95 protein-coding genes and 1 pseudogene (1 of these 96 only partly in view) are annotated in these 97,631 nt (G+C 58.5%); 45 read left to right on the top strand and 51 right to left on the bottom strand.

The features are described 5' to 3' along the window. The 4 genes in view from ACK509_RS16080 to ACK509_RS16095 are tightly spaced (at most 26 nt apart) and all read left to right on the top strand, a layout consistent with a single transcriptional unit that may run on beyond the window. Positions 1–778: the 3' end of an ABC transporter substrate-binding protein gene (locus ACK509_RS16080; protein WP_410767582.1), read on the top strand. 893 nt of this gene lie to the left of the window's left edge; the window shows 778 of its 1,671 coding nt (coding positions 894–1,671); the start codon falls outside the window, past its left edge; the stop codon is at positions 776–778. Positions 779–804: 26 nt separating this feature from the next. After that, positions 805–1,764 (top strand): ABC transporter permease, encoded by a 960-nt coding sequence (locus ACK509_RS16085; RefSeq protein ID WP_410767583.1) that lies wholly within the window; start codon positions 805–807, stop codon positions 1,762–1,764. After that, positions 1,764–2,663, top strand: a complete 900-nt coding sequence (locus ACK509_RS16090; RefSeq protein ID WP_410767584.1) for an ABC transporter permease — start codon at positions 1,764–1,766, stop codon at positions 2,661–2,663. The genes ACK509_RS16085 and ACK509_RS16090 overlap by 1 nt, the downstream gene beginning before the upstream one ends. Next, positions 2,660–4,792, top strand: a complete 2,133-nt coding sequence (locus ACK509_RS16095; protein ID WP_410767585.1) for a dipeptide ABC transporter ATP-binding protein — start codon at positions 2,660–2,662, stop codon at positions 4,790–4,792. Before ACK509_RS16090 ends, ACK509_RS16095 begins: the two co-directional genes overlap by 4 nt. 141 nt (positions 4,793–4,933) lie before the next feature. On the opposite strand, the gene ACK509_RS16100 is transcribed toward ACK509_RS16095, so the two are convergent. Together ACK509_RS16100 and ACK509_RS16105 are read right to left on the bottom strand one after the other, a co-directional pair. Beyond that, positions 4,934–5,623 carry a DUF1028 domain-containing protein gene (locus ACK509_RS16100; RefSeq protein ID WP_410767586.1) on the bottom strand — a complete coding sequence of 230 codons (690 nt, stop codon included), beginning with the start codon at positions 5,621–5,623 and terminating at the stop codon, positions 4,934–4,936. Between the two features lie 358 nt (positions 5,624–5,981). Then, positions 5,982–6,554, bottom strand: a complete 573-nt coding sequence (locus ACK509_RS16105; RefSeq protein WP_410767587.1) for a SprT-like domain-containing protein — start codon at positions 6,552–6,554, stop codon at positions 5,982–5,984. A 383-nt stretch (positions 6,555–6,937) separates the two neighbouring features. On the opposite strand from ACK509_RS16105, the gene ACK509_RS16110 reads away from it, so the two are divergent. The 3 genes from ACK509_RS16110 (at position 6,938) to ACK509_RS16120 (ending at position 8,353) form a co-directional block, all read left to right on the top strand. Then, a complete protein-coding gene (locus tag ACK509_RS16110) occupies positions 6,938–7,600 on the top strand; it encodes a helix-turn-helix domain-containing protein (RefSeq protein ID WP_410767588.1) in 663 nt (220 codons plus the stop codon). A 97-nt stretch (positions 7,601–7,697) separates the two neighbouring features. Beyond that, positions 7,698–8,036, top strand: a complete 339-nt coding sequence (locus tag ACK509_RS16115; protein ID WP_410767589.1) for a hypothetical protein — start codon at positions 7,698–7,700, stop codon at positions 8,034–8,036. A 17-nt stretch (positions 8,037–8,053) separates the two neighbouring features. Next, a complete protein-coding gene (locus tag ACK509_RS16120) occupies positions 8,054–8,353 on the top strand; it encodes a HalOD1 output domain-containing protein (protein WP_410767590.1) in 300 nt (99 codons plus the stop codon). Between the two features lie 3 nt (positions 8,354–8,356). On the opposite strand, the gene ACK509_RS16125 is transcribed toward ACK509_RS16120, so the two are convergent. Beyond that, positions 8,357–8,887, bottom strand: a complete 531-nt coding sequence (locus ACK509_RS16125; protein ID WP_410767591.1) for a hypothetical protein — start codon at positions 8,885–8,887, stop codon at positions 8,357–8,359. Between the two features lie 496 nt (positions 8,888–9,383). Between ACK509_RS16125 and ACK509_RS16130 the strand changes: the two genes are divergently transcribed. The 3 genes from ACK509_RS16130 to ACK509_RS16140 all read left to right on the top strand — a co-directional run bounded on the left by ACK509_RS16130 (position 9,384) and on the right by ACK509_RS16140 (position 11,336). Next, on the top strand, positions 9,384–9,695 hold the full coding sequence (locus ACK509_RS16130) for a winged helix-turn-helix domain-containing protein (protein ID WP_410767592.1): 312 nt from the start codon (positions 9,384–9,386) through the stop codon (positions 9,693–9,695). A gap of 212 nt (positions 9,696–9,907) precedes the next feature. Continuing rightward, complete coding sequence (locus tag ACK509_RS16135; protein ID WP_410767593.1) at positions 9,908–10,915, top strand: DUF1616 domain-containing protein; 1,008 nt, start codon at positions 9,908–9,910, stop codon at positions 10,913–10,915. A 130-nt stretch (positions 10,916–11,045) separates the two neighbouring features. Next, positions 11,046–11,336 carry a hypothetical protein gene (locus ACK509_RS16140; protein ID WP_410767594.1) on the top strand — a complete coding sequence of 97 codons (291 nt, stop codon included), beginning with the start codon at positions 11,046–11,048 and terminating at the stop codon, positions 11,334–11,336. Between the two features lie 73 nt (positions 11,337–11,409). Here the strand turns inward: ACK509_RS16140 and ACK509_RS16145 are convergent, their stop codons facing one another. After that, entirely contained in the window at positions 11,410–13,038 is a 1,629-nt protein-coding gene (locus ACK509_RS16145) for an alkaline phosphatase family protein (RefSeq protein WP_410767595.1), read from the bottom strand. A 322-nt stretch (positions 13,039–13,360) separates the two neighbouring features. Here ACK509_RS16145 and ACK509_RS16150 point away from each other — a divergent pair, with 322 nt between their 5' ends. Further along, a complete protein-coding gene (locus tag ACK509_RS16150; protein WP_410767596.1) occupies positions 13,361–14,662 on the top strand; it encodes an antibiotic ABC transporter permease in 1,302 nt (433 codons plus the stop codon). A 198-nt stretch (positions 14,663–14,860) separates the two neighbouring features. Here ACK509_RS16150 and ACK509_RS16155 read toward each other — a convergent pair whose 3' ends face one another. After that, positions 14,861–15,109: a hypothetical protein gene (locus tag ACK509_RS16155; protein WP_410767597.1), complete on the bottom strand. Its 249-nt coding sequence runs from the start codon at positions 15,107–15,109 to the stop codon at positions 14,861–14,863. 125 nt (positions 15,110–15,234) lie between these two features. Then, positions 15,235–16,254: a lipid II:glycine glycyltransferase FemX gene (locus ACK509_RS16160; RefSeq protein ID WP_410767598.1), complete on the bottom strand. Its 1,020-nt coding sequence runs from the start codon at positions 16,252–16,254 to the stop codon at positions 15,235–15,237. Between the two features lie 372 nt (positions 16,255–16,626). Here ACK509_RS16160 and ACK509_RS16165 point away from each other — a divergent pair, with 372 nt between their 5' ends. The 5 genes from ACK509_RS16165 (at position 16,627) to ACK509_RS16185 (ending at position 26,449) form a co-directional block, all read left to right on the top strand. After that, positions 16,627–17,166, top strand: coding sequence for a twin-arginine translocation signal domain-containing protein (locus tag ACK509_RS16165; protein WP_410767599.1), 540 nt, complete (start codon positions 16,627–16,629; stop codon positions 17,164–17,166). A gap of 346 nt (positions 17,167–17,512) precedes the next feature. Then, positions 17,513–20,071, top strand: a complete 2,559-nt coding sequence (locus ACK509_RS16170; RefSeq protein WP_410767600.1) for a hypothetical protein — start codon at positions 17,513–17,515, stop codon at positions 20,069–20,071. 95 nt (positions 20,072–20,166) lie between these two features. Beyond that, positions 20,167–21,579 (top strand): sulfatase, encoded by a 1,413-nt coding sequence (locus ACK509_RS16175; RefSeq protein WP_410767601.1) that lies wholly within the window; start codon positions 20,167–20,169, stop codon positions 21,577–21,579. 350 nt (positions 21,580–21,929) lie between these two features. Further along, a complete protein-coding gene (locus ACK509_RS16180; RefSeq protein ID WP_410767602.1) occupies positions 21,930–24,671 on the top strand; it encodes a hypothetical protein in 2,742 nt (913 codons plus the stop codon). Between the two features lie 311 nt (positions 24,672–24,982). Next, positions 24,983–26,449, top strand: a complete 1,467-nt coding sequence (locus tag ACK509_RS16185; RefSeq protein ID WP_410767603.1) for a flippase — start codon at positions 24,983–24,985, stop codon at positions 26,447–26,449. Between the two features lie 6 nt (positions 26,450–26,455). Here the strand turns inward: ACK509_RS16185 and ACK509_RS16190 are convergent, their stop codons facing one another. After that, positions 26,456–26,821, bottom strand: a complete 366-nt coding sequence (locus ACK509_RS16190) for a cupin domain-containing protein (protein ID WP_410767604.1) — start codon at positions 26,819–26,821, stop codon at positions 26,456–26,458. 95 nt (positions 26,822–26,916) lie between these two features. Between ACK509_RS16190 and ACK509_RS16195 the strand changes: the two genes are divergently transcribed. Then, a complete protein-coding gene (locus ACK509_RS16195; protein ID WP_410767605.1) occupies positions 26,917–27,459 on the top strand; it encodes an NUDIX domain-containing protein in 543 nt (180 codons plus the stop codon). A gap of 64 nt (positions 27,460–27,523) precedes the next feature. Here ACK509_RS16195 and ACK509_RS16200 read toward each other — a convergent pair whose 3' ends face one another. Continuing rightward, on the bottom strand, positions 27,524–28,594 hold the full coding sequence (locus ACK509_RS16200; RefSeq protein ID WP_410767606.1) for a Gfo/Idh/MocA family protein: 1,071 nt from the start codon (positions 28,592–28,594) through the stop codon (positions 27,524–27,526). A 179-nt stretch (positions 28,595–28,773) separates the two neighbouring features. Continuing rightward, a complete protein-coding gene (locus ACK509_RS16205) occupies positions 28,774–30,399 on the bottom strand; it encodes a hypothetical protein (RefSeq protein ID WP_410767607.1) in 1,626 nt (541 codons plus the stop codon). 172 nt (positions 30,400–30,571) lie between these two features. On the opposite strand from ACK509_RS16205, the gene ACK509_RS16210 reads away from it, so the two are divergent. Beyond that, entirely contained in the window at positions 30,572–31,507 is a 936-nt protein-coding gene (locus ACK509_RS16210; protein WP_410767608.1) for a hypothetical protein, read from the top strand. Between the two features lie 136 nt (positions 31,508–31,643). On the opposite strand, the gene ACK509_RS16215 is transcribed toward ACK509_RS16210, so the two are convergent. Both ACK509_RS16215 and ACK509_RS16220 read right to left on the bottom strand, forming a co-directional pair. Beyond that, a complete protein-coding gene (locus ACK509_RS16215; RefSeq protein ID WP_410767609.1) occupies positions 31,644–32,408 on the bottom strand; it encodes an enoyl-CoA hydratase/isomerase family protein in 765 nt (254 codons plus the stop codon). Positions 32,409–32,440: 32 nt separating this feature from the next. Then, complete coding sequence (locus ACK509_RS16220; RefSeq protein ID WP_410767610.1) at positions 32,441–33,079, bottom strand: helix-turn-helix domain-containing protein; 639 nt, start codon at positions 33,077–33,079, stop codon at positions 32,441–32,443. A 117-nt stretch (positions 33,080–33,196) separates the two neighbouring features. Here ACK509_RS16220 and paaA point away from each other — a divergent pair, with 117 nt between their 5' ends. Genes paaA through paaE form a run of 5 tightly spaced genes read left to right on the top strand, consistent with a single transcriptional unit; the run spans position 33,197 to position 35,877 of the window. Further along, the gene (gene paaA, locus ACK509_RS16225; RefSeq protein ID WP_410767611.1) at positions 33,197–34,138 is read left to right on the top strand and encodes a 1,2-phenylacetyl-CoA epoxidase subunit PaaA; all 942 of its coding nucleotides are present in this window, start codon (positions 33,197–33,199) and stop codon (positions 34,136–34,138) included. A gap of 3 nt (positions 34,139–34,141) precedes the next feature. Continuing rightward, entirely contained in the window at positions 34,142–34,456 is a 315-nt protein-coding gene (gene paaB / locus ACK509_RS16230) for a 1,2-phenylacetyl-CoA epoxidase subunit PaaB (RefSeq protein WP_410767612.1), read from the top strand. A 1-nt stretch (position 34,457) separates the two neighbouring features. Next, positions 34,458–35,282: a 1,2-phenylacetyl-CoA epoxidase subunit PaaC gene (gene paaC / locus ACK509_RS16235; RefSeq protein WP_410767613.1), complete on the top strand. Its 825-nt coding sequence runs from the start codon at positions 34,458–34,460 to the stop codon at positions 35,280–35,282. Next, positions 35,279–35,710 (top strand): 1,2-phenylacetyl-CoA epoxidase subunit PaaD, encoded by a 432-nt coding sequence (gene paaD / locus ACK509_RS16240; protein ID WP_410767614.1) that lies wholly within the window; start codon positions 35,279–35,281, stop codon positions 35,708–35,710. The genes paaC and paaD overlap by 4 nt, the downstream gene beginning before the upstream one ends. Then, complete coding sequence (gene paaE / locus ACK509_RS16245; protein WP_390226157.1) at positions 35,710–35,877, top strand: 1,2-phenylacetyl-CoA epoxidase subunit PaaE; 168 nt, start codon at positions 35,710–35,712, stop codon at positions 35,875–35,877. Before paaD ends, paaE begins: the two co-directional genes overlap by 1 nt. A 142-nt stretch (positions 35,878–36,019) precedes the next feature. On the opposite strand, the pseudogene ACK509_RS16250 reads toward paaE, so the two are convergent. The 4 genes and pseudogenes from ACK509_RS16250 to ACK509_RS16265 all read right to left on the bottom strand — a co-directional run bounded on the left by ACK509_RS16250 (position 36,020) and on the right by ACK509_RS16265 (position 39,675). After that, positions 36,020–37,471: pseudogene (locus tag ACK509_RS16250) on the bottom strand (aldehyde dehydrogenase family protein). A gap of 93 nt (positions 37,472–37,564) precedes the next feature. After that, entirely contained in the window at positions 37,565–37,948 is a 384-nt protein-coding gene (locus tag ACK509_RS16255) for a PaaI family thioesterase (RefSeq protein ID WP_410767615.1), read from the bottom strand. 94 nt (positions 37,949–38,042) lie between these two features. Further along, positions 38,043–39,047, bottom strand: a complete 1,005-nt coding sequence (locus ACK509_RS16260) for an LLM class flavin-dependent oxidoreductase (RefSeq protein WP_410767616.1) — start codon at positions 39,045–39,047, stop codon at positions 38,043–38,045. Between the two features lie 157 nt (positions 39,048–39,204). Next, positions 39,205–39,675 carry a MaoC/PaaZ C-terminal domain-containing protein gene (locus ACK509_RS16265; protein ID WP_410767617.1) on the bottom strand — a complete coding sequence of 157 codons (471 nt, stop codon included), beginning with the start codon at positions 39,673–39,675 and terminating at the stop codon, positions 39,205–39,207. Between the two features lie 94 nt (positions 39,676–39,769). On the opposite strand from ACK509_RS16265, the gene ACK509_RS16270 reads away from it, so the two are divergent. Next, positions 39,770–40,177 (top strand): PaaI family thioesterase, encoded by a 408-nt coding sequence (locus tag ACK509_RS16270; RefSeq protein ID WP_410767618.1) that lies wholly within the window; start codon positions 39,770–39,772, stop codon positions 40,175–40,177. Positions 40,178–40,237: 60 nt separating this feature from the next. Here the strand turns inward: ACK509_RS16270 and paaK are convergent, their stop codons facing one another. Then, entirely contained in the window at positions 40,238–41,530 is a 1,293-nt protein-coding gene (gene paaK / locus ACK509_RS16275; RefSeq protein WP_410767619.1) for a phenylacetate--CoA ligase PaaK, read from the bottom strand. A gap of 101 nt (positions 41,531–41,631) precedes the next feature. On the opposite strand from paaK, the gene ACK509_RS16280 reads away from it, so the two are divergent. Next, positions 41,632–42,795, top strand: coding sequence for a thiolase domain-containing protein (locus ACK509_RS16280; protein WP_410767620.1), 1,164 nt, complete (start codon positions 41,632–41,634; stop codon positions 42,793–42,795). Next, positions 42,795–44,225, top strand: coding sequence for a zinc ribbon domain-containing protein (locus tag ACK509_RS16285; RefSeq protein WP_410767621.1), 1,431 nt, complete (start codon positions 42,795–42,797; stop codon positions 44,223–44,225). The genes ACK509_RS16280 and ACK509_RS16285 overlap by 1 nt, the downstream gene beginning before the upstream one ends. 27 nt (positions 44,226–44,252) lie before the next feature. Here the strand turns inward: ACK509_RS16285 and ACK509_RS16290 are convergent, their stop codons facing one another. Beyond that, the gene (locus ACK509_RS16290; protein ID WP_410767622.1) at positions 44,253–45,413 is read right to left on the bottom strand and encodes a thiolase family protein; all 1,161 of its coding nucleotides are present in this window, start codon (positions 45,411–45,413) and stop codon (positions 44,253–44,255) included. Positions 45,414–45,495: 82 nt separating this feature from the next. Between ACK509_RS16290 and ACK509_RS16295 the strand changes: the two genes are divergently transcribed. Further along, complete coding sequence (locus tag ACK509_RS16295; protein WP_410767623.1) at positions 45,496–46,380, top strand: 3-hydroxyacyl-CoA dehydrogenase family protein; 885 nt, start codon at positions 45,496–45,498, stop codon at positions 46,378–46,380. Next, complete coding sequence (locus tag ACK509_RS16300; protein ID WP_410767624.1) at positions 46,377–47,183, top strand: enoyl-CoA hydratase/isomerase family protein; 807 nt, start codon at positions 46,377–46,379, stop codon at positions 47,181–47,183. Before ACK509_RS16295 ends, ACK509_RS16300 begins: the two co-directional genes overlap by 4 nt. Before the next feature lie 421 nt (positions 47,184–47,604). Here ACK509_RS16300 and ACK509_RS16305 read toward each other — a convergent pair whose 3' ends face one another. After that, a complete protein-coding gene (locus ACK509_RS16305; RefSeq protein WP_410767625.1) occupies positions 47,605–48,372 on the bottom strand; it encodes an IclR family transcriptional regulator in 768 nt (255 codons plus the stop codon). A gap of 123 nt (positions 48,373–48,495) precedes the next feature. On the opposite strand from ACK509_RS16305, the gene ACK509_RS16310 reads away from it, so the two are divergent. The 3 genes from ACK509_RS16310 to ACK509_RS16320 all read left to right on the top strand — a co-directional run bounded on the left by ACK509_RS16310 (position 48,496) and on the right by ACK509_RS16320 (position 51,541). Then, the gene (locus tag ACK509_RS16310) at positions 48,496–48,816 is read left to right on the top strand and encodes an EthD family reductase (protein WP_410767626.1); all 321 of its coding nucleotides are present in this window, start codon (positions 48,496–48,498) and stop codon (positions 48,814–48,816) included. Between the two features lies 1 nt (position 48,817). Next, a complete protein-coding gene (locus ACK509_RS16315) occupies positions 48,818–50,512 on the top strand; it encodes a thiamine pyrophosphate-binding protein (protein WP_410767627.1) in 1,695 nt (564 codons plus the stop codon). 84 nt (positions 50,513–50,596) lie between these two features. Beyond that, positions 50,597–51,541 (top strand): NAD-dependent epimerase/dehydratase family protein, encoded by a 945-nt coding sequence (locus tag ACK509_RS16320; RefSeq protein WP_410767674.1) that lies wholly within the window; start codon positions 50,597–50,599, stop codon positions 51,539–51,541. Between the two features lie 7 nt (positions 51,542–51,548). On the opposite strand, the gene ACK509_RS16325 is transcribed toward ACK509_RS16320, so the two are convergent. The 3 genes from ACK509_RS16325 to ACK509_RS16335 are packed head-to-tail and all read right to left on the bottom strand — an operon-like array spanning position 51,549 to position 53,286. Then, positions 51,549–51,902 carry a cupin domain-containing protein gene (locus ACK509_RS16325; RefSeq protein ID WP_410767628.1) on the bottom strand — a complete coding sequence of 118 codons (354 nt, stop codon included), beginning with the start codon at positions 51,900–51,902 and terminating at the stop codon, positions 51,549–51,551. A 53-nt stretch (positions 51,903–51,955) separates the two neighbouring features. Beyond that, complete coding sequence (locus tag ACK509_RS16330) at positions 51,956–52,552, bottom strand: HD domain-containing protein (RefSeq protein ID WP_410767629.1); 597 nt, start codon at positions 52,550–52,552, stop codon at positions 51,956–51,958. A gap of 2 nt (positions 52,553–52,554) precedes the next feature. Then, positions 52,555–53,286 (bottom strand): EthD family reductase, encoded by a 732-nt coding sequence (locus ACK509_RS16335; RefSeq protein ID WP_410767630.1) that lies wholly within the window; start codon positions 53,284–53,286, stop codon positions 52,555–52,557. Between the two features lie 144 nt (positions 53,287–53,430). Between ACK509_RS16335 and ACK509_RS16340 the strand changes: the two genes are divergently transcribed. After that, positions 53,431–54,681, top strand: a complete 1,251-nt coding sequence (locus ACK509_RS16340; protein ID WP_410767675.1) for a M24 family metallopeptidase — start codon at positions 53,431–53,433, stop codon at positions 54,679–54,681. A gap of 283 nt (positions 54,682–54,964) precedes the next feature. After that, positions 54,965–55,891 carry a DUF1028 domain-containing protein gene (locus tag ACK509_RS16345; RefSeq protein ID WP_410767631.1) on the top strand — a complete coding sequence of 309 codons (927 nt, stop codon included), beginning with the start codon at positions 54,965–54,967 and terminating at the stop codon, positions 55,889–55,891. Positions 55,892–55,982: 91 nt separating this feature from the next. Here ACK509_RS16345 and ACK509_RS16350 read toward each other — a convergent pair whose 3' ends face one another. Next, a complete protein-coding gene (locus tag ACK509_RS16350; protein ID WP_410767632.1) occupies positions 55,983–56,513 on the bottom strand; it encodes a quinol oxidase in 531 nt (176 codons plus the stop codon). Between the two features lie 205 nt (positions 56,514–56,718). Between ACK509_RS16350 and ACK509_RS16355 the strand changes: the two genes are divergently transcribed. From ACK509_RS16355 to ACK509_RS16365, 3 genes are all read left to right on the top strand, one after another. After that, positions 56,719–58,245 carry a cobyric acid synthase gene (locus ACK509_RS16355; protein WP_410767633.1) on the top strand — a complete coding sequence of 509 codons (1,527 nt, stop codon included), beginning with the start codon at positions 56,719–56,721 and terminating at the stop codon, positions 58,243–58,245. Positions 58,246–58,329: 84 nt separating this feature from the next. After that, complete coding sequence (locus ACK509_RS16360) at positions 58,330–58,476, top strand: HVO_A0556 family zinc finger protein (RefSeq protein WP_410767634.1); 147 nt, start codon at positions 58,330–58,332, stop codon at positions 58,474–58,476. A gap of 294 nt (positions 58,477–58,770) precedes the next feature. After that, the gene (locus tag ACK509_RS16365; RefSeq protein ID WP_410767635.1) at positions 58,771–60,015 is read left to right on the top strand and encodes an ABC transporter substrate-binding protein; all 1,245 of its coding nucleotides are present in this window, start codon (positions 58,771–58,773) and stop codon (positions 60,013–60,015) included. A 5-nt stretch (positions 60,016–60,020) separates the two neighbouring features. Here ACK509_RS16365 and hutH read toward each other — a convergent pair whose 3' ends face one another. The 4 genes from hutH to hutU are packed head-to-tail and all read right to left on the bottom strand — an operon-like array spanning position 60,021 to position 65,484. Further along, positions 60,021–61,598: a histidine ammonia-lyase gene (gene hutH / locus ACK509_RS16370; RefSeq protein WP_410767636.1), complete on the bottom strand. Its 1,578-nt coding sequence runs from the start codon at positions 61,596–61,598 to the stop codon at positions 60,021–60,023. Continuing rightward, entirely contained in the window at positions 61,591–62,814 is a 1,224-nt protein-coding gene (gene hutI / locus ACK509_RS16375) for an imidazolonepropionase (RefSeq protein ID WP_410767637.1), read from the bottom strand. The genes hutH and hutI overlap by 8 nt, the downstream gene beginning before the upstream one ends. Next, on the bottom strand, positions 62,807–63,733 hold the full coding sequence (hutG, locus tag ACK509_RS16380) for a formimidoylglutamase (RefSeq protein ID WP_410767638.1): 927 nt from the start codon (positions 63,731–63,733) through the stop codon (positions 62,807–62,809). Before hutG ends, hutI begins: the two co-directional genes overlap by 8 nt. After that, positions 63,730–65,484: a urocanate hydratase gene (hutU, locus tag ACK509_RS16385; RefSeq protein ID WP_410767639.1), complete on the bottom strand. Its 1,755-nt coding sequence runs from the start codon at positions 65,482–65,484 to the stop codon at positions 63,730–63,732. Before hutU ends, hutG begins: the two co-directional genes overlap by 4 nt. Before the next feature lie 84 nt (positions 65,485–65,568). Between hutU and ACK509_RS16390 the strand changes: the two genes are divergently transcribed. Continuing rightward, positions 65,569–66,216, top strand: coding sequence for a helix-turn-helix domain-containing protein (locus tag ACK509_RS16390; RefSeq protein ID WP_410767640.1), 648 nt, complete (start codon positions 65,569–65,571; stop codon positions 66,214–66,216). Between the two features lie 44 nt (positions 66,217–66,260). Here ACK509_RS16390 and ACK509_RS16395 read toward each other — a convergent pair whose 3' ends face one another. From ACK509_RS16395 to ACK509_RS16405, 3 genes are all read right to left on the bottom strand, one after another. Next, positions 66,261–67,781 carry a hypothetical protein gene (locus ACK509_RS16395; protein WP_410767641.1) on the bottom strand — a complete coding sequence of 507 codons (1,521 nt, stop codon included), beginning with the start codon at positions 67,779–67,781 and terminating at the stop codon, positions 66,261–66,263. Beyond that, on the bottom strand, positions 67,778–68,167 hold the full coding sequence (locus tag ACK509_RS16400; protein ID WP_410767642.1) for a hypothetical protein: 390 nt from the start codon (positions 68,165–68,167) through the stop codon (positions 67,778–67,780). The genes ACK509_RS16395 and ACK509_RS16400 overlap by 4 nt, the downstream gene beginning before the upstream one ends. Positions 68,168–68,340: 173 nt before the next feature. Then, entirely contained in the window at positions 68,341–68,814 is a 474-nt protein-coding gene (locus ACK509_RS16405) for a hypothetical protein (protein WP_410767643.1), read from the bottom strand. A gap of 461 nt (positions 68,815–69,275) precedes the next feature. On the opposite strand from ACK509_RS16405, the gene ACK509_RS16410 reads away from it, so the two are divergent. Continuing rightward, positions 69,276–70,400 (top strand): MFS transporter, encoded by a 1,125-nt coding sequence (locus tag ACK509_RS16410; RefSeq protein WP_410767676.1) that lies wholly within the window; start codon positions 69,276–69,278, stop codon positions 70,398–70,400. On the opposite strand, the gene ACK509_RS16415 is transcribed toward ACK509_RS16410, so the two are convergent. Both ACK509_RS16415 and ACK509_RS16420 read right to left on the bottom strand, forming a co-directional pair. After that, positions 70,397–71,188 (bottom strand): 2-oxo acid dehydrogenase subunit E2, encoded by a 792-nt coding sequence (locus ACK509_RS16415; RefSeq protein ID WP_410767644.1) that lies wholly within the window; start codon positions 71,186–71,188, stop codon positions 70,397–70,399. The genes ACK509_RS16410 and ACK509_RS16415 overlap by 4 nt on opposite strands. Before the next feature lie 63 nt (positions 71,189–71,251). Continuing rightward, positions 71,252–72,340 (bottom strand): guanosine monophosphate reductase, encoded by a 1,089-nt coding sequence (locus ACK509_RS16420; protein ID WP_410767645.1) that lies wholly within the window; start codon positions 72,338–72,340, stop codon positions 71,252–71,254. A 375-nt stretch (positions 72,341–72,715) separates the two neighbouring features. On the opposite strand from ACK509_RS16420, the gene glmU reads away from it, so the two are divergent. Then, the gene (gene glmU, locus ACK509_RS16425; RefSeq protein WP_410767646.1) at positions 72,716–73,924 is read left to right on the top strand and encodes a bifunctional sugar-1-phosphate nucleotidylyltransferase/acetyltransferase; all 1,209 of its coding nucleotides are present in this window, start codon (positions 72,716–72,718) and stop codon (positions 73,922–73,924) included. Between the two features lie 93 nt (positions 73,925–74,017). Next, on the top strand, positions 74,018–74,461 hold the full coding sequence (locus tag ACK509_RS16430; protein WP_410767647.1) for an Rrf2 family transcriptional regulator: 444 nt from the start codon (positions 74,018–74,020) through the stop codon (positions 74,459–74,461). 30 nt (positions 74,462–74,491) lie between these two features. Here ACK509_RS16430 and ACK509_RS16435 read toward each other — a convergent pair whose 3' ends face one another. Continuing rightward, positions 74,492–74,863 (bottom strand): winged helix-turn-helix transcriptional regulator, encoded by a 372-nt coding sequence (locus ACK509_RS16435; protein ID WP_410767648.1) that lies wholly within the window; start codon positions 74,861–74,863, stop codon positions 74,492–74,494. A gap of 143 nt (positions 74,864–75,006) precedes the next feature. Here ACK509_RS16435 and ACK509_RS16440 point away from each other — a divergent pair, with 143 nt between their 5' ends. Both ACK509_RS16440 and ACK509_RS16445 read left to right on the top strand, forming a co-directional pair. Next, positions 75,007–75,372 (top strand): hypothetical protein, encoded by a 366-nt coding sequence (locus ACK509_RS16440; RefSeq protein WP_410767649.1) that lies wholly within the window; start codon positions 75,007–75,009, stop codon positions 75,370–75,372. Positions 75,373–75,473: 101 nt separating this feature from the next. Next, on the top strand, positions 75,474–75,878 hold the full coding sequence (locus ACK509_RS16445) for a hypothetical protein (RefSeq protein WP_410767650.1): 405 nt from the start codon (positions 75,474–75,476) through the stop codon (positions 75,876–75,878). 35 nt (positions 75,879–75,913) lie between these two features. Here the strand turns inward: ACK509_RS16445 and ACK509_RS16450 are convergent, their stop codons facing one another. Together ACK509_RS16450 and ACK509_RS16455 are read right to left on the bottom strand one after the other, a co-directional pair. After that, complete coding sequence (locus ACK509_RS16450; protein ID WP_410767651.1) at positions 75,914–76,267, bottom strand: hypothetical protein; 354 nt, start codon at positions 76,265–76,267, stop codon at positions 75,914–75,916. A 56-nt stretch (positions 76,268–76,323) separates the two neighbouring features. Continuing rightward, positions 76,324–77,136, bottom strand: a complete 813-nt coding sequence (locus tag ACK509_RS16455; protein WP_410767652.1) for a DICT sensory domain-containing protein — start codon at positions 77,134–77,136, stop codon at positions 76,324–76,326. Between the two features lie 164 nt (positions 77,137–77,300). On the opposite strand from ACK509_RS16455, the gene ACK509_RS16460 reads away from it, so the two are divergent. Continuing rightward, positions 77,301–77,525, top strand: coding sequence for a harpin-binding protein (locus ACK509_RS16460; RefSeq protein WP_410767653.1), 225 nt, complete (start codon positions 77,301–77,303; stop codon positions 77,523–77,525). Between the two features lie 34 nt (positions 77,526–77,559). Here ACK509_RS16460 and ACK509_RS16465 read toward each other — a convergent pair whose 3' ends face one another. The 5 genes from ACK509_RS16465 to ACK509_RS16485 all read right to left on the bottom strand — a co-directional run bounded on the left by ACK509_RS16465 (position 77,560) and on the right by ACK509_RS16485 (position 83,487). Continuing rightward, positions 77,560–78,129: an ArsR/SmtB family transcription factor gene (locus ACK509_RS16465; RefSeq protein ID WP_410767654.1), complete on the bottom strand. Its 570-nt coding sequence runs from the start codon at positions 78,127–78,129 to the stop codon at positions 77,560–77,562. A gap of 169 nt (positions 78,130–78,298) precedes the next feature. Continuing rightward, a complete protein-coding gene (gene glmS / locus ACK509_RS16470; protein ID WP_410767655.1) occupies positions 78,299–80,116 on the bottom strand; it encodes a glutamine--fructose-6-phosphate transaminase (isomerizing) in 1,818 nt (605 codons plus the stop codon). Next, positions 80,116–81,285 (bottom strand): sugar phosphate nucleotidyltransferase, encoded by a 1,170-nt coding sequence (locus ACK509_RS16475; RefSeq protein WP_410767656.1) that lies wholly within the window; start codon positions 81,283–81,285, stop codon positions 80,116–80,118. Before ACK509_RS16475 ends, glmS begins: the two co-directional genes overlap by 1 nt. Before the next feature lie 544 nt (positions 81,286–81,829). Next, positions 81,830–82,486 (bottom strand): hypothetical protein, encoded by a 657-nt coding sequence (locus ACK509_RS16480; RefSeq protein WP_410767657.1) that lies wholly within the window; start codon positions 82,484–82,486, stop codon positions 81,830–81,832. A 467-nt stretch (positions 82,487–82,953) separates the two neighbouring features. Then, positions 82,954–83,487, bottom strand: a complete 534-nt coding sequence (locus ACK509_RS16485; RefSeq protein WP_410767659.1) for a transcriptional regulator — start codon at positions 83,485–83,487, stop codon at positions 82,954–82,956. Between the two features lie 342 nt (positions 83,488–83,829). Here ACK509_RS16485 and ACK509_RS16490 point away from each other — a divergent pair, with 342 nt between their 5' ends. Further along, complete coding sequence (locus ACK509_RS16490) at positions 83,830–84,108, top strand: PadR family transcriptional regulator (protein ID WP_410767660.1); 279 nt, start codon at positions 83,830–83,832, stop codon at positions 84,106–84,108. Between the two features lie 165 nt (positions 84,109–84,273). On the opposite strand, the gene ACK509_RS16495 is transcribed toward ACK509_RS16490, so the two are convergent. Beyond that, entirely contained in the window at positions 84,274–84,681 is a 408-nt protein-coding gene (locus ACK509_RS16495; RefSeq protein ID WP_410767661.1) for a hypothetical protein, read from the bottom strand. Positions 84,682–85,164: 483 nt separating this feature from the next. On the opposite strand from ACK509_RS16495, the gene ACK509_RS16500 reads away from it, so the two are divergent. Next, positions 85,165–85,584, top strand: coding sequence for a hypothetical protein (locus tag ACK509_RS16500; protein ID WP_410767662.1), 420 nt, complete (start codon positions 85,165–85,167; stop codon positions 85,582–85,584). Between the two features lie 95 nt (positions 85,585–85,679). Here ACK509_RS16500 and ACK509_RS16505 read toward each other — a convergent pair whose 3' ends face one another. The 11 genes from ACK509_RS16505 to ACK509_RS16555 all read right to left on the bottom strand — a co-directional run. Beyond that, on the bottom strand, positions 85,680–86,288 hold the full coding sequence (locus tag ACK509_RS16505) for a nitrous oxide reductase accessory protein NosL (RefSeq protein WP_410767663.1): 609 nt from the start codon (positions 86,286–86,288) through the stop codon (positions 85,680–85,682). Between the two features lie 179 nt (positions 86,289–86,467). Then, positions 86,468–87,793 (bottom strand): phosphoglucosamine mutase, encoded by a 1,326-nt coding sequence (gene glmM, locus ACK509_RS16510; RefSeq protein WP_410767664.1) that lies wholly within the window; start codon positions 87,791–87,793, stop codon positions 86,468–86,470. 129 nt (positions 87,794–87,922) lie between these two features. Beyond that, entirely contained in the window at positions 87,923–88,252 is a 330-nt protein-coding gene (locus tag ACK509_RS16515) for a HalOD1 output domain-containing protein (protein WP_410767665.1), read from the bottom strand. A gap of 120 nt (positions 88,253–88,372) precedes the next feature. Further along, positions 88,373–89,011, bottom strand: a complete 639-nt coding sequence (locus ACK509_RS16520) for an NADPH-dependent F420 reductase (RefSeq protein ID WP_410767666.1) — start codon at positions 89,009–89,011, stop codon at positions 88,373–88,375. A gap of 57 nt (positions 89,012–89,068) precedes the next feature. Next, positions 89,069–90,379 (bottom strand): MFS transporter, encoded by a 1,311-nt coding sequence (locus ACK509_RS16525; protein WP_410767667.1) that lies wholly within the window; start codon positions 90,377–90,379, stop codon positions 89,069–89,071. Positions 90,380–90,434: 55 nt separating this feature from the next. Further along, the gene (locus ACK509_RS16530) at positions 90,435–91,439 is read right to left on the bottom strand and encodes a methyl-accepting chemotaxis protein (RefSeq protein ID WP_410767668.1); all 1,005 of its coding nucleotides are present in this window, start codon (positions 91,437–91,439) and stop codon (positions 90,435–90,437) included. A 271-nt stretch (positions 91,440–91,710) separates the two neighbouring features. Then, entirely contained in the window at positions 91,711–92,679 is a 969-nt protein-coding gene (locus ACK509_RS16535) for a metal ABC transporter permease (protein ID WP_410767669.1), read from the bottom strand. After that, the gene (locus tag ACK509_RS16540; RefSeq protein ID WP_410767670.1) at positions 92,676–93,473 is read right to left on the bottom strand and encodes a metal ABC transporter ATP-binding protein; all 798 of its coding nucleotides are present in this window, start codon (positions 93,471–93,473) and stop codon (positions 92,676–92,678) included. The genes ACK509_RS16535 and ACK509_RS16540 overlap by 4 nt, the downstream gene beginning before the upstream one ends. Next, positions 93,470–94,498, bottom strand: coding sequence for a metal ABC transporter substrate-binding protein (locus ACK509_RS16545; protein ID WP_410767671.1), 1,029 nt, complete (start codon positions 94,496–94,498; stop codon positions 93,470–93,472). Before ACK509_RS16545 ends, ACK509_RS16540 begins: the two co-directional genes overlap by 4 nt. A 145-nt stretch (positions 94,499–94,643) precedes the next feature. Next, positions 94,644–96,071, bottom strand: a complete 1,428-nt coding sequence (locus ACK509_RS16550) for an FAD-dependent oxidoreductase (protein ID WP_410767672.1) — start codon at positions 96,069–96,071, stop codon at positions 94,644–94,646. 72 nt (positions 96,072–96,143) lie between these two features. Beyond that, positions 96,144–97,631: PGF-pre-PGF domain-containing protein (locus ACK509_RS16555; protein WP_410767673.1), on the bottom strand; the 1,488-nt coding region annotated here is incomplete at its 5' end.

Raw genomic sequence — 97,631 nt, forward strand, 5'->3', positions numbered from 1 at the left:
CTCCCGTGTCGAACAGGCACCTGACGTTCGATTCGAGACGCAGTTCCCCAAGTCGCTGGTCTACCTCGGGATGAACTGTGACGTCGCACCGTTCGACAACAAGGACGCGCGTCTCGCACTCGACTACGCTATCGACAAGGAAAAGGTCGCAGAGGCGGCGCTCTACGGAACCGGCCAGACCACTGCGTCCCCGGCCGCCCCCGGCAGTCCGTGGGTCAACCCGGACGTCGAACCTCGTGGTCGCGACCTCGAAAAGGCACAGGAGCACCTCGACGCCGCAGGCATGTCCGACGGTTACACGGCGACGTTCAAGATTCCGCAGTCCTACCCGACGCAGGTGCAGGCCGCGGAAGTTATCGCTGACGACGCTGCTGACGTGGGAATCAACCTCGAAATCCAGCAAATCACGTGGAGTACGTGGCTCTCGGACGTCTACTCCAAGCGCGACTTCCAGGCGACGACGAGTTCCTACCTCGCACTCTGGTACCCTGACGTGTCGTTCTACAAGTTCTTGCACCCAGACGGTGCGTTCTTCTTCACCAACTGGACCAACGACGAGTACAACTCCCTCGTCGAGGAAGCCCGTACCATCTACGACGAAGACGAGCGTGCCGAACTCTACCACCAGGCGACGCAAATCCTGCACGACGAGCGCGCAGGCCACATGTTCCTGTGGTGGCAACCCAGCCTCTACGGTGCCGCGTCGCAGTACAAGGGCGACATCGGTGCCCCCGATGGCTCTACGCTCCAATTCGGCGACAACTGGCTCGACCGCTAAAATCGACTACATAACCTTTCCATACCATGTCGATGTACAATTATATTGCACGTCGCGTCGGCTTCATGGTGGTGACGCTGTTTTTCATCACGCTCATCGCCTTCGCAGTCACCAATATCCTCCCTGGTGACGTCGCGCTCCTCATCTTGGGGCCGAACGCGACAGAGCAGTCGCTCGAAGCGCTCCAAACCCAACTGGGACTCAACCGCCCGTTGTACGTTCAGTACATCGACTGGGTCATCGGCCTGTTACAAGGAAATATGGGCGAATCACTGCGGTTCGGTGAGCCAGTCATGACGCTCATCGCCGAGCGTCTGCCTCGCTCGCTCATGCTCGCTGTCGCCGCAACGCTCATCGCAGTCGTCCTCTCGGTCCCACTCGGTGTCTATGCCGCTATCAACCAGAACAAAGCACCCGACGTGAGCGCCTCGATGTTCGCGTTCGTCGGCATCTCGATGCCCATCTTCCTGTGGGGTCTGGTGTTCATCTTGGTGTTCGCCGTCTGGTTGAATCTCTTCCCGACTGGGGGCTATGTCGCCCCCAGCGAGGACTTAGTGGGGTCGCTTCAGCGACTCGCACTCCCTGCAGGTGCGATGGGCTTTGCCCTCACTGCCTACATCATGCGGATGACCCGGTCGTCCATGCTCGAAGTCCTGAGTGAAGAGTACATCAAACTCGCACGCGCAAAGGGAATGAGCCAGCGCGTCATCGTGCTTCGCCACGCCCTGAAAAACGCAATCATCCCCGTCATTACCGTCATCGCGTTCCAATTCAGTTACGCGTTTGGTGGCGTCGTCGTGCTGGAAGAAGTGTTCTTCTGGCCCGGCATCGGTCGATTGACGCTGACCGCGATTCAGAGCCGCGACATCCCGCTCATTCAGGGATGTATCATCGTTATCGCACTCATCTACATGTTCTCGAACTTCGCTGCAGACCTGCTGTACGCATACTTCGACCCCCGTATCCGCTACGGAGGTGACGACTGATGTCCACACAGACTGGTTCGATCCGCGAACGCTTGGAACTCACCGAGTCCCAGCGCGAGCGAATCGCCCGTTTCGTCCGGAAGTTCCGGAGCAATACGAAGGCGATGCTCGGCTTTACCATCGTGGTGATGCTCGTACTCGTCGCCATCTTCGCGCCGCTCATCGCACCGTACCCCATCGACCAGACGAACATCGAAGACCGCTCGCAGGCTCCGTCGGCCGAACACCTCTTCGGAACCGACGACCTGGGCCGCGACATCTTCAGTCGCGTCGTCATGGGGAGTCGGATCTCGCTCAGAGTCGGGTTCGGCGCCATCTTCGCGGCACTCGCCATCGGTTCCGTCATCGGCGTCGTCGCCGGGTACACCGGCGGCCTGACCGACGAGATACTCATGCGGGTGATGGACGCCGCGATGGCGTTCCCGCCGATACTTCTCGCGTTGACACTCCTCGTCGTTCTCGGCCCGGAGTTGACGAACGTCATCATCGCGTTGGCGTTCGTCTATACGCCGTACATCGCCCGGGTCTCGCGCAGCGCAGCACTCGCGGAGCGAAACGAGGCCTACGTCGAGGCGGCTATCGCCCGCGGCGAGAACGAACCGCGCATCATCTTCAGCGAGGTGTTCCCGAACTGTCTCGCACCGATGCTCGTCCAAGGCTCGCTGAACATCTCGTTCGCCATCCTCGCGGAGGCGAGTCTGTCGTTCCTCGGCCTGGGCGCACAACCACCGAGTCCCTCGTGGGGGCTGATGATTAACACCGGTCGTGGTTTCATGGAGACCGCGCCGTGGATGCTCATCTTCCCCGCGCTGGCAATCGGTATCACCGTCATCGGCTTCAACATGCTCGGTGACGGCCTCCGTGACGTTCTCGACCCCAAGGTGGAGGCGATAGAATGAGTACGAACTCGACATCTACATCCACATCGAACGGCAGTAGCGACGCACTCCTCACGGTGCGGAATCTCAAGACCGAGTTCCGCACGGAAGGTGGGAGCGTCGTCGCCTCGAACGAAGTATCGTTTGCGCTGGACCGCGGTGAGACGATGGGTCTCGTCGGTGAGTCCGGCGCGGGTAAATCCGTCACCGCGCGGTCTATCATGCGCCTTATCGACTCGCCGGGTGAGATTACCGGCGGGCAAGTCGTCTTCGATGGCGAAGACCTCATGCAGAAGTCGGAAGCCGAGATGCGCGACATTCGCGGCAACAAAATCGCGATGATTCCGCAGGACCCGATGTCCTCGCTCAACCCCGTGATGACCGTCGGCGAGCAAATCATCGAGACGATTCGCCGCCACCAAGACGTGACGAAAACAGAGGCACGAACGCTCGCCATTGAATCGATGGACGAAGTCGGGATTCCGGACGCAGCCGAGCGTATCGACGACTACCCGCACGAGTTCTCCGGTGGGATGCGCCAGCGCGTTCTCGTCGCAATCGGCTTCTCGTGCGAACCCGACCTCATCATCGCCGACGAACCGACAACCGCGCTCGACGTGACGACGCAGGCGAAGATTCTCGACCTGCTCAACGAGATGCAAGAGCGCGAAGGGACGGCGGTGCTGATGATTACGCACAACCTCGGTGTCGTCGCTCAGACGTGTGACCACGTCGGCGTCATGTACGCTGGAAACCTCGTCGAGACGGCCGAACTGCACGACTTGTTCGACCGTCCGCGACATCCGTACACGCGTGCGCTCATCGACTCTATCCCAGAAGTCGGTACGGAGTACGACGAACTGCCGACGCTCGACGGCGCGATGCCCGACTTACTGGACCTTCCCTCGGGGTGTAACTTCGCTCCGCGGTGTCCACACGCGACCGAAGCGTGTCGCACGGACGGCAACCCGTCGCTCGACTCGGTTGGTGAGTCGTCCTCGCGCGCGGCGTGTCTCCACGCAGACGAGTTAGACCTCTCCGAGAGTACAGTTTCGGAGAGCAGCGGTGGCCGTGGCGGCATCGACCGCAGCGGCGAGCCGCTGTTCGAGGTCAACAACCTGAAGAAGTACTTCAGCGCAGGCGAGGGTGTCTTCGGAAATATCCGTTTCTCGCGCGACGGCGGTGGTCTCCCGTCTATCGAACGTCGCTACGTCAAGGCTGTCGACGACGTGAGCTTCGACGTGTACCCCGGCGAGACAGTCGGTCTCGTCGGCGAATCTGGGTGTGGGAAGTCCACCGTCGCGCGGACGGCGCTTCGACTCCTCGAACCCACGGAAGGCGAGGTCTACTTCGAAGGCCAACCGCTCCACGAACTCGGCTCGTCGGAGATTCGAAGCCTGCGTCGCGAGATGCAGATGATCTTCCAAGACCCGTCGAGTTCGCTCAACCCCCGGAAGACGGTCGGTCAAATCGTCGGTCGCGCGATGGAGAAACACGACATCGCGTCGGGCGAAGAGAAACGTCGCCGGGTGCGTGACCTGCTCGAACGCGTCGGTCTCTCCGGCAATGCAGCGAGCAAATACCCGCACGAGTTCTCCGGCGGACAGCAACAGCGCGTCGCTATCGCGCACGCGCTCGCCGTCGAGCCGAAGCTCATCATCTGCGACGAGCCAGTCTCGGCACTCGACGTGAGTGTGCAAGCGCAGATTCTCAACCTGCTCAACGAGATTCAGGAACAAGAGAACATCTCGTTCCTCTTTATCTCGCACAACATCGGTGTCATCCGACACATCTGCGACCGCGTGGCCGTGATGTACCTCGGCAAAATCGTCGAGTTCGGGAGCATCGGACAGGTGTTCTCCGCGCCGTTCCACCCCTACACGGAGAGTCTCCTGTCGGCGGTTCCGCACGCGAATCCGGACCGCAAGACAGACCGGATTCTCCTCGAAGGGAGCGTTCCGAGCCCGATCAATCCGCCGTCTGGATGTCCGTTCCAGACGCGTTGCCCGAAGAAAATCGGCGACGAATGCGAGACGCACGTCCCACAACTCGAAGCTATGGACGACGAGGGACACTACATCTCGTGTCACCTCTCGGAGAGTGAGATGAGCGAACACGAATCGTTCATCGCACCATCCGCTTCGGACTAGAACTCGTCTTTCTCTCTACCTTTTTCTCCTCCCCATACCCCTCCTCTCTTCACCACGCGACCGACTGGCGAGTCGCTACTCTCTTTCGCACTTGCGCAGTCGCTCTTGGTCCGGTCGCGCCGAAGAACTTCGTCTATCGACTCAGTACTTCACGCCGAAGTTCAGAATCTCTTCCGGATATTCACCGAACATCTCGTCCGTTTCGGCACGGATTCGGTCTTTTGCGCGACGTGCTTCGGTGAGGAGGTCACGAAGGTCAGAGACGGGGGTTTCGGAGAGGTCAACCCGAAGGTTGTGGTACATCTCCGGTTGTGGGGCGTGAACGAGAATCGCGGCGCTCATCTCTCCCCGGTCGTCACCACCCGCCTCTTCACCTGCTTCGAGCGCGGAGACGAGTCGTTCGGCCATGTCGCCCTTGGTCGATTCGTAGGTCTCGGCAGTTGCATCGACGACACCCGCCCCGGAAAGCATGTTTCCTGCGACGGTGTAGGTGTCTCCACGTCGGTGGCCCGCCCATTCGACGCACTCGCTACCGGTGAACGTGAAGGCACTCTCGGTTCCCACTCCGTGGACCTGCCGATAGGCGGCGTGTTCGTCGGCTTCGAGCAGGGTTTCGAACGCCTCGTCGATCCCCTCGCCCGCGTCGGCACGTTCGACTGCATCCCGTCCATGCTCCGTTTTCGTATAGGATTGAGTGACTGCCGCAGCAGTGCTACTTACGTAGGGACACGTCGCACCGACCGAGACGGTCCCCGTCGTTACTGCCGCGCCGAACGTGTTCGTCTCTGGGTCGTACGCCGCTATCGAGAAGGTTCCTGGGAGATGTCGCATGGCTCGCTAAGGTAGTTCTCTGGTCTCGCGCGCGTGATAAATAGTCACCCATCACGTGCAAACGACCGGGTGTGGGTGGGTCAATAATGCAAAATAACTGGACTACTACCCTGTTTTAAAATAATAAACCACAAAAAATATCTCAAATCCAATTATAGAAGCTCGGAAACAATTGTATCCTCTCCTATTTCTGTAACTATGTGGTTTATAATCCGCAAATGGTTTTCTTCAATTGGAAGCGCCTTACAGCGTGTCTAACTCATCTGTTTGCAGAATGTCTGCAATTCTTATCAGTTTGTGTTCCAGATTGTTCGTATTTCTATACCATCTCGATGGGCGTTTTACCTCTGGACTCGACCTATGCCGGTTGGACACATCGAAGCGGGGCTTCACAGCACCCAGAACGGTACGATTCAGATTGTCGAACGAGTTTGCAGTCTCGATACCGGTGGGCGACGGTCTCGCCACAGTCTGTGCAGGTGAGGACGTACTTTGGTTCCGAAAACCGCCGTACTCGGACGGGTGCATCGACTTCGTTCGCGCGTCGTTTGAACGCCCTTCCGTGGTCTGTCGAGCCAAACGCTTGGAACTGCTCGACGTGAACGAGTTCGTGTCTGAGTGTCGCCGTCCACTCTTCGTACTCGAACGATTTCGCGGCACGCCACGATAGCGAGAGTGTACAGGTTGGCGGACCGTCGCTATTCCACGTTCGTGGCGTCCCGACAACCGCGTCTGGAAGTGACGGCGACTTCACCGCGGCCGCCCGCCGCTTCGCGCGCGTAGAAACTTCCCACCCGACTCGATTGAGTGAAACGTCGAACTCGTAGGTTTCAACCGCCTGTCTCACGTAGGCTTTCGACCACCGAATGAGTGATGCGTGCGTCTCGATTGTCTCAAATTCGTTCGGTGTCGCCTTCGTTCCCCGTTCCATTTCGCTATCTGTGACATTTTGAGCGATGTGCTTGGGTGTTGCGCTGTTTCGCAGTCATTCGATTTGGAACACTGAGGCTGCGATTGGGTTCGGTGCTGAGTCTGTGAGGAATGCATCTCACAGCAAATTGATTAGAATATTGATAATATTGCTAAGCTCATTGTCTCTCATAGACAATGAGGTTTAGCAAAATAGTGTACTACCACCTGCCGATTTAAATATATCATATTTCGCTATATTCATTTTTGGTCGAATGTTCACGACAGCCTCTGAGGCTGAGTGCGTATCATCGAGAACCGATTGAGTACGTGCGGACTGTGCGAGTCAACTCGGATAACTCTCCAGACCATCTATTTCATGGCTTCTGCGGTCGTATTCGCTCTGTGACTGTTATCGCTGAGTTCACTATCAATTCGGACGAATTCATCCTCGGACAAGTCCTTGCTCGGCACCCAAATACGAACATCGAGATGGAACGCATTGTCCCCGCTTCGGGTCGAGTGATGCCGTATATCTGGGTACACGGGGCGGATTTTACTGCGTTTGAAGCCGCAGTCAGCCAGAGTCCGTATGTTCGAGACATCACAGCGCTCGATGTCATCGGCGAGAGTGCACTCTACCGCGTTAACTGGGAGGAAGATATCCAGAGTCTCCTCTACGGGATGGCAGAAACCAACGCGACGATTTTAGAGGCGCGTGGAAACGACAGTTGGTACTTCCGAATTCGCTTCGACGACCACTCCGGATTGACGCAGTTCCACAACTTCTGTATGGAACACGATATCACGTTCAAATTGAATCGTGTCTACACGCTTTCCGACGAGCAGCAAGGTGGATATCTGTTTGACTTGACCGATGCACAACGCAAGGCGCTCGTCACCGCAGTCAAAGACGGGTACTTCGAGGTCCCACGCCGGACGACACTTGGAAAGATTGGTGCAAAACTCGATATCACCGAGCAGTCTACGTCCGAAAACCTTCGTCGTGGGGCCAACAATGTGCTGTCAAAAGTCTTGCTTGCCTCGTCGGCTGATGATCTCAGATAAATCAACTTTCCCAGGCCACCTCTTTTGTATACCCTGAGATAACAGGCAGGCTGTACATACAATAAGACCTCATATGGCAGTATAGATGAGTGGAGAAGTGAGCGATCCGTGGGAGGTGGTGTACCAGGCACTGTCCAATTCGCATCGACGTAGTACTCTGCGCTACCTCAAAGAAACCGATAGCCCAACGGCGTTCGATGACGTTGTCGAACGTCTCGTCGATGATGGTCACGTTTCGTCGGCACCCGACGAACTGGCACGCGCCCGAACGAAGATGTACCACGTACACCTACCGAAGTTGTGCCGCGCAAATCTCGCTGAGTGGGACGGTGGAACCGAGATTAGACCTTCTGGGTTCTTGCGGCGACTTCCGAGAGAGATACTCTCCCCGAAGTTGACGGCCCAAGCAGGAAAGCCACAGGGTGCTGATGATTAGTCTATTTTTCTATACTCATGAAGATCGAGCGGAAGAGTAACTACGAGATATTTTCGCCCAACGGTGGCGACGACATGGACGGTATCTCGTATCGGATAATCGCCTGCGTCGCCGAACTCAAAGATGCTTCTCCGATGGAACTCCCTCCACTTACTGACTCTATCGACCCCGAAGCACTCGATACACTGGTCGAATCGGCAACTACCCAACGCTGTTCTATCGTCTTCCCGTTTGCCGGGACGCAAGTGAACGTCAACGGAGACGGCGATGTGTACGTCTTCATTCCAAAGTTTTCGGGAACTGGCTCACAAAATTAGCGTTCACTGGAGTTGGTCGGCTTCCCACTCGACGTACTGTGCGTTTTCTTCCAACACGTGGAACAGATTCGCCGTGGTCCCGGGGAGAGACGCATCGCGTCCATAGGAGATGATTGTTCGTACCCGCTTGAGCGTCGCCTCCGCCAGCGAGTGCAGTGGACAGACTCCCGTGTTCTCGATTCCCAATCGCTCCGATTCGTCGGTGATGCCTTCTTCAGAGTAGTGGTTTGTCACCCGAACGTGGTCGTGTTCGACGCGCTCGGAGTGAAGGAACCCTTGATTTCCAGCGTGCATCGTCACTTCCGCCTGGCCCGAGTACAGTCGCTTCAACACACGAAGTATCTCGTTCAGAAACGAGACTTCTGACGCCTCGAAGTAGACGATTCCGTGGGAGTTCTCCCCGGGAATCCACGTCCCGCCAATCCGGAGTGCCGCGTCACACGCCGGGTTGAAGTCGTCGCCTTTGTGGGTAGGATGCCACGGCGAGCCACCGCTATATCGAAAGTGGAATCTAACGTCACCCGACTGTGTCATTCGTCTCTCCAACCATCGTAGTCTGTGAAACTAGTCAGCACGATATAGAGTTTATCACGTGGTTCCCGATTGTGGGTGAATCTGGAGAGCGAATAACTCTGAAATACGGACGATTCCGATTAGTACTCGAATTTTTTGTGAAATTCTGAAACTCGATAGTGATGTACTCATCGTCGCGTCGTCTTGTGTACACAGAGATTCATGTATTTGTGTTTGTCTGAGTATCAAGACTAGGTGTTTGTAGCTACTCGTCGAACACGTCGAAGTCGGTCGATTACTCGTTCAAACCTCCCAAGATAACTGGTAATTTTGCCAACTCGTACTGACAAAGGAGTGTGTTAATATTCGCATCTTCGATGATTTTTATAATCGGAATTAATGCACGGGGATGTAGTATGTATTTCCACTGAACTCACAGGAACTAGCGAATGTCCTGAAATTTTGAATAAATTATCACCAAAGAGCTTATGTAATTAAGTGCCTGTTAATCAGGTGAATGGCTAGTAAGCAAGAGAACGAGGCTGGTAATCACGACGAAATCAATTGGAACGTAATCAGCTACATCATTAGCTCTCATTACCGACTCGCGGTCCTAGAGCGACTCTCCGAGGGACCTGCAACGCCAACACGAATTGCATCGGACACCGAACAACACGTTGCACACATTTCGCGCGCGCTCCAACGACTACGCGAACGCGACCAAGTCGACCTGCTGGTTCCTGAGGACCGTACGAAGGGTCGCGTGTATGGTCTGACCGACGAGGGAGAAGAGTCGTGGAAGACCATCGACGAAGAAGAACTCCTGTAATCGCGAGTTGGTAGATTACCGCCTCGCTCTTTTCTCTACTCTGGAGCTACTCTATGGGTAGCTTGGTGAACAAATAGCCTGTTTTTCTTGAAACTCTCAAATATTGTTTTGTTGCTTGGTGGCCTCTCTGCTGGCCATTAAGCACTTCATAACCTCGAAGAAAAGCCCATCAGCCGATGAACAACAAAATACCTTCTTCATGATTAGAGGGTATGGTGGAATTACCGAACAAAGAGCGCAACCGCCTGTTGCGGGTCCTCGGCCACTCCTCGGTTGACGTTTCCGTTGGACTGCTCCTTCTGGTCGGTGCTTCCCTGTCGCTACTGTATTTTGGTTCATGGAGTCTCCGGGCTCTCTTTGGGTTGCCCGTCCTTCTGTTCCTTCCAGGGTACACCCTCCTTCTCGTCTTGTTCCCAGCTGACCACTCGACGAGCGTATCGACGGTCTCCGACGTGAACGTCCGAACTGCGCCGACAAACATCGATCTCACCGAGCGGCTAGTTCTGTCGTTCGGGATGAGTCTCGCGTTGATTCCGATTCTCGGACTCGTCTTCCTCCAGTTCGGGCAGTCGCTGGGGGCGGTTGCACTGGTGGGGCTCTTCTTCGTCCTCATCGCCATCGGACTGCTGTTTGGCGAGTACCGTCGCCAGCAACTCCCCGAATCTGAGCGATACTCGCTCCCAGTTGCTCGGTGGCTGACCGGCGTCTCTACCGCGCTTACTGCTGAAGACACTGCTCAGCGCGGTATCAACATCGCCCTCGCATTCGCAATCATCCTCGCGGTGAGCTCGCTCGGCTACGCACTCGTCGTACCCAACACTGCTGAACAGTACTCGTCGATGTCGTTGCTCACACAGCAATCGAACGGTGAGTTCGTCGCGTCCAACTACCCTTCGTCGCTAACGACTGCCCAAGAGGACGACCTCTTCGTCTCTGTCACGAATCACGAAGGGGCCGCAACGACCTACACACTCGTCGTCGAACTCCAGCGCGTCGATACATCGACCGGAGAGTTACGAATCATCGAGGCTCAGGAACTCGCCCGAACCTCACAATCGGTTGCTTCTGGGGAGACGTGGACCGCCAACCCGACGATTCAGCCGGGACTGACCGGGACTGACCTCCGGCTCGTCTACCTCCTCTACAAGGGAGACGCACCCGCTTCACCCGACGAAGAGAACGCGTACCGTTCGACGTACATCTGGGTCTCTGTTCAGTAACCGCTGTCTTCGGTCTCTACGTTCTCGACTTTCGATTCAGTACTCGGTAGCGCCGCCTCTCGAAAGCGGCGGCAGTAGGATTATCTGACAGATGATTGTATGCTTCACAGGGTACGCTACGCGTCGTGATATGCGTGTCACCCGGAGGAACAACAGGTGGCAACCGATTGGGTATCCGTTCGTGAACGAATCGCTGACCGAACAGACCGGGTTCTCACTGCCCTTCGAGACGAGTGGGGGACGACGCGGACCATCGAACGGTTCGACTTTGGCCCCAAGCGATGGGACGCTCACTATCGAACGCGAACGCACGACTCACCCCGGCGCGACCCGAGCCACTGGACTCTTCGGCACCGATGTCTTCCCGGAGCAGTGCCGTGACGCCGACGAGATACGGCAGTTGCTTGCCGACACAGAGTAAGTACAAACACAAAAACGAGGACTGAACGCGGAAGAGAGGAACGCAAAAGAGAGCGATTTGTCGCCGTGTTCGACTATTCGAGGTAGCCGAGGTTTGCGAGTCGCTCTTCGACCATGCTGTCCTCCGTCGTACTCACATCTCCTGCATCGAGCGTCGGGTACGCCATCGACCCTGCCGAAGCGACGATTGGAAGCGCGCGCCCGTCCATTCGTTCGTCGCTCTCGATGCCGAAGGTCGCGAGGACGGTGGGGGCTACGTCGAAGATGTGTGCCCCTTCGAGACTCGAACCGGCGTCGATGGCTTCACCCGTCGCAGCGATGACGCCGAACAGCTTGTGGTTCCACGGTTCGCTGGGTGTCCCGAAGATTTGCCCGGGCATCATCGCCGAGAGGAACTGGTCGAATCCGCGTGGGACGGTGACGATATCGACGGAGGTGTCTGCTTCGGGCCCGAAGTAATACTGTTCGCGTGGGGCCACTTCGTCGAATACTGGTTTCCCATCCGGCCCAGTCGCGTTCGTCAGGAGTTCGATGAGTTCCTTGCGAACGACGTCGTACTCAGATACCGGGACGATGCCGTGTGGCTCCCGTCCTTCGAGATTGATTCTGATGCCGATTTCGGTCCGTGAGCGCATGAACGCCATCGACCGCTCGAAGTCCACTTGCCGGGTTCCGGCGCTGATGAGGTCGGTGTTGATGTGTTTGGCGACTGCTTCGTCCAGTCCGACGCGTTTGAGTACGGCACCGATTCGTTGACTCGTCAGGCCAACGCGGGCCAAGAGTTGAATCAGTCTTGCGGCGGCACCGAGTTCGACAGTCTGGGCTTCGACACCTGCTTTTAACTTCGAATCGCGGACGGTGGCCCAGGTCGGCATTCCCTGTCCGCCGTTGATGGTCTTGACGTAACCGTGTTCGTGGAGGAACTCGTTGACGCGGAACTCGTAACCGGCCATCTCGCCCATTCCGTGGTCGCTGACGACGATGACGTTCTCGGGTTGGTAGGCGTCGATAATTCGGGCGACTTGTGCATCGACTTCTGCGTAGATGTCTCTGACTGTATCGAGGTCACCGGGGCGTTCGTGGAAGACGGTATCTGTCTGCTGGAACTGGATGAAGCCGAAGTCGGGTTGGAATCGGTCGACTAAGTAGCAGAATGCGTCACCACGCATTCGAATGAGTTCGCAGTAGCGGTCGCTCGCAGCAGCATCTGTCGGTTTGGGGTCACGAGCGTAGACGCGATAGTCGCCGATGGCTTCGCGCACGTCGTCGAGAATTCCGTCAGGGTAGCAGGGTGGGTTTTCCGGTGAGGTGTACCCCGGAATGAGTGCGCCGTTAAATTCTCGGCACGGGTGTGTAACAGGTGTGTTGACGACGACACTGGAGTAGCCGTGGTAATCGAGCAGTTCCCACAGCGTCCGTTCGCGGATGTGGCTCCCGTTGACGACGGACCAATCGTAGCCGTCAAACGAGAGAAAGTCAAAAATCCCGTGTTTGCCGGGATTCATACCCGTGTAAATCGAGGGCCATGCACTCGCGGTCCACGGAGGCATCTGTGATTCGAGCGGCCCGTACGAACCTTGGGTAAAAAGTGACTCCAACGTTGGGACCGCTCCTTCTTCGAAGAGGGGTTCTAAAACCGGGAGACACGCTGCGTCTAATCCTACCAACAACGTGTTCATCTCTCCCGAACGAGTCTCGGTCATACTGAAACCATGGCGTGTTCGGTGTTTTGTTATAGAGTGACTTTCTCCGGGGAACCCATCACTAAACCCACTAGTCTGCGTTCGACAGCCCAATTAACAAATAATAGATAATACTTTGCAGAAAGGAAGTGGCACTCACGTGGGACGAAAACTGAGACACGTCGGCTGTCTGTTGCAGTGGTGAACTGTTCTATGTGTAATTTTCACCGGACAGCGACTGATTTCGGGACCACGTTTTCCATACTTTCACACGGAAAATTCGGTTCAACTGGCGTAGGCGGCACGTAACAAAGCCGTTAAACTCTGTTTCTCAACGTATTGTATGTCACAAGATGCTTCGCTCCTGACCGACCTCAAAGAACCCTCCGAGACGGCGGTCGGACCAATTCTCGAATTTAACGGGCAACCCATCTCCGAAATTCTCGAAGAGACGCTCGAATACTCGCGCAAGCGGGATTACAAGGGGTGGGACTACGGCGACGGCATGAGCAGTCGTCTCCTCCAGGCACTCCCCTTCGACAACAAGTGGGTGAACCTCGTCGTTCAAGAACTCGTCAAGCGCCCTCCAGTCAACGTTCGGCCACTCTTCCTCGTGGAAAAGCGTCGCAATTACAAGGGCACTGCGCTGTTCTCGATTGCGAACCTGAACTTCCATCAGTACAAGAACGCGATGGGTGAGAAATCCGACGTCGATTACTTAGCAGAGTCACGAGAACTCGCCGACTGGCTCATCCAAAACAGAAGTGTCGGCTACCACGGGTTCTGTGGCGGCCACAAACACGTCCTTCAGATGCTCGATGGAAAGGGGATGCCGAACGACCCCGACGTCGTCTCTACCTCGTACGCGGTGAAAGCGCTCCTCAGAGCCGCCCCGTACGACCCCATCTACCCAACTATCGCCAAGACGTCGTCCGACTTCGTCGTCGAAGACCTGAACTACCACGAGGTGGACGGTGGTGCGAAGATCAACTATCACCTCAACCATCCCGATACGTACTACACTATCAACTCGGGTGCGCTCGGTGCCCGACTCTTCATCGATATCTACGACCAACACCGCGACGAAGCCGACCTCGAACGTGCGACCAAGATTCTGGACTTCATCGCGTCGCATCAGGCTGATATCGGTGGGTGGACCTACCGCATCCCGGCGTCGAGTTCGCACCTCTCGATGGACAACCACCACAACGGGTTCGTCATCGATGCGTTCCTTCGCTACCGTGAGGTGACTGGTTCAGACCGTTACGACCAGACTATCGACCGTGGACTCGAGTTCTACCGCAACGGCCTGTTCGAATCCGACGGCGCTCCCAACTGGGACGAGTCCAAGGCGTTCCCCCGCGACATCCACGCCGCCGCGACGGCGATTCAGGTGTTCACGGCCGCTGGCGACTTGGAATTTGCCGGTCGCATCCTCCAGTGGACGCTCGAAAACCTCTATGCAGGCAACGGTCGGTTCTACTACCGCAAGCACAAGTACTACACCGTCAAGACCACCCTGATGCGCTGGGCACAGGCGTGGATGGCCTACGCGATGTCAGAGTACCTGAACGCGGTCGCACGCTCAGAAGGCTACGAAGTCGTCGATACTCCCACTCCCGAGACCACTCGACAGACGGTGTAGACGAGCGCATTCTGTTCTCTTTCTCACGTTCGTTGGTTGTTCGCTTCGTTCGTCTGACTCCTGCTGTAGTCGTCACACTTCTCGCCTCTTGTGATTTACTTTTGTCACTATGTCGTGTGGTTTGGTCACCCTGTGAATCTCCGTCTCGCTCTCAGTCGTCTGCTTCTAACAACAGAGTGGATGTGGGCGAGAACGTCGCTACGCTCCCGAGAGTTTCGTATCAGTCAGAACGCGGTGGACCACGGCGACGAGTCCCCCAACGACGAGTGCGAGTCCAAGGAGAAACAGCGGCAGCGAGACGAGTAACTGGAAGGGAACTGGAATGATGAACAGTCCCTCCTGTGAGAATCCGACGATATACCACCCGACACCGATTGCCACGTAGAGTTTGACCAATTCCGGATTCAGCGCGTATCGTAAGGAGTTGACTGCGGGGCTTTCAGGCACATGCTCTATTCAAATGGCCGTCAAGTAACTATTGTGGATACCTCAACAACTCGGCCACGGCTGGTGATTACACAACTGCAAAAAAGAGCGGTTAGACGGCGATACTACTTATCGAGCCACTGTAGTCACGCACGCTGCCGAATCGACTTGTAGAGATGGGCCAGTGTTCCGATGCCAGACTCGCCTTTTTCGAGGCTGTAGAACGGTCTGAGTTCGGGATTGAACTTCGCTTTGTACTTGTTGATGCGGCGGTTGTCGGCACCGACGAGGTCGTAGGTCGTCCGACCGCGTTCGATTGCGTCGGTCATAACGCGCCAGTCGAGCAGGTCGTTGACGGCGATATCGACGTCGATGTCGGTTCTGACGCCGCCTTGCCAGCGAGAGACCACGTCTTTGTAGTCGGTGACGAGGATGCCGCCGATGAACTCACCATCGACACGGAGCGTGTAGGGGCGAATCTGTCCTTCGGGCAGACTCGTGTAGAGGTCCTTGACGAAATCGGGGGTGATACGGTAGGAGATTCCTTGGCTCTCGTAGCGCTCGGTAATCTGTTCGACGATGAGTTCGATTTCTTCGAGTCCGCCTTCTTCGATGGTGTAGGAGTCTTCTGGGGCGTTTCTGATGTTCGCTCGGGCATCGCTGCTGAAGTTCATCAACACTTCCTCTTCGCCACCGGTGAGGTCGACGTGGTAGGTGTACGAGGGCGTAATGGTGAAGCTATTCCACGAGAACGGTCGCAGGTCTGTGTAGGTTCCGTCGAGGCGGATGTGCGTGTACTGGGGTCTGATTTCGTTCTGTATCCACTCGAAACAACCGTCCATGAACTCGTGGTGTCGGCGCTCACGCTTGCGCTGTTTCAGCTTGTCCATGTTGAGGAGTACCGGTCCGAGATAGGAAACACGGAGTTCTGGCGGCGGTGAAAACGCCGTCCGGATTGGGCCCTTCGTTATCTTGAATACTGGAAAGAGACCGACGATTTCCTGCCCTTTGAACCCGACTAGTGGGTAGAGTTCGGCACCAGCGTGTTTGGCCTGTATCTGGAGTGCTGCGTACTGATGGAAAAGTGACCCGTGCGTCGATTGCTCGACGTACTGGTCCCAGCGTTCGAGGTCATCTTGATTTGCATGCCTGACTTCTATCGTCATTGTTCGTAGGTTGAAAAATCACGTTTTTCGTGCTTTGTTATACATCTGTTACTCCTCGTGAGAAGCCCAATCGAACCACCCATCGAGCTAATGCACGAGATAATCAGGTTCCCCGCTTAGAAAACCAGACCACAGTGTGTGCATTTGCGACCTATCGCTGACTGTAATCGTAACTCGCTCGTGACCGTTTTCTCTCAAATTATCAACGTTGCTGGCGTTCAGGAAGTACTGAATTTTAACCGGATTTTCACCTATTCGTCACCAATTATCTCACCACCCAGACTACTAACTCAAACTGACATTCAGGGGTGAAATCCATAACTAACTGGACCCATCTCGACTTCTTGGCTGTCCAAAACGGACGATTCAATCATGACCGACCGACCAATCTTCCGGCTTTCTCGCCGTTCGCTGATGAAAAAGAGCGCGCTCACCGCAGTCGCCTTGGGTGTTGGTATCCCTGCCGTCTCTGGGACCGCTGCCGCAACGTCCTGTCCTCGTACACCCGGTTACTGGATGAACCACGACTGGCCCGAGGGTGGACTCACAAAGGTAAACGACAAACTCGGAACGAGCTTCCAGAGTGTCGAAGAGGGCCAAGAATTCCTGAAGATGCCAACGAGAGGTGACAAGGGCATCATCATGGCGACGCACCTCATCGCCACTATCCTCAACTTCCAAGGACGAGATGGCTCGGAACCGACCTGTGTCGATGCGTACTTCCCCAAGTACGACACGACTGTTCGCAAAGCGAAGCAAAACGCCGAATCGTGGCTTGACGACTCTTCTTTCCCGAATGCCCAACGGAGTTGGACTGTTAGCGGCGTCGATGGAGAAGAACTCAAGAACATCCTCGATGCGTTCAACAACAACGACCTCAGACTCGACTGCGGGTGTGATGTCGACGAGTAACCAGACTACTCGTTGACCATCGGTTACACCAGTTGCTGTTCGATTTTACTCGTTCCTTTGTGTTCTACTCACACTCTCATCTGCTCTCTCGTCCAGTTGTACTCGTAGCTCTCCGTGTAGCCACTCGTAGCCACTCGTCCACTGTTCCACTGTCACTGTTTCAGAATCGCGTACGTACACACGTGCGAATCACTAGCTCTAGTGGCTCAACATATCACGAGTTGTTATTGTCACCATATCCCGAAATACCAGTGAAAATTATGCTCTGGTTGTCTAGTAGAAACGGCAGACAGAGCGGGAAGTTGGCGAACCATAACAATACTCCTAGCTACCCATCAACTGGGTAATGAGTCAATCGCGGTCGTGGTCTTTCACCCACGTTGGGTTGATTGGAGGGTTCACAGCGTTTGCCATTGCTGTGTTCGTCGCATATCAAAACCCAGCGACTGGCTACGAACTCTCAATTTACGGTGCAACGCCGAGCATCTACTGGATTCTCGTTGGATTTGCGGTATTGTGTTCGCTCATCATCGCGGTGATGGGAGAGGCTCGATTCCGGTCGTTCGCGTTATTCCTCGGTGGGATTAGTGTTTTCTCCATCGTCGCATTGCCAGTCATCCGCGGGTACTACTTCCTCGGTGCTGGTGACTCGCTGACGCACCTTGGATGGGCACGAGATATCGTGAGTGGGCAAACACCGGTTTCGGAGATTCTCTACCCGGGGATTCACACCTTTGCAATCCTGCTGTCGATGTTCACTGGTTACTCGCTGGAGCACTCGTTCCTGTTCGTCGTTCTGGCGTTCATCGCACTGACGTTCCTGCTCGTGCCACGCATCGCGTCGCTGGTCTTCCCGCAGGACGACGCCGTCGTCGTCATCGCGACGTTTTCGGCGTTCCTCCTCCTGCCGATTAACACGATTAGTACCCACGTGGCACCGCACACGTTCAGCCAAGCGGTCTTCTTCGGGTCGCTCGCGGTGTTCCTCTTCCTCCGGTACGTGACGAGCAGGCCCTCGAGTGAATCGAGATTCCGCCCAACTGCTCTCGGCGTCCTCCTCGGTCTCACCGGGATTGCCACAGTTCTCTACCACCCGATGCAGGCACTCAACATCCTGATTCTGCTCGGGTTAGCCGCCGTTGTGCAGTTCATCGCACGTCGGACCGGGCGCTGGGAGCGATTCCACGCTAACCGACCGGTGTACGCGCAGACTGCCATTCTCGCTATCGCGTTCTTCGCCTGGATTGCCCAGCGGAACGCGTTCTTGAACACGGTTGGTGCGGTTGGCCGCACTGCGACTGGTTACCTCGGCGGGACGCCGCCAACTGCTGCGGGGGCGGCGGCCTCTCAGGGCGCATCGCTCGCAGCCATCGGCGTCAGTATCGAGGAAATCTTCCTCAAACTGTTCCTCGTCGGTACTATTTACACCGGATTGATGGGGATGCTCGTCCTCGCGAGTCTCTCTCGCCGACTCGACTCGATGCCCGAGACCAGCGCGAAGATACAGTATTTGACCCTCGGTGCGCTCGGGACCCTGCCGTTCGCACTCGTCTACATCGTCGGCAACATCGGCGAACTTCACTTCCGGTTGCTCGGCTACCTGATGCTGATTGCAACGGTACTCGGGTCGGTCATGATAACGCTCGGTGCGATTCGTATCTCTCCGCGGATGGGCGCTCGAACGGCACACGCAGGAATCGTACTCGCCTTCGTGATTCTCCTCCCGCTCGCTCTGCTGACGGCTTTCCCGTCGCCGTACATCTACCAGCCGAACCAGCAGGTCACCGAGATGCAACTCGACGGCTACCAACAGACGTTCGAACTCCAAAATGAGAGTCTCGTGGTCCAGAGCGTCCGGCAAGGTCCGTGGCGCTACAACGACGCCACCTTGGGCGTGGCTGCCAGCGAAGAGACGGAGTACGACAGTTACGTTCAGACGAACGGGCTGGCGGACCTGAATTCGAGTTTCGAAGGCGCGGGATACCTCGCAATCACCGACTACGACCGTGAGCGCGAACTCGTCGCGTACAAGGAACTCCGATACTCGCAAGCAGGGTTCGACTCGCTCGATGTGACACCCGGCGTCAACCGTGTCATCTCGAATGGAGACTTCACGCTGTTCTTCGTCGAGGACTTCGAGGAGCGTGCCGAATCGGTGGGCACACAGCAATCTATCGATACCGGTGATCAACCCGCAGTCACCGATTTAGACCTCGATGAAGGTGGCACACCGGACGACGCAACCCGTGCCAGTGGAGGCGACTCGTCATCTGTGACGAACTCTGAGGTACCCGATAGGGAGGCAGACCCACCCGATGAGACCGGAGAGACGGAGGGCGAAACGACCGGCGGCGATTCTAATTCTTTTTCTGGGAGTGAAGTAACCGAGAGCGACACGCCAGTCACGACCCCCGACACCGAAGAGACGGTGACTGACGACCCCGAAGACGACCTCAACACCGGTGCTGCGGTGGCCGCAGTCAACGACACGCGAGTTGCCCGTGTTGAACAGGAGAACGAACGCCAAGCAGGTGAGACAGACGAGAAGAACACCGACGACAAGAACGGAAACAACGGCAAGGCGAAGGGAAAGGACAAGGAGAAAAACAAGGGTAACGGGAAGAACAAGGCGGCAGGCAACGACAACGACAAGGCCGAGAACAATGGCAAGGCCAAAGGAAGAGACGCAGACTGGGAGGACGATGACGAAGACGAGCGAGACGAGGAACGTCGTGAGGAGCGAGAAGAGCGGGACGACGACCGAGAGGAAGAGCGAGATGAGGATGATGACCGTGATGATGACGACGAACGGGACGACAAAGACGAGGATGACGACGAGGATGACGAAAACGAAGGTGACGATGACCGGGACGAACTAATTGCGATTCTCGACCTGTTTTTCTGAATCGCTCTGATTTTGAATTTCAGGCCGTGAGACGCCGTCGCTCGGATATGCGACTTATAACTATCCGATGAACAGACGAAGCACCGCTCAGAGCTATGACTGAGCGACCAAACATCGTCTGGATAACACTCGAAAGCACGAGAGCAGACCACACGACGATGGGTGGATACGAAAAAAACACCACCCCGAATCTCCAGCGAATCGCAGATAGCGCCGGGGGACGGTACTTTGCTGAAGCCTTCTCTCACGGTATCTGGACGCTCGCTTCTTCTGCGTCTATCCTCACGGCGACGTATCCCTCGCACCACGGCGCAGGAATGACTGGCGAAGCGATTCCCGATGAACTCCCGACCGTCGCAGAGCGATTCCAACAGGCTGGCTACGATACGGCTTGTATCTCTCCAAACTCGCATCTGAGTTCTGCGACCGGCCTCGACCGTGGATTCGACGAGTTCGTCTGGCTCAGTAAGTCCACGCTCCGCGAGTCAGTCGGTGTTGGGACGATTTTCTCGTATCTCCGCAACATCAACAAGCACGGTGGGGGCTTGACGCTCGATACGCGAAAGCACAGCACCGACTACATGATGAACAAACTCGCCATGCGGTGGCTCAAAGACCGCCAGACGAAGGAGAACCCGATGTTTCTCTACCTCCACTACGGCGGGCCCCACCACCCATACTACCCGCCGAAGCGTCACCTCGACACGTTCGCCGAGGACGTTGGGCTTCCAACCGAGCGAATTCAAGAGATCGGATTAGACCACCACGACCGCTTGTTCGAACACATGGCGGCGAACAGTCCGTTCTCGGACGAAGAGTGGAAGGCGATTTCGGCCCTCTACGACGGCGAAATCGCTCACGTTGACGAACTCGTCGGCGAACTGTTCGACACCGTTCAGTCGCTCGACCTCGAAAACACCATCTTCGTCATCACCGCCGACCACGGCGAACTGTTCGGTGAGAGTGGCTTGCTCGCTCACCAAATCGTCACCGACGACGCCGTCTGCCACGTTCCGCTCATCATTCACGGCCTCGACGTGGCACGGGACTACGACGGCGAACTGGTGCAACACGCCGACGTGATGACGACGTTGCTCTCGGCAGTCGGTGCATCGACTGAGGGAACGCAAGGCGTCGATATGCAGTCGGACCACCGCGAGTTTGCAATCGTCCAGCGCGGTGCAGACCGGAGTCAACAGAACCTCGACAAACTCGTCGAGCTCAATCCCGAGTTCGATGCGTCGAAGTTCCCGAAATCGACACTCACAGCGCTTCGAACGTCGGATTTCAAGTACGAATACAGCGACGATGGGGCCGAACTATTCGAACTCCCCGACGAGACACACGACGTCTCTACGGAGTACCCCGAGGTTCGAGCTGAACTCGATGAACGCCTCCAGAAATGGTTCGAAACCGACGGTGTACCGGTGAGCGAACAACAGCAAAGCGGGCGGTTCACCAAGGCGATGCGAGCACAACTTGCTGACCTTGGCTACCTCGTCGATTAACTGTTCGTCGCTCTTTTCGGCTTTACGCTCTCCTTAATCGCCTTTTTCCGAGGGAAGACCGCCCGGTACCCTCTCTGTTTTCTAGAGGTGCCCGTTTTTCCAGTTTTCCACTGATTTTGTGTACTAATTGCTCGTATATCGGTGACACGAGATTGGTGTTGGTAACAAGTAGCATGCTTTTTGGAGGCCGTTGAGAACAGTTGGTAAACATTCTGCTCAAACCTCGCTACCTATTTGTAAGCTTATCGCTCGAATTTGACTATTATTCGCAACTATCCATAGCAAACTAACCACATTTTGCTTCAAATGTGGCCAGATTCGTTATTTATGCAAGGTTCAAGGGGCCGACCATGCAGAAGGACTCTGACCGCAACGACCGCAACCAGCTCCTCGATAAGATTTCGAGCGATGAAACAAACATGGGCCGCAGATCGTATCTGCGAATGGCCGGTGTCGCGCTTGGTAGTATGGCTGCTGCAGGTGCAGCAGCGGAGAGCGCTTCGGCCGCCACGACCGTTCGTGGCATCTCCTTCGACCGTGTCCTGAACGCCGCAGACTTCTGTGACACTTCAGGAAGCCAAGACTGTTCGAGCGCGATCGAGAACCGCCTTTCGAGTGGGACGCTCATCAAGTTCCCCAAGGGAACGTACAAAATCGCCAGTAACATCAACACTGGCTCGGCAAACAACGTCGGGATGTACTCCGAAGAGGGTGCGACCCTCAAGGTTCCCCGTGGTGGAGAGGTAACGGTCTTCTTCAACCGTGGTGGCCGCAACGTCCTGTTCGAAGGCTTCACCATCGACCAGACCGCACGGGATGCGTTCGGTAACATGAAGCTCCTCTGTGAGGACAACGGTCAAATCCGTAACGTCGATATCGTCGGTCGCTCGCCTGCTGCCGACCACCGCCTCGACCAGCACATCCTCATGGACGTTCACGACTCGAACGGAACGTCCATCATCAAGAACTTCACCGCGAAAGACGGTGGTGTCCTCGGTGAGTACCGGAACAGTTCCGGTGGTATCCAGGCGACGCCGGGTCACCACGGGACGCTGAAGATTATCGACTGCCACCTCGAAGAGATGGCAAACAACGGTATCTACGCGACGCGGTGTGACGGTGCTATCCAAGTCGAGGGTGGCGTCTACCGGAACAACGACGTTGCGCAGGTCCGTCTGATGGGTCCCAACTCGTACGTCGATGGTGCACTCATCGAAATCGACATGAACAAAGCCGAGGACAACCCCGGCACGCCCCGCAAGATGCGTGGTCTGTGGGTCGAAACGAAACAGACCAAGTTCAGCGGCACGAAGAACGGTGGCTACGCACGTAACTGTACGTTCGTCATCCGTGACGCGCCGAACTCGCTCGAAGCGATCGACCTCGACGAGACCGGTGGATGGCTCGAAGTCGACAACTGTTACTTCGTCATCGACCGCAACAACACCCGTGCAATCACGGCGTACGGTCCGGAAGACAAGGCGTCGAACTACCCGAAGGCACCCAAGCCGTGGGACCTCAAGGTCACGAACTGTTCGATTACGGGTAGCGCAGCGGACCGCGAGAGCATCAAGGTCATCAACCGCCCCGGTTCGACCGTCGAGAACACGTGTATTCAGCAGACGGCAAACGGACGTGACGGTGTGACCGTCGTCAACGCAGGCGACTGTTACGTCGGCTCTTCGACCATCAACGTCGATGGCCAGGCTGTCCGCGAAGTCGACACGAACGTCCAGACGCAGTCCATCGAGACGTCCGGTAGCTGTCCGCTCCCGGGCGAAGGTGACCTGTCCAGTGGTGACTCCTCTTCGGACTCCACTGACGGCGGTTCCACCACGACCGACTCTACGGAAAAAAAAACACATGAACTAGTCGTAGATGGTGAAGGTAGCTCAGACCTGATTAACTACGAATTCAGTGTAAGCGGCACCGTCACCCAGACGGACTCCCCTGGTGAAGACACCATCGAGGGAAGCTCCGTCACGGGTGCAGTTCGCGCTGGCATCGACAGCTTCGAATTCACGGGCGAAATCACGTCGTTCTCCATCGACGGCTCCGCACTGCTCACCCTCGACGGTGAGGAAGTAACCCCCGAAGACCTCGGAGGGTCTTCTGACTCGACCGACAGCGGAACGGACTCCACCACCGATTCGAGTACGGACTCTGGTTCGACGGACTCTTCCACGGATTCGACCGACTCGACCGATTCGACGGACACGCTCACGGTCGAAACCGTCGAAGGCGGCCCGCTCGTCGAGTACGAATTCACCGTCGATGGCTCTGTCTCCAAGGGGTCGAACTCCGAGAGTTCCGACACGCTGGCGTCGAACGGCGACGGCACGACGACGGTCACCGGTAAGACCGGCAACGGCTACGCCGACGACTTCCAGATCGGCGGCGAACTGACCGCGTTCAGCGCCAACGTCGATGTCGAGAATTACAGCGTCCTCGTCAACGGCGAAGAAGTTGACCTCTCGTCGCTCGGTAGCTCGGACTCCACGGACTCGGGTTCGACTTCCACCACCAGCGAACTCGTCATCGACGGCGAAGGCCGCGACGGACTCACGAACTACGAGTTCAGCGTCAGTGGCTCTGTCTCGCAGACCGACGACCCCGGCGAGGATACCATCGAAGGAACCACCGTCATCGGTGCAGTTGGTGGTGGCCTCGACAGTTTCGACTTCACGGGTGACATCACTGCCTTCTCCATCGACGGCCCGGCAACGGTTCTCCTCGATGGCGAAGCAGTCGATCCGTCTACGCTCGGTAGCTCGGACTCCAGTACGGATTCGACCGACTCGACCGATTCGACGGATTCCACCACGGACTCGTCCACCGACGAGACGGTCGAAAAGGCGACGAAGATTACCATCGACGGTATGGGTACCCAGGAGATGGCGAAGTACGGCTTCACCGTCAGCGGCGAAGTCGAGCAGGTTGACGACCCCGGCGAAGACAAGGTCAACGGAAACACGGTCACCGGAAAGGTCCGCAAGGGTCTCGACGAGTTCGTGTTCACTGGAAACCTCACGTCGTTCGACCTCGACGGTCCAGCACGTATCTACCTCGACGAGGTCAAGCTCTCTGCCTAACCCAGCATAGCTGACCCTCGCGGTCACCCACAAACCGTCCTTCCTTCTTTACGCGTCACGGCCCACCCTGTTCGTGGGCCGGATGTATTTTTCACACAATCGAGCGACTGCGGAGCGTTTTCACTGGCCTGCAACCAGTAAGTCATCTATAACAAAGCCCCAACGACGCCCACATTTGGTGAGTTACGATTTGCGGAGAACGCCCTTAGAAGTGCGAACGATGCGTTCTCGAAGCCCTCCGCTCGTTTATGCTGGATGGCTTCCAATTCACTTCTGAGTGTGCGGCCCGCAGACGGACGGAAAAACAAGTCATGGTGACAGGCACAATTATCCGGGGCATCAAAGCAATGTTCGCAGCCCAGGGCATCTCGCTGCTCTCGAAGGGGTTGCTTCTCATTTTGCTCACGCGCTACTTTATGACGCCCGACGAGTACGGGCTTCTCTTCCTCGCAATTTCCATCATCTCGGTCGCACTCCTGTTTGCGAACCTCGGATTAGCGAAGTCTGCCGGGAGATATCTCGCCGAGTACCGAAAGACGAACCCCGCACAGATTCCACACATCCTCTGGTCTACGTTAAAATACAATCTCCTCACGATTGCCGTGGTTGTGGTGGCCGTCGTGCTGTTCAGCGCCCCCGTCGCCGAGATACTGGGCGACGAGCGCATCGCACCACTGCTCGTTGCGGGTGTCGGCTACATCGCGTTTAGTTCGCTCTCGACGTTCGTCTCGTTGTGCTTCCAAGGGCTGAACAGCGTCGATTGGAGTGCGAAGACGTCTATCGTCTCGAACGTCGGATTCATCCTCTTCATCGTTGTCTTCCTGCTATTCGGTCTCGGCCCGCTGGGTGCTGTCATCGGGTACTCGATTGGCTACGCGCTCGCCGCACTGGTCGGCCTCGCAGTTCTCTACTTCCGGTTTTACCGCAGATACGACGAAGGAGCGGAGCCTGAACCGGGTCTCTCGAATCGGATTCTCAGATACAGTGTCCCGTTGACGGTGACGCGCGGGGCGGTCATGCTCGACTCCCGTGTCGATGCGATTCTCGTCGGGTTCTTCCTCAACCCGGTTGCAGTCGGGTTCTACATGCTCGGCAAGCAAATTACTGATTTCGTCATCGCGCCCGCGACGACCATCGGATTCTCCGTCTCGCCGACCTTCGGCGAACAGAAAGCCGAGAATAAAATCGAGCGCGCATCGAAACTCTACGAGACGACCTTCGAGTACGTCGTGACCTTGTACATTCCTGCCGCAGTCGGCATGGCCATCCTCGCCGAACCGACCGTTCGCCTCATCTTCGGCGAGCAGTACCTCGGTGCAGTCCCCGTCGTGCAGGTGTTCAGCCTCTATGCGCTCCTCCGCGCCATCGACAAAATCACCAACGACAGTCTCGACTACATCGGCCAAGCAAAATCCCGCGCGTACGCGAAAGGTGCAACTGCCGCCGCCAACTTCGGGCTCAACATCGCCCTTATCCCCGTCTTCGGTGTCGTCGGTGCCGCCGTTGCGACGGTCATCACCTACATCTTCCTCGTCGGATTCGAGGTGTACCTCATCTACGCCGAGTTCAACCTCTCGCTTTGGAGACTCGCCCGGACGACGGCAATCGTCTGCCTCGTCACCTTCGGGATGGCGGTCCCCGTCCTCGCGTTCGAACCGTTCATCTCGGGTATCGTCACACTCGGTGCCGCCGTGGTCATCGGCCTCGTCACGTGGTCGGTACTCGTCTCGGCGAGCGGTCTCCTGAACTTCCGGCGCGTCGTCTCGATGCTCCGCTGAGTCTGATTATTCGAGTCGCTTTTCTGCTGTTTGTGTGAGTTCCGAATCCACGTCCCCCGTGTTCTTCGTCCCGCGTGGCTCGAAGAGGAGAATCTGTGCTTCCTCGTCAGCGACAGGGCGATGTTCGACACCTCGAGGAACGACCACGAACTCACCTGCTTCGAGGTGTACGTCCGGTTCGTCTCGGAATTGGATTGTCAACTCGCCGCTGTGGACGAAAAATAGCTCGTCGGCGTCGTCGTGTTGGTGCCAGACGAACTCGCCTTCGACTTTTGCGAGTTTGACTTCTTGCCCGTTGAGTTCGCCAGCGAGACGTGGGGACCACTGTTCGTCGAACGAGTCGAACGCGTCGGTGAGGTTCACTTTCTTCATACAGGTCCTCTCGATGGACAGCTAATCAAGTGTTTTGTGCGGTCTACGTGCGTGATACACCAAAGACATTTGGTGTCTATGTGTGATGTTCCCACATGGATATCGGGGAGCAAACACGGGAGGCGGTCACCCGCGAGTTACAACTCCTCGAAGACAAGTTCGGTTCGATATCTACCGAACAGAAACAGGTTACAAACGAACCTGACTTCTTCGAACACGGACAGCAACTCGCCGAAGAAGGGTGGATTGGTGATGCTGGTGCGTGGGTAACCGACGAAGACGATAGGGTACTTTTGATTCGCCATGCAGACGACCCTGACCGCTGGGGGACACCCGGAGGACGGCACGAACCCGGCGAATCACTCGAAGAGACCGCTCGACGTGAGGTCCACGAGGAGACCGGGATTGTGTGTTCGCTGACCGGGATTTACTGGGCACGTCGGAAAAGTATCGTCCACGCGGACGACGACGAGAGACGACTCCACATGCTCACTGTCGAATTCGAAGCCGAGTACGAATCTGGGCAACTCCTCATTACCGACGACGACATCGTCGAGGCGCAGTGGTTTACTGAGCCGCCGGACCACACTCACGACTTTATGAGTGAGAAAGTCGAGGAGTGGGAAGCCGAAGGCTAGGGACGAATCGAGGCTCGAAAGAGAAAACGAAAATAGCGACGGACACCCCACCAGAGGTGTACGTTTATGCGTTTCGCGCCGATTCGCGAACCGCTTCGAGGAGAACCATCGTCCACTTCGACTCTTCGATTGGGATGGGCATCGGGCCGTCGGTGTCGATAGCCTTGGATTCGAGGTCGATTTGGTAGTAGTGGGGGTTCATCTGCTTGATGTTCTCCCACCCATCGTCGTACTTGGTCTTGAGCATCGTCCCGGCGTTGCCGACGACGCCGCCGATGAGGTTGGCAGAGCGTTCGAAGTTGTATCGGGCCTTCGAGAGCGACGTACTCGTCGGGTCGCGGGTGACGTTCATGACCGTCTGCGAGACGAGGTCAGCCATCACCGACTGTTCTTCGCCGTGGACGATGACGAGGCGCTGTGGAATCGCGCCGGAAATCATCTTCACGCTGACGACACAGCCATCGTCGGTCCGGTACTGGACGGAGGCGTTGTCGTAGGTGAAGCCTTCTTCGTACTCTTTCGTGAGGCTGGTCAGTGCGGAGACTGCGTCTTCGCTCTCTGGATAGCCGCCGACGTGGAGGGCGATGTAGAGTGGGTGTGGAAGCCCTTCTTCGAATTCACCACCTTCGAGTTCGAGCGCCCAGCGACCGCGTTGTTCGAGGTCCGGGGGCGTGAGGCCCGTGAAGATAACTTCGACACTGCGAACCTTCCCGAGGTCGCCGCGCTTGAGTCGTTTTTCGACAGTACGCATCGCAGGGTCGAAGACGTGCTGGTGAACTTCAGAGAACTGGACGCCTGCTTCTTTTGCGTACGCTTCGAGTTCGAGATACTCTTCGAGCGTCGTGGTGATTGGTTTCTCGATCATCACGGGGACGCCCTTGTCGATGACTTTCTTCGCAAGCGCAACGTGCGTCTGGACCCCAGTACAGATGTGTACCCAGTCGAGATCCTCAGTTTCGAGCATCTCGTCGAGGTCCGTGTATGGTTTGATGCCATACTGGGTCGCGACATCGTTCGACCGTCCCTCGTCAATATCGCAGATTGCGACGAGGTTCGTCCGTGGGTTTCGTTCCAGTGCTGAGAGGTGCGTACTGGAGACGACACCGGCACCGACGACTGCTGTGTTCAACGTCATACGCCTCGTGATTTAACTGATAAGGGTATTGTTATACGCTCAATGACTGGTAGAACAGAGAGCTAACGGTCTCATTGAACCGATTTGAATTTTCGATTAGTTCGGGCAGTCAATCGCTTCCTCGTCAGGTTATCGCACACTAACCGCCTGCGTGCTGTCGCAAAAACCGAATTCGACGCTTATTCGGGGACGAATCGGAGCCACTTGAGTTGGCCGTCTTGTTCTCCGGTGATAGCAAGCGTGTTGTCGCCTGAGGGTGACGAGAGGTCGTTCGTCGTCATACATCCTGTCGTGGAGAACACGCCGCCGCCGTTGGCACGGTACTCTCTCCCGTCGATGAGGACTGTACTGCCGGATGCACCGGGATCCCATCTCGCGACGGATTGCCGCATCTCTGGAACAGCGTCGAATTGGAGCAGACACGGGTCTGTGTTGTTGTCGCCATCGAATTCGATGATGTACGGGTAGCGCGTCGTCGTCACAGAGCCACCATCGACGAGGGTCGAATTGGAGTTCGAGAGGTACACACCGTCGCGTTGGTCACCAGGTTGGTCGATAGTACAGTTTCGAATCACCGACTTGGGGGCGTCAGCTAAGATAATTCCTGCGGCACCCCTCGCGTTGCCGGTGACGAGGACGTTCTCGAGTTTAACCCACGACGGGCCATCCGGTGGCCGGTACTGGCCTTGCCGTTCGAGTGGGCTTCGGAAGACTGCTGGAACGTTGTCGGCGTTGATGCGAATCGTCGAATCGCGGATTGTGACCGTCCGTCCGGTCGGGAAGACGTAGACACCGCCTTTCGACTGCGGCGTCTTCTCGATGACGATTGTGCAATCACGGATTTCGGCACCAGCGGGCTTCTGGGTTGGTCCTTGTTCGATGACGATGCCACGCGTGTTGAACTGTGAATCGAGTTGTGTGAGGGGGCCGGTGTAGCTATCCATATCTACCTCGACAGTTGCGCCCTCGACGTAGCTTCCTTCACCGGCGATTCTGATTCCGGCGACGTTGTTGTTGCGGAACGTCCCACCGATGACTTCGATGTTGCCGGTGGTCCGACTCGCGTAGATGCCGTTGTTGCCGAACTCTTCGAGGTGGCAGTTTTCGATACGAATGTTCCCGCTGTTCCACGGGCCGATAGAGATACCACCGCGGCCGTCACCGCTCTTGTAGTGGCCGATTGCAGAGCCCTTCTTCGCGCGGAAGTTTCGAATTATGCCACGGCCTTCGTTCGTCGTCAATCCGAGCAACATCGCGTGAACGACGTCGCTGTCGGGATGTTCGCCGCGACCGATGTATTCGACATCCTCGACGAGGAAGGTATCGCGCGTCAAGATACGGACTCCTGCGGTAGTCTCCGGCGCGGTGATGTCGATATCGATGCCGCGGAAGACGAAGTTTCCAACCTCGGAAACGTCGATGAGGAAGTTGTTGTAGCCCTGTGGTGGAAGCAACTGCACGGGGCCTTCGCCGAGCATCACGACACTACTGAACTGCGAGACACGTAGGCGGTGTTCGAAGCGGTAGGTCCCCGACGGGAACCGAAGAACGATATCGTCTTCGAGCGCCTGTCGAATGCGGGCGGCACAGGGCTCTCGACCGGTCGGGTCACAGCCCAAATCTTCGACGACGTTGACTCCTTCTGGATACTCGGGCGTCTGTTCGGGTGTTCGATCTGGCGTCCGCTCGGGGGTTCGTTCGTCGTCCGTCGGTGTCTCCGGGATGTCTGGCTCTTCTCTCGTGAGACAGCCAGCTAACGTCGCAGCGGCAACACCGACTAAGCCAAGATACGCCCGTCTATCCATATTTTAGACCACCTGAACTTGGTAGCACGCCAATATAATTATGAAGCGCCACATCTGCATCAGCATCCTGTTAGTAGGCGATTCAGCAATGTATCCTTTGCCTACACTTGGGGGGAGTGTCCCCGTTAAGAGCCGAGTTACAATGCGGTTTCTATGCCCATCGATACATCAGATGTACACATTCTCGCAAATACAGAAAGGGGTCAACCTCGGGCGCTCTAACCCCGCCTTCTTCGGTCGGGAACTCAATCGGCTGTACTACAGCCGTTTCTCCCAGCGAGAGTTCAATCACCAGGGCACCGATATCGTTGCTGAAGATTGGGACAATCTCCTCATCCTCGATGCCTGCCGGTACGATCTCTTCGAGCAGCACAGCACCCTCCCCGGTCGCCTCGAATCGCGTCAATCTCGTGGCTCGCACACAGTCGAGTTCCTCCGAGGCAACTTCACCGACCGCGACCTTCAGGACACGGTGTACGTCAGCGCGAGCCCGCAACTGTACGCCCAACGAGATTCTCTCCGTGCAACGTTCCACGACGTCATTCACGTCTGGTCTGAGGAAGGGTGGGACCAAACCCACGGGACTGTTCTCCCCGAAACGATGGCAGAATACGCCCTTCGAGCGAGTGAGAAGTACCCCGACAAGCGGATTATTGTCCACTTTATGCAGCCTCACTACCCATTTATCGGGAGCCCCGAACTCAACTCACGCTCTCCGTTCGAGAGCAGTGACAAGAAACTCGACATCTGGGCCGAACTGATGATGCGAAAGCGCACGGTTGACCCACAGGTTATCTGGGAAGCCTACCGCGACAATTTGCTTCTCGCTCTCCCTGTCGTCGAGGAGTTGATGCAGTCGCTTCCGGGCCGAACAGTCGTCACGTCCGACCACGGCAACATGGTCGGCGAACGTGCGTTCCCCATCCCGATTCGTGAGTGGGGCCACCCACCGGGCATCCACACGAAAGAACTCGTCACCATTCCGTGGCTGGTCTTCGATAACGGTCAGCGTCGCACGATTACCGAGGGAACCCCAATCGATACAGACGAGAGTATCTCGTCGGATGTCGTCACCGACCGGTTAGCCAACCTCGGCTACGTCGAATAACCCCACTTCAACTCGTTTTCTTCGTCCAGCGGTTCACCCCCGTCGATGTTTTCCTCGCCCGCGTGGGTATTCACGTATGTCTGTACGAGAATCGCTCTCCGAACTCCGAATCATCGACACTCACGCACAGTTTAATTCACTCGAAGTCCGGACGCCGACCTTCCAAGAACGCCGAGACACCTTCGTGATGTGCCTCTGTGTCGTAGGCCATCGTTTGGGCGTGGGCCTCGCGTTCGAGACCATCGTTCCACGTGCGCCCGAGGTTGGTGTGAATCGCTTCTTTTGCGAGTGCGAGTGTTTCAGTCGGGCGTGAGGCGAGTGTCTCGGCCATCTCGTCGACGACCGTATCCAGTTCGCCGTCGCCGACGACTTCGTTCACGATATCGAGTTCGGCCGCGCGTTCTGCCGAGATGAGTTTGCCAGTGAAAGCGAGTTCTTTCGCGGCGCGCAGACCGACGAGTCGTGGAAGTGTCACAGTCGCGCCAGCGTCGGGGATGAGGCCGACGTTGACGAACGAGGCGGCAAAGCGTGCTTCTGGCACGGTGTAGGCGAAATCACAGGCGGCGACGAGTGACATCCCTGCACCGACTGCATCACCATTCACGCGCGCGACGACTGGTACCGGGGCGGTGAGGATGGCTTCTGCGACGCGCCCGAGCGTTCCTCTGACTCGTTCGTATGCCTCACGGGCGGTTTCGTCACGTTCGGCCATCGCTTGGATGTCCCCACCCGCGCTGAAGGCGTCGCCGTCACCAGAGACGATGGCCACATCGAAGTCCTCGGAATTCAGTGCTTCGAGCGCCTCAGAGAGTTCGCGGGCAACGTCCGCGTTGAAGGCGTTTTTCACCTCGGGTCGGTCGAACGTCACGCGCCGGATGCCGTTCTCGTCTTCGACTCGCATATCGATGCCTACACAGAAGGTGGCTAAATACCCTACCCGAACACGGACGAACAGAGCGACGACTGGCCGCGCCGGAGTCGTTCGAGAAACGCCGTCTTGCTGATTCCGAGTTCTTCGGCAACTTCGGTGGCAGTGACCGCCTTCGGAATCTCGAAGTATCCCATCTCGTGGGCGACACGGAGGCTCTCGGCTTGCGCGCGCGTCAACCCCCACGCGCGACTGCGCTGGTCGTCGCCCTCCGACCGGAGTGGATAGACGCGCTGGAGTTGAATCCCAACAGTTTGGCCCGCCGTCTCCATCACGCCACGAAGTACGTCGTATCCGACGACGGCCCCGCTCATGGTCGCGCCGCCATCGTGGTAGCGCATGGACTCGACGAGAAATCCAACGTTGACCAGTCTATGGACGACGCAGGGATGCTTCGACAGACAGCGGTACGTGTAGGCCTTCTCACCGCGAGTGACGTGGAGATATCTGATGTTTGGGTCGTCGTCGAGAACGGTCGAGAGGTGGTCATTTGGCGGTGCTGAAAAGTGCAAGAGTACGTTGCCGTCACCCCGTAACTGGGGTGCGCTGGCGTCGATAGCGATATCGACCTGTTCGGTCGCCTGCGCGAGTGGACAATCGTCTCCTTCGATACGAAATTCAGCGACTAAGCATTCGTCTATCATCGTATTTTGCCGCGACTAAGCTCACCCTAACCCGATAGTTCGACGACATCATATATAAAGGCAGTCTATGGACTGGCCAATCGGTAAGTGGTTATCAATGATAGTTTATCGTAGACAATGGACCTCGAAACTGTCAAAGAACTCGCCGGACCGCGGCGCTTCTCTCCGAAGGACGACATGCCCGAGGAGTACCGCAAGGCGGCGACTCGGATGATTCAGTTCCACGCGAACAGCGAAGTCATGGGTGGCTACCTCGAAAAGCCGTTTATCCGCCAAGCGCCCAGCATCGACCGCAAACTTGCGTTCTCCGCGAAGGTGCAGGACGAAATCGGCCACGCGCAGTTGCTCTACCGTGCGGCCGAATCACTCGGCGTCAAGACCCGCGACGAGATGCTTGACGAACTCGCAGCGGGCGAAGGAAAGTTCCTGAACTGCTTCCACTACCCGATGGAGTCGTGGCACGAAGTGCCGATGATTGCGTTCTTCGTCGATGGCGCGGCGATGCACCGACAAGTGACGCTCAAGCAGACGTCGTGGCAGCCCTACGCGCACGCGATGGACAAGGTGTGTTTCGAAGAGGGCTTCCACGTCAAGCACGGGGAGTCCATCCTCTCCGAACTGATGAACGGCTCGAAGGCAACACAAGAGAAGACGCAAGCCGCCTTCGAGAAGTGGTGGCCACGCATCATCCAGTTCTTCGGCCCCACCAACGACAAGTCCGTCCACAACAACTTCGCCCAACAGGTCGGCCTGAAGATGAAGTCGAACGACGAGCTTCGTGACACGTTCCTCGAAACCTACGTCCCAAAAGCCGAGAAGTACGGATTGGTCGTCCCTGAGTACCCACGCATCGAGTACGACGAGGACGAACAGACCTACCACGTCAACGAAGACGACCTCGACTGGGACGAGTTCTGGACCATCGCGAAGAACTCCTCGGACGGAAGCCACGAACAGATTGGAACGCGCGCTCGCGCCCAAGAGGCAGTCGAGTGGGTCCGCGAATCCATGGCTGGCTGGGAACAGTCGTCGAACACCACGCCACAGGCAGCAGACTAAACCATGATTTGGGAAGTATTCAGACAGGACAAACCGGGCGATTACCACAAACACTGTGGGAACGTCCACGCACCAGACCGCGAGATGGCACTCCAGTTCGCGGCGATTCAGCACGGTCGGCGGATGCGAACGCACAGTCTGTGGGTCGTCCCACAGGATGAAGTCGGCGAAATCAGCGCCGACGAAGCGAACTTCGGCGGCTCGACCGACAAGACCTACCGCTGGGCGACGTCGTACACCGACATCGAAGCGGCGGCCCCCGAAGTCGCAGACAGCGAACGAGAACAGGCAGAACACGAAGTCGAGGTAGACAGCTAAGATGGCGAAGATTCAACCAGAAGACCTCACCGACACCCAACAGGCCGCACTCGAAGAACTCCTGTTCCGCCTCGCCGACGACGAGTACGTACAGGGCGAACGCCTCATCGAGTGGCAAATCTACGCGCCGACGCTCGAATCGGACCTCGCGCTCGCGAACATCGCACAGGACGAGTTCGGCCACGCGCGGCTGTGGTACGACCTCCTGCAAGAACTCGGCTACTCCGAAGCAGAAGTTCTCTGGAAACGCCCTGCCGACGACTTCCGACACAGCACGCTCGTCGAACTCCCCTTCGAGGAGGGAGACTGGGCAGACGTTATCCTCCGAGGCTATCTCTACGATGCCGCCGAGCGCCTTCGTCTCGAATCGCTCCTCGAGACGAGCTACGCACCGCTCGCAGACCGCGTTGGTAAGGCACTCAGCGAGGAACGCTATCACCTCGAAAACGCACAGAACTGGCTCGACCGCCTCTGTGAAGGCGACGGCGAGAGCCGAGAACGCGTCCAGACAGCCCTCGACCGCTTGTTCCCTCACGCGCTCTCGCTCTTTGCTGAGCCTGAGTACGAAGACGAACTCATGGATGCTGGGTTCCAGACGGTTTCGACGTACGACCTCGAAATCGAGTGGCTCGACACCGTGATTCCGTACCTCGAATCGCTCGGTCTCGACGTTCCGGACCCTGACGAAGTCGAACGCCCGACTGCCCGTGGACGCGATGGAAGCCACACCGAACACTGGGACGTGTTGGCCGAGGACTTCCGCCGCACGTACCACGAAATCGACGAGCCCGAGCCTGCGAGAATCGGCAGGGAGCGCAAGGCATGAGTACCGAGGAGTCTTCCGGAACGGCGTGTGGGTACACCGAGTACGTAGACGGTGACGTTCCCGAGGAATACCCCAAGACCGGCGAGGGTGCAACGGGCACCGAAGCGAAGATTTGGGAAGCCCTCTACGAAATCGAGGACCCGGAGATGCCTGTCAGTATCGTGGACCTTGGTCTCATCTACGACGTTCGCGTCACCGAAACCGAAGACGACGACGGCGAAGCCGCGACTCTCGGTATCGTCGAGATGACGCTTACGTACACTGGTTGTCCCGCTCGTGACTACATCACGAACGACGTGCAGTGTGCCATCCTCTCGTCAGGTGTCGACGAGGCGTCCGTTCGACTCCGCTTTACGCCCGAATGGACCGTCAGTATGGTCACCGAAAACGGTCGTAAGGCGCTCCGCGAATTCGGGTTGAGTGTATGATGCGCCGTTTCGACCCCAGCACCGAGACGACGGGTGACACCACGGGGGCAGAATGTCCCTACTGTGGTTCGACTGATACCGTCCGCGAACACCCCAAAGGTCCGGGGCTGTGCCGCTCGATGCACTTCTGCAACGAGTGTCTCGAGCCCTTCCAGCGGTTCGAGTAACCGCGTTTCGAGGTCCTCTTTCCTGCGCCCGTAGCAATCTTGGAGAGCGGCGGCGCTCTGAGACGCCCAACGCGCCGCTACGATGCACACAGCGATTCGCTCGAAAACAAAAGCCAATCGAATACGGAAGGAGGGGCCTGCGTCAGCGGATGTTGATGTTGACGTTCTTTGCCTGCGTGAACTCGCGGACGGCTTCGAGACCCTGCTCGCGGCCGTGGCCACTCTGTTTCGTCCCGCCGAATGGCGTCTGTGGGAACGTCACCGGGTACTCGTTGACGCTAACCATCCCGTAGTCCAGTCCGTCCGCGACCTAGTGGGCGCGGGAGAGGTTGTTCGTCCAGATACCGGCGAGCAGGCCGTACGGCGAGTCGTTGGCGATCTCGATTGGGTCGTCGTCCTCATCGAACTCGATGACGGAGAGAACTGGACCGAAGATTTCCTCGCGGGCGACGGTCATGTCGTTCGTTACGTCTGTCAGGACGGTCGGTTCGACGAAGTAGCCCATTTCTTTGTCTTCTGGGATGCCGCCGCCACAGGCAACTGTTGCGCCTTCCTCGACACCGATGTTGATGTACTCCAGTACGTCTTCGCGGTGTTCTTTGCTCACGACCGGACCCATGCGGGCGTCGTCGTCGATACCGGAACCGAGCGGCGTCGATTGTGCGCCTGCGACGACTTTCTCGACTAACTCGTCGGCCACGTCTTCGTGGACGAGGAGTCGAGAGCCCGCCCAGCACATCTGCCCCGCGTTCATGAAGATGCCGTAGTGGACGCCGCGAGCGACTGCATCGAGGTCAGCGTCGGAGAAGACGACGTGTGGGCCTTTCCCACCGAGTTCGAGCGTCACGCCCGTCACGTTGGCGGCGGCGGCGGCCATGACGTGCGTGCCGACGCCCGTACTACCGGTGAAAGTGACGTGTTCCACCTCGGAATGGGAAGCGAGTGCGGAACCTGCCTCGGACCCGCTACCGGGGACGACGTTAACGACGCCATCTGGGAGCCCTGCTTCTTCGGCGGCGATACCGTAGTAGAGTGCGGAGAGCGGCGTTTGACTCGATGGTTTGACCACAGCAGTGTTGCCGCAGGCCAGTGCAGGTGCAATGCTTCGCCCTGCGAGTTGGAACGGGTAGTTCCACGGGACGATGTGGCCAGTGACACCGAGGGGTTCGCGCGTCGTGAAGTTCACGCGGTCACCGGGGACAGGGTTGTAGTCGCCTGTGAGTTTGTCCGTCCATCCGGCGAAGTAGCGGAAGGTATCGATGACCATCTGAACTTCCATGCCCGCTTCGAACGGTGTCTTGCCGTTATCGTGGGATTCGACGAGCGTAATCTCGTCTTTGCGTTCTTCGATGGCGTCGGCCATCGAGTGAAGTTTGGCACGGCGCGTTCCAGGGTCCATGGTTCGCCACTCACTTCCGCGGGCGGTAGCAGCAGACGCAGCGGCGACGGCCGCATCCACGTCACGTTCGTCGGCGCGCGCAACTTCCGCATACGGCTCTTCGGTTGCCGGGTCGAGGGTCTCGATGAACTCGCCCGATTTGCTGTCTACCCAGTCGCCGTCAATGTAGAGACTCGTTGGACCGCGATATTCCATTCTGGATAGACTATTCGACCCCGATTATTAATCATTATTGGTTACTCAAAAACGAGATGACACGTCGAAGTAACACGATTCGGTTTTCACTGACTAGCCGGTTTTGTATACACCACGAGCATCGGCGATGTGTGTCCCGTCTTCGGCGTAGACTGCGACATCGACGGTTCCAACGTCCCCACCGAGGCGGACGACCTCTGCTTCAGCAGAGAGGTCGCCTTGGCCCGCGTTCAGGTAGTCGATTCGCATGTCGATAGTCGGGACAGGTTTCTCGACGAGGCTCACGAGCGCCGCGCCGCCAACTGTGTCAGCCAAGGTAAACGTCACACCACCATGTGCCATCAGCCGGTCCGCGTTCCACGAGAGTTCTTCTCGAAGTTCGAGTCTTCCTGTCGCGTGACCATCTTCTACTTTTGTGAGTTCGATGCCCAGCAAGTCCGCAAAGGGCATCTCCTCGAAAAACGCCTCGATATCCATAGTACTCTCTCTCAGGGAGTTGGTAAGTTGGTTTCGCCGAAGTGGTCGAAAGTGAATATTTTCACGGAATTTTCACGGAAGGTTCAGTGACCTGTCACTCGAAATGTGGGACGACGTCGTCACCGAGTCGTTCGATACACGCGAGTTGTTCGGCGGTGCCGACGCCGGGGTGGTACGTGCGGAAGATGAAGTGGATATCGTCGCCAAGTGCGTCGCGGTAGCGTTCGAGTCCCTCGATGACGTCCTCGGACGTGCCGTAGATTGCCTGCTCGCGGAGTTCGGCGACTCGCTCGTCGGAGAGTTCCGATACCGACTCACCCGAGAATATCTCGGCGTACCGGCGTTGGAGGTAGAGGTATCCGTCTCGCATCGTCTCCCACGCGTCTTCTTTCGAGTCGCCGACGAAACCGTGTTGGAGAACGTAGATGGTGAAATCGCCATCGAGGCCTTCCGATTCACGGACGTTCCGGATATCTTCGACTCGCTTCTTCACGCCGTCGATAGAGAGCGACGATGGGGCACACCATGCATCCGCAGTACGTGCTGCACGTCTGACTGCAGGTTTCGCGCTCCCGCCGAGCATGATTGGAATTTCACGAGCGGGTTTCGGCGTGACGTCCACACCAGTCGCACCCTCGTGAAACGGTGATTCGTGAGAAATCGGTCCGTCACTCCACGAATCTCGAAGGAGGTCGAGCATGTCTGCGAGTCGCTCGACGCGCTCGTCTTGCGGAACACCAAACGCCTCGAATTCGCGTGGATTCGACCCGATTGCGAGTCCGAGCGTCAGCCTCCCGTCGGCGAGCAAGTCCACGGTAGCCGCATCCTCAGCGAGTCGAATCGGATTGTAGAGTGGGCCAAGCGCGATACACGACCCGATTTCGATGTTCTCAGTGACGGCGGCGAGTGCGCCGAGAGAGGGCATCGTCGCAGAGAGGTAACCGTCGTCGAGAAAATGGTGTTCCGAGACCCACGCACTCGCGAGGCCTGACTGGTCGATGGCGCGCCCGAGTGTGAGCATCTCGTCGTAGAGGTCTGCCATCGGTCGGTCGTCGTCAGGCCGTCGCTGACACGTGAAGAGACCCGTTCCGATATCCATGGCTGTCCGTCACAACCTCGAGTATTAATGGTTAGGAACAGCGAAGTAGACTGGTCCGCCGCTTCAACTGAGAGAGTACCACGACGAGTACGACCAGAAAAGCCCCAAAGACGTGCTTTTCATCCGTGATGGGCGACTCAACTTGCAGTTCTTGGGTCTATTCTTCGCCAGCTTTCGTCTTGATGAGGAACTTCATGTCACCCTTGAGGACGACGGTTCCGTCTTGCTTCGTCATCTCGACTTCGAGAGTGACGAGCCCCGCGTCGTCGCGGGTGCTGAGTTCTGATTGCCCGGTGACGACCATCGTCTGCGAGAGCGTGTCGCCGATGAAGACGGGATTCGGGAGGTCCATGTAGTTCATCCCGAGGAAGGCGATGGCGGTGCGTTCGACGAGACCAGAACGATAGACGAAGCCCGTCGATTGTACGAACGTCATCGGCCCGTGGGCGATGCGCTTGCCAAACTGCGTGTCTTTGGCGTACTCTTTGTTGGTATGAAGTTCCGTCCAGTCACCCGAGAGCGCCGAGTGCATCATGAAGTCGGCTTCGGTGACGGTGCGGCCGACGCTCTGGAACTCTTTGCCCACGACGAAGTCCTCGAAGTGATGCGGTTCGTAGCTGTATGCCATACCTGTCCGTCAGCCTCATCGGATAAAGAATTTTACATACCCATCTTTACTGACATTCGGAGCATACTTCACGAGTGAGAGAGACGCAGTTGCTATGACAACATCTGACAGCCACGCCGAGATACGCGAACGCGCATCGAACGACCCCTTCTGCGGTCGCACCGGAATCGAACTCGAAGACGTTGGCGAGGGCACCGCCGAAACACGGGCCGTCATCGACGAAGACCATCTGAATTTCCACGGAACGCCACACGGTGGCCTCATCTATACGCTGGCTGATGCGGCCTTCGCGGCGGCGTCGAACAGCCACGGCGACGCGGCGTTCGCCCTCGAAACCAACATCTCGTATCTCGCCGCCGCGGAAGTTGGCGATACGATTCGCGCGGTTGCGACCGAGACTCATCTGGGTGGACGGACTGCCGAGTACGAAGTCGTCATCTCAGACGACGACGGCGAGCGGATTGCGACGTTTCGCGGGCGGGTGTACAAGCCGAGTCGGTAATCCAGGTCGTCAACGGGTCAGAGAGCAAGGTAAAACGGGCAGTGGAAACAGTAAGCGCGACTACTGCTCGCGGTGGTCGAACACGCGCTTGATTTTCCCGACTTCGGTGCGGCCGATACCACCGTATTCGACGAGGTTCAGCACGTCGGGTTTGAACGACAGCACGTTCACGAGGCGCTCGTGAATCCGTGATTCGAGTTCGTCGGTCGAACCGTCGAACTCCTCCTCGAGTTCGACCGTAATCTCCAGTACATCGAGGTTGTTATCGCGGCGCAGGTCTATGCGGTAGTACGGAGCCACTTCATCGAATTCGAGGACGACCGACTCGACTTCGCTCGGATAGAAGTTGACGCCGCGGACGATGATGAGGTCGTCAGAACGACCGGTCACGTTGTCCATGCGGACGGCGGTGCGGCCACAGTCACAGGTGTCGTAGTTGAGCGTCGTCAGGTCACCAGTTCGATATCGAAGGACGGGAAGTGCGTCCTTTGCGAGCGTCGTCAACACGAGTTCGCCCTCTTCGCCTGCTTCGAGGACTTCCCCAGTGTCGGGGTCGATGATTTCGGGGTAGAAGTAATCCTCCCAGATGTGGAGTCCGTCTTGGGCTTCCTCACACTCGATAGAGACGCCGGGGCCGACGATTTCGGAGAGGCCGTAGAGGTCGATTCCCGTCACGCCGAGTCGTTCTTCGATTTCAGCGCGCATCGGCTCGGTACACGGTTCGGCCCCGAAGATGATGACACGAAGCGGGAGGTCGCGAACGTCGATGCCCATGTCTTCGGCGACTTCGGCGAGATAGAGGGCGTAGGAGGGCGTGCAGGTGATGACGTCGCTGCCGAGGTCGTTCAACAGCTCGACCTGTCGCTGCGTGTTGCCGCCGCCGATTGGGATGACGGTTGCACCAATCTCCTCGATTCCTTGGTGGAGGCCGAGACCGCCCGTAAAGAGTCCATAACCGTAGGCGTTCTGCACCACGTCCTCGGAGCCAACGCCCGCGGCGACGAGACACCGGGAGACGGCCTTGCTCCACACGTCGAGGTCGTCTTGGGTGTACCCGACGATTTTTGGCTTTCCTGTGGTTCCCGAGGAGGCGTGAATCCGAATCACGTCGTCCATATCGACCGCGAACATCCCTGTCGGGTAGTTGTCTCGGAAGTCCTCTTTCGTCGTGAACGGGAGCTTCGAGAGATCCTCGACAGAGTCGATGTCGTCGGGTGTCATCCCCGCCTCGTCTAACTGTTCGCGGTAGTACTCGACGTTCTCGTAGGCATTCCGAACGGTGGCCTGTAATCGCTTGTCTTGTACCGCACGAAGGTCGGCTCGTGAGGTAGTCTCCATACTATCGAATACCATCTGTATCAAATACGACGATTGATTATGATAAAAATGGTGCGGGGATTCCAATGGCCTCTTCGGGGCGAACCTATTTCGCACGTCGCAGGCAAGCGGATATCATGCGAGACGTGTACGTCGTCGGAGCGGGCCAATCGAAGTATGGCGCGTTTCCGGACGAAAGTTACCGGTCGCTGTTCGAGACGGCCTTCGAATCGGCCCTGGACAGCGCCGGTGGAATCGACCCGAACGATATCGACGAGGCAGTCGTCGGGTCACTCGGTGTCGGGGGACGACAACTTGGACTGTCCGGCCCAGCCGTGACCGAACACGTGGGACTCCACGGTGTCCCCTGTTCGAGAATCGAAAACGCCTGTGCTGCGAGCGGCTACGCAGTTCGACAGGCTGTCCAAGCGGTCAAGAGTGGGATGGCCGACGTCGCCCTCGCCGGCGGCTACGAGGTCATGACCGACATGAGCGGCGACGTGGCGAAGTACTGGCTGGGCGTCAGTGGTGAAACCGAGTGGGAGCGACTCACCGGGACGACGTTCTCGGGTGTGTACGCACAGATGGCATCTGCGTACATCGACGCCTACGACGCCTCTTCCGACCACTTCTCGAAAGTCGCCGTAAAGAACCACGCGAACGGCGCGAAGAATCCGAAAGCACACCTCGGATTTACCTGCTCGTTCGACGACGCGCGCAATGCCCCCGTGGTCGCCGACCCACTGAACCTGTATCACTGCTGTCCGACCTCTGACGGCGCGGCGGCGGTCATCGTCGCCAGCGAAGAATTTGCGAAGAAGTGCGATAGTGCCGTCCGCGTCGCGGGCGTCGGTGCCGCCTCCGAACGCGTCGGCCTGTTCCAGCGTGACAGTTACACGTCGATTCGCTCCACCGAGCAGGCCGCAAACACGGCCTACGAGATGGCTGGACTCGGCCCCGACGACATAGACTTCGCAGAGGTACACGACTGCTTTGCCATCGCCGAACTCCTCGCCTACGAAGACCTTGGATTCTGTGGCCGCGGCGAAGCCCCCGACCTCATCGACGAAGGCATCACCGAACTCGATGGTGACCTTCCTGTCAACCCCTCCGGCGGCCTCAAGTCCAAAGGCCATCCAATCGGTGCGACGGGTGCGGGCCAAGTGGTCGAAGCGTTCTCGCAACTCACCGGGCAGGCTGGAGAGAGGCAGATACCGGATGCGAAGGTCGGGCTTACCCACAACGTCGGTGGGTCCGGCGGTGCCGCAGTTGTCCACATCCTCGAAGGGGGTGTTCTCTGATGCACATCGCTGGAATCGGTGCGTACGTCCCCCGATACTTCCTCACCGCTGAAACCTACCGCGAGGCGTGGGGGAAAGGCGGCGCAGCAGGCGTCGAGCAAGTCGCCGTCCCCGACGCTGACGAGGACACGCTGACGATGGCCGCCGAAGCAGGGAGACGCGCTCTCGATGCAACGGACACCGATGCCGAAACCATCACACACCTCGCGTTTGCGACGACCACGCCGCCCATCGAAGCAGAGGAAATCGTCGTCCGTCTCGCGTCACTCCTCGGCGTTCCAGAAAGCGCGACGATGCGCCAGTTTAGCGGCGGGACACGAGCGGGCGTCGGTGCGCTCGCATCCATCACGGCGCTGGATACTGATGGCCCGGCACTCGTCGTCGTCGCAGATAGCCCACAAGGTGCGCCCGAGAGCGACGAAGCCGCGGGTGCTGGCGCAGGGGCAGTCGCACTGCTGCTGACCGACGATGGACCGGTCGAAATCGACGCAGTAGGTGAGTACGGCGAGCCATACCCCGGAACTAGCTTCCGCCGACAGGGGAGTTCAGCGACCGAATCTATCGGCATCACGAAGTACGAACGACGTTCCTACACGTCGGCAGTCGGCGGTGCAGTCGAGGCACTGGAGACAGACATCTCGAACGTCGATGCGGTTGCACTCACAGCACCAGATGGGAAGCTTCCGTACCGTGCCGCTCGCACGCTGGGCGTTTCGAGCGCGCAAATCATGACCGGAACGGTCGTCTCGAAAACTGGAGATACCGGAGCGGCAAGTCCACTGCTCGGCCTCGCATCCGCGTTCGACGACAGTGCCAAAGCAGTTCTCGTCGTCGGGTATGGGTCCGGCGCAGGCGCGACTGCACTGCAACTCTCGGCCACGGGCGAGGTTCCCGTCTCGGGCGTATTCGAAGGTGATACCGAACTCTCCTACGCCGAAGCACTGCGTCGGCGCGGGACCATCACCGGTAAAGAGCCGGAAGGCGGCGGTGCGTACGTGAGCATCCCGACGTGGCGGCAGACGATTCCACAGCGCCATCGCCTCGTTGCGGGCGAGTGTCGCGCGTGTGGCGCGCTGTCGTTCCCGCCGGAAGGGGCGTGCTTCGAGTGCCACGCAACCGAGGGCTACGACGAAGTGACGCTTCCCGGGACGGGTACCGTCGAAGCGACGACAGTCATTGGACAAGGCGGCGCACCACCCGAGTTCGTCGAACAGCAGCAACGCTCCGGAGCGTTCGGCGTCGCCATCGTCGCCTTCGACGGTCCCGAGGACGACGACAGAACAGTGAGCGTCCCCGCACAGGTCGTCAACTCACCTGTGGACGTGCCATCGATGGGCGATACCGTCGAAGCAGTACCGCGCCGCATCTACGAACAAGAAGGCGTGATTCGGTACGGTTTCAAAGTCGTCCCAGTTGACGGTCGCCGGTAGCACAGTCGTCGCAGTTTTTAACACCCCTCAGGGGCGTTCGAACACCGTCGCAACGCCCTGACCGAATCCGACACACATCGTCGCGAGTCCATACGTTCCGTCTCGTCTATCGAGTTCGTGGAGAAGCGTCGTCACGATCCGCGCCCCGGAGCAGCCGAGTGGATGGCCGAGAGCGATTGCGCCACCGTTGACGTTCAGTTTTTCCTCGTCGATTCCGAGTTCCTGTGCGCAGTAGAGACTCTGTGAGGCGAACGCTTCGTTGAGTTCCACGAGGTCGATATCGTCAATCGTGAGTCCCGCTTTGTCGAGGGCCGTGCGACTCGCCGCGATGGGTGCGATACCCATCTCTTCGGGGTCCACGCCGACGACGGCACGCGAAACGATACGCCCGAGAACTGGGAGGTCGTTTGCCTCTGCGTACGACTCTGCGGTGACGAGTGCCCCTGCCGCGCCGTCGGTGAGCGGCGAAGCGTTCCCGGGGGTGACCGATGCGTCTTCGTCGTCGGCGAAGACGGTTGGAAGCGACGAAAGCACGTCTAAGGAAGTGTCCTCTCGCGGGCCTTCGTCGTGTTCCACAACGCCGTCCGGCGTCTCGACGGGGACGATTTCGGTCTCGAATCGGCCAGCGTCGCGGGCATCGAGTGCTCGTTGGTGAGACCGAAGCGCGAACTCGTCTTGGTCGTCGCGTGCAATGTCGTATCGGCGGGCGACCGTTTCGGCGGTGGCGCCCATCGAGAGCGACTTTCCGCCCTCGTAGCGTTCTTCGAGTGTCGGGTGAAGCCAATCAGAGAACGGAATCCGCGACATGTGTTCGACACCGGCGGCGACGTACACGTCGCCATCACCCGCCTCGATTGCTCTGGCGGCGTCGTTGATGGTCGTCAGCGACGACCCGCAAAGTCGAGAGAGCGTCGCACCGGGGACGGATTCTGGGAATCCACCAGCCAAGAGTGCTTGACGTGCGAGGTTTCGTCCCTGTTCGTTCTCTTGGTTCGCACACCCGAGACGGAAGTCGGCCCACGCTTCGGGTTCGACACCCGTCCGTGAGACGAGAGCGTCGAGAATCGCAATTGTGAGGTCTTCGGGGTAGCAGTCGGCGAAGCCACCGTCTTTCTTTGCTTGTGGGGTTCGAACGGCATCGACGACGACGGCGCGCTCGCTGGGCCGGGGAGTGCTACTGCGACTCATACCACTGTGTGCGAGGCTATCCGTCTTGAATCTTCACTAACCAAGGCAAACGATTATGAGGATTCCCGAAGGCCTTCCGATAATGAACGTGAGTGTACTCGGCGCTGGCACGATGGGCCACGGAATCGCCCAAGTCGCCGCGATGGCCGGTCACGACGTAACCATGCGCGACATCGAGGAGGAATACGTCGAAAATGGACTCGAAGCAATCGAGTCGAACCTCCAAGGTGGCGTCGCCCGGGACAAAGTGACCGAAAGCGAGATGGCAGAGACGCTCGACCGGATTTCGATTACGACCGAACTCGAAGACGCAGTCACTGGCTCTGACCTCGTCGTCGAGGCTGTTCCCGAGAAGATGGCCCTCAAACAGCAGACGATGCAAGACGTCGAGGCGCTCGTCAGCGACGAGACGGTCATCGCGTCGAACACCTCTTCGCTCTCTGTCACCGAAATTATGAGCGCCCTCGATAAGCCCGAACGTGGAGTAGGTCTCCACTTCTTCAATCCCGTTCACATCATGGCGCTGGTCGAAGTCGTCATCGCCGAGCAGACGAGTTCGGAGACGCTGACGTTCGCCCGCGAGTTCGTCGAAGGAATCGACAAGACCGCCGTCGAAGTCGGCGACTCGCCCGGCTTTGCCTCGTCTCGTCTCGGCGTCGCACTCGGTGTCGAAGCCATGCGGATGGTCCAAGAGGGCGTCGCCTCGCCTGCCGACATCGACGCCGCGATGGAACTCGGCTACAACCACCCAATGGGGCCGGTCGAACTCGGCGATGTGGTCGGTCTCGACGTTCGACTCGGGATTCTCGAATATCTCCGCGAAGAGTTGGGCGAGCGATTCCGACCGCCACAGATTCTCAAGCGCAAGGTTCGTGCCGGGAAACTCGGCAAGAAGAGCGGTGAAGGCTTCTACGTCTGGGAAGATGGCGAAATCGTCGGTGCGAGCGAGGACGTGATGGACCGATGAGCGAGGTCCAGGCTGTCGCCGAAGAATGTGAAACAGTCGATGTGACCATCCACGACGATGGCGTCGTCACGGTTACACTGAACCGGCCAGATGCACGGAACGCGCTGAACGCAACGCTCCGTGCCGAACTCAAACGCGTACTCGGCGCCATCGAGGAGAGCAGCGCGAAAGTCGTCGTCCTCACGGGTGCAAACGAGGCGAAAGCGTTCGTCGCTGGCGCAGACGTGAAGGAACTCCGCGAACGCGACATGCTCGAACAGCGCGAAGCGAGCAAGCGCCCGCGAGTCTACGAGTGTGTCGATGACCTCAGACAACCCGTTATCGCCCGCATCAACGGTCATGCCCTCGGGGGAGGATGCGAACTCATCCAAGCCTGTGACGTTCGCATCGCCCACGAACGCGCGAAAATCGGACAGCCCGAAATCAATCTCGGAATCATGCCCGGCGGCGGCGGTACCCAACGACTCGTCCGTCTCGTCGGTGAAGGCCACGCGATGCGTCTGATTCTCAGCGGCGAACTCATCTCCGCAAAGGAAGCAGCCCGAATCGGCCTCGTCGACGAAGTGTACAACGGACCCGAGTTCGACGACCGAGTGTACGAACTCGCCGAGATGATGGCCACGAAAAGTCCGGTTGCTCTCGAATATGCGAAGAAAGCCATCAAAGCCGCCTCCAGAATGGACCTCGAACAGGGAATCGAGTACGAAGCAGAACTCTTCGCTCAACTGTTTGCCACGCCCGACAAGAACGAAGGCATCGACGCGTTCTTCGAGGACCGCGACCCAGAGTGGGACGAGCGCTGACGTTCGAACAGTTCGAACGTTTTTTTGACGGTCACCTATCGAACAGAGCAAGGAGTTGGGAGAGACAGCCGAGAACGATGCCTGGGGGCGGTACAACAGCGGACACGGTGGTGTTGGCCTCGCAGTTTTCCGTGACCGACGTTGGGGAGACACACTAAGTTCGAACCTTTCGAACAGAAACCGATTCACAGTGTGAACGAACTGCGAATAAGCCCGTGACACCAGAATACCAGTCGTTCGAGTGGTATGGAGAATGAAACAAGGCAAACCGAACGCCGTCAGCGTATCTCGCGCTGGTCGGAATCACGAGACATTACATCAGTACATTTGTAATACTTCGACATCAATTTGAGATGAACACGGTGCAAAAACCAGCTCTCTGAGCAAGATAGTTCGAGTAGTTCGAACGAAAAGGCGAAGTTCAGGAGAAGTTGAGGTTGATTTCGACTTCGTTTGCCGCTCCGAGCAAGAGGTCCGCGATGTCGCCAGTCAGCCGGTCGTCGTTGAGTCGATTCGACGGTCCAGAGATACTGAGCGCACCGACTGGAATGCCATCGGTGTCGGTGATAGCCACACCAATCGCGTGGAGTTTCGGGACGATTTCTTCGCGGTTGAGCGCGTACCCTCGTTCGCGAATCGTCGCTAACTCTGTGCTGAGTTCGTCCGGATCGGTAATCGTCTTCGTGGTCTTCGCGGGGAGGCCATGTTCGTCGATGATTTCGTTCACTCGCTCGTCTGAGAAGGCCGAAAGAATCGCTTTGCCAGCGGCGATTTGATGGAGGTACGTCTGTGTTCCATCGCGGGCGGGCGTCCGCACCGACTGGTGGCCGCCAGCACCGTAGAGGTGGACACCGCGGCCCTGTTCCTCGGTGATGCACCACACTTTTTCACCGGTCTGCTCGGCGAGTTCCTCGACTTTCGGCCGTGCAACCTCGTACAGTGGATGTTCGTTTCGGGCGTGGATACCGAAGTCAAGGAGTCGAAGACCGATTCGATAGCCGTCGTCGTCGGGGACGACGAACCCTTCGCGCTCGAGCGTCTTCAGGTGTCTGTGGACCGTACTCTTCGCTAACCCGAGTTCCGTGGCGAGCGCGGTCGGACCCTGTGGCCCGTCAGTCTTCAGGCATTCGAGGATAGCAACGGCCGTCGTCGCCGTCTTCACCGGTCTACGTTGTCCCTCCTGCGTCATGGTACGACACTCGTGAGGCAGAGACCAAAAGTCTTGTTCGAATCTTTCGAACGCGAGGGGCAGACCGGAAGACTCCGCGACGGCGATAGAGCAAAGTAATCCCGAGTGGGATATCGGACGCACATGATTAAATTGGTGAATTTGGTCGTCAAAAAGGACGAGTATTCGCACGAGGAGTTCGTCGAGCGCTGGATGGGTGACCACGCCGAGATGGCAAAGGAACTCCCCGGGCTGAAGAAGTACGTCACGAGCCTTCCGACCGCACCAGAACGCTCCGAGTACGACGGCGTCGTCGAACTCTACTTCGAAGACATGGGTGCGTTGAAAACGGCGTTCGAATCCGAAATAGGCGAAGCAGTCAACGCCGACGCCGCAGAGTTCATCGACATGGAACAAGGACCGACGCTGTACGTCGACGAAGAAACCCAACTGGACGACGCGTAAGATGAACACGAGCGAACGACTCGTCGCGTCACTCGAAGCCCTCGGAGTCGAGCGGATGTTCGGCTACCCCGGTGGTCGCGTCATCGAACTGTTCGACCACCTCCCCGAATCGAGCGTCGAACTCGTTCGCCCACGTGACGAGCGAGAGGCGAGTGTCATGGCCGAGATGCACGGTCGGTTGACAGGCGAACCCGGCGTTCTCGCTGGGCAAGGCCCGTGGATTGGTAGTCTCGGCCTCATCGGACAGATGGAAGCACGACTCGCCTCGTCGCCGATGGTGACGATTACCGAAGCGTCCGAGCGCGGTAATTACTCCACGCTCGCACCGTATCAGCAAGCACGCGGCGATTACGGCGGTCTCAACCTCCCGAAGATTCTCGACGGCGTCACCAAAGAACACTGGTTCCCACGAACCCCCACCGAGACGGTTCGGAGCCTTCAACTGGCGTTTAAACACGCAATTTCGGGGCGTCCGGGGCCGACCGCAGTCATCCTCGACGGCGACGCCGTGACCGCGGAGTTTCCCGACAGTTCGACACCGCGAGTGTGGGACGATACTCGGCAGACTGCGACGTGGAAGGCAGCACCGAGTGCCGACGACGTTGCGGCCGCGACGCTCGCACTCGAAGGTGCCGAACGACCCGTCATCGTCGCCGGAAACGGTGTCCACGCCGCCAACGCCTACGACGAATTGCAGACGGTTGCCGAGGGGTACAACGCCGCCGTTGTCACCTCGTATCTCGGAAAATCGACGTTCCCCGAGACGCACGAACTCGCTGGTGGCGTCATCGGGTCGTTCGGCCACGAAGGGGCGAACCAACTCGTGAGCGACGCAGACGTGTTGCTCGTCGTTGGCTGTCGGTTGAATCCGATGGACACCAACTGGCAGGCCCCAACGTTCATCCGACCCGACGAGCAGACGATTGTACACGCCGATATCGAGCCACAGAACGCCGGTTGGGTGTATCCCGCCGAGATTGGACTCATCGGTGACGCCGCAGAGACACTCCGAGAACTCGCCGAGTCGGGCGGGAACGACAACGACTGGGCCGAAAGCGAAGCCCAAGAAGCCCGAAAATCGTTCCATGCACCAGAGTGCGAGTCCGACGCAGTGCCGATTCTCCCGCAACGCGCTGTCGCCGAGATTCAGAACGTTATCGACGAGGATACCATCGTCACCGCCGACTCAGGCAACAACCGTTTTTGGCTCCTGAACTACCTGCAAGTCTCGGCAGTCGAGACCTACTACGGTTCTGGCGGCGTCGGCGGGATGGGATGGGCGACTCCGGCCGCAGTTTCGGCCGCGCTCGCAACCGACAAACACGTCATCGGCGTCACGGGCGACGGCGGGTTTGCGATGACGATGACGAGCGTCGAAACCGCCGTCGAACACGGTGTCTCACCGACGTTCGTCGTCCTCAACGATACGAGCCTCGGCATGGTCAGACAGATGCAACACGGACCAGACGATATCGCAGGCGTCGAATTCCACGACACCGACTTTACGAAGGTTGCCGAAGCCTTTGGCGCAGTCGGTACTCGCGCCGAAACACCTGACGAACTGGCCGACGCACTCGCAGACGGGAAGAAGAGCGACCGTCCAACGGTCATCGACGTTCGTATCGACCGCGACCAAGACATGGCTGAGACGCTTCAGTCGTCGTTCTATACGACCGTTGGCGGACTCCACGAGTAGGCGAACAGCCGCAGTCGTGTTTCTTGCGGGAAACATTTTTCTCACCTGCTGTGGACGTAGGAGATAATGTCATCATCTACCGTGATGGTCACTGGCGGAACCGGATTTATCGGTTCGTACGTCGCGCAGGACCTCCTCGAATCCGGCCACGACGTCGTCGCCTACGACCTCTCGACGGACCCTCGTATCCTCGACAAACTCGGGATCGGCAACGACGTGACCATCCGTCGAGGTGACGTAACGGACCCGACAGACGTGTTCCGTGCCGTCCGTGAGACAGGGGCGACCCACATCATCCACCTCGCCGCCCTCCTCACGACCTCGGCGCGGGCGAACCCCCGTGCCGCACTCGACGTGAATATCACGGGGACGAACAACGTCTTCGAAGCGGCACGGGCACTCCCGGACCAAGTCGAGCGCGTCGCGTGGGCGTCTTCGGCCGCCGTCTACGCCCCACCGACCAACTACGGCGAGTCGTTCGTCACCGAATCCGACCTCGTGTATCCAGACACCCTCTACGGGGCGACAAAGGAGTACAACGAACACCAAGCAAAGGTCTATCACAAGGACTTCGGCGTCTCGCACGTCGGTCTGCGGCCGACTGTCGCGTACGGTCCATACCGCGAAACGGGGGGCTCTGCCTTCCTCGCAAACATCGTCGAGAAACCGGCACTCGGTGAACCGTTCAGCGTCGAATACGGCGACCAGATTATCGACTGGCAACACGTCCGCGACATCGCACAGGCGTTCAGGCTGGCCGCATTCGCACCTGAATCGGACCTTACACAACGGGTCTACAACGTCCGTGGCGAGTTAGCGACGATTCGAGAGGCCGCAGAGATGGTCGAGAAAATCCTCCCCGATGCAGACCTCACAGTGTCGGACGAAGGCGACCTCCCGTGGACCCAGCAACTCGATATGACGAAAGCACAGACCGATTTGGGATACGACCCCGCGTACGACCTCGAAACGGGATTCAGGGACTACATCAACGTGCTTCGGTCTGAAAACGGATTAGAGACTGTCTGAGTACGGGTTAATCCAGCACGACGCCGTCGTCTTTGACGTTCGGTGCGCCGACGACGAACACCTTCCCGTCTTCGAGACAGTGCAACTGTCGTTCTTCGTCTGGTGAGACGACGACGACCGACCCCGGTTCGAGTTCTATCGACTCGTCGTCGAAGACCATCTCGAACCGACCAGAGAGGACGTGATAGAGTTCTTCTTGTTCCTTTTGCTTGTGTCTCGTGCCGTGGCCACCCGCCTCGAACACCCAGACAGACGGCCGCATCTTCTGTGGTCGCAGTTCGTAGCCGACCGGCAGAAGCTTTCCTCGGGTAACGTCGGCATCGTACAACTCCATCTCGTTCAGGTTGACGTGTTTTCGCATGACTACGAATCACACGGGGCGAACAAAGTCGTTACTGGGCACCGGCCACGACGCTACGATTGCGTCTGTGAGTACTGTTTCACCCACTCGTCGAGGCTGATTCCCATCGTGGCCTGCGTAATCGCGTTCGAGGAGATGGAATTGGCGCTCTTTACGAGTTCGGCTTCGAGCGTCCGTTTCGGAATCTCGCCGATGAAGTGTGGAATCGCCCGCTGGACCGCAAGTGGACACCCGACTTCGTGAGCAAGGGCGTAGCCCGACAGCGAGTGTGGAATCTCCTCGGTTGCGTATTCGGAGTCCGGCGCGTCGATTCGGTCCGCATCGACGAACTCGACGTACTCGTAGCACTTGCCTACGTCGTGGAGCAGGCAGGCGGCGCGAATCACGTCGAAGTCCGGGTCAGCGCCGTGGAAGTCGCGCTGTTCTTCGGCCCCCCGGACGGCAATTCGCGTGACGCCGCGCGTGTGTTCGACGTTCGAAACCTCGTGGATGTTCCACGCGTAGGGGATGTCTTCGATATCCAACCAGCCACCGCGAGCGAGTCCGAGACACCACGCTTCGATGACCTGCTCGCGGAGGTCGCTAGAGTCGATATCGACGAGTTCGGGGAACGCCGCAGTGACCTGTTTTCGGTAATTGGGTTCGGGCATACTCACACCGTCGTGTCCGCTGTTTCGTCCTTCTGGACGGTCTCTTGGCCGACGAATCGCGGGCGGTCGCCGAGTGAGAGGAAATTGTCCACATCCTCTCTCGGAGCCTTCGCTTTCGGGTGGTCTGGGTCGTAGTCGCGGGAAGATTCGTGGCCGAGTCCGGCGCGGAGTGCATCGAGGTTTTCGAAGTAGAGTTCCGCTACGCCATCGAACTCGGCGTTTTCGGGGTCAGTCGGGACGACTCGTGCGTATCTGACGACACCGGGAATCTCACGGGCGAGCAGAACGTGTGTGTTGGCCCAGTGGTCGAGAAATTCGTCGTGGGTCATGCCGTCTTTCCGAACGAGAAACGCCGAGTGTTTGTACAAGCCAGTGGTGTCGCCCCCAGTCTCGTCTTTCTCGATGACTTCCTCGCCGATGAATCGGGGGCGACTTCCGATATCGAGGAAGTTGTCCACATCTTCACGGGCTTTCTTCGCATAGCCTTTTTCGGGGTCGTAATCGCGTGACCCCTCACTGCCGAGTGCGTCGTGGAGGGCGTCGAGGTCGTCGAAGTAGAGTTCGGCGATGCCGTCGAATTCGGTGGCCTCGGGGTCGGCGGGAGTGACCGTCTGATAGCGGACGACACCTTCGATTTGGCGTGCAATCGGCGTGTGATTCTCCTGCCAGTAGGTGACGAATTCGTCGTGAGTCATCCCCGATTTTCGAACGAGAAGGGCGACGTGCTTGTACATGCGTACACGGTTCGGCGATTCGAATAATAAATCATGAGGTACGTTTGGGTGAAAATCAGGGTACGGAAGCGCGAGAGTACTCTACAATAATTTAATGTGATAGTCCTGTGTGGTATCACCATGCCTTTCCACGAACGGGACTTTATGAGTGGAACTCGCGGGACGATGGCCGTCGATTGGGAGGCCCGAATCGACGTCAAACGGATGCGAGAAGAGCGAAAGTCGCGGGCGCTCGAACGAATGCGCGACGCCGGACTCAGTAGTATGCTCTTGTTAGACGACCCGAACATTCGCTACGTGACAGGTCTGGCCATGACCGGCGGGTCGGGCGCAGACCACTACTCGCTCTTACTCGAAGACGGGCAGGTCGTCCACTGGGACACCGCAGACCACGCGAGCAACCAACGCTACAACTGCCCGTGGTTGGACGACATTCGGTACGCGTGTCCGGGGTTAGGAAACGTCCCGCGGGCCTCGGGAAGCGACTCTGCACGGAGGTTCTTACTCGATACGATGGCTCAAGGCGTGGTCGATGCGCTCGAAGAGTACGGTCTCGCCAAAGAGCCGATGGGCATCGACGTTGCCAACGGCGGCCTGCTCGACGCCTTCGAATCGAAGGGCGTCGATGTCCAACCCGAACCCTGCCTGAAGGCCATGGAGAGCGCACGAAAGACCAAAACCGACGACGAAATCGAGTGTCTGCGACAGGTCGCCGCCATCTGTGAATCGGGCTTCCAAGCAATCGTCGAGAACGCCAAACCAGGCGCTCGGGAGTCTGAGGTGTGGGGTGACGCAGTGCGAGAGATGTGGCGACACGGCGCGATGGTCCAAGGCGGCTATCTCACCTCGGGACCGAACACGTGGCCGAAGCACCAAGCAAACACGACCGACCGGATGATTCGCCCTGGCGACCTCGTCTACGCTGACTGCTACAACATTGGCTATCTCGGCTACCGGTCGTGCTACTATCGGACGTTCTCGATGGGCGAACCGACACAGGCACAGAAAGACGCCTACGAACTCGCCCGCGACAACCTCTATGCCGTCCTCGACGAAATCGAACCCGGGAAGACGACCGACGAGATTGCGATGGCCTTCCCAGATATGGAGGGTGAACACGCCGAGTGGTACGGCGCGACCGACCACTGGCAGATGACGACGAATCACTGGGCACACGGCCTCGGTCTCCAACTCTACGAAGTCCCGCTCATCTGGCGCGGCCTCTCACCAGACCACCCCATCGAGATTGAAGAAGGGATGACGATGGCGGTCGAGACCCAAGAGCCAGCAGAGAGACAGGGCGTTCGCGTCGAAGAGATGGTCGTCGTCCGCGACGACGGCGTCGAACTGCTCAGCCAGTGGCCGGTCGAAGAGATAACCGTCATCGACCACTGACGGTGTGAGCGTGGATTTTAAACAGGATATATTGAAATGCTGAGATAGCCACCGTTCCCGTTTGCAATTTTCAAAAATTGTGGAAATTGTTCGTTCGAGATGTTCAAAACAATTCTTTCTAAAGGATTCAAATTGGATAGTATTCGACACAGAGGCAGCGATGAAGATACTGTAATTTTTCGTAGACAGTACACACGTTCGTCGTTCGGGAGCGAAATCTCACCCCCAGCCAACACCGCCGGGAGGTGAATTCTTATTCGACCACAGTGTGTCGGTGGCGACGATGAAACCGCGTCCATCCACGTTCTCTATCGTCGCCCGCGACCCGGATACCGACGCCGTCGGCGTCGCCGTCCAGTCGAAGTTCATCAGTGTCGGTTCTGTCGTCCCGTTCGTCAGCGCCGATGCAGGTGCAATCGCAACCCAGAGCTTTGCGAACGTCGCCTACGGCCCCGACGGCTTGGATGCGCTCCGCGAGGGCAAGACGGCCGCCGAAACGGTCGAACTCCTCACCGAGGGCGACGACGAAGCCGAAAGCAGACAGGTGGGTGTCGTCGGCCAAGACGGGAGCATCGCCGCCTTCACCGGCGAGGCCTGTTTCGACGTGGCCGACGATATCCAAGGAGACAACTACACCGTCCAAGGCAACATCCTCGAGAATTACGAGACACTCGAAGCGATGGCAGAGGCGTTCGAGACCACAGCGGGAGGGCTGCCCGAGAAACTCCTCGCCGCGCTCCACGCTGGTAACGACGCTGGCGGCGACAAACGCGGCGAACAGAGTGCCGCGATGTACATCGCCAAGCCCGAAGGTGGGTACGACGGCGGCAACGACCGGTGGGTTGACGTTCGTGTGGACGACCACGAACATCCAATCGACGAACTCGAACGGGTGTTTCGTCTGTACGATATCACACTGCTCGCCCGAGAAGCCCCCGAAGAAGTCCAGTCACTCACCGGCGAAACTGCACGAGAAGTCCTCGAAACACTCGGAGAACTCGGCTTCTACGACGGGGCGCCGAGCGACTCGTTCGGCGACGAAGCACAGGACGCACTCGAGTCGTTCCGCGGGATGAACAACTTCGAGAATCACACGCTGACGGTACTCGAAGACGCAATCGCTCGCGGGTGGAGTGACGCCGATGGCGAGGAAGAGACAAAGCTCGTCAATGCGATTTGGCACGGACTGTCTCGACTCGACAGAAAGTAGGACTCAGTAGAAGCGTTTGGAAAACCGAAACGGGGAAGAAAGGAAACAAGACGCCGTTCACACCACCACCACGCCATCGCACATCCCCGGCTTAGCCGAGGATGTATCTGAGGGCGGGGCGCTGGCGGACGAATTCGGTCTTTTCGATGATTGCGTCGACGCCGTAGATGCGGCCCAGCGCGAGGGTGCCGATGATGGCGAAGAGCATCAGGCCGAAGAGGTCACCGTTGACGAAGCCGTGCGCGAAGTCCGCGTTCCCGAGGTAGAAGAACACCATCAGGAAGCCGCCGAAGAAGGCGGCGAGGCGGGTGAGCGCGCCGACGAGGATTCCGAGGCCGATGAGAACCTCACCGAGCGGAATCATGAAGTTGGTCAGCTCCATCAGGATGGGGACGCCAGCGACCCACGCGAGGAGGCCGTGGACGAGCGTTCCTTGCGTTGCACCGACCATCCATCCCGCGGCGTTAAACGGCTCTGCGGCGAGGTATTTGGTCACCCCAGCGTGGAGGAACCAGTAACCCGTCAGGAGGCGAACCAGCACGAGGACGTAGCCGGTTAGCCCTTCGTTGTAGTTGAATTCAATCTGCTGTCCCAGCATCTCGACTTGGGCGTTCGTGGTCATTTTTTCTCACCTTACATCTGAATAGTCGCCCGGAATGGGAATATAAATACAGCGTCATTTTCAATTTCATAGAATTGGGAATCATCGAAAAGCGAGCGACAGAAGCCCTGTAAAAGCAGATGAGAAATCGTGAACTAACTGGGCATTAACGACGAATCATCCCGAACCGGTAGTTTTGACCCGCGTCCACGCGAGAACCAACGCAATGACAGCGCCGACCCTCCTCGTCGCCGGAACGGCCAGCCACGTCGGCAAGAGTACGGTCGCCGCTGGACTCTGCCGACTGCTCGCAAACGATGGCTACGACGTAGAACCCTACAAAGCGCAGAACATGAGTAACAACGCCCGAGCGGTCGTTACTCCCGACGGCGACGACTTCGGCGAAATCGGGGTCTCGCAGTACGTCCAGGCCCGGGCCGCACGAGTGACGCCGACCACCGACCACAATCCCGTATTGCTCAAACCTCACGGCGACGGGAAGTCGCAACTGGTCGTACAGGGAAAGGCCGTCTCGGTCAACACTGCCGGAAATTACTACGACGACCACTGGCACGCCGCCCGAACGGCGGCACTCGAATCTCACCAACGATTGGCACAGCGGGCCGATATCGTCGTCGCCGAGGGTGCAGGGTCGATTGCCGAAATCAACCTTCACGACCGCGACCTAGCGAACATCGAAACCGCGCGGTTCGCCGACGCACGGATTCTCCTCGTCGCTGATATCGAACGCGGCGGTGTCTTCGCCAGTCTCGTCGGCACACTCGAACTCCTCCCCGACGACGTTCGAGAACGGGTCATCGGCGTCGTCATCACCAAATTCCGCGGGAGTCTCGATATCCTCGAACCCGGCCTCGATGCCTTCGAAGACCGAACCGGTGTCCCAGTCTTCGGTGTACTCCCATACGACGACCCCGGACTCCCCGAAGAAGATAGTCTAGCGCTCCCATCGGAAGGAGCAAGAGCAACCTTCGGCGGCGAGGACGGCGTTGCGGACGACCACGCAGTCACCATCGGCGTCCCGCGATTGCCACGTATCTCGAACGTTACCGACTTCGAACCACTGGCGGCGACACCGGGCGTTCGCGTCGTCTCGCTCCCACTGACTGCCTCGCTCGAAGACATCGATGCCGTCGTCCTTCCGGGGAGCAAGAACACCGTGGACGACCTCATTGCACTCAGAGACGCAGGATTCGAGGAAGAGTTACAGGAGTTCGACGGCCCACTCGTCGGTATCTGCGGTGGCTACCAACTCCTCGGCCAGCGAATCGAAAACGCCGACGTGGAGAGTACGCACGACGTGACCGAAATCGACGCACTCGGCTATCTCCCAACGGTAACTCGGTTCGACCCTGAAAAACAGGTCAGAGCGGTGACCATCGAGTTCGACGGTGCGGGGCCACTTGCCGGTGCGAGTGGTCCCATCAGCGGGTACGAGATTCACCACGGGGCGACCCGAATCGTCGGTGAAGCGGTTTCGCTCGCGGGTGACGGTGCGGCGACTGAGCGCGTCGCGGGGACGTACATCCACGACCTGTTTGCGAACGACGGTCCACGAGCGGCGTTCATCGACGCGGTGTACGCGCATGCAGAGAAAACCCGCCCACAGGGAGTTGTCGGTGGGACCGACGAAACCGGCCCGTACGAACGCGCTGCGAATCTCGTCGGGTCCGCAACGGACGTGCAGAATCTCCTTTCGACCCTCGGCCCGTCACGCTGTTCACATCGTCAGTGACCGTTCAACGTGTGTACAACGATTCACAGCACAATATTCTGTTCTGGAGTAATGTTCATTAGTTATGAATACCGAGTATGTACTATGTCCGAATCTTCACTCATTTTCGAGACGATGGCCGACGACGACTGCACCTACTGCGACGATGGGACGCTCGTGTTGAGTTCCTACAAGGATAACGACGCAATCGTCTGCGACGACTGCGGAACACCCGCAGTGCAGGTGTGGTAAGTAACGAGCGTAATCGGGTGTACTCGGTCGAAGGCACCCACGTTCCCCGACCGCTCTTACTACCACTACCTTGTTGACTCCCTGTGAGGACGACCTGACTCCCTGCTGAATCGCCTCTACTGACCAGTCTTCACCCCGTCTACCGACCAACCCGTATTTTCGGCAGCCGTGACGTATCGAGTAGTCGTTCTTCGCTCATCAGTAGGCAGAGAGGTCGCCCGTTACCAACGTGTCAGTTTTAGGCTGGCAAAAAAATTCGAAAGCCATTTATTAGTTTAGGGTGGCCTAAATCATATGGGAAAGAAGTTCTTCGACGACGTCACACCGACCCGCCGGAGCTACCTGAAGAGTGGTAGTGCGGTACTCGCAGGCGGGTTGCTGGCCGGGTGTACGGGGCAAAGTGGCTCTGAGACAGAGACCGAGACAACTGAGGCGACGACGGCTGCGACAGAGACGGACGCGACCGAGACGACGGCCGCTGACTCCAGTTATTCGGTGTCGATGTCGCCGGTCGGCGAGGTCACGTTCGAGTCAGTTCCGGAGAACGTCATGGTGTACAGCCTCCTGTACGCCGACATGGCGGTCGCGTACGGCCACGGTGACGCGGTGAACTCTCTCGGCTTCGACAGTGACGCCGGAGGCCGGACACTCGACGCTTACTACGACCGCCTCGATGGTGTCTCGTTCGACCGTGAGGGAATCGCCCAGCTCAACAACGGCTCGAGCAGTATCAGCGTGGACAAAGAACTGCTCTACGAACTGGACTCTGACCTCCACCTCATGGACCCCGCGCTGGCCGTGAGTTTCGACGGGTGGGAACAATCGGACGTCGAAGAGGTCGGCGAAACCATCGCGCCGTGGTTCGGCAACGTGTACAGTCGGGCACACAGCACGCCACCGGAACCCTATGCCGACGGCTACGAGTACTACACGCTCTGGGAACTCTCCGAGAAGGTTGGTGCGGTGTTCCAAGCCGAAGAACGCGCCGCGGAACTCAAATCCGTCCACGACGACTTGGTCGAGACGATTCAGTCGAACCTCCCACCGAAAGAAGAGCGACCGACCGTCGGCGTCGTCATCTTCATGAGCGATACGTTCTACCCCTCGAAAATCAACGTCGATGGGTTCGCAACGTCGCACATCCGCCCGCTCGGCGTCACAGACGCCTTCGCGGCCGACGACGTAACCTACGAAACGTCGTACGACTACGAGACGATGCTCGAAATCGACCCCGACGTCCTCCTGCACAGTTTCGGCGTCGCCTCCTACTACGACGTGAACAGCATCGAGCAGACGCTCGCAGACCATCCCGTTGGGAGCGAACTCTCCGCAGTCAAAAACGGCCGCGTCTACCCCTCGGGCAACCCCGTACAGGGCCCGATTATGAACCTCTTCCAACTCGAAATGACCGCAAAACAGCTCTTCCCCGAGCAGTTTGGCGAGTGGCCGGAGTACGACGGCGGTGCCTATCCTGAGATTCCAGAAGAAGAGCAGTTGTTCGACCGACAGCGCGTCGCCGACATCGTGGCGGGGAACTAAGATACTCAGTCGAGAGTCCCTTCGATGGCCTCCCGAATCGCACCGAACCGAACGAGTTCTGCGGCCAATTCGAGTTCGCCATCGAGTTGCCGGTCGTCGTCGAGCGGTGGGACGACTTCCCGAATCGCATCGCGGACAGCACCAGTTCCGTCGCCGAGTGCGAGCCCATCCGGGAGGAATTCTGCGGCTTGCGCACCACAGAGCAGTTCGACGCCGACGATGGTGGCAACGTTGTCTGCGACGGTTCGAGCGTTGAGGACGCTCTGGCCGCTCATGCTCACGTGGTCTTCTTGCCCGCCACTGACGGGCGTCGAATCGAGCGACGGGCGGCCAAGCGACCGACACTCGTTGAGCAACGCGGCGGCGGTGTACTGGGCAATCATGTAGCCCGAGCGCAAGCCGCTGTGTTCGGTGAGGAACGGTGGCAGGTGTGGTTCTTGGACCTTCGGGTTGAGCATACGGTCTGTCCGCCGCTCTGAAATCGCCGCGAGGTCAGAAAGCGCACCAGCGGCGTAGTCGAGACGAAGTGCGAGCGGTTCGCCGTGGAAGTTGCCCGCGGAGATGACGGCGGCAACGTCTGTCCCCGGCGCACGCTCATCGACCGACCCTGCGGGGAAGACGAGTGGGTTGTCGGTTGCGCTGTTGAGTTCGATTTCGACCGCTTCACGGAGGTGTTCGACGGCATCTCTGACCGCGCCGTGGACCTGCGGCAGACAGCGAATCGAGTAGGCGTCCTGCACGCGCTCGCACTCCTTGTGCGATTCGAGGACCGTCGAACCCGCGGTCAGGCGTCGAATTGCTGCCGCACTCACCTGCTGGCCGGGATGGGGACGAACTTCGTGAATCGCAGGGTCGCAATTTGCGGTCGTCCCCATCGTGACCTCGGTCGTCAGCGCGCCCGCGGCGTCCGCCGCATCGATAATTCGCTCGGCATCGACGACGAACAGGGATGTCAGTCCGACGGTGAGTTGCGTTCCGTTAATGAGCGCGAGTCCTTCCTTGGACGCAAGTGTGACTGGTTTTAAGCCGACTCGGGCGAGGGCGACACCGCCTGCGAGTCGCTCACCATCGTAGTGTGCTTCGCCCTCGCCGATGAGTACGAGCGCCATGTGTGCGAGGGGCGCGAGGTCACCACTCGCGCCAAGGCTCCCGCGAGAGCGGACGACAGGGTGGAGTTTCGCATTGAGCATCTCCACGAGTAGTTCGACGACCTGTGGCCGGATACCGGAGTAACCCTTTGCGAGTGTGTTCACCCGCGAGACCATCATCGACCGAACCTCTTCCGTGGTGAGTTCGCGCCCTGCGCCTGCGGCGTGGCTTCGAACGAGATTCGTCTGCAACTTCTCGATGTCGTCACGTTCGATGTGCGTCTCGACGAGGTGTCCAAATCCGGTGTTGACACCGTAGACGGGTTCGCCGGAGTCGATGACAGATTCGACACGCTCGCGCGAGGCCTGCATTTTCTCGTATGCTTCGTCGGCGAGTTCGACGCGGGCATCGTGGCGGGCGACGGCAACGACTTCTTCGGGCGTCAGCGACTCGCCGTCGATGACGACCGTTTTCGGGATATCGTGTTCACTCATGGGCAACTACCCCCGATTTCAGCACCGTCGAAACTGGGTTTGTGTCGAATCGGTATGGTAGATGGGCGATGCTCGGCATGTCAAGGACGACGGCATCCGCCGGGCTCTCGGGGGTGAGAGTTCCCCGTCCGTCGGAGAGTGCAAGCGCATTTGCAGCGGCGCTCGTACACCCTCTGACGACTTCTTCGGGTGTCATTCGCATGCCGACGCTGGCGAGTGTGGCGACGAATCCCATCGTTCGGACGAAGCAGTTGGGATTGAAATCGGTTGCGAGGGCGACTTCGTGCCCCGAGTCGAGGAACGCACGAGCGTCGGCGTAGTCGGCACCGAGGCCGAAGGCTGTCCCCGGGAGCACGACGGGTGTGACACCCGCCTCAGTGAGTCGTGTTCTCCCCTTCTCATCGGTGTGGAGCAGATGGTCGGCACTCGCTGCACCAACGTCGGCGGCGACGTCTGTGCCACCGATTGCGGCGAACTCGTCGGCGTGAATCTTCGGGACCATACCCAAATCAGCACCCGTTTCGAGGATGCGTCTGGACTGTTCTGCCGAGAACACGCCGCGTTCGCAGAACACGTCGCAGAACGTCGCAATTCCCTGCTCGGCGACGGCAGGGAGTTGCTCGGAGACGACGTGTTCGACGTACTCCTCGGTATCCATCCCGCGCGGGACAGCGTGGGCGCCCATGAACGTCGGAACCACGTCGATAGTGTGTTGGGCACCCGCCTGCTCGATTGCGGCGAGCATTCGCAACTCCGTCTCGGTGTCGAGACCGTAGCCACTCTTGATTTCGACCGTCGTCGTGCCGTTTTCGAGCATCACGTCGAGGTGTTCGGTGAGGGTGGCGACGAGTTCTTCATCTGAGGCTTCACGGACAGCATCCACGGTTCGAAGGATGCCACCGCCGTCTGCAAGAATCTCCTCGTAGGTCGCACCCTGAAGCTTTGCGACGAACTCGTCGGAGCGGTCACCCGCGAAGAGCGCGTGCGTGTGTGGGTCAACGAAGCCAGGGAGGACAGTCTGTCCCGTCGCGTCGATGGCAACGTCGGCGTCTTCGACGGAGTAGTCGGAGAGAACATCACCAGTCGAACCGACCGCGACGACGGTTCCATCGACTGCGGCGAGCGCACCATCTCGGATTAGTTCCACACTGGTCGGTCCCTCCGGTCCAACGACCAACTCGGACGCGCCGTAGACGACCGTCACGTGTTTAGACACGCTCTGTCACCCCCGAGAGCGCGTGGGCAATCGCACGGGCGGCGGCGCGTACAGTACGCCCGTCTTGGTCGAGCGGCGGGGCGCATTCGACGACTTCGAAGCCGACGACGCGCGGGTCGGACGCGACGCGTCGGAGCATCGAGAACAGTTCACGAGTCGTGATTCCGCCCGGAGTCGGTGCGCTCACACCCGGTGCGGCAGTCTCGTCGAGGACGTCGATATCGAGACTGACGAAGATGTAATCGCATCCGGTGAGCGAATCGAGCGCGAAGTCGATGGTCTGGTCCGAGTCTCGGCCAACCTCTTTAGCCGTGAAAATCACCCCGCCTTGCTCGCTGATGAACTCAGCGTAGGCAGTCGAAGTCTCGAAGTGCCGAGCGCCGACGACGGCGAGTCTGTCGAGGCCTTCGTCGAACAGTTGGTGATAGGGCGTCCCGCTGGACGGGCCGTCGGTGGGTTCGCGGCAGTCGAGGTGTGCGTCGAAACTCACGACGCCGACCGACGCGTCTCGGTCGAGGAGCGGGCGAACGTTGGCGACGGTGAGCGAGTTGTCGCCGCCGAGGAAGACGGGAAAGTGGGCGTTGGTGTAGACTTCGCGCGTTGCCTCGGTAACGGCGTCCTGAACCACCGAAACGTCAGCGTCGGCGTCGAACGTGACGTTTCCGAGGTCACCGAGGTTCGAGAGCGGACCCGCGTCAAAGTGGTGCGATTTGACGGCTTCGAGGGCGGTTCTGATTGCCTCTGGACCCTCGCGTGCCCCTTTGCGCCCGATAACTGCGCCGTCGTAGGGTTCACCGACGAGGACGGCGTCGAAGTCGTCTCCAGTGTCGAGCGTCGCGGGCGAGACGATATCGCCGATCTGCTCGTCGTTCGGGTCGGAAGATGGGCCGTGCCAGTCGTACGTGTCCTCGAACATCATTGGTCCTCGTGTTGCTCGTCGCTTGCGCGCATTGGTATATGAACCTTCGACCGGGTGGCTTCGTCCAGCGCGTCCTCGTAGCCAGCGTCGGCGTGGCGAATCACGCCCATGCCGGGGTCGGTGGTGAAGACGCGGCGTGCCTTCTCTGCGGCGAGGTCCGTACCGTCGAGGACGACGTGGTTGTTTGTATGCAACGAGTTGCCGATGCCGACGCCGCCGCCGTCGTGAACCGAGACGATATCAGCGCCTGCGGCGGTGTTGAGCAGTGCGTTGAGAATCGGCCAGTCGGCGATGGCGTCGGTGCCGTCGCGCATGGCTTCCGTCTCGCGATTCGGACTCGCCACCGACCCGGCGTCGAGGTGGTCACGCGTGACGACGATTGGGGCGGAAATCTCGCCTTCGGCGACGAGTTCGTTCATTCGGAGAGCGAACCGTGCCCGCTCGGTCAGACCTGACTCGTCGGTGTTGTAGCCAAGCCAGCAGACCCGCGAGGGAAGTCCTTGGAACGACACCTGTTCTTGTGCGAGGTCGATCCAGCGCATGAGCGACTCGTTCTCGGGAAAGAGTTCACGGATGGCCTCGTCGGTGCGGTAGATATCTTCTGGGTCACCCGAGAGTGCGGCCCAGCGGTATGGCCCACGTCCGCGGCAGAACATCGGTCGGATGTAGGCGGGGACGAATCCGGGGAAGTCGAAGGCGGTGTCCAATCCGCGGTGGGTCAGGACTTGGCCGCGGATGTTGTTGCCGTACTCGAAGGCAACCGCGCCGTGTGCTTGGAGGTCGAGAATCGCTTCGACGTGGCGCTCCATCGTGTCGAGGCTGGCTTCGACGTACGCCGCAGGGTCGTCTTCGCGGAGTTCGTCGGCTTCCTCGACGGAGTAGCCACTCGGGTAGTAGCCTTCCAGCTCGTCGTGGGCGCTCGTCTGGTCTGTGACGATGTCTGGAATCTCGTCGCGTGCGAGCAGTTCTTCGAGCATGTCTGCGGCGTTCATTTGGACGCCGACGCTGTACGGTTCGCCTGCGTCGAGCGCCTCGTGGACGCGTTCGAGCGCCTCGTCCAGCGAGTCGGCGCGGTCCATCAGGTACTTCGTCTCCAGTCGGCGGTCGATTCGGTCGCCTTTGACCTCCGCGACGAGGCAGACGCCGTTGTTCATCGTCACGGCGAGGGGTTGTGCCCCGCTCATACCGCCGAGGCCGCCAGTGACGACGAGTTTGCCGCGCAGGTCGCCGTCGTAGTGTTCGCGGCCGAGTTCAGCGAGTGTCTCGTAGGTGCCCTGAATGATTCCCTGCGTGCCGATGTAGGCCCACGACCCCGCAGTCATCTGGCCGTACATGATTTTCCCCTCGGCTTCGAGTTCGTGGAAGTGTTCCCAGTCGTCCCAGTGGCCGACGAGGTTGGAGTTGGCGATAAGGACACGCGGCGCGCGTTCGTGCGTCGTGAATCTACCCACGGGCTTGCCGGACTGAACGAGCAACGTCTCGTCGTCTTCGAGAGTACGCAGTTCGCGGAGAATCGCGTCGTACGCGTCCCACGACCGGGCCGCCCGACCGGTTCCGCCGTAGACGACGAGGTCTTCGGGGCGCTCGGCCACGTCGGGGTCGAGGTTGTTGTTGAGCATTCGAAGGGCGGCCTCCTGTCGCCAGCCCTTACACTCGATTTCCGTCCCGGTCGGTGCCCCCTGATACCGCTCCCACTCCGAACTCGGCTCTCCGAGTCTGTCGGTGTGGCGCGATGACGATGGCGTGTGCATAGTCTACTCTTCGCTGGCACGACGGGTAGCAATTTGCCCACCATATGGTGCGCTATTTATATACTACTCGTGCGTTGCTTACCTGTGTACGAAGCGACGTTTTCCATCCGAGACGAGAGTGCGTACGCGGCGGCCACCGCCGAGAGTTCGGCGACAATCGAACTGTGGTGTAACGACCACTGCGACCTCTTACACATCGGCGATGGGGCCGAAGCAGTCATCGAACGGGTGCGCGAGACCGTGGGTGTACAGGCAGTCCGAGAACAGGGAAGCGAAGTGGTCGTAGTCACGGCCGACTGCCTTCGACACCACGAGATCGACGACATCGAGGGGTACCTCCACTCTCACGGCGTACTGTTGTTGCCGCCGCTTCGGTACCGCGACGGCGCGAAAGTTTGTCGGCTACTGGCCGTGAGTTCGGACGCGATGACGGCGTGTTTCCACGACCTCGTCGAGAGCGGCCACGAGGTACACGTCGAATCGAAGCGTGCTATCTCCTTTGCAACCGGCGGCGGGCCACTTTTGGCGCCCACCGACGCGATTCCAACGCTGACGGCACGGCAGCGAGAAGCCCTCCGTCTCGCCCACGGGAACGGATACTACGAACTCCCGCGAGGAACCGACACCGAGACGATTGCATCCGAGATGGGCGTCTCACGTCGAACCGCCGAAGAGCATCTCAGACGAGCAGAACGGAAGGTCATGTCGTTCGCCATGCAGTACGTGACCTGAGACGAGAGCGAGAGTGAGTCGAACCAGGAGAGAAACGAAACCGACTACTCGTCCGCCACTTCGTCGTCTACTTCCGGCGAGTCGGGAATTTGAGCGGCCCGGCTCATGTTGCTGCGCCACGTCTTGCCCTGTTCGACTTCCGACCGAACCGTGGAGAGTTCGTCCGAGAGTGCCGAGAAGTTCTCGGTGAGACCCAATAGCTCGTCATCGAGTGACGACTCTTCGACGAATTTCTCGTCGAATTCACCGAGGCGTGCTTCTAACTCAGATTCAGATACGGCGCGGTTTTCGAGCAATTCGACCTGTTCTTCGATTGATTCGAGGGCTGCATTCGTAGCCGACAGCGCCTCGTCGACTTCGGTCAGGTCGCGTCGCATCTCGTCGGAGTCGTCTTGGAGGTCCGACAGCAGTTGTTCTGCGGTTCCGTTCTCGTCGATGAAGTCCTCCAAGGCGTCGGTGTAGACTGCAAGGTCGTCCATACGGGTTCGGACGTTCTGAAGCCGTGCTTCCAGCGAATTCGGCGTCGAAATACCGAGTGATTTCCGGATAACTTCGGCATCGTCGTCAGAGAGGTTGCCACTGGAGAGTTCGGCGACAAGCGACGCAACGACGCTTTCAGTCGGAGGTTCTGGCTCGAAATCGCTCTCAGATTCCGGGCTGGGGTCGACTTCCGAGTTGGGTTTGGGATTCGATTCCGAGTCGTCTTCGGAGAGTGACTGTTCGACGCTGACTTCGACTGCAGTGCTGTCCGTGTGCAAGTCGTTATCGTCGTCAAAACTGGAGTCGCCTTTGTCATTGGATTCGGGGCTATCTGCCGAATCGGCATCCGAGCCGTTCGAATCGTCTGTCTCTTCGGCACGGGTCACCGCAGTCTCCGACTGGTCTTGGAGTTCTCTCGGACCGAACGACTCGGGTTCCTCCGGACCGAGTGGTCGCTCGTCGGCGGGGCGCACGTCAGTGCCGACGAACCGAAGTTCGTCCGAGTCGTCGCCGTTTTCACTGCCTTCGGCTGATTCGAACTCGCCGTTCGTTGCCTCGTCAGGGTCGTCTACGCGTGGAATGAGGTCGTCGAAGTCGCCGCTTCGCTTGGTCGCTGATTGGTTTTCGGTCGGTTCGTCGTTCGTCGTCGATTGGTCACTGGTCATTGTCTCACTGTGAGTGTCGCCGCTCGGTGGTTCGTCATCGACCGGGTGGACTTCCACAGCCGGGTCGGTGAGAAACGATTCAACCTGCGTCGCGTCGAGCCCTTTGGCTCCGTAGATGGTGAACGAGGTTCCGTCGGGTTCGAGTACGTCAGTGAATGCGACCATCCCGTCCTCGTGTTTGCGCCACTTGTCGCCGCCGTACTTCGGGTGCGGACCGAGGTCGTCGAGTGGAATCCCTGCGGGAACGTCCTCGACGAAGTGGACTACGACAGCGTCGTCTCGTTGGGATGTGAATTCCAGTTGAGTGACAGAGAGACGCGCATTATCGGCGGTCCACACCGAAGACTCGGCGGAGACACCATCGACTGTTTTCCTCGACGTTTCGCTCACTTGCCCCATCTCACCGAACGAAAGGGTCACACCGCCACCTCCTGTGCCGCAATCGCCTGCTCGATTGTCTGCCGAATCAACGCAACATCTTCCGTCTCAGCAGGGAACTTCCACCGCCGTTGGATGGCCCCCGCGTCGTCCACGAGGAACACGTGGCCTCGGTCGCTGGTCATCGGGTCCACGACGGCGTTGCCAACGTCGATAACGACGTACACACCGAGTCCCTCGATGAACTGCAACCACGAGATGTCGGTCAAGACCTGCGAAACCACATCGCCGGTGGAGTGCTGGTCGTCACAGAGGAACACGAGTAACGAGAGTTGGTCGTCACACGTGTCGTGCTGTCCAAGCGGCGGAGATTCACACGACGAATCGAACAGTTCGTCTACGTGGTCGAACTCGTCTGATTGAGACACGCTAGTCCCCTCCAGTTCGGTGGTCATCCGTTGGTTCTCGGTGGTCTACAGACTCTTGGCGGTCCCTCGATTGCAGGTACGCCATCGGGACGCTCCGAAGTACATCCGCTCGATTGGGTGTCTCCCGCGAGAGTAACCGGATGCTACCGAACTCAGGTCTGGTGTTCTGCTCGTCAGTTGGCATTGCCGTTCACCTTCCCACCGACACCAGACCCACGAGGAACGTTCTGTACAGCCACCGTGAACACCGTACTCGATTGCGTCGAGACGTTCTTTCCGCTGGACTCGTAGACGACCGAACGCACGCGGATGTGTACGTCAGTCGTCTCGGAACTGCCGTCTGCCTTCGACCTGAACGCCGACTTCGAGAACGAGTCTTTCCCGCTCAAGAGCGACCGGGGTTTGAACGCGTACGAGACGGTTCCGTTGAGACCGGATGCATCGACCTGTTTCGACGCGACGTGGCTCCACGATGTGCCATCCAGACTCGCCTCGACAGTCACTGTGACGTTCGCTGCAGTCTGTTCGAGGCCTTCATACGAGACTGTCCCGCTGGGAGCGACGGTGATGCTCGTCAACTGCCCATTGTGAGAGACGACCGTTTCGTCAGTCGCGGTCAACGTGGTCTGCGCCGACGCCGAGGGCACTAGCAACCCGGTTCCTGCGATAACTATCGAAAACGCGAGTAATAGCGCGCATACCCTCCTGAACAGCGGTTCGGAGGTTCGACGTGAACCTGACCTGCCCACCCCAGGGACGGTCGAGTCAGTGAGGTCCACCCACTCGAACTCCGATTCGTCGGAATTATTGTCAATTCTTTGTCCACCCATAGAAGAAAGTCACGTGTAGAGATATGTTGGTAAGACACACAATAACAGGGGCAAAATATCTAGTTTAACGTCGTATAACTCGTTGAGAAATCGATAGACTCCAGCACAATATAGAAGGAAATCCCGAGTATTAGTCAGTAAGTGGTACACAATTTTCACTCGGTCGAATACCGGTGTGCGCACACAATCGTAACCCACTGGTATCACCTCCCTATACGGAAAGTGTGAACCAGAAGTCTGGAGAGACAGAGCGACTCGTGGCGGGGGACGCCGGGCGGATGTTGATGACCGTCTCGCTGGCGTGGGCCGTCCTCCAGACGGGGCGATTCCTGCTCTCACCGCTCCTGCCGACGATTATCGCCGATTTGCAGATTACCGAAGCGACCGCGGGGATTGCACTGGCGCTCTTTCAGGGTATCTACGCGATTACGCAGTACCCCGGTGGCGAGTTCTCCGACCGATGGACGCGGGCGACGCTTATCATCCCCGGTCTGCTCATTCTCGTCCTCGGGTTCGCCACGTTCGGGCTTGCGGGCGGTCTCGCTGGATTCGTCCTCGCCGCGGCCATCACCGGGTTTGGAAAAGGCCTCTTTGCGATTCCGTCTCGGGCACTCCTCTCGGACCTCTTTGTCGAACGTCGCGGGCGGGCACTCGGTCTCTACGCGGCAGGAACCGACCTCGGGGGCCTCGTCGCCTCCGGGCTGGCTATTCTCGCACTCACGTACGCGACGTGGCAAACACCATTTCTCCCCGTCGCACTCGTGCTCGCTGGCCTCACCGTGCTGTTCGCACTCTGGTCGAACGAGGCAGTCACCGTTGGAGAACCGACCCTCGACGTATCGGGGACGATTGGCCGTCTCATCGCAAGTCCCGAACAACGGAAGACGCTCGTCGCCTTCGCGCTGTTCTACTTCATGGTCGGCGGGTTCGTGAACTTCTTTCCGACCTACCTCATCGAGACCAAGTCGTTCAGTCCACAGTTAGCGAGTGCGACGTTCGCGCTCGTGTTCGTCGTCGGGATTACCATCAAACCAATCGCTGGGGGCCTGAGCGACCGATTCAGACGCGAATCGATTGCCGTCGTGGGCCTGCTCGTCGCGGCGGGCGCACTCGTTGTCCTCTCGCTGGCCGGGTCGAATATACTCATCTACGTGGCAGTCATCGCGCTCGCTGCGGGCTACAAGATGGAATTTCCCCTCGCCGACGCCATCATCGTAGACAACGCGCCGGACGACGAGATGGGCGCAGACCTCGGGGCGGCACGCGCGCTCTTTCTCGGCGCGAACGCGCTCGGCCCGGCGTACGTCGGAATCGTGGCGACGTACGTGAGTTACGTCGTCGCTTTCGCTGGGTTCGTCGTCTGCCTGCTCGTCGCCTCGTTCCTGCTCTACGACCGCGACTAGAATCCGTCAGCCGATTCGAGGCCGGTCGCCCCTTCGACCAACTCCTTCAGTCGATTGACGAAGCGAGCGGCGGGCGCACCATCCACGACGTCGTGGTCGAACGTCACCGTGAGTGAGAGGTATTCGCGGGGTTCGATGTCGTCGCCGACGAAGCCTGGTTTTCGGGCGATTCCGCCCACTGTGAGTTGAAGTGTGTAGTTCGTCGGGCTGACTGCCCACCCACCACCTGAGCCAAACATCCCCACAGACGTTATCGAAACCGTCCCTGCGAGACGCTTCCAGCGACGAGGGGAGACCGTCGGAAGTCGCCAAAGCAACCGACGGATGGGGCCGGGAAGTCGCAGGCCAAGCGAACCCAACACCGACAACCGACTCTCAGTTGGGGCGGTCTGCGCCGTTCGAATCTCGTCGTGAATCGACCGAAGCGAGCGTCGGTTCGCGGCTCTGATGACGTGTGGAACGCCAATCGTCTCGCTCCCAATCTCTCGTTCGACCAAGACGTTCACGTCCACGACGTCGAACTGGACGAGTCGGCCTCGCCAGTCGCGATAGGCGTTGACGTGTGGGTGGTCGTCGATTGCGCGGGCGACGCAGTAGACGAGGAATGCGGTGAACGACGGTTGCTCGCCCGTTTGCGCCCCCAGTTCGTGGATACGACCTCGGGACTCTGTTACGTCGAACTCGACGAGTCCGTGGATGTTGTTCCGTCCGCCAGCCACCTGCATGTAATCGGCAGTCGCCCGACGCCGTACCGAAAACGGCTTGAGTATCTCTCCACGCTCGGCCATGCATACAATTGGCTGACAAAAATTATACGTCTTTGCCGAAGGCGGGCGCGCCGTTCGTGACTCTCAGTCCGAAAGCGGCGCTTGCAGTTGCGCCTCTACCTCCGGTTCGACATCGACTGCGCCGTCTGCGAAGACGACACCGTGGGCCCCCTCGCGTGCTTGCGCGCTCGCAGCGACGCGAATGAACGCCGCCTTCTCGCGGGCTTCGGGGATGGTGTGGCCACCGCAGTAGCTCACACCCGAGCGGAGTCCGGCGAGGAACTCGGTGACGAGTGGTTTGAGTGGTCCCTTGTACGGCGTGAGTGCTTGGACGCCTTCACCGGCGTCGACGTCGCTGTCTTTGTCGTCGCGGTCGGTCGCGGCCTCCGTCGAAGCCATGCCGCGAGAGCGTTTGTACTGGTTCCCATCGACCGAGACGACGGTACCGGGTGCTTCGTCCGTCCCGGCGAAGAAACTCCCCATCATCACGCTGTCAGCGCCCGCCATGAGCGCCTTCGCGGCGTCGCCCGAGGTTTGAATCCCGCCGTCGGCCATGACGGTGATTCCGAGTTCGTGTGCGCGCTCGGCGCAGTCTGAGACGGCAGTGAGTTGCGGGAATCCGGCACCTGCGACTTCGCGCGTCGTGCAGTGTGAGCCCGGGCCGACACCGACTTTTACGCAGTCTGCGCCTGCTTCGTAGAGGTCTTCGACCGCTTCGGGAGTGACGACGTTTCCGGCGACGATTTCGGGGTCGAACTCCTCGCGGATTCGAGCCACGGCGTCCAGACACCGCTCCATGTGCCCGTGAGCGATATCCATCACGATGGCGTCGGCACCGGCATCGAGGAGTGCCTCGGTGCGGGCGAGATAGTCCTCGTTGATGCCGACTGCGCCCGCGACGGTGCCGCCCTGTTCGGCGACGTGGCGAACGTGTTCGGCCTGCTCGTCGATATCGAGGAAGCGGTGGACGACGCCGAGGCCGCCGAGGTTCGAGAGCGTCGTGGCGAGTTCGGCTTCCGTCACCGTGTCCATGGCCGCGCTCACCAGCGGTGTGTCGATGGTGAGGTTCGGCGTGATGTTGGTCGAGAGGTCCACATCCTGTCTGCTATCGACCGCAGAGCGCTGTGGAACCAGCAATGCATCTCCATACGAGAGACCTGTGCGAATCTCCATTGTAACCCTCCACAGCGAAGGGGTGTGGGATAATAATTCCGCGGGACGCGGAGGGGGTCGCCGCGGAACGAAAATATTACCTGCTGGGTTGCATCTGTTCACTAACACACGGTGCCGCGTTTCGTGCGAATCTCCAACCAATTGTAACCCTAAATTTTCGTGCTTCGCGGCCCGTGTGGGCTACTTTGTCCTGAGCGACTGCGACGCGCAGTGTCACGAAAAGGCCGCTTGACGACTCTTCACGCAGAGCAACCGCCGAGCCACGCTCCCCAATTAGTCGGTATTCATATGATATGTGACATCACCGTAGATTCCATCGAGGCAGATAATCACGTGGACGGAAGACATTTGCGTCACGCCGTCTCTCAAATACACATGCAAACTGTCATTCTCGCTGCCGGGCGCGGAACCCGGATGCGCCCGCTTACTGACCGGCGTCCGAAGCCGATGCTTCCGGTCGCCGACAAGCCACTCGTCGGTCACACGGCCGACGCCGCTATCGAAGCAGGTGCAACGAAGCTCACGATTGTCGTCGGATACGAGGCAGCCGACGTTCGTGCGTACTTCGGCGAGGAGCGAGCAGGCGTCCCCGTGGAGTTTGCAGTCCAAGAAAAGCAGCGAGGGACCGCGCACGCGGTTCGCGCCGCCGTGGACCACATCGACGCTGGCGAACCGTTCGTCGTCCTCAACGGTGACGCACTCTACGACGTGCCGACGCTCTCGACGATGTACGAAGGGACGCCCGCAGTCGGGTCCTACCGAGTTGACAACCCGAGTTCGTACGGCGTCCTCGACACCGACGACGAGGGCTACGTGGCGGGTGTGGTCGAAAAGCCCGAGAATCCGCCGTCAGATCTCATCAACGCCGGGTCGTACGTCTTCCCAAGCGAAGCACGCGAGTGGCTCGACGTCGAAGAGAGCGAGCGCGGCGAACTCGAACTGACCGACGTCCTCGACAAGATGTGCGCCGAGTACGACGTTCGCGCCGTTCCCTTCGAGCGATGGCTCGACGTGGGCCGTCCATGGGAACTCCTCGAAGCGAACGAGTGGGCGCTCGAATCGCTCGAAACCCGACTCGATGGTGACGTCTCCGACGGCGCTGAGTTCGACGGCCCGCTCGTGGTCGAAGCGGGTGCGACAGTCAAATCCGGCGTCGTCATCGAAGGGCCGACGCTCATTCGCGACGGGGCGACGGTCGGCCCGAACTGCTACATCCGCGGGAAGACCGTGGTCGGCGAAGGTGCGAAAATCGGTAACGCGGTCGAAGTCAAAAACAGCGTCCTGATGGAGGGTGCGACCGTCGGCCATCTCTCCTACGTGGGTGACAGCGTTCTCGGTCGCGACGTGAACTTCGGCGCAGGGACGAAAGTTGCGAACCTCCGCCACGACGGCAAGTCGGTGCGACAGATGCTCAAAGGCGAACTCGTCTCGACGGGCCGCCGAAAGTACGGCGTCGTCTTCGGCGACGAGGCGAAGACGGGAATCAACACCTCGTTGAACGCGGGTGTACGACTCCCGACCGAAGGAAGTACGAAACCCGGTGAAGTCGTCCTCTACGACAAAATCGAGGAGAAATCGAAGTGATGAATCGAGAGACAACGTCGGGACTGTCCGCGAAACCGGCGCAAAAGTGGCTCACCGTGAAGTCTAAAACGGATGAAAACCGAAACGTAGTGTATGTCGAATAGCAGCCGATTCGTCGTTGCAACGCACGTGCTTACGAATCTGGCCGGGAAGCGCGGCGAGCGGCTGTCGTCCGACCGCCTCGCCTGGAGTGTCAATACGAACCCAGTCGTCATTCGACAACTGTTGTGTTCGCTTCGAGAAGCAGACCTCGTAGACTCCAAGCGCGGCCCAACTGGCGGATTCACGCTCGCAGACGACCCGGCGACGATTACGCTCCGAGACATCTACGAAGCCGTCGAAGACCCAGAACCGTTCTGTTACCACACGAGCGAACCGAACGACGAGTGTACGGTTGGACAGCACATCCAACCAGTGCTGGGCGACCTGCTCCAACCATCGATTACGGCCATGCTCGAAGAACTCGACTCGGTGACCGTCGCCGACGTGTACGAGTCGATTGCCGACGCGGCTGGAACTGAACAGCTCGAAGCGTAAACTCGGCGAGCGAAAATCTTTCGGCGTTTTTCAGGCACGCGACTGGACAGCCTCGGGGTCGGCTGCGACCTCTTCGGTATCGGCGTCGAGCCATTCGTCCGCCCACTGCTCGATTTCGTCGAAGACGGGACAGAGAGACACCCCTTTGTCGGTCAGCGAGTAGTAGGTTGCAACCGGCGCGTCTTCTTCGAGTCTCCGGTCGACGAATCCAGTCTCTCTCAGGTCGTCGAGGACGCGAGAGAGCGTCCGCGAACTCGCACCCGTCGAGCGCTTCAGTTCGTTGAACCGTTTTTCCCCGTCTTGTAGGTCGTGAAGGACGATGAGCCGCCACTGTGACCCGATTTGTTGAATCGAGTCGATGATTGGGCAGGGTGCGCCGTTTGCTTCGGGGTCGGTAGCCATACCAGTCCGTAGATTCCAACCCTCTTTAGTGGTTCGGGTTCGAACCTGCTTTCATCACGTTACCTGGTATCAGACTGAAGCGGTGTACGGCGTCGTCGTACTCGTCACTCCATCGGAGTCGAGGACGCACCCACACCGACGTGGTGACACGCGAACCACCTCGAAACACTCGGCTACGAATAGACCACAGCGGCACCAATCGGCTTCGTTATACGGCAAATGGCGGGCGAGCGAGCGACGACGAGCAGGCTACGTGGCGAGAACGACTCACCGAAATCAGCAAGTTCGTTACGCCTCAGAAGGACCGCCAGTACTTCCGGTCGATTTACTTCCGCGAGCCCGGTGGGGTTCTCTTCGAAATCGCAACCGACGTGCCCGGATTCACGGTTGACGAAGAGCCGTCCGAACTCGGAACGTCGCTCAAACTCTCGTCGTGGCTCGAATTTGGCCGGGAAGTGATTGAGGCGACCCTCCCACCGTTAGACGACCCGCTCGAAGTGAGCGACTAACGAAGTGGAACAACTGTCGTGAAAGACAAAAAACGTCGTCGAATCGGGAACTATCTGGTAGTAAGCATAGTCGTTGTCTCTTCTGAGCGCGTACAGACAGTATGCAACCGAAGGGGACAATCAAGACGACGATCGTCGGAAAGCCCGATCCTTCTGGTCCGGGTGTGTTCGACTGTGACGCCGCTGTCGTACTCGTTCGGGCGAAACGACTCAACATCTGGGTGGGCCGTCGCCACTTTGTCAGCGACCCCGATGGGTACATCGAGCGTGGCCAACACGTCCTGGTGATGCGTGCCGATGGTGGGTCAGTTAGTCGAATCACCAGGCCCACTCCCGTCGGAGACGAAGATTCGATACAGGTCGAGCATCTGGTCGCGTGGGACGACGACGGACTCATCGGCGACCCCGCAGCCGAGCTGTGGCCACGTGGCGTCCTCGACGGAACGGTTTCGGATTTCTTCGGAGAAGGCGTCTCAGTTCGGTTCATCCGGCCGACGACGCGGTGAACGAGGATTCGACCACAGCACGAACGAGAGTTCGATTACAACAGTTTCGAGACGAGTACGAATGCGCGCTTGAGGTTCTCTGAAAGTCGCGATTGGTTTTCTGAATAGAGCGTCACGGTCTCGCCGATTGCGTGGATTTCGATAGCCCGACCACGGTCAGTCAGGTCTTTCAGCTCGAGCCCTTGAATCGAATCGAACGGAATCACGAGATAGCGGAACTCTTCGTCACGGATGTCTGAACTGCAGTCGTTACCGTAGATGTGGATACACCCCGCAGCGATGCCGAGTTCGTAGCCGACGTACTTCTTTCCGGCAATCATCGCACCGGCGCGGCCACCTTTCACCTTTCCTTTCAGTTCAGACCCGTCGAGGAGGACTCCATCGACCATACGACCGGGTAATCACGGTCGAGTCGTAAGGTTTCGTGCCTGGTTCTCGCATTTGATTATGTGTTGGCAGAGGTGGACGTGTAGTGTGTCGGAGGTGCGACTGCTTGTGTCTCATCCTCAGCGAGACAATGGACGGTATCGTCGTTGCCATCGCCGTCAGGTTTTACGATTGCGTAGGTCGACTGCAAGTAGTTGACGAGGTAATCGACCGTGGAGGGGTCGTAGGTCCAAAAGCCCGAAAAGCCACCCAACGGGTCTTCTTCGGCCAATAGAGCGCATTTGTAGTCGTCGATGCCGTTGCCGTCGTAGACGACGAACCACGACAGTTCGATTTCTTCGGTTCGAGCGAGATGGAGTAAGAAGCGTTCGACCTTCGGGACGGTGCCGGAGGGGTAGATATAGGCGTGGACCGAGAGGTCGTCTCGTTCACCCAGTCGCTCGTAAGAATCGAGTTGCGATTCGAGATTCTCCGCAGTTTGGAACCCGGCGTGGAGTTGACCAGCACCGACGCGCCACGCCCGGTCTTCGATTTCACGAGTCGCAGCGAGCATTCGAGTGCGGTCGTAAGACCGAAACAGCGTTTCGTCGAGGTGGTCGAGAATCGGTCGATAGGTGTTGGTTTCGAATCCGGGGCGGAACTCTGTCGTCGAATTCAGTAGCTCTTCGACGTTTACCGCTGTGAGGAATCGTCGCCCCTCGCCGAGGACGACGTAGTTGGTGGGACCGAGGTCGTGGCTTGCAGTCGTGACAAAGACGTTCCTGTCCGCAAAGTGTTCAGTGAGTCGTTCGGCGACGTCACCTGCAGGGTTGAACACAGTAAGTGTCTTTTCAGCAGCAGCGACCCCCGCGATAAGTTCACTGAGGGACATACGTAATATCGTAACTGTCTGGTCACTACTTGATTCTTTTCGTGAAGGTTAGACACAATATGAGCAGTCAAGATACTCGAAATCGAGTGACAGAGCCGCAATAACGGAGACATATTGTGATAATAGGACACACTAACTAACCTACTGAGAAGCGTACCAATGGTATGATTTCCGAACAGACGCGAGCGGACACAGTGTCGGCTACGAGCAGTGAGGGAATCGTGAGTTGGTTCGCACAAGAGGCACCAGGAATCGTCTCTGGACTCGAAGCATCACAGTACATCGGACCACTCACTGCCGCGACGGCGTGGGACCTCATCACTGCCGGTCGGCCTGAAGACGCAATCGCGCTCGTACTCGGTGAAATCGACGAGTCGTGGAAACGGTAACGTAGTAAGCCGATAGCGCGCTCTTGGGTATGGTCTACTGTTCTCGTGAGGATGTATCTCGGACGTAGAGTTCGACGAGTGCGTCGAGAAGGGTTTTGGAGAGCATGAATCGGATATCGACCGTGTCGTTTTCTCGCTCGAACGAGAGTTGTTGTACGTCGATTGCAGAGAGAACTGTCCGCATGGCGTCGACGACGTAATCGCTCGCACCGGGCTCGACGCGAAGTGTCTCACCGACGTGAATGGAGAGTCCATCGACGACGGTTTCGTAACACGTTTTTGCTGGGGATTCGACGCGTTGTGTTCGTTCGACGAGTCCGAGTTTGGAGAGCGTCTCCAAGCGCCGGTAAATCGTGGACTCCGAGACGTCACAGGCGTCAGCGAGTTCTTCTGCGGTCATCGGTTGTTGCTTACACGCTTGCAGTACACTCCGGGAGACGTTATCACCGAGGGCATCGAGAAGCTCGTTATCGGATGCTTCAGGCGGTAGTGTAACCTTTTGATGTCTCGGAGAGTCGTCGTTTGGAGGCGTTTCATCAGTCAACGGGCCATCCGGGTCATCGGGGGATGACAGGATGTTGTCGACGAGGTCCCGCTCGGTCATCACACGTAGTATGGACCTAAAGGGTAATGTAACCGGTGCCCTCAGAAGGGACAGAAATGGTATCAACAGAATAACACGCTACTCGTGAAGGAAGGGGGCGAGTATAGTCTAACTCAGCCCAATGGCGCGAGACGAGTCGTCCTACCGAGGTCGTCCCGCAACGACCACCTTATTCGACGGTGACGCACTTCGCGAGGTTGCGCGGTTTGTCGATGGGGCGGTCGAGCAACTTCGCCGCGTGGTAGGCGACGAGTTGGAGTTGGATGTTCGCGGTGATTCCGGCCACGTCGGGGTGGGTCTCGGGAATCGTCAGCACGTGGTCGGCGAACTCAGCAATCTCGCCGTCGGGGTCGCTCGTGATTGCGACCACCGGGGCACCGCGTGCTTGGACTTCTTTCATGTTGCTCAGCGTCGCCTCGTCTTCGAAGCCAGTGAAGATGGCGAACACGGGCGTCATGGGCGTCACGAGCGCGAGTGGTCCGTGTTTGAGTTCGGAGGCGGCGAAGCCCTCGGCGTGTTCGTAGGAGATTTCCTTGAACTTCAGTGCGCCTTCGAGCGCGACTGGGTGGGCGAGTCCGCGGCCGATGAAGAAGTACGAGTCACTGTCTTGGTACTCTTCGGCGATTTCGCGGGCGTTGGACGTGTCGAGGACTTCCTGTACGTCACCGGGTAGTCTGGCGAGCGAGTCCATCACGTCACGTGCGACACCGGATTTGTTGCCAGTGATGTCCTCGACGAAGCGCTCGGTGAGGAGCATGAGCGCCGTCACCTGCGATGAGAACGTCTTGGTCGCGGCGACGCCGATTTCGGGACCGGCACGGATGAGCAACTCGTCGTCACACTCGCGGGTGATAGACGACCCAACGACGTTCGTCAACGCGAGCGTGCGCGCACCAGCGGCGCGGGCGCGACGAATCGCATCGAGCGTGTCGGCCGTCTCGCCGGATTGCGTAACGGCGATGACCAGCGTGTTTTCGGTCACTGGTGGTTTGATGACGGCGTATTCACCCGACATGAACGCGTAGGCGGGGATACCGCGCTCAGAGAGGAGCGATGCGGCGAACATGCCCGCGTGGTGCGAGGTTCCCATGCCGACGATGTGGACTTGCTCCACGTCGGAGAACGTTCCCGGTGGGAATTCTTCGAGTTCGACACCGCCAGAGAGGGCGTTCAGACGCCCGTGGATAGTGCGGCGGAGCGAACCGGGTTGCTCGTTAATCTCCTTGTACATGAAGTGTTCGTAGCCGCCTTTCGTGGCGGTTTCGGGGTCCCACTCGATGTACTTCAGCGGGCGGTCGACAGGCCGACCACCGGAGTCGGTGACTTCGTATCCCGACGGGCGGGCGATGATGAAGTCGCCGTCGTGGAGGTAGACTACCTGGTCGGTGTGCTGGATGAACGCAGGCACGTCACTGGCGAGGAAGTACTCGCCTTCGCCGACGCCGAGGACGAGGGGCGACCCCGACCGGGTGGCGAAGATTGCTTCTTCGTCGCCGATGATTGAGGCGAGCGCGTAGGTGCCGTTCAGGCGACCGACTGCGGCGCGGAATGCCTCTTCCGGCGTCGCACCGTCGCGGAGGTTCTCCTCGATGAGGTGCGGGACGACTTCGGTGTCGGTCTCACTTTCGAACTTGTGACCGTTCGACTCGAGTTCCGACCGGAGCGACTGGTAGTTCGTGATGATGCCGTTGTGAACGACCGCAATGCGACCGGATTCGTCGGTGTGCGGGTGGGCGTTGTTGTCCGTGACACCGCCGTGGGTGGCCCAGCGGGTGTGGCCGATACCGAAGGTACCGTCGATGGGGTCGCGCTCGACTGCGCCGACGAGTTCGGAAACTTCGCCGACGCGCTTGGTGAGCGAGATACCGGCTTGATTCTTGACTGCGATACCCGCAGAGTCGTAACCGCGGTATTCGAGGCGTCGAAGCCCATCGAGTAGGGAATCGACCGATTCGTCAGTTCCGATGCAAGCAGTAATTCCACACATTAATGAACCACCTCCGCGCGTTCGCGCACGTCACCATGTAACACGGTTCCCGCGCCGACGATTGCTTCCGCACCGACGCGGCTTCCGGGCGAGAGCGTGACGTTCGCGCCAACGGTTGCACGGTCGCCGATGATGCTGCCGAGTCGGCGGTCAGTGTAGAGTTTCTGTTCGATAATGACGTCCGCGTGGCCGCCGGGCGAGACGACGCCGTCGCCGACGGTTGCGCCCGGTCCGATAACGGAGTCGCGGATGACCGCACCCGCACCGATTCGCGCGTCAGTCGAGAGAATAGAGCGCTCGACGACGCTGTTGGCTCCGACCGAGACGTTGTCTTGGAGACACGACCCAGCCGAGAGGAAGACACCGGGGCCGATTTCGCAGTCGTTGCCAATCATCACGGGGTCTTCGATGACCGCGGATTCGTGGACTCGCGCGGTCAGTGCGATTTCCGAACCGTGCTGGCGCGAGAGGAGTTTCTCGGTGACAGAGAGGAGACCCCACGGTTGAGCGGGGTCGAGCCATTCGCCGTTGACGAGGACGGAGGTGACCGGCCCATCGAGGTGATGAATCACGTCTGGAAGCCGAATCTCGCCGTCGAAGGCGGGAGTCTGCTCCAGTGCGTCGAAGACATGCTCGGTGAACACGTACACGCCCGCATTGACGAGATATCCCTCGTTCGCGTCTGCGTGTTCGTGAATATCGGAGATGCGACCACGGTCAGAGATGACCACACCGTACTCTTCGGGGGTGTCAGAACTGGCAACAGCGAGGGTCGCAACGGAGTCAGTCACAGAGAACCGTTCGAGCGTCGAGGCGACGATATCCGCGTCGATGACGTTGTCGCCATTGCAGACGAGGAACGGCCCTTCGACGTGGCCCATCGCCTGCATGAGCGCGTGGCCGCTGCCGAGACGAGCGTCTTGCTTGACGAACTCGAGGTCAGCATCAGGGTAGCGCGCGGTCAAGTACGACTGGATACGCCCAGAGCGATAGCCGACGACGACGACGACGTGCTCGATACCGCACTCGAAGAGCGAGTCGAGGACGTACTCGATGACGGGTGTGTTCGCGACGGGGAGCATCGGTTTCGGTTGGAACGTCGTGAGGGGTCGGAGCCGACGGCCCTCACCTGCGGCGAGAACGACTGCGTCAGTAATGCGATGATTCATCGGCGTCCCCCCTCGGCAGACGTCGATGGACTAGTGCTGGCTGCAAGTGCCGAAGTCATAGAAGAAATGGGGATACGAACGGGCATTGTTATAGGTTGAATTCTGCTACCTGTCGGGACTCACTAACGACCGGTCGAAAACAGTCGATGGACCACAACAGTCGTTAATTCGAGGGAATGAGTGGTATTACACATCCTAATGACAATGGTGGAGAGAGTATTTTCACGATGAAAATCGAACATATGTACCAGTCGTTCTGAGGGATGACACACTGTAATTCAGCTATTTGAAGCGTGAGGGTGGCGTTTTAAACCATGCGTGTCCAGCATCAATTCGGCCCAGGGCCACGAAATGTGGGGGGAACCATCACAGCTCGAAGAGAGAATCCACAGCTCGAGGATGGGATGAGTGAGTCACGCGTGTAGCGTGCTGACGTCTCAAGAAGTCGTCTCAGAAAAGACAGTCACTGCAGAGAAAGACAGAGACAGCAGTCGTCGAAGTTGGTTCGAAAAAAAACGGAGAGCCGAGAATCAGCGTCGCAGTTCTACGCGTGGAGTTTGTGCTTGTAGGTTTCCATCGCGGTGATGGCCATGAGCGTCGCAGTACTCACGACTGCCCATCCCGCAGCGGGAATCTCTGCAAGTCCGGGAACTCCGAGGAGTCCCGAAGCGACGGTGAGCGCAACAACCCCAGCAATCGAGAGGTTGCGCTTGGCCGACGGGACGGCGCGTGGCGCAACTTCGGTCTCGGTGGGCGTCTGGACGACGTCACCGTCGAGGTACTGTTCGAGTTGTTCTGCGGTGTCGAGGAGGACGATGTCACCACGGTTCTTGTCGAAATCGATGATTCCGACAGCGTCCATCTTCGGGAGGTGACATTGGTAGAGTCCAATGTACACGCGCTTGCGCTGACTCGACGAGAGCGCCTTGATCTCGATGCCGTTCTCTTTCGCAGCGATGAATTCGGCCATGTCGCCGAGTTTCGCTTCACCACTATTTTCTTTCAAGTACCGAAGGGCATCGCGTCGGCGCTGGTTCTTCAGAATTTCGAAGACAACATCCTTCGAGAGTTGTTCGGGTACAGATTGTTCAGGCTCGGTTTGTTCGGCGAATGCGTTCGATCCTCCAACAGACTCGGCCGTTTGCTCAGATTCCGCTTGTTCGGCAGCGGTAGTGTTAGCTTGTAGTGAATCAGTAACCATGTTCCTTCCTTCCTTCCCCACCAACGTGTGTTACTGTGCTCTCAGGGATATCCCGAGCACACAGCGGTTCAAAACGGACGTCCGAAGTGTTCAGTTTCGGGTAGGTGTCCGTCACCACCTAACACGAGAGGGTCAGCGAGTCAATAGGTTAGAGAAGGGTAAATACTTGTCTGGTAGCCTCACACTCTGATTTATCCGAGGGTTAGGTTTGCAAAATGTGAGAGAAGAATCTGTGTAACAATCAATAGAGTTCGTGATATTCACTATTTCTGAACTATTATCCGAAAACTGGTAACCAAGAGACAGAGACGCATAATATCAAAGGTATTCACGTATTTGTGAATGTAAATCCATAGAATCTGATACAGATAGCAGAGAAAATAGTTGACGACGATTGGCAGCGTGTGAGAATGACAGATAGTAATGGTATCTGACACACCACTGCAGAGAAACTGGCGCAGTAGGTGTCACTCGACGAGCGTTTCGAACGCATCAATCGAAGCACTGGTACTCTCTTCGGTGACGTACTGGGCGAGAACGAAGACCAAAAGCAGCGTAGAAACGAGGACAGCGACGACGCTCCACGACAGGAGAACGAACCCGGGGAGGCCGAGCCAGAGTCCAATGATGAGTATCCAGCCAAGGAGACCGATACCACCGTAGTACAGGTACCATGGGCGCTGAACCTCCGGCTGCATCCAAAAGAATCCCTCGCGTGCGACGTCGACGACGAGGTCGACCGTTCGCGCTTCGTCATCGTAGACGACGAGGTCTGCCGCTTCGAGTTTCGGTAAGTGTGTTTGGTACAACGAGATATACACTCGCTGCCGCTCTTCGTCGGTTACGTCCGCAACTGAAGTTTCGTTCTCTCTCGCAGCGACCATCGCAGCAAGTTCCTTGAGCGAGAGCTTATCGCCCTCCCGATGAAGGAAGTAGATAATTTGTCGTCGCCGCGAGTTACTGAGGATGCGGAACAGTTCGTCTTTGGATAAATTTGTCATCGTCGTGTGCGGGCGCGATTCATCAGACCAGTGCGAGGAACCTACGCCAGTTGACTTTGATTACACCATAGACAGCCTTTGTTATCGTGACGTTTCCAGTGGGGCTCAAGCGGTTGGAACAATCAGATTAAGTTCATATTCAGATGAGAGTCAGCCGGAAAAAACGTTCACGCCGTCCATTTTATCCACCATTGCAGAACAGTTGCAATGACCATTTCACCAAGACAGTACGAAATTCCTGAAATATTGTAAATGCCTACCACAACCAGTAAGAAAGGCGAAAACACGGTATAGCGGTGACTAACAATACGGGAGGGTAGCAATAGTTAGATTCGAGACTAAATGTTCGAATTGACTGGCTTCCAGCGAGACCTTCTGTACGTAATTGCAGGAGCAGACAGGCCATCCGGCCAAGAGATTAAAGAATCTATCAGCAAAGATGTCGGAGAAGTGAACCACGGTCGGCTGTACCCCAACCTCGACGCACTGGTCGAACGCGGGTACGTAAACAAAGGCCAACATGACCGACGGACAAACTTCTACGAGATGTCAGAGAAGGGTCGAACAGCGATCATTCAACGCCGAACATGGGAAAACCGCCTTGTTGAATTCCTCGACTGAGCCTACGGGACGTATCGCGCTGATGGAGACAGACGGCTGGATAGACGCCTCTTCGAACATTTTTTGTCTACCCACGCTCCTCCAACGGGAAGACTAGACACCACCCACGGTCAGAAGGCCCCTCATTTTTCAGTCCCTCGCGTGCGTACGAGTGCGTGAATCTATCTAAAGGTTCTGCGCAAGCGTACGTCCGTACGCATAGGTAACACTGCCAAGAACGCCACCGGAGAGAAGCAGTACACCGTAGAACACGACGACGAACGCGCTTCCAAAGCCGAACCCCAACCAAAGACCACGAACGACTGCGATGGCAAAGGGGAGAACTATCGCCGAGAGTGCAACGAGAGACTCGGTTCGACGGCTGGCCACGCCGAGCGGGAGCATGAAGGCGACAACCAGGGGGACGAGGACGTGGAGTTGCCACACGACGAACAACGCTTCGGAGGGGGAGAGGCTCGGTCGAGCAGCGACGACGCTCCCGACTCGAACGACGTGTGGTTGGTATAGCCGACAAGTCGAGGAAGGCTCAGAACCACACCGAACGTGAGATAGACACTCGCGAGTCCAAACCACGTTTCCACCCCATGGACCGGGTTGTGAACGATGACTCCACCGAGACCGATAACTGTGCCAACTCCGATGGCAGCCAGGGTCGAGTCACGAATGTCCATTGGCCAGACGATATTTTCCCGATGTGATGAGTACTGCGTCGCTCACACCGAGACCTGCGCAGGAGGAAAATGCGGGGCAAACCACCCCGTTTTCGGGGTGAAAAACCGTGCATATCAACTTATTAGACAGTACCAATATATTGAATGTTTAGATATGTTTACAGACATCGAAACAGTCTGAACAGCAAATTAATGCAGAGGTAAAATTTGATTAATTCCGTAATAAGTCGTCACTGTACTGCGTTTTTTCTGGCGTGTCCCGTCGAGAAAACGAGTCGGAATTCGTGACTGTGTCACACCCACCTACATTGTATTTTGACATTCACAAAATCCTACTAATGTAATTATCACAACATTTATTGCGTTAATACCCAACTCGTGCGATATGGCACGCGAACGGTCCACCGAACAGGACCCAGAAACCACCAACGACAACCTCTCAGTTGCGAGGCGCAGATATCTCTCCCTTTTCGGGTCAGTAGCTGCGACTGGTGCAATCACCGGCCTGTCCGGAGTTGCAACCGCAAGTGAGTCAGAATCGAACGCAGACTCCGACGAACACACCCTCGTCGTCGCAGGGACCGGCACACCCTCGACGTTCGAGGTGACTGTCGATGGTCAGATTACCCCGCTCAGTTCGAACGGGGCACTCAGCACCGTCGGCGCACTTGGTCCCGCCGCAGAAGGCGCAGTCGTGAAGGAATCTCGAAGCTACCGCTTCGCAGGGGACATCACGAATTTCCAATCGAGCGATTCCGTGACAGTGTACGTCGATGGTGTGCGCGTTCCGGACAACAGTTTCTGAGACGACGCTCCAACGTACTTTTCTGAACCCAAACTCACCAGCGACCGCTCTCGATAGCGGTTGCCGTCCCCGCTACACATAGCAGTCGGGGCCGTTTACGAGCGCATGTAGCCGTTGAGCCACTCGGGAGTGATGTCGTCAAATTCGATAGTGTCACCCCCGTGTTCGCTGGCGAATGCCTCTGCGTCCGCCGCATCTGAGAACGGAAGCAACTCTTTTCCCATACCTCCGAGGACGTCACTCCCAACGGCGTAGGTCATCGCTTCTGCATCACCGAACGTCTCGGGTTCGGTGTGGGTCGAAATCGAAAGTCGGCCATCTTCTTCGGTCAGTTCGTACTCGACGACAGAGTAGTCGGTGACGTAGATGATTTCGGGCGTCCACCCCTGCTGTTCGTGCTCGAAGTAGTAGGGGAACAATCCCATACTGAGCGTGTGGAACCACGCGGGGTTCTCACGGCCTTCTGGTGTCTCATCGCGGTAGAATATCTGCCCGTTCGGTCCCGCGTGCAGGCCGATCACCATCCCTCCCTGGTCGTCTTCTTTTCCACCCGAGAGATCGACCGGTTCGGGAACAGTTTCCGACTGGCGCGTTCCGATACACCCCGCGAGCGCGGCAAGCGTCGTTACCGAGAGCGAGGTAGCGAACGAGCGCCGAGTGAGTGAGGTGGGCGACGATGAGTCGTCGAAAGGGTCGTTGGTCATCAGCGTCTCTCTCCGAACTCAGCCGTCGTCGTATGTAAAGTATCACAGTTGCAGTCGTGGTTCGAGACGCAGTCTACTCGTCTGGTGTTCGGTCGAAACCGTGGCCTACCGGTCATCGCTGGCGCGATAGCGAAGAGAAGCGACAGAAAGAGAGCGAAGAACGAGTCGGACAGGGGGAGTTAGGCGGCGACGCGTTCGCCTTCGACGAGGTTGACGATATCGTCGAAGAGGCGGTTCGCAGTGTCTTCGTCTCGGGCTTCTGCCGTCACGCGGATGAGCGGTTCCGTCCCGCTGGCGCGGACCAGGAACCAGCCATCGTCAGTATCGACGCGGATTCCGTCGATAGTGTTGACAGTGTCGTAGTTCGAGTGGACCGCACACGCGATACGGTTCATCGCCTGCTTCTTGTCGTCGAACGGGATGTTCTTGCGGCGGGTCGTGTAGTTATCACCGTTCAGCGACGCGATCTGTTCGGAAATCGGGCCATCTCGCTCCACTATCGAAGCGAGTTTGAGTGCCGCGTAGTGGCCGTCGGGGGCGAGCGTTTCGTCGGGCCAAATCCACGCACCCGACGGTTCGCCGCCAAAGACGAAGCCCTGTTTCGAGACTTTTTCTGCGACGTACACGTCACCGACGGGCGTGTAGCTGACAGAGCCACCGGCCGCCTCGACGACGTCTTGGACGAGGAGACTGGTGTCGATTGGAACGGCAACGGATGACCCTTCGGTGACTGCGTCGCGGGCGAACAGCGCGAGGAGGTAGTCACCAGAGATGTACGACCCAGTTTCATCGACAGCGACGAGTCGGTCAGAGTCGCCATCGTGTGCGAGGCCGATATCGACACCGAGGGCAGGAACCGCTTTTTGCAGGGCGACGAGCGTCTCTGCGTTAGGTTCGCTCTTTCGTGCTGGGAAGCGCCCATCACGTTGCCCGTCGATGGTGTTGACGGTCGCACCGAGTTCGTAGAGTGCATCGACGGAGACGCGGCCAGTTCCGTTGCCGAGGTCGAACGCAATCGAGACGTCGTCGAGTTCGTCGAACGAGGAGACGAGGTGGTCAACGTGGCGTGCCGAAGCGTCCGGCCACTCACGCTCTTCGCCGAGTTCGTCCCACCCGACGAGTGAAATTTCGTCTCGGTTGAGGCGATGGACGATTTCGCGCGTTTGCGACCGGTCGAAGGCACGACCACTCGGCGTCCAGAGTTTCAAGCCGTTATCTGAGGCAGGGTTGTGCGAAGCAGTAATGCCGATACCGGCATCTGCACCCATCCAGCCGACAGTTCGAGCAATCGTCGGTGTGGAGGTGACACCGATTCGAATCACGTCAGCACCGCACTCTCTCGCGCCAGCACTCACAGCATCTGCGAGTACGTCGCCACTTAGTCGGGCGTCCTGTCCAACGACGATAGTCTGTGCGTCGCACCCGACTGCACGGCCGATACGGAGAGCTAGTTCGGCAGTCACAGTCTCTCCAACTGGACCTCTGATTCCACTCGTTCCAAACATAGTACACGGGACGCAAAGAGGATGTTTTGGTATATGTTTCCTACTGCCGATTGAAACGATTCAGGGAGCCATTATTGCAGCAGCTAATCGAGAGACAGAACACAGGTGGTGGAAAATAGTGCGTCTCAACTAGTTCAACTCGGCGGGGCCGTGCCCGTCGAGTGGTCGAAGTTCAATCGAGTCATTCGAATCGATAGTGATGTCAAAGCCAGCGTAAGAAAAAGATAGCCTCGCATTCTGTGCATCCGCGAAAATCGCATCGAGCGCATCCGGGTCGATGGTCCGGGCCAGTGGTGGCAGTTGGGTCGGGAGCGTGTTCTTGATGCTTGCAATACATAGTACAAGACTCGTCCCAAGAGGTTCGTCACCGGTGGGGGTAGTTCGATAGGTTCCAGCGTCAGAATCGTATTCAATACTAGACTGAATCCGCGCTTCGGTCCGTGCCATCATAGTAGTCATTGCACCGTCTGGACCCACTCTTCTTAAATCCATGCTATTTGTGAACAGTAGTAGTACGTGACTATCTGGAATTCGTGAATGTTTGGAGGTCCAGTGCGTGAGTCTTGGGTACGAGAGAAACTACCAAAGTGGTTGGAGGTTCGCAACCGCGTTGCGTGCATCTGGTGTCGAGAACTCCCGCGCGTACAGTGGTCCACCGGGTTCCATGAGCCGTCCACCGGTGGCTAACTGACCGACATCGACCGGGCCGAAACCAAGTTCTCGAACGAGGTCGGAGACGACTGCTTTTGCCTGGTCGTCGTCGCCAGCGACGAAGAGTGCAAACCGCTCGGATTCGGGGAGGTTTCGGTGCCCGAAGTCTCGAAGTGTCTCCCAGTACATCGTGTTGAACGCTTTGACGACACGCGCACCCGGCAGTTGTCGAGCGACGAGTTCAGACGACGTTTCGTCACCGAGGTCGATGACGTGAAAGTCATCGGTGTACGGGTTCATCGCATCGACGACGATTTTGCCCTCGAAGAGCGACGCATCAGGGAGCGATTCACGGTCTCTGAACGGGATGGCGAGAAAGACCACCCTCCCGAACCGGACCGCCTCTTCGGGCGAGACAGCGTGGAGTCGTGGACCAAGTACCTCCGATAAATCGGCGAGCGATTGTGGCCCGCTTCGGTTTGCAATGGCGATTTCGTGACCCTCTTCGACGAGTAGTTGGGCGACTGTCCCACCGAGCCGCCCCGCACCGAGAACCCCTATCTTCATGAACAATAGTTAGACTGTTGTCTAATTAATCGTTTATGGCAGATGTCAGTCGCTTGCTCAGATACCACCTGCGTACGCCTCGAACTCCTCGCCACGAAGGGCAAAGTACACGACACCGACGAGTCCAATCGCGGATGCAGTGCCGAATGCGAGCGATGGGCTTTGGGCATACAGCCACCCACCAAGTGCGGCACTCGGAATGACAATCGTGTTGCGGACGAGGTAGTACGTCCCCGTCACCCGCCCACCAGCATCGCGCTCTGCAGGGCCGACGATGAGCGCCTTGTGTGCTGGCAGTCCGGCGAACCGAAGCCCCGAAAAGGCGAATAGTGCCACCAGCATCCACTGGTTCGACGGCGCGCCGATGAGGAGGACAGGAAAGATTGCATACACGAAAAAACCGAGGCCCACGACAGGCTTGAGGCCAGTTCCCTCTGCGAGTTTCGAGACGGGGAGTTTGGTGACGATGGCAACGACCATCTCGACGCCGAGTAAGACACCGAAGAACGCGTCGGGGCGGAGCGACACACCGAATCCCGTGAAGCCAACGGCGAGAAATTCGGTGACGACGATGACGAAAAAGACGTACACCATGCCGTTGGCGAATCGAATGAGCGTATCTGCAACCAGTAAAGGCCGCAAGGTCGCAGGGAGCGAGCGCATGTCGTCTCGAATCTGCGAGAGACCCTCGAACGACTTTCCGAGCGAGTCCTCGCTCGCGTCGTAGAGAAAGTGCTGTGCGACCGTCGCGATGAGACCGAACACCGCGGCGGCGACGAGGATGTACTGGAATCCGGTGACGAACGTCGCCGTGGCGGTCAAGAGTGCTGCGGCGATAAGTGGGCCGAGCAAGAAGCCGATACGTCGAAATATCTCGGTGCTGGCAAAGCCCATCGCCAACTGATTCGGTGAGACGCTCTGCTTGACGATGGCAAACGTCGCACCGAGGCCGAACGACTGCCACGCCTGCGTGAGAAAGAGACCGAGAAAAATCCAAATCCACGGTTCGAGCGAGACACCAGCGACCGAAACGGGAGGAATAAGCGGTGCGAGGAACCAAAACAAGAACCCAGCGGTCGAAACCGTCCCGAAGAGCGTCAGCGAAATCCGAGACCCGAGGCGGTCAGAGAGCGCCCCACCGGGATACGGATACAGCGCGCCGATGAAATTTCCGAGACTGCCATACAGGCCAACGACAGTCGCGCCCGCGCCGAGAACACGTAGATACTCGGGGATGTATCGCCCGGTCATCTGAAACGACAGGCTGAACGCGAGCATCGCAATCGAGAGGACGAGAACGTCGCGTTCGAGCCCGATGAACTGACGGAATGAGTCGAAAACATCGACAGAGTCTCGCCGGGTAGCCATTGAGAAAGCCGAGGGATTGCTCCACGATTAACGTAGGGAAAGGCGAACGATTCGACTAGGCGTCGAGTTCATCTTCGAGGTCTTCGACGTTGTCCTCGACGTGGTCCACGAGGAGGTTGACCTCGGTTATTTTTGCGGTCTGTTCTTCTGCTGCGGCGGCGATGTTGCTGATTTCGGAGGCGACCTCTTCGGCCCCGTTCGCAGTTTCATCGACGAGACTTGCAACTTCTTCTGTACTCGCGGCCTGCTGGTCGGTCGCGCGGGCGACTTCTTCGGCCCCGTTAGACGCCTCCTTGACTGCGTCATCGATATCGCGGAGCGCCGCAACCGCCGCATCGACTTCGGTGAGTCCCTCGTGGACTTCGTCGTTAGCTTCGGCGATGTTCTCGACAGTCTCTTCGGTCGTATCCTGAATGTCGTCAACCATCTCTTCGATTTCGGTTACGCTCTCTTGAGACTGTTCAGCGAGCGATTTTACCTCGTCGGCGACGACAGCGAATCCCGCGCCAGCGTCGCCAGCGCGAGCGGCCTCGATAGAGGCGTTGAGCGAAAGGAGGTTGGTCTGGTCGGCGATTTGGGTGATGACCTCGACGAGGTCGTCGATTTGGTCCACCTTCTCCCGGAGTTCGAGAATCTCATCGTACACGTCGGTCGTGACGGCATCGACCGTCTCCATGGCGTCCGCCGCATTGTCGGCAGAGGTTCGCCCTTCGGTCGCAATCGTTCGCGCCCTGTTGCTCATCTGCTTTGCCTGCGTCGCACTCGAAGCTATTTCTTCGACGCTCGCACTAAGATTGGACACTTCGCCAGAGACTTCGTGCATGTTCATCGATTGAACGTCGGCGAGGTCGCTAATCTCCTGAGAGCTTATCGCAACGCTCTCGGACGCATCGGCGAGTTCTGCAACCGCTTCGGTGATTTCTTCGGTTGCATCCGTCGTGTCGTCGATATCGTCTAGAACATCTTCGTTCTCGACCGCAGGTGCGACTTGCTCACTGAGTCCCCCGTCAGTCGTAATCGTATTCGAAGACGTATCCAATTTGTTGAATTCACGACTCATGGAAATACAATTGATAAAACAAGGAACTAGTTATAAGGTTTACTCGGGGGTATCAAAACATATAATCAGAATTCGCCCGTAATAGATTGTATTTTCCTACCATATTGGAAATATAAGCCCAAACGTCAGATTATTTTTGGTATGCAAGCAACATATAAAACGAGAGAGTATAAACAACATAATATAAAAGACATTCCTCAGAAATTCGTCTATATATAAAACACCGGGCGTAGCAGTAGGCTGCAACAATTTGAGAAAGCGATAGAAGCCCTCAGCCACGGTGCGTCCAGACAGTCGCCACAGTTGCAACGGAGAGAAAACCTCCGATAGCGACGAGAACGATAGTCCCCCCGGCGGCGAGTCCGTAGAGATAGGCGAGCGAGACGCCAACGACTCCAGCGAACTCGCCAGCGAGAACGGCGACGAAGAGCGACTGCTTGTAGCTCTTGCTCACTCCGGCCGCAGTGACGACCGGGACGACGAGGAGCGCGGCAACGAGTATTACACCCATTATTCGCATCGCGCTCACGACGACGAACGCGGTCAACACCGACAACACCGTGTTCACAGTGCGAACGTGCATTCGAGATGCGCGTGCGGCGACTTCGTCGAACGTAACGTACAGCAATGGACGATAGGCGACGAAAACGGCGGCGGCAACCACGAACGACATAGCGACGAGCAGTCCAACGTCCGCTCGCGAGACAGTTGCGAGCGAGCCGAAGAGGTACTGATTGATGCCGACTGAGATTCCGCCACCAGTCACCGAAATGAGGACGCTCCCGAGTGCGAACCCACCGGTGAGAACCATGGCAAGCGCAGCATCACTGCGGGTGTCTGTGTACTCGATGAGTAATTGGACCAGCAGTGCTGCAACCACGGCGACGACGAGTGCGCCGACCAGCGGCGAAACGGGGATGTCGAAAGCGGCATCGAGAAACAGTGCAACTGCAACCCCCGCAAAGGCAGTATGCGCGAGCGTATCGCCGACCATCGAGAGGTCACGATACACCAAGAACGACCCGACGAGCGGACCGACGAGCGCGATACAGAGAATCGAAAGATACGCCCGTTGCATGTAGGGATACTCGAGGAATTCGAGACCTGTCGCATCCGCGAGCAGGGAGAAACTCTCTCCGACGACGACCTGGAGGAACCAATCGAACAGGCCAACGAGTGAGTCCACGACGAACAGTGGCAGCCATTGGTCGCCCAGGAACAGGAGTGTGAAGTCCGTCACGGCTGGCCCCCTTGCGAGTCGTCGTCTTCACCGCTGGAGGCCGGGTCGTGATGGGCATGGTGAGTGTGGTCGAGGACTCGATAGTTCGCACCGTAGGCGTCGGCAAGCGCGTCACTCTTGGCGAATTCATCAGACTCACCGTGGAAGAACAATCGCCGGTTGAGACACGCGATTCGAGACGCGCGTGAGGTGACCACACCGATGTCGTGTTCGACCAGAATGATAGTCAGTCCGCGGTCGTTGAGGTCGGCAAGGAGGTCGTAGAACGACTCTCGGGACGCCGAATCGAGTGCAACAGTCGGTTCGTCGAGTGCGAGGAGGTCTGCGTCCGCGGCGAGCGCCCGCGCGACGAACACCCGTTGTCGTTGTCCTCCGGAAAGCGACCCGATTCGACGCCCAGAGAGTTCAGACACGCCGACGCGTTCGAGTGCAGTATCGACGGCAGTACGGTCTTCACGGGAGAATCTGCCGAAGAGGTTTCTCGGGTAGCGACCCATTCGGACTACCTCGCGGACGGTGATTGGCATGTCACGGGCGGTGTCTGTCACGTCTTGTGCGAGGTAGGCGACTCGCTCACCATCGGCGAACGCGTGAGCGGGTTCATCGAACAGGAATGCCTCTCCGCTATCGGGGCGTTGTAACCCAAGCAGCAGCCGTAAGAGCGTACTCTTTCCCGACCCATTCGGCCCGACGAGTCCGAGAAACTCTCCTTCGTCCACATCGAGTGAAACGTCCTCGACGACGGGGACATCGCCATACGAGAAGGCAACCTCGTGAAGTGATACTGCGGTCATTTCGCACCGAGACTGGTCTGAAGCGATGGCAGGTTCAGTTCTGCCATGATATCGAGATATCCCCATCCGCGCTCGTTCCACTCGGCTGTTCGGCCCGGAATCGCAGTCAGTGGAAGCACCTCCTCTGCATCCGTCTCGTTCACGAGTTGTGTCGCGGCACGGTTCGATTCCAGTGGGTCCGCCAACACGTGCCGGATGTCGTGTTCGTCGATGACTTCCTGTGCCTGTTCGATATCTCGCGGTGAGGGTTCTTCATCGGGCGAGAGACCGGTGAGTGCGACGACTTCGAAGCCGTATCGGTCGGCGAGATAGCCATAGGCGTTGTGTCCTGCGACGAGAATTACGTCCTTTCGTCGGGATTCGAGCGTCGATTCGAACGTCTCATCGAGGTCGAACACTGCGTTACGGTACGACGCTGCGTTGGTGGCATACGCCTCGGCGTTCTCCCCGTCAACGCGCTGGAACGCATCTCTCACCGTCTCTGTCGCGGTGGCGACGCGCAACGGGTCCATCCAGAAGTGTGGGTCCATCGAACCGTGGTCCTGGCGGTCGTCTTCGGTGTGTGTCTCCTCTTCGTGATTACCCGTTTCTTCGTGGTGTCCGCCCTCCTGCTGGTCGTGGACGTGCTCGCCGTCAGCCCCGATTTCGTGGAGTTCGACATCTTCCGCCGCAGAGACGGTGACGACGTCCGCACCGTCGGCTTCGAGCGACGTGAGAACGTCGTCAGCCCACGGCTGAAAACCGGGCATTCCGTGGACGAAGAGGTCTGATTCGTAGATTCGACCCTGCACGTCGGGACCGGGTTCCCACCCGTGGCCGTGTTGTCCAACCGGGACGAGCGTCTCGGCGACAGCCACGTCGCCAGCGACGTGTTCGGCGATGTCGCCGAAGACGAAGAACGAAGCAGAGCTAGCCGTCTGACTCGCCGATTGTGAACCAGAGTTAGCGCCAAGACAGCCAGCGAGTCCTCCGGCAAACACTCCCGCAGTCAGGGAGAGGAACCTCCGTCGGTTTGAGTTCTTCATATTAACAATTAGAACACTGTTTGTAATAAGAGCTATTATCATATATTTGGATTTTATTAATACTCGGGGACACGAAACACGGCTCCCGCTACGTCGTGAAGGACGAGCAGAGGAGAGGAGAGGACAGGAGAGGAGAGGACAGGGGTTACGACATCGACCCGCGAAGCACCTTCGCCGCGGTTAACACAGGGTCCCAGACGGGGCTAAATGGTGGCGCATACCCGAGGTCCAACCGCTCGAACTCTTCGACAGTCAATCCTGCTCCAAGCGCCGTTGCGATGATATCGATTCGAACTGCCGCACGGTCCGCCCCGACGATGCTTCCTCCGAGGAGCATCCCGCTGTGGCGGTCCGCAACGAGTGTGACCGTTGTTTCGGCCGACCCGGGGTAGTATCCCGAGCGCGACCCGGCAGTAATCGTCTTCGAAACCGGGTCGAATCCGGCGTCGCGTGCCGAATCGAGGTCGATGAGTCCAGACCGTCCACACTCCAAATCGAACGCTTTCACCATCGCCGTCTCCGCAACTTCACCAATCGGTTCGGGATTCCCGGCCACCGTCTGCCCGATTGCCCGGCCAGCACGGTTGGCAGGAAGGCCCAATGGAACCCACGTCGGTTGCTTCGTGACTGTATTTACCATCTCGGCACAGTCGCCCGCGGCGTAGACGTGGTCGGCGCTCGTTTGTCCGTACTCGTCGGTGGCAATCGCACCGGAGTCACCTAGTTCGACTTGCTCTGAGACGAGTTCGACGTTCGGTTGCAGGCCGATACCGACGAGCGTCGCATCCACGTCGAGTTCCCGCTCAGGGCAGACGACGGCTTCAATCGAACCGTTGCTCCCGCGAAGTCGTTCGACAGGTTCGCCGAGGTGGAGCGAGACCCCTTGCTCACGCAGGTGGGATTCGACCCTCTCACCGACTTCCTCGCCGAACGTCTTGAGAACGTGTCCAGAACGCTGGAAGAGGTGTACGTCAGTGTCGAACGACGAAAACGCCTCGGCCATCTCGATGCCGACGAATCCACCGCCGATGATGGCAATCGATTCTGGCGGGTCCATCGCCAGGTATCGAGCGGCGCGCTCTTCGTCGAGATACTCGCCGCCGCCGAGGTCTTCGATGGATGCGGTTTCGGGGTCCATGAGGTAAGCACGGATGGCCCCCGCGTCGTCGAGACCGTGGAGTTTGAACACGCCGTCGAGGTGGAAGCCATCGACTGGTTCCGTGCGGGCGCGTGCGCCAGTCCCGAGGAGTAAATCGCCGTAGGGTTGGTCGAACGACCCATCTGGCCCATCGACCGTCACGACCTGTTCGTCGGTATCGACTGCGACGACTTCGTGTTCGCGCCGGAGGTCGATACCGCGGTCGGCGGCATCCTCGGGGGAGAGCGAAAGGAGGTCGGTGAGACGTTCGACTTCACCCTTCACGAAGTATGGCGTCCCGCAGTGGGCGTACGACACCCATCGTCCTTTCTCGAAGACGATGGTTTCGCGGTCCGAAGTCGTGCGCGCAAACTTACTCGCTGCGGAGAGTCCGGCAGCATCACCACCGACGACGACGAAGGGGTCGCTGGACATTGACTGAATGGTACACACCACTGTCACGTATGTTTCTCGGTGGACGAAGTGGTTGGAACCGTTATGAGTTGGTCAGCGTCTCCAAGCCATACTGCGGATACCGAAGACCACGATGATGGCCACGACGCCGAGTAACAACATGCCAACCGGGTTGAGTCGAGAGCGACCGTCATCTTCGGACTCGGTCGTGTTGGTCTCCGGGTCGGGGGTGCTGAACTTCGAACTACCTTCCTCGACAGTGATGTCGATAGATTCGTCGTTCACCGAGAGTGTGTAGACGCCGGGCGATTCAATCGTCTGGTCGAACGTCACGACCTGGGACTGCCCAGCGGGGACCGAGACGGTTCTCGTGTCGATGACACCGCCGAACGCCTCGTAGGTGAGTGTTATCTCACCCTCTGCCCCACCAGTATTCGTGACGGTGGCGATGAGCGTCACGCTCTCGCCCGGACCCATGAGCGTCGCATCCGCCTTCAACTCGGTGAGCCGGACCGCGGCAGTGGGTTCGCGGACTGTTACGTCGACACTCTCCTCGCCGATAGCGATGGTGTGCGACCCGGTCGAATCGAACCGATAGTCGAACGAGACGGTCTTGGTCTCACCCGACGCGATTTCGACCGACCGACTCGCCACCACGTCGCCGTCGATGCTCAAGTTTACCGTGACGACGCCGTCACCTGTTCCGGTGTTAGTAACGTCGGCAGTCACGGTCGTTGGGTCACCGACCACGATGTTCGATTCGGTCGTGAGGTTCGAGACGGTCGGCTCGGGCTGTTGGATTCCGAGCGCGAAGTAGGACATCCCCGGAGAGGTCGCCCGCATGGTGTAGTGAGTTTCGTTCTCCGAGATGACGCTCGTGTCGAGTCGGTCCCACGCACCGTCGGTGTAGCGGTAGAGCGCGACGTTTTCGGGAGACGTTCCGCGCGCTTCGAGGTTGGCTTTCGAGACCGAGAACTCGACCGTGAGTTCTTCGAGCGACTGATTGACCGTCTCGTCGCCTTCGATTTCCAAGTAGAGCGGAACGTCGTCAACGTCCGAGAGTGAATCGACACCATCGGGTTGGTCCGTGAAGCTCCGCACACTCACCGACGCGGAAGACACCGATTGTGAGAGCGTAATCGTGCTTCGACCGAACTCGATGCCCGAGTCACCAGCGATGGATTCGGGAAGTTGGAATTCGACCGGCTCACCGGCTTTGGCATCCTCGACATCGTACTGGACGCCGCCATCGGCCTGTGTTGTGGCCCGGACTTTCGTCGCGGGTTCCGCTGGTGCGGAGCCACCACTAGATCCACCAGACCGGCTTCCTCCCGAGCTTCCACCGCTACTACGTGTGCGTCTTGGTGTCGACGTCGGTGCTTTGGTGGTCGGTTCCGGTGTCGGCGTCGCCGTGGTCGTTACCGTCGGCGTGGGGGTGTCCGTCGGCGTCTCTGTTGTTGGAGTGTCCGTCGGTGTATCGGTTGGCGTGTCTGTTGGCGTGTCCGTCGGTGTATCGGTTGGCGTGTCTGTTGGCGTGTCCGTCGGTGTATCGGTTGGCGTGTCTGTTGGCGTGTCCGTCGG

Origin of the sequence: Haloferax sp. DFSO60 (assembly GCF_046557615.1) — an archaeon.
Taxonomy (GTDB): Archaea; Halobacteriota; Halobacteria; order Halobacteriales; family Haloferacaceae; genus Haloferax.

What these genes read in the sequence shown, in the direction of transcription:
- ACK509_RS16180 (WP_410767602.1), top strand. Translation starts at nt 21,930, where the DNA reads ATGCAGAAGGACTCTGACCGCAACGACCGCAACCAGCTCCTCGATAAG.
- ACK509_RS16165 (WP_410767599.1), top strand. Translation starts at nt 16,627, where the DNA reads ATGACCGACCGACCAATCTTCCGGCTTTCTCGCCGTTCGCTGATGAAA.
- ACK509_RS16475 (WP_410767656.1), bottom strand. Translation starts at nt 81,285, where the DNA reads ATGAATCATCGCATTACTGACGCAGTCGTTCTCGCCGCAGGTGAGGGC.
- ACK509_RS16465 (WP_410767654.1), bottom strand. Translation starts at nt 78,129, where the DNA reads ATGACCGAGCGGGACCTCGTCGACAACATCCTGTCATCCCCCGATGAC.
- ACK509_RS16205 (WP_410767607.1), bottom strand. Translation starts at nt 30,399, where the DNA reads ATGGATAGACGGGCGTATCTTGGCTTAGTCGGTGTTGCCGCTGCGACG.
- ACK509_RS16355 (WP_410767633.1), top strand. Translation starts at nt 56,719, where the DNA reads ATGACAGCGCCGACCCTCCTCGTCGCCGGAACGGCCAGCCACGTCGGC.
- ACK509_RS16505 (WP_410767663.1), bottom strand. Translation starts at nt 86,288, where the DNA reads ATGACCAACGACCCTTTCGACGACTCATCGTCGCCCACCTCACTCACT.
- ACK509_RS16310 (WP_410767626.1), top strand. Translation starts at nt 48,496, where the DNA reads ATGATTAAATTGGTGAATTTGGTCGTCAAAAAGGACGAGTATTCGCAC.
- paaK (WP_410767619.1), bottom strand. Translation starts at nt 41,530, where the DNA reads ATGGTATTCGATAGTATGGAGACTACCTCACGAGCCGACCTTCGTGCG.
- ACK509_RS16335 (WP_410767630.1), bottom strand. Translation starts at nt 53,286, where the DNA reads ATGTACAAGCACGTCGCCCTTCTCGTTCGAAAATCGGGGATGACTCAC.
- ACK509_RS16305 (WP_410767625.1), bottom strand. Translation starts at nt 48,372, where the DNA reads ATGACGCAGGAGGGACAACGTAGACCGGTGAAGACGGCGACGACGGCC.
- ACK509_RS16200 (WP_410767606.1), bottom strand. Translation starts at nt 28,594, where the DNA reads ATGACGTTGAACACAGCAGTCGTCGGTGCCGGTGTCGTCTCCAGTACG.
- hutG (WP_410767638.1), bottom strand. Translation starts at nt 63,733, where the DNA reads ATGATGTTCGAGGACACGTACGACTGGCACGGCCCATCTTCCGACCCG.
- ACK509_RS16330 (WP_410767629.1), bottom strand. Translation starts at nt 52,552, where the DNA reads ATGCCCGAACCCAATTACCGAAAACAGGTCACTGCGGCGTTCCCCGAA.
- ACK509_RS16345 (WP_410767631.1), top strand. Translation starts at nt 54,965, where the DNA reads ATGAAACCGCGTCCATCCACGTTCTCTATCGTCGCCCGCGACCCGGAT.
- ACK509_RS16095 (WP_410767585.1), top strand. Translation starts at nt 2,660, where the DNA reads ATGAGTACGAACTCGACATCTACATCCACATCGAACGGCAGTAGCGAC.
- ACK509_RS16160 (WP_410767598.1), bottom strand. Translation starts at nt 16,254, where the DNA reads ATGACGATAGAAGTCAGGCATGCAAATCAAGATGACCTCGAACGCTGG.
- ACK509_RS16295 (WP_410767623.1), top strand. Translation starts at nt 45,496, where the DNA reads ATGAACGTGAGTGTACTCGGCGCTGGCACGATGGGCCACGGAATCGCC.
- ACK509_RS16175 (WP_410767601.1), top strand. Translation starts at nt 20,167, where the DNA reads ATGACTGAGCGACCAAACATCGTCTGGATAACACTCGAAAGCACGAGA.
- ACK509_RS16210 (WP_410767608.1), top strand. Translation starts at nt 30,572, where the DNA reads ATGTACACATTCTCGCAAATACAGAAAGGGGTCAACCTCGGGCGCTCT.
- ACK509_RS16105 (WP_410767587.1), bottom strand. Translation starts at nt 6,554, where the DNA reads ATGGAACGGGGAACGAAGGCGACACCGAACGAATTTGAGACAATCGAG.
- hutH (WP_410767636.1), bottom strand. Translation starts at nt 61,598, where the DNA reads ATGAGTGAACACGATATCCCGAAAACGGTCGTCATCGACGGCGAGTCG.
- ACK509_RS16365 (WP_410767635.1), top strand. Translation starts at nt 58,771, where the DNA reads ATGGGAAAGAAGTTCTTCGACGACGTCACACCGACCCGCCGGAGCTAC.
- ACK509_RS16100 (WP_410767586.1), bottom strand. Translation starts at nt 5,623, where the DNA reads ATGCGACATCTCCCAGGAACCTTCTCGATAGCGGCGTACGACCCAGAG.
- ACK509_RS16430 (WP_410767647.1), top strand. Translation starts at nt 74,018, where the DNA reads ATGTCGAATAGCAGCCGATTCGTCGTTGCAACGCACGTGCTTACGAAT.
- ACK509_RS16135 (WP_410767593.1), top strand. Translation starts at nt 9,908, where the DNA reads ATGGTGGAATTACCGAACAAAGAGCGCAACCGCCTGTTGCGGGTCCTC.
- ACK509_RS16460 (WP_410767653.1), top strand. Translation starts at nt 77,301, where the DNA reads ATGATTTCCGAACAGACGCGAGCGGACACAGTGTCGGCTACGAGCAGT.
- ACK509_RS16220 (WP_410767610.1), bottom strand. Translation starts at nt 33,079, where the DNA reads ATGATAGACGAATGCTTAGTCGCTGAATTTCGTATCGAAGGAGACGAT.
- glmU (WP_410767646.1), top strand. Translation starts at nt 72,716, where the DNA reads ATGCAAACTGTCATTCTCGCTGCCGGGCGCGGAACCCGGATGCGCCCG.
- ACK509_RS16120 (WP_410767590.1), top strand. Translation starts at nt 8,054, where the DNA reads ATGAAGATCGAGCGGAAGAGTAACTACGAGATATTTTCGCCCAACGGT.
- ACK509_RS16545 (WP_410767671.1), bottom strand. Translation starts at nt 94,498, where the DNA reads ATGAAGAACTCAAACCGACGGAGGTTCCTCTCCCTGACTGCGGGAGTG.
- ACK509_RS16285 (WP_410767621.1), top strand. Translation starts at nt 42,795, where the DNA reads ATGCACATCGCTGGAATCGGTGCGTACGTCCCCCGATACTTCCTCACC.
- ACK509_RS16190 (WP_410767604.1), bottom strand. Translation starts at nt 26,821, where the DNA reads ATGAAGAAAGTGAACCTCACCGACGCGTTCGACTCGTTCGACGAACAG.
- ACK509_RS16540 (WP_410767670.1), bottom strand. Translation starts at nt 93,473, where the DNA reads ATGACCGCAGTATCACTTCACGAGGTTGCCTTCTCGTATGGCGATGTC.
- ACK509_RS16125 (WP_410767591.1), bottom strand. Translation starts at nt 8,887, where the DNA reads ATGACACAGTCGGGTGACGTTAGATTCCACTTTCGATATAGCGGTGGC.
- ACK509_RS16435 (WP_410767648.1), bottom strand. Translation starts at nt 74,863, where the DNA reads ATGGCTACCGACCCCGAAGCAAACGGCGCACCCTGCCCAATCATCGAC.
- ACK509_RS16145 (WP_410767595.1), bottom strand. Translation starts at nt 13,038, where the DNA reads ATGACCGAGACTCGTTCGGGAGAGATGAACACGTTGTTGGTAGGATTA.
- ACK509_RS16260 (WP_410767616.1), bottom strand. Translation starts at nt 39,047, where the DNA reads ATGGATATCGGAACGGGTCTCTTCACGTGTCAGCGACGGCCTGACGAC.
- ACK509_RS16130 (WP_410767592.1), top strand. Translation starts at nt 9,384, where the DNA reads ATGGCTAGTAAGCAAGAGAACGAGGCTGGTAATCACGACGAAATCAAT.
- ACK509_RS16340 (WP_410767675.1), top strand. Translation starts at nt 53,431, where the DNA reads ATGAGTGGAACTCGCGGGACGATGGCCGTCGATTGGGAGGCCCGAATC.
- ACK509_RS16325 (WP_410767628.1), bottom strand. Translation starts at nt 51,902, where the DNA reads ATGCGAAAACACGTCAACCTGAACGAGATGGAGTTGTACGATGCCGAC.
- ACK509_RS16360 (WP_410767634.1), top strand. Translation starts at nt 58,330, where the DNA reads ATGTCCGAATCTTCACTCATTTTCGAGACGATGGCCGACGACGACTGC.
- ACK509_RS16480 (WP_410767657.1), bottom strand. Translation starts at nt 82,486, where the DNA reads ATGGTTACTGATTCACTACAAGCTAACACTACCGCTGCCGAACAAGCG.
- ACK509_RS16265 (WP_410767617.1), bottom strand. Translation starts at nt 39,675, where the DNA reads ATGGCATACAGCTACGAACCGCATCACTTCGAGGACTTCGTCGTGGGC.
- ACK509_RS16315 (WP_410767627.1), top strand. Translation starts at nt 48,818, where the DNA reads ATGAACACGAGCGAACGACTCGTCGCGTCACTCGAAGCCCTCGGAGTC.
- hutU (WP_410767639.1), bottom strand. Translation starts at nt 65,484, where the DNA reads ATGCACACGCCATCGTCATCGCGCCACACCGACAGACTCGGAGAGCCG.
- paaD (WP_410767614.1), top strand. Translation starts at nt 35,279, where the DNA reads ATGAGTACCGAGGAGTCTTCCGGAACGGCGTGTGGGTACACCGAGTAC.
- ACK509_RS16280 (WP_410767620.1), top strand. Translation starts at nt 41,632, where the DNA reads ATGCGAGACGTGTACGTCGTCGGAGCGGGCCAATCGAAGTATGGCGCG.
- ACK509_RS16410 (WP_410767676.1), top strand. Translation starts at nt 69,276, where the DNA reads ATGTTGATGACCGTCTCGCTGGCGTGGGCCGTCCTCCAGACGGGGCGA.
- ACK509_RS16485 (WP_410767659.1), bottom strand. Translation starts at nt 83,487, where the DNA reads ATGACAAATTTATCCAAAGACGAACTGTTCCGCATCCTCAGTAACTCG.
- ACK509_RS16085 (WP_410767583.1), top strand. Translation starts at nt 805, where the DNA reads ATGTCGATGTACAATTATATTGCACGTCGCGTCGGCTTCATGGTGGTG.
- ACK509_RS16290 (WP_410767622.1), bottom strand. Translation starts at nt 45,413, where the DNA reads ATGAGTCGCAGTAGCACTCCCCGGCCCAGCGAGCGCGCCGTCGTCGTC.
- ACK509_RS16550 (WP_410767672.1), bottom strand. Translation starts at nt 96,071, where the DNA reads ATGTCCAGCGACCCCTTCGTCGTCGTCGGTGGTGATGCTGCCGGACTC.
- paaB (WP_410767612.1), top strand. Translation starts at nt 34,142, where the DNA reads ATGATTTGGGAAGTATTCAGACAGGACAAACCGGGCGATTACCACAAA.
- ACK509_RS16270 (WP_410767618.1), top strand. Translation starts at nt 39,770, where the DNA reads ATGACAACATCTGACAGCCACGCCGAGATACGCGAACGCGCATCGAAC.
- ACK509_RS16255 (WP_410767615.1), bottom strand. Translation starts at nt 37,948, where the DNA reads ATGGATATCGAGGCGTTTTTCGAGGAGATGCCCTTTGCGGACTTGCTG.
- ACK509_RS16215 (WP_410767609.1), bottom strand. Translation starts at nt 32,408, where the DNA reads ATGCGAGTCGAAGACGAGAACGGCATCCGGCGCGTGACGTTCGACCGA.
- glmM (WP_410767664.1), bottom strand. Translation starts at nt 87,793, where the DNA reads ATGTTTGGAACGAGTGGAATCAGAGGTCCAGTTGGAGAGACTGTGACT.
- paaA (WP_410767611.1), top strand. Translation starts at nt 33,197, where the DNA reads ATGGACCTCGAAACTGTCAAAGAACTCGCCGGACCGCGGCGCTTCTCT.
- ACK509_RS16415 (WP_410767644.1), bottom strand. Translation starts at nt 71,188, where the DNA reads ATGGCCGAGCGTGGAGAGATACTCAAGCCGTTTTCGGTACGGCGTCGG.
- ACK509_RS16515 (WP_410767665.1), bottom strand. Translation starts at nt 88,252, where the DNA reads ATGACTACTATGATGGCACGGACCGAAGCGCGGATTCAGTCTAGTATT.
- ACK509_RS16300 (WP_410767624.1), top strand. Translation starts at nt 46,377, where the DNA reads ATGAGCGAGGTCCAGGCTGTCGCCGAAGAATGTGAAACAGTCGATGTG.
- ACK509_RS16500 (WP_410767662.1), top strand. Translation starts at nt 85,165, where the DNA reads ATGGCACGCGAACGGTCCACCGAACAGGACCCAGAAACCACCAACGAC.
- ACK509_RS16455 (WP_410767652.1), bottom strand. Translation starts at nt 77,136, where the DNA reads ATGTCCCTCAGTGAACTTATCGCGGGGGTCGCTGCTGCTGAAAAGACA.
- ACK509_RS16150 (WP_410767596.1), top strand. Translation starts at nt 13,361, where the DNA reads ATGTCACAAGATGCTTCGCTCCTGACCGACCTCAAAGAACCCTCCGAG.
- ACK509_RS16525 (WP_410767667.1), bottom strand. Translation starts at nt 90,379, where the DNA reads ATGGCTACCCGGCGAGACTCTGTCGATGTTTTCGACTCATTCCGTCAG.
- ACK509_RS16320 (WP_410767674.1), top strand. Translation starts at nt 50,597, where the DNA reads ATGGTCACTGGCGGAACCGGATTTATCGGTTCGTACGTCGCGCAGGAC.
- ACK509_RS16530 (WP_410767668.1), bottom strand. Translation starts at nt 91,439, where the DNA reads ATGAGTCGTGAATTCAACAAATTGGATACGTCTTCGAATACGATTACG.
- paaE (WP_390226157.1), top strand. Translation starts at nt 35,710, where the DNA reads ATGCGCCGTTTCGACCCCAGCACCGAGACGACGGGTGACACCACGGGG.
- ACK509_RS16450 (WP_410767651.1), bottom strand. Translation starts at nt 76,267, where the DNA reads ATGGTCGATGGAGTCCTCCTCGACGGGTCTGAACTGAAAGGAAAGGTG.
- ACK509_RS16490 (WP_410767660.1), top strand. Translation starts at nt 83,830, where the DNA reads ATGTTCGAATTGACTGGCTTCCAGCGAGACCTTCTGTACGTAATTGCA.
- ACK509_RS16420 (WP_410767645.1), bottom strand. Translation starts at nt 72,340, where the DNA reads ATGGAGATTCGCACAGGTCTCTCGTATGGAGATGCATTGCTGGTTCCA.
- ACK509_RS16090 (WP_410767584.1), top strand. Translation starts at nt 1,764, where the DNA reads ATGTCCACACAGACTGGTTCGATCCGCGAACGCTTGGAACTCACCGAG.
- glmS (WP_410767655.1), bottom strand. Translation starts at nt 80,116, where the DNA reads ATGTGTGGAATTACTGCTTGCATCGGAACTGACGAATCGGTCGATTCC.
- ACK509_RS16520 (WP_410767666.1), bottom strand. Translation starts at nt 89,011, where the DNA reads ATGAAGATAGGGGTTCTCGGTGCGGGGCGGCTCGGTGGGACAGTCGCC.
- paaC (WP_410767613.1), top strand. Translation starts at nt 34,458, where the DNA reads ATGGCGAAGATTCAACCAGAAGACCTCACCGACACCCAACAGGCCGCA.
- ACK509_RS16140 (WP_410767594.1), top strand. Translation starts at nt 11,046, where the DNA reads ATGCGTGTCACCCGGAGGAACAACAGGTGGCAACCGATTGGGTATCCG.
- ACK509_RS16170 (WP_410767600.1), top strand. Translation starts at nt 17,513, where the DNA reads ATGAGTCAATCGCGGTCGTGGTCTTTCACCCACGTTGGGTTGATTGGA.
- ACK509_RS16185 (WP_410767603.1), top strand. Translation starts at nt 24,983, where the DNA reads ATGGTGACAGGCACAATTATCCGGGGCATCAAAGCAATGTTCGCAGCC.
- ACK509_RS16195 (WP_410767605.1), top strand. Translation starts at nt 26,917, where the DNA reads ATGGATATCGGGGAGCAAACACGGGAGGCGGTCACCCGCGAGTTACAA.
- ACK509_RS16445 (WP_410767650.1), top strand. Translation starts at nt 75,474, where the DNA reads ATGCAACCGAAGGGGACAATCAAGACGACGATCGTCGGAAAGCCCGAT.
- ACK509_RS16350 (WP_410767632.1), bottom strand. Translation starts at nt 56,513, where the DNA reads ATGACCACGAACGCCCAAGTCGAGATGCTGGGACAGCAGATTGAATTC.